General features: G+C 72.3%; 103 protein-coding genes and 1 pseudogene (1 of these 104 running past the window's edge). 36 read left to right on the forward strand and 68 right to left on the reverse strand.

Going from position 1 to position 114,141, the window contains the following annotated elements; all coding sequences use genetic code 11:
* Positions 1–55: 55 nt before the first annotated feature.
* The 4 genes from IE274_RS05605 to IE274_RS05620 all read right to left on the reverse strand — a co-directional run bounded on the left by IE274_RS05605 (position 56) and on the right by IE274_RS05620 (position 3,419).
* The gene (locus IE274_RS05605; RefSeq protein WP_190114440.1) at positions 56–1,150 is read right to left on the reverse strand and encodes a YlbL family protein; all 1,095 of its coding nucleotides are present in this window, start codon (positions 1,148–1,150) and stop codon (positions 56–58) included.
* Positions 1,151–1,255: 105 nt separating this feature from the next.
* Positions 1,256–1,438: a hypothetical protein gene (locus tag IE274_RS05610; protein ID WP_190114441.1), complete on the reverse strand. Its 183-nt coding sequence runs from the start codon at positions 1,436–1,438 to the stop codon at positions 1,256–1,258.
* A gap of 200 nt (positions 1,439–1,638) precedes the next feature.
* Positions 1,639–2,100, reverse strand: a complete 462-nt coding sequence (locus IE274_RS05615; protein ID WP_190114442.1) for a molybdenum cofactor biosynthesis protein MoaE — start codon at positions 2,098–2,100, stop codon at positions 1,639–1,641.
* A 116-nt stretch (positions 2,101–2,216) separates the two neighbouring features.
* Positions 2,217–3,419 (reverse strand): SDR family oxidoreductase, encoded by a 1,203-nt coding sequence (locus IE274_RS05620; RefSeq protein WP_372447268.1) that lies wholly within the window; start codon positions 3,417–3,419, stop codon positions 2,217–2,219.
* Positions 3,420–3,612: 193 nt separating this feature from the next.
* Between IE274_RS05620 and IE274_RS05625 the strand changes: the two genes are divergently transcribed.
* Both IE274_RS05625 and IE274_RS05630 read left to right on the forward strand, forming a co-directional pair.
* Positions 3,613–5,064, forward strand: a complete 1,452-nt coding sequence (locus IE274_RS05625; protein ID WP_190114444.1) for a zinc-dependent metalloprotease — start codon at positions 3,613–3,615, stop codon at positions 5,062–5,064.
* A complete protein-coding gene (locus IE274_RS05630) occupies positions 5,061–5,606 on the forward strand; it encodes an NUDIX hydrolase (RefSeq protein ID WP_190114445.1) in 546 nt (181 codons plus the stop codon). The genes IE274_RS05625 and IE274_RS05630 overlap by 4 nt, the downstream gene beginning before the upstream one ends.
* 75 nt (positions 5,607–5,681) lie before the next feature.
* Here the strand turns inward: IE274_RS05630 and IE274_RS05635 are convergent, their stop codons facing one another.
* The 4 genes from IE274_RS05635 to IE274_RS05650 all read right to left on the reverse strand — a co-directional run bounded on the left by IE274_RS05635 (position 5,682) and on the right by IE274_RS05650 (position 9,617).
* A complete protein-coding gene (locus IE274_RS05635) occupies positions 5,682–6,437 on the reverse strand; it encodes an AIM24 family protein (protein WP_190114446.1) in 756 nt (251 codons plus the stop codon).
* A 16-nt stretch (positions 6,438–6,453) separates the two neighbouring features.
* Positions 6,454–7,134: an AIM24 family protein gene (locus IE274_RS05640; RefSeq protein ID WP_030359826.1), complete on the reverse strand. Its 681-nt coding sequence runs from the start codon at positions 7,132–7,134 to the stop codon at positions 6,454–6,456.
* 11 nt (positions 7,135–7,145) lie between these two features.
* On the reverse strand, positions 7,146–8,909 hold the full coding sequence (locus IE274_RS05645; RefSeq protein WP_190114447.1) for a TerD family protein: 1,764 nt from the start codon (positions 8,907–8,909) through the stop codon (positions 7,146–7,148).
* Positions 8,910–9,023: 114 nt separating this feature from the next.
* Positions 9,024–9,617, reverse strand: a complete 594-nt coding sequence (locus IE274_RS05650) for a M48 metallopeptidase family protein (RefSeq protein ID WP_190114448.1) — start codon at positions 9,615–9,617, stop codon at positions 9,024–9,026.
* 208 nt (positions 9,618–9,825) lie between these two features.
* Between IE274_RS05650 and IE274_RS05655 the strand changes: the two genes are divergently transcribed.
* The 3 genes from IE274_RS05655 to IE274_RS05665 are packed head-to-tail and all read left to right on the forward strand — an operon-like array spanning position 9,826 to position 12,907.
* A complete protein-coding gene (locus IE274_RS05655; protein WP_190114449.1) occupies positions 9,826–10,962 on the forward strand; it encodes a TOMM precursor leader peptide-binding protein in 1,137 nt (378 codons plus the stop codon).
* Positions 10,963–11,003: 41 nt separating this feature from the next.
* Positions 11,004–12,401, forward strand: a complete 1,398-nt coding sequence (locus IE274_RS05660) for an ABC1 kinase family protein (protein ID WP_190114450.1) — start codon at positions 11,004–11,006, stop codon at positions 12,399–12,401.
* A gap of 2 nt (positions 12,402–12,403) precedes the next feature.
* Positions 12,404–12,907: an NUDIX hydrolase gene (locus IE274_RS05665; protein WP_229909248.1), complete on the forward strand. Its 504-nt coding sequence runs from the start codon at positions 12,404–12,406 to the stop codon at positions 12,905–12,907.
* A gap of 22 nt (positions 12,908–12,929) precedes the next feature.
* On the opposite strand, the gene IE274_RS05670 is transcribed toward IE274_RS05665, so the two are convergent.
* From IE274_RS05670 to IE274_RS05690, 5 genes are all read right to left on the reverse strand, one after another.
* Entirely contained in the window at positions 12,930–13,145 is a 216-nt protein-coding gene (locus IE274_RS05670; protein ID WP_190114780.1) for a hypothetical protein, read from the reverse strand.
* 137 nt (positions 13,146–13,282) lie between these two features.
* Positions 13,283–13,606 (reverse strand): putative WhiB-interacting protein, encoded by a 324-nt coding sequence (locus tag IE274_RS05675; protein WP_190114452.1) that lies wholly within the window; start codon positions 13,604–13,606, stop codon positions 13,283–13,285.
* Entirely contained in the window at positions 13,603–13,971 is a 369-nt protein-coding gene (locus IE274_RS05680; RefSeq protein ID WP_190114453.1) for a WhiB family transcriptional regulator, read from the reverse strand. Before IE274_RS05680 ends, IE274_RS05675 begins: the two co-directional genes overlap by 4 nt.
* A gap of 166 nt (positions 13,972–14,137) precedes the next feature.
* Positions 14,138–14,494, reverse strand: coding sequence for a hypothetical protein (locus IE274_RS05685; protein ID WP_190114454.1), 357 nt, complete (start codon positions 14,492–14,494; stop codon positions 14,138–14,140).
* 162 nt (positions 14,495–14,656) lie between these two features.
* Positions 14,657–16,873, reverse strand: a complete 2,217-nt coding sequence (locus IE274_RS05690) for an ATP-dependent DNA helicase UvrD2 (protein WP_190114455.1) — start codon at positions 16,871–16,873, stop codon at positions 14,657–14,659.
* A 168-nt stretch (positions 16,874–17,041) separates the two neighbouring features.
* Here IE274_RS05690 and IE274_RS05695 point away from each other — a divergent pair, with 168 nt between their 5' ends.
* Complete coding sequence (locus IE274_RS05695; protein WP_190114456.1) at positions 17,042–17,284, forward strand: mycoredoxin; 243 nt, start codon at positions 17,042–17,044, stop codon at positions 17,282–17,284.
* A 26-nt stretch (positions 17,285–17,310) separates the two neighbouring features.
* Here IE274_RS05695 and nudC read toward each other — a convergent pair whose 3' ends face one another.
* From nudC to IE274_RS05725, 6 genes are all read right to left on the reverse strand, one after another.
* Positions 17,311–18,258: an NAD(+) diphosphatase gene (gene nudC, locus IE274_RS05700; protein WP_190114457.1), complete on the reverse strand. Its 948-nt coding sequence runs from the start codon at positions 18,256–18,258 to the stop codon at positions 17,311–17,313.
* A gap of 88 nt (positions 18,259–18,346) precedes the next feature.
* The gene (locus IE274_RS05705; protein ID WP_190114458.1) at positions 18,347–19,768 is read right to left on the reverse strand and encodes a dipeptidase; all 1,422 of its coding nucleotides are present in this window, start codon (positions 19,766–19,768) and stop codon (positions 18,347–18,349) included.
* Between the two features lie 10 nt (positions 19,769–19,778).
* The gene (locus IE274_RS05710) at positions 19,779–23,468 is read right to left on the reverse strand and encodes an ATP-dependent DNA helicase (RefSeq protein WP_190114459.1); all 3,690 of its coding nucleotides are present in this window, start codon (positions 23,466–23,468) and stop codon (positions 19,779–19,781) included.
* Between the two features lie 95 nt (positions 23,469–23,563).
* A complete protein-coding gene (locus tag IE274_RS05715) occupies positions 23,564–24,262 on the reverse strand; it encodes a hypothetical protein (protein ID WP_190114460.1) in 699 nt (232 codons plus the stop codon).
* Positions 24,263–25,147: 885 nt separating this feature from the next.
* Positions 25,148–28,582 carry an ATP-dependent helicase gene (locus IE274_RS05720; RefSeq protein ID WP_372447269.1) on the reverse strand — a complete coding sequence of 1,145 codons (3,435 nt, stop codon included), beginning with the start codon at positions 28,580–28,582 and terminating at the stop codon, positions 25,148–25,150.
* A 251-nt stretch (positions 28,583–28,833) separates the two neighbouring features.
* Positions 28,834–29,235 (reverse strand): MGMT family protein, encoded by a 402-nt coding sequence (locus IE274_RS05725; RefSeq protein WP_307822195.1) that lies wholly within the window; start codon positions 29,233–29,235, stop codon positions 28,834–28,836.
* A 173-nt stretch (positions 29,236–29,408) separates the two neighbouring features.
* On the opposite strand from IE274_RS05725, the gene IE274_RS05730 reads away from it, so the two are divergent.
* The 3 genes from IE274_RS05730 to IE274_RS05740 all read left to right on the forward strand — a co-directional run bounded on the left by IE274_RS05730 (position 29,409) and on the right by IE274_RS05740 (position 35,849).
* Positions 29,409–32,393: a lysylphosphatidylglycerol synthase transmembrane domain-containing protein gene (locus IE274_RS05730; protein ID WP_190114463.1), complete on the forward strand. Its 2,985-nt coding sequence runs from the start codon at positions 29,409–29,411 to the stop codon at positions 32,391–32,393.
* 163 nt (positions 32,394–32,556) lie between these two features.
* Positions 32,557–34,107, forward strand: a complete 1,551-nt coding sequence (locus IE274_RS05735) for an alpha/beta hydrolase (RefSeq protein ID WP_190114464.1) — start codon at positions 32,557–32,559, stop codon at positions 34,105–34,107.
* 173 nt (positions 34,108–34,280) lie between these two features.
* Positions 34,281–35,849, forward strand: coding sequence for an alpha/beta hydrolase (locus IE274_RS05740; RefSeq protein WP_190114465.1), 1,569 nt, complete (start codon positions 34,281–34,283; stop codon positions 35,847–35,849).
* A 130-nt stretch (positions 35,850–35,979) separates the two neighbouring features.
* On the opposite strand, the gene moeZ is transcribed toward IE274_RS05740, so the two are convergent.
* The 12 genes from moeZ to IE274_RS05795 all read right to left on the reverse strand — a co-directional run bounded on the left by moeZ (position 35,980) and on the right by IE274_RS05795 (position 51,647).
* The gene (gene moeZ, locus IE274_RS05745; RefSeq protein ID WP_190114466.1) at positions 35,980–37,158 is read right to left on the reverse strand and encodes an adenylyltransferase/sulfurtransferase MoeZ; all 1,179 of its coding nucleotides are present in this window, start codon (positions 37,156–37,158) and stop codon (positions 35,980–35,982) included.
* Positions 37,159–37,257: 99 nt separating this feature from the next.
* Positions 37,258–38,019 carry a spherulation-specific family 4 protein gene (locus tag IE274_RS05750; RefSeq protein WP_190114467.1) on the reverse strand — a complete coding sequence of 254 codons (762 nt, stop codon included), beginning with the start codon at positions 38,017–38,019 and terminating at the stop codon, positions 37,258–37,260.
* Entirely contained in the window at positions 38,007–38,960 is a 954-nt protein-coding gene (locus tag IE274_RS05755; RefSeq protein WP_190114468.1) for an NAD-dependent epimerase/dehydratase family protein, read from the reverse strand. Before IE274_RS05755 ends, IE274_RS05750 begins: the two co-directional genes overlap by 13 nt.
* Positions 38,961–39,332: 372 nt before the next feature.
* Positions 39,333–40,397 (reverse strand): hypothetical protein, encoded by a 1,065-nt coding sequence (locus IE274_RS05760; RefSeq protein WP_229909303.1) that lies wholly within the window; start codon positions 40,395–40,397, stop codon positions 39,333–39,335.
* 368 nt (positions 40,398–40,765) lie between these two features.
* On the reverse strand, positions 40,766–42,787 hold the full coding sequence (locus tag IE274_RS05765; RefSeq protein ID WP_190114470.1) for a glycosyltransferase: 2,022 nt from the start codon (positions 42,785–42,787) through the stop codon (positions 40,766–40,768).
* A 245-nt stretch (positions 42,788–43,032) separates the two neighbouring features.
* Positions 43,033–44,754, reverse strand: coding sequence for a dipeptide ABC transporter ATP-binding protein (locus tag IE274_RS05770; RefSeq protein ID WP_190114471.1), 1,722 nt, complete (start codon positions 44,752–44,754; stop codon positions 43,033–43,035).
* Positions 44,751–45,824, reverse strand: a complete 1,074-nt coding sequence (locus tag IE274_RS05775) for an ABC transporter permease (RefSeq protein WP_268255555.1) — start codon at positions 45,822–45,824, stop codon at positions 44,751–44,753. Before IE274_RS05775 ends, IE274_RS05770 begins: the two co-directional genes overlap by 4 nt.
* Positions 45,821–46,819: an ABC transporter permease gene (locus IE274_RS05780; protein ID WP_190114472.1), complete on the reverse strand. Its 999-nt coding sequence runs from the start codon at positions 46,817–46,819 to the stop codon at positions 45,821–45,823. The genes IE274_RS05775 and IE274_RS05780 overlap by 4 nt, the downstream gene beginning before the upstream one ends.
* 30 nt (positions 46,820–46,849) lie before the next feature.
* The gene (locus IE274_RS05785) at positions 46,850–48,577 is read right to left on the reverse strand and encodes an ABC transporter substrate-binding protein (protein WP_190114473.1); all 1,728 of its coding nucleotides are present in this window, start codon (positions 48,575–48,577) and stop codon (positions 46,850–46,852) included.
* Between the two features lie 201 nt (positions 48,578–48,778).
* Positions 48,779–48,871: an Ms4533A family Cys-rich leader peptide gene (locus tag IE274_RS40315; protein ID WP_372447270.1), complete on the reverse strand. Its 93-nt coding sequence runs from the start codon at positions 48,869–48,871 to the stop codon at positions 48,779–48,781.
* A 68-nt stretch (positions 48,872–48,939) separates the two neighbouring features.
* A complete protein-coding gene (locus IE274_RS05790; protein ID WP_190114474.1) occupies positions 48,940–50,598 on the reverse strand; it encodes a DUF3152 domain-containing protein in 1,659 nt (552 codons plus the stop codon).
* A gap of 8 nt (positions 50,599–50,606) precedes the next feature.
* Positions 50,607–51,647, reverse strand: a complete 1,041-nt coding sequence (locus IE274_RS05795; RefSeq protein WP_190114475.1) for an alpha/beta fold hydrolase — start codon at positions 51,645–51,647, stop codon at positions 50,607–50,609.
* A gap of 126 nt (positions 51,648–51,773) precedes the next feature.
* Between IE274_RS05795 and IE274_RS05800 the strand changes: the two genes are divergently transcribed.
* The 4 genes from IE274_RS05800 (at position 51,774) to IE274_RS05815 (ending at position 53,786) form a co-directional block, all read left to right on the forward strand.
* Positions 51,774–51,995 carry an Rv3202a family protein gene (locus tag IE274_RS05800; protein ID WP_190114476.1) on the forward strand — a complete coding sequence of 74 codons (222 nt, stop codon included), beginning with the start codon at positions 51,774–51,776 and terminating at the stop codon, positions 51,993–51,995.
* A gap of 180 nt (positions 51,996–52,175) precedes the next feature.
* Positions 52,176–52,817, forward strand: a complete 642-nt coding sequence (locus tag IE274_RS05805) for a TetR/AcrR family transcriptional regulator (protein WP_190114477.1) — start codon at positions 52,176–52,178, stop codon at positions 52,815–52,817.
* Positions 52,818–52,963: 146 nt separating this feature from the next.
* Positions 52,964–53,191 carry a DUF3107 domain-containing protein gene (locus IE274_RS05810; protein WP_190114478.1) on the forward strand — a complete coding sequence of 76 codons (228 nt, stop codon included), beginning with the start codon at positions 52,964–52,966 and terminating at the stop codon, positions 53,189–53,191.
* 325 nt (positions 53,192–53,516) lie between these two features.
* On the forward strand, positions 53,517–53,786 hold the full coding sequence (locus tag IE274_RS05815; protein ID WP_190114479.1) for a hypothetical protein: 270 nt from the start codon (positions 53,517–53,519) through the stop codon (positions 53,784–53,786).
* Positions 53,787–53,855: 69 nt separating this feature from the next.
* On the opposite strand, the gene IE274_RS05820 is transcribed toward IE274_RS05815, so the two are convergent.
* A complete protein-coding gene (locus tag IE274_RS05820; protein ID WP_372447100.1) occupies positions 53,856–54,620 on the reverse strand; it encodes a ferritin-like fold-containing protein in 765 nt (254 codons plus the stop codon).
* Between the two features lie 468 nt (positions 54,621–55,088).
* On the opposite strand from IE274_RS05820, the gene IE274_RS05825 reads away from it, so the two are divergent.
* Both IE274_RS05825 and IE274_RS05830 read left to right on the forward strand, forming a co-directional pair.
* Positions 55,089–56,687 carry a DEAD/DEAH box helicase gene (locus tag IE274_RS05825; RefSeq protein ID WP_190114481.1) on the forward strand — a complete coding sequence of 533 codons (1,599 nt, stop codon included), beginning with the start codon at positions 55,089–55,091 and terminating at the stop codon, positions 56,685–56,687.
* A 373-nt stretch (positions 56,688–57,060) separates the two neighbouring features.
* Entirely contained in the window at positions 57,061–57,957 is an 897-nt protein-coding gene (locus tag IE274_RS05830) for an alpha/beta fold hydrolase (RefSeq protein ID WP_190114482.1), read from the forward strand.
* A gap of 19 nt (positions 57,958–57,976) precedes the next feature.
* Here IE274_RS05830 and IE274_RS05835 read toward each other — a convergent pair whose 3' ends face one another.
* A complete protein-coding gene (locus tag IE274_RS05835) occupies positions 57,977–58,948 on the reverse strand; it encodes an NYN domain-containing protein (protein ID WP_372447099.1) in 972 nt (323 codons plus the stop codon).
* A 215-nt stretch (positions 58,949–59,163) separates the two neighbouring features.
* Here IE274_RS05835 and IE274_RS05840 point away from each other — a divergent pair, with 215 nt between their 5' ends.
* Positions 59,164–59,316 (forward strand): DUF8834 family protein, encoded by a 153-nt coding sequence (locus tag IE274_RS05840; protein ID WP_190114483.1) that lies wholly within the window; start codon positions 59,164–59,166, stop codon positions 59,314–59,316.
* 102 nt (positions 59,317–59,418) lie between these two features.
* Here IE274_RS05840 and IE274_RS05845 read toward each other — a convergent pair whose 3' ends face one another.
* The 3 genes from IE274_RS05845 to IE274_RS05855 all read right to left on the reverse strand — a co-directional run bounded on the left by IE274_RS05845 (position 59,419) and on the right by IE274_RS05855 (position 61,981).
* Positions 59,419–60,021 (reverse strand): MarC family protein, encoded by a 603-nt coding sequence (locus IE274_RS05845; protein WP_190114484.1) that lies wholly within the window; start codon positions 60,019–60,021, stop codon positions 59,419–59,421.
* A 143-nt stretch (positions 60,022–60,164) separates the two neighbouring features.
* Entirely contained in the window at positions 60,165–61,040 is an 876-nt protein-coding gene (locus IE274_RS05850) for a PHP domain-containing protein (RefSeq protein ID WP_190114485.1), read from the reverse strand.
* A 299-nt stretch (positions 61,041–61,339) separates the two neighbouring features.
* Entirely contained in the window at positions 61,340–61,981 is a 642-nt protein-coding gene (locus IE274_RS05855; protein ID WP_190114486.1) for a DUF6758 family protein, read from the reverse strand.
* Positions 61,982–62,127: 146 nt separating this feature from the next.
* Between IE274_RS05855 and IE274_RS05860 the strand changes: the two genes are divergently transcribed.
* Complete coding sequence (locus IE274_RS05860; protein ID WP_190114487.1) at positions 62,128–63,435, forward strand: MFS transporter; 1,308 nt, start codon at positions 62,128–62,130, stop codon at positions 63,433–63,435.
* Positions 63,436–63,448: 13 nt separating this feature from the next.
* Here the strand turns inward: IE274_RS05860 and IE274_RS05865 are convergent, their stop codons facing one another.
* Positions 63,449–64,063 (reverse strand): suppressor of fused domain protein, encoded by a 615-nt coding sequence (locus IE274_RS05865; protein WP_190114488.1) that lies wholly within the window; start codon positions 64,061–64,063, stop codon positions 63,449–63,451.
* 481 nt (positions 64,064–64,544) lie between these two features.
* Here IE274_RS05865 and IE274_RS05870 point away from each other — a divergent pair, with 481 nt between their 5' ends.
* Positions 64,545–65,660 (forward strand): magnesium and cobalt transport protein CorA, encoded by a 1,116-nt coding sequence (locus IE274_RS05870; protein ID WP_190114489.1) that lies wholly within the window; start codon positions 64,545–64,547, stop codon positions 65,658–65,660.
* Between the two features lie 31 nt (positions 65,661–65,691).
* Positions 65,692–66,219, forward strand: a complete 528-nt coding sequence (locus IE274_RS05875) for a hypothetical protein (protein WP_190114490.1) — start codon at positions 65,692–65,694, stop codon at positions 66,217–66,219.
* A 51-nt stretch (positions 66,220–66,270) separates the two neighbouring features.
* Here the strand turns inward: IE274_RS05875 and IE274_RS05880 are convergent, their stop codons facing one another.
* Complete coding sequence (locus IE274_RS05880) at positions 66,271–67,041, reverse strand: hypothetical protein (RefSeq protein WP_190114745.1); 771 nt, start codon at positions 67,039–67,041, stop codon at positions 66,271–66,273.
* Positions 67,042–67,295: 254 nt separating this feature from the next.
* On the opposite strand from IE274_RS05880, the gene IE274_RS05885 reads away from it, so the two are divergent.
* Genes IE274_RS05885 through IE274_RS05895 form a run of 3 tightly spaced genes read left to right on the forward strand, consistent with a single transcriptional unit; the run spans position 67,296 to position 70,346 of the window.
* Complete coding sequence (locus IE274_RS05885; RefSeq protein ID WP_190114491.1) at positions 67,296–68,573, forward strand: magnesium transporter MgtE N-terminal domain-containing protein; 1,278 nt, start codon at positions 67,296–67,298, stop codon at positions 68,571–68,573.
* The gene (locus IE274_RS05890) at positions 68,560–69,168 is read left to right on the forward strand and encodes a DUF1003 domain-containing protein (protein WP_190114492.1); all 609 of its coding nucleotides are present in this window, start codon (positions 68,560–68,562) and stop codon (positions 69,166–69,168) included. Before IE274_RS05885 ends, IE274_RS05890 begins: the two co-directional genes overlap by 14 nt.
* Before the next feature lie 44 nt (positions 69,169–69,212).
* Entirely contained in the window at positions 69,213–70,346 is a 1,134-nt protein-coding gene (locus IE274_RS05895; protein WP_190114493.1) for an Mrp/NBP35 family ATP-binding protein, read from the forward strand.
* A gap of 141 nt (positions 70,347–70,487) precedes the next feature.
* On the opposite strand, the gene IE274_RS05900 is transcribed toward IE274_RS05895, so the two are convergent.
* The 5 genes from IE274_RS05900 to sigE all read right to left on the reverse strand — a co-directional run bounded on the left by IE274_RS05900 (position 70,488) and on the right by sigE (position 76,962).
* On the reverse strand, positions 70,488–71,159 hold the full coding sequence (locus IE274_RS05900; protein ID WP_190114494.1) for a hypothetical protein: 672 nt from the start codon (positions 71,157–71,159) through the stop codon (positions 70,488–70,490).
* Positions 71,160–71,447: 288 nt separating this feature from the next.
* Positions 71,448–71,936, reverse strand: coding sequence for a sec-independent translocase (locus tag IE274_RS05905; protein WP_190114495.1), 489 nt, complete (start codon positions 71,934–71,936; stop codon positions 71,448–71,450).
* 196 nt (positions 71,937–72,132) lie between these two features.
* Positions 72,133–73,818, reverse strand: coding sequence for a S1C family serine protease (locus tag IE274_RS39280; protein ID WP_443732141.1), 1,686 nt, complete (start codon positions 73,816–73,818; stop codon positions 72,133–72,135).
* 1,429 nt (positions 73,819–75,247) lie between these two features.
* Positions 75,248–76,192, reverse strand: a complete 945-nt coding sequence (locus IE274_RS05920) for an anti-sigma factor family protein (protein ID WP_190114496.1) — start codon at positions 76,190–76,192, stop codon at positions 75,248–75,250.
* On the reverse strand, positions 76,189–76,962 hold the full coding sequence (gene sigE, locus IE274_RS05925; RefSeq protein ID WP_190114497.1) for an RNA polymerase sigma factor SigE: 774 nt from the start codon (positions 76,960–76,962) through the stop codon (positions 76,189–76,191). The genes IE274_RS05920 and sigE overlap by 4 nt, the downstream gene beginning before the upstream one ends.
* A 172-nt stretch (positions 76,963–77,134) precedes the next feature.
* Here sigE and IE274_RS05930 point away from each other — a divergent pair, with 172 nt between their 5' ends.
* Positions 77,135–77,833 (forward strand): O-methyltransferase, encoded by a 699-nt coding sequence (locus IE274_RS05930; protein WP_190114747.1) that lies wholly within the window; start codon positions 77,135–77,137, stop codon positions 77,831–77,833.
* A 222-nt stretch (positions 77,834–78,055) separates the two neighbouring features.
* On the opposite strand, the gene IE274_RS05935 is transcribed toward IE274_RS05930, so the two are convergent.
* On the reverse strand, positions 78,056–78,223 hold the full coding sequence (locus IE274_RS05935; protein WP_003966491.1) for a DUF3117 domain-containing protein: 168 nt from the start codon (positions 78,221–78,223) through the stop codon (positions 78,056–78,058).
* A 325-nt stretch (positions 78,224–78,548) separates the two neighbouring features.
* Here IE274_RS05935 and chcB point away from each other — a divergent pair, with 325 nt between their 5' ends.
* Positions 78,549–79,349, forward strand: a complete 801-nt coding sequence (chcB, locus tag IE274_RS05940) for a 2-cyclohexenylcarbonyl CoA isomerase (protein WP_190114498.1) — start codon at positions 78,549–78,551, stop codon at positions 79,347–79,349.
* A gap of 165 nt (positions 79,350–79,514) precedes the next feature.
* Here the strand turns inward: chcB and IE274_RS05945 are convergent, their stop codons facing one another.
* Positions 79,515–80,150, reverse strand: a complete 636-nt coding sequence (locus IE274_RS05945; protein ID WP_190114499.1) for a DNA-3-methyladenine glycosylase I — start codon at positions 80,148–80,150, stop codon at positions 79,515–79,517.
* The gene (locus IE274_RS05950) at positions 80,147–80,560 is read right to left on the reverse strand and encodes a DivIVA domain-containing protein (RefSeq protein ID WP_190114748.1); all 414 of its coding nucleotides are present in this window, start codon (positions 80,558–80,560) and stop codon (positions 80,147–80,149) included. Before IE274_RS05950 ends, IE274_RS05945 begins: the two co-directional genes overlap by 4 nt.
* Before the next feature lie 151 nt (positions 80,561–80,711).
* On the opposite strand from IE274_RS05950, the gene folP reads away from it, so the two are divergent.
* Positions 80,712–81,572 carry a dihydropteroate synthase gene (gene folP / locus IE274_RS05955; protein WP_190114500.1) on the forward strand — a complete coding sequence of 287 codons (861 nt, stop codon included), beginning with the start codon at positions 80,712–80,714 and terminating at the stop codon, positions 81,570–81,572.
* 163 nt (positions 81,573–81,735) lie between these two features.
* Here folP and IE274_RS05960 read toward each other — a convergent pair whose 3' ends face one another.
* Positions 81,736–82,485 (reverse strand): LOG family protein, encoded by a 750-nt coding sequence (locus tag IE274_RS05960; RefSeq protein ID WP_190114501.1) that lies wholly within the window; start codon positions 82,483–82,485, stop codon positions 81,736–81,738.
* Positions 82,486–82,669: 184 nt separating this feature from the next.
* Positions 82,670–83,791, reverse strand: coding sequence for a succinyl-diaminopimelate desuccinylase (gene dapE, locus IE274_RS05965; RefSeq protein WP_190114502.1), 1,122 nt, complete (start codon positions 83,789–83,791; stop codon positions 82,670–82,672).
* Between the two features lie 184 nt (positions 83,792–83,975).
* On the opposite strand from dapE, the pseudogene IE274_RS05970 reads away from it, so the two are divergent.
* Both IE274_RS05970 and IE274_RS05975 read left to right on the forward strand, forming a co-directional pair.
* A pseudogene (locus IE274_RS05970) lies at positions 83,976–84,923 on the forward strand (heavy metal transporter); the annotation flags it as partial.
* Positions 84,924–85,479: 556 nt separating this feature from the next.
* Positions 85,480–85,914 carry an ATP-binding protein gene (locus IE274_RS05975; protein WP_190114503.1) on the forward strand — a complete coding sequence of 145 codons (435 nt, stop codon included), beginning with the start codon at positions 85,480–85,482 and terminating at the stop codon, positions 85,912–85,914.
* A 159-nt stretch (positions 85,915–86,073) separates the two neighbouring features.
* On the opposite strand, the gene IE274_RS05980 is transcribed toward IE274_RS05975, so the two are convergent.
* Both IE274_RS05980 and fdxA read right to left on the reverse strand, forming a co-directional pair.
* Positions 86,074–87,222 carry a bifunctional succinyldiaminopimelate transaminase/glutamate-prephenate aminotransferase gene (locus IE274_RS05980; RefSeq protein ID WP_190114504.1) on the reverse strand — a complete coding sequence of 383 codons (1,149 nt, stop codon included), beginning with the start codon at positions 87,220–87,222 and terminating at the stop codon, positions 86,074–86,076.
* A gap of 97 nt (positions 87,223–87,319) precedes the next feature.
* Positions 87,320–87,640: a ferredoxin gene (gene fdxA / locus IE274_RS05985; protein ID WP_030359762.1), complete on the reverse strand. Its 321-nt coding sequence runs from the start codon at positions 87,638–87,640 to the stop codon at positions 87,320–87,322.
* Between the two features lie 143 nt (positions 87,641–87,783).
* Here fdxA and IE274_RS05990 point away from each other — a divergent pair, with 143 nt between their 5' ends.
* From IE274_RS05990 to IE274_RS06000, 3 genes are all read left to right on the forward strand, one after another.
* Positions 87,784–88,812, forward strand: a complete 1,029-nt coding sequence (locus IE274_RS05990) for a GNAT family N-acetyltransferase (protein ID WP_190114505.1) — start codon at positions 87,784–87,786, stop codon at positions 88,810–88,812.
* Between the two features lie 379 nt (positions 88,813–89,191).
* Positions 89,192–90,046: a transglutaminase-like domain-containing protein gene (locus tag IE274_RS05995; protein WP_190114506.1), complete on the forward strand. Its 855-nt coding sequence runs from the start codon at positions 89,192–89,194 to the stop codon at positions 90,044–90,046.
* A 137-nt stretch (positions 90,047–90,183) separates the two neighbouring features.
* The gene (locus IE274_RS06000; RefSeq protein ID WP_190114507.1) at positions 90,184–91,032 is read left to right on the forward strand and encodes a transglutaminase family protein; all 849 of its coding nucleotides are present in this window, start codon (positions 90,184–90,186) and stop codon (positions 91,030–91,032) included.
* 40 nt (positions 91,033–91,072) lie between these two features.
* Here the strand turns inward: IE274_RS06000 and IE274_RS06005 are convergent, their stop codons facing one another.
* The 8 genes from IE274_RS06005 to IE274_RS06040 all read right to left on the reverse strand — a co-directional run bounded on the left by IE274_RS06005 (position 91,073) and on the right by IE274_RS06040 (position 99,554).
* A complete protein-coding gene (locus IE274_RS06005; RefSeq protein WP_268255558.1) occupies positions 91,073–91,675 on the reverse strand; it encodes a response regulator transcription factor in 603 nt (200 codons plus the stop codon).
* Between the two features lie 164 nt (positions 91,676–91,839).
* Positions 91,840–93,114 (reverse strand): sensor histidine kinase, encoded by a 1,275-nt coding sequence (locus IE274_RS06010; RefSeq protein ID WP_190114751.1) that lies wholly within the window; start codon positions 93,112–93,114, stop codon positions 91,840–91,842.
* A gap of 29 nt (positions 93,115–93,143) precedes the next feature.
* Positions 93,144–93,938 carry an ABC transporter permease gene (locus tag IE274_RS06015; RefSeq protein WP_190114750.1) on the reverse strand — a complete coding sequence of 265 codons (795 nt, stop codon included), beginning with the start codon at positions 93,936–93,938 and terminating at the stop codon, positions 93,144–93,146.
* Between the two features lie 62 nt (positions 93,939–94,000).
* The gene (locus IE274_RS06020; protein ID WP_190114508.1) at positions 94,001–94,972 is read right to left on the reverse strand and encodes an ABC transporter ATP-binding protein; all 972 of its coding nucleotides are present in this window, start codon (positions 94,970–94,972) and stop codon (positions 94,001–94,003) included.
* Positions 94,973–95,211: 239 nt separating this feature from the next.
* Entirely contained in the window at positions 95,212–97,458 is a 2,247-nt protein-coding gene (locus tag IE274_RS06025) for a hypothetical protein (RefSeq protein ID WP_190114509.1), read from the reverse strand.
* Positions 97,459–97,598: 140 nt separating this feature from the next.
* A complete protein-coding gene (locus IE274_RS06030) occupies positions 97,599–97,967 on the reverse strand; it encodes a DUF6113 family protein (protein WP_190114510.1) in 369 nt (122 codons plus the stop codon).
* A gap of 281 nt (positions 97,968–98,248) precedes the next feature.
* The gene (gene mshB / locus IE274_RS06035) at positions 98,249–99,160 is read right to left on the reverse strand and encodes an N-acetyl-1-D-myo-inositol-2-amino-2-deoxy-alpha-D-glucopyranoside deacetylase (protein WP_190114511.1); all 912 of its coding nucleotides are present in this window, start codon (positions 99,158–99,160) and stop codon (positions 98,249–98,251) included.
* Positions 99,161–99,359: 199 nt separating this feature from the next.
* Positions 99,360–99,554: a hypothetical protein gene (locus tag IE274_RS06040; protein WP_030359751.1), complete on the reverse strand. Its 195-nt coding sequence runs from the start codon at positions 99,552–99,554 to the stop codon at positions 99,360–99,362.
* 222 nt (positions 99,555–99,776) lie between these two features.
* Here IE274_RS06040 and IE274_RS06045 point away from each other — a divergent pair, with 222 nt between their 5' ends.
* Complete coding sequence (locus IE274_RS06045) at positions 99,777–101,951, forward strand: prolyl oligopeptidase family serine peptidase (RefSeq protein WP_190114512.1); 2,175 nt, start codon at positions 99,777–99,779, stop codon at positions 101,949–101,951.
* Positions 101,952–102,361: 410 nt separating this feature from the next.
* Here IE274_RS06045 and IE274_RS06050 read toward each other — a convergent pair whose 3' ends face one another.
* The 5 genes from IE274_RS06050 to IE274_RS06070 form a co-directional block, all read right to left on the reverse strand.
* Positions 102,362–103,384 carry an ABC transporter ATP-binding protein gene (locus tag IE274_RS06050; RefSeq protein WP_190114513.1) on the reverse strand — a complete coding sequence of 341 codons (1,023 nt, stop codon included), beginning with the start codon at positions 103,382–103,384 and terminating at the stop codon, positions 102,362–102,364.
* The gene (locus IE274_RS06055) at positions 103,377–104,384 is read right to left on the reverse strand and encodes an ABC transporter ATP-binding protein (RefSeq protein ID WP_190114514.1); all 1,008 of its coding nucleotides are present in this window, start codon (positions 104,382–104,384) and stop codon (positions 103,377–103,379) included. The genes IE274_RS06050 and IE274_RS06055 overlap by 8 nt, the downstream gene beginning before the upstream one ends.
* Positions 104,385–104,390: 6 nt before the next feature.
* The gene (locus tag IE274_RS06060) at positions 104,391–105,377 is read right to left on the reverse strand and encodes an ABC transporter permease (RefSeq protein ID WP_190114515.1); all 987 of its coding nucleotides are present in this window, start codon (positions 105,375–105,377) and stop codon (positions 104,391–104,393) included.
* Positions 105,370–106,293 carry an ABC transporter permease gene (locus tag IE274_RS06065; protein ID WP_190114516.1) on the reverse strand — a complete coding sequence of 308 codons (924 nt, stop codon included), beginning with the start codon at positions 106,291–106,293 and terminating at the stop codon, positions 105,370–105,372. The genes IE274_RS06060 and IE274_RS06065 overlap by 8 nt, the downstream gene beginning before the upstream one ends.
* Before the next feature lie 106 nt (positions 106,294–106,399).
* On the reverse strand, positions 106,400–108,028 hold the full coding sequence (locus tag IE274_RS06070; protein ID WP_190114517.1) for a peptide ABC transporter substrate-binding protein: 1,629 nt from the start codon (positions 108,026–108,028) through the stop codon (positions 106,400–106,402).
* Between the two features lie 156 nt (positions 108,029–108,184).
* Between IE274_RS06070 and IE274_RS06075 the strand changes: the two genes are divergently transcribed.
* Positions 108,185–108,769: a Uma2 family endonuclease gene (locus IE274_RS06075; protein WP_190114518.1), complete on the forward strand. Its 585-nt coding sequence runs from the start codon at positions 108,185–108,187 to the stop codon at positions 108,767–108,769.
* A 1-nt stretch (position 108,770) separates the two neighbouring features.
* Here the strand turns inward: IE274_RS06075 and IE274_RS06080 are convergent, their stop codons facing one another.
* Both IE274_RS06080 and IE274_RS06085 read right to left on the reverse strand, forming a co-directional pair.
* Positions 108,771–108,965, reverse strand: coding sequence for a DUF397 domain-containing protein (locus IE274_RS06080; RefSeq protein WP_190114519.1), 195 nt, complete (start codon positions 108,963–108,965; stop codon positions 108,771–108,773).
* Between the two features lie 13 nt (positions 108,966–108,978).
* Positions 108,979–109,860 (reverse strand): DUF5753 domain-containing protein, encoded by an 882-nt coding sequence (locus IE274_RS06085; protein WP_190114520.1) that lies wholly within the window; start codon positions 109,858–109,860, stop codon positions 108,979–108,981.
* Positions 109,861–110,091: 231 nt separating this feature from the next.
* Between IE274_RS06085 and IE274_RS06090 the strand changes: the two genes are divergently transcribed.
* From IE274_RS06090 to IE274_RS06105, 4 genes are all read left to right on the forward strand, one after another.
* Entirely contained in the window at positions 110,092–110,514 is a 423-nt protein-coding gene (locus IE274_RS06090) for an ATP-binding protein (protein WP_190114521.1), read from the forward strand.
* Positions 110,515–110,606: 92 nt separating this feature from the next.
* Positions 110,607–110,987 (forward strand): DUF6247 family protein, encoded by a 381-nt coding sequence (locus IE274_RS06095; RefSeq protein ID WP_190114522.1) that lies wholly within the window; start codon positions 110,607–110,609, stop codon positions 110,985–110,987.
* On the forward strand, positions 110,980–111,270 hold the full coding sequence (locus IE274_RS06100; RefSeq protein ID WP_229909253.1) for a hypothetical protein: 291 nt from the start codon (positions 110,980–110,982) through the stop codon (positions 111,268–111,270). The genes IE274_RS06095 and IE274_RS06100 overlap by 8 nt, the downstream gene beginning before the upstream one ends.
* A 47-nt stretch (positions 111,271–111,317) precedes the next feature.
* Entirely contained in the window at positions 111,318–111,770 is a 453-nt protein-coding gene (locus IE274_RS06105; protein WP_190114524.1) for a hypothetical protein, read from the forward strand.
* Positions 111,771–111,848: 78 nt separating this feature from the next.
* On the opposite strand, the gene IE274_RS06110 is transcribed toward IE274_RS06105, so the two are convergent.
* The 3 genes in view from IE274_RS06110 to IE274_RS06120 are tightly spaced (at most 11 nt apart) and all read right to left on the reverse strand, a layout consistent with a single transcriptional unit that may run on beyond the window.
* Positions 111,849–113,012, reverse strand: a complete 1,164-nt coding sequence (locus IE274_RS06110) for an ABC transporter ATP-binding protein (protein ID WP_190114525.1) — start codon at positions 113,010–113,012, stop codon at positions 111,849–111,851.
* Entirely contained in the window at positions 113,005–114,063 is a 1,059-nt protein-coding gene (locus tag IE274_RS06115) for an ABC transporter ATP-binding protein (RefSeq protein ID WP_190114526.1), read from the reverse strand. Before IE274_RS06115 ends, IE274_RS06110 begins: the two co-directional genes overlap by 8 nt.
* A gap of 11 nt (positions 114,064–114,074) precedes the next feature.
* Positions 114,075–114,141, reverse strand: partial view of an ABC transporter permease gene (locus tag IE274_RS06120; protein ID WP_190114527.1) — the end only. It continues 887 nt past the right edge of the window; the window shows 67 of its 954 coding nt (coding positions 888–954); its start codon lies beyond the right edge, outside the window — the gene reads right to left on this strand; the stop codon is at positions 114,075–114,077.

Below are 114,141 nucleotides of genomic sequence, written 5' to 3' on the forward strand. Positions count from 1 at the left end.
TTCACGCGCTACGTGGCCGGGGCCGGCGTCGGCCGCCCCGGCCACTGCCGTCGTGTCAGCTCTTGGTGGTGCACTTCGGCAGGTCAGCGGTGTCGCCCTTGCTGATGGCCTTGAGCGACTTCACGGCGTCCTTGATGGTGTCCACCTTGACCAGCGTGAGCCCGTCGGGGACGTCGCTCGCGGCGGACGCGCAGTTGTCCTTCGGCGTCAGGAAGTACTCGGCGCCCTTGTCGCGCGCGCCGACGGTCTTCATCTCGATGCCGCCGATCGGGCCGACCTTGCCGTTGTCCTCGATGGTGCCGGTACCGGCGACGAACTTGCCGCCGGTGAGGTCGCCGGGCGTGAGCTTGTCCACGATGCCGAGGGCGAACATCAGCCCGGCGCTGGGCCCGCCCACGTCGGCGAGCTTGATGTCGATGGTGAACGGGTACGTGTGGTCGGTCCCGGCCTTGATGCCGACCATCGCACGCTTGGCGTCGTCCTCGGCCTTCGTCGTGGTGATCTTCACTTCCTCGGTCGCCGCCGGGCGCTTGCCCGCCTTCTCCGCGGCCGCCGCCTCCTTGACGGGGACGATGCCGAACACGACCTGCTCGCCCGGCTTGTGCTTCCTGACGAGCTCGGCGACGTCCGTGAACTCCTTCACGGGCTTGCCGTCGACGCTCCTGATGACGTCACCGGCGTGCAGCCTGCCCTCGGCCGGGCTGTCCTTGTAGACGGTGGCGACGACCACCTGCGACTTCACGGGGATCTTCAGTTCCTTCAGGGCCGCGACCTTCGCGCTCTCCTGGGACTGGCTGAACTCCTCCGCGTTCTCCTGCGTCGACTGCTGCTCGGTCTTGCCGTTCGGGTACAGCGTGTCGTGCGGTACGACGATGTTGTCGTGCGCCAGCCAGCCGTACACGGCCTCCGGGAGGTTCATCTTGTAGTCGGCGCTGGTCACCCGGACCGTCGTCATGTTCAGGTGGCCGCTCGTCGGGTACGTCTTGCGGCCCGAGATCTGCAGCACCGGCTCGCCGTCGTGGTCCCCCAGGGTGTTCACCGTCGGCCCCGGCGACATCTCCGAGTACGGCACCTTGATGAGCACTCCGGCACAGAGCAGCGCGATCAGCATCAGGGTGGAGGCGAGCATCGTCGCAGTGCGGCGTGGCATGGAACGACAGTACGGGACGGTCCTGTGGGTGCATCCCTGGGGCGTCCGTACGGGATCAGGCGGGGCCCGGCCGAGGGGATCAGGCAGGCCGATCAGACAGGCGGATCAGGCAGGGGTGTCGGAGCGCGAGTGGGACTTCTCCATCGCCTCGCGGAACGCGGCATAGCCGTGCAGCTCGGTGTTGTCACCGGTCCTGCCGCTCTTGCGGTTCCGGTTGGCCCAACCGGCCCACAGACCGGCACCGACCGCCGCCAGCAGCGGAATCAGCAACCAGGCAAGCGACGCCATGTCGACCTCCCGACCCCATGAGCGACAAAAAACTGACTGATCAGCAGATTAACCATCCGCTCCGTCAACGCTCACGGCAGGGGTCGGGTTACGCAACCGGAGCCCCCTGGCCTATGCCCCGCCCTGCCCTCCCGTCGCCCGACAGCGCTACGCGCCAACCCACCCTCCCGTCGCCCGACCACCACCCCTCAACGACAGCGCTACGCCCCGACCCATTCTTCTTGGCCATCGGAGAACCGCTGATGCTTCCAGATGGGCACCTCGTGCTTGAGGTCGTCGATCAGCTTGCGGCAGGCGGCGAAGGCCTCGGCCCGGTGCGGGCAGGACACCGCGACCACGACCGCGAGGTCCCCCACGGCGAGGTCACCGACCCGGTGCACGGCGGCCAGGGCGCGCACGGGGAAGTCGGCGACGACCTTCTCGGCCACCCGGCGCAGCTCGGCCTCGGCGCTGGGGTGGCTGGAGTACCCCAGCTCGTCGACGTCCGCGCCCCCGTCGTGATCGCGCACCGTCCCGACGAACAGCGCCGTGCCCCCCGCGGAGTCGTCCCCGACGGCACGGAAGACCTCGTCGAGCGAGAGCGGGGTGTCCCGGATCGCCAACAGCCGAATCGGCTCCTCGGCAGCCCGCTCACCGGGATGGTCCATCGTTTCAAGCGCCATGAACCCATCGTGCCCCACACGACTGACATCCCGGAATAGCCGTTTCCCCCGGCACCGGCACACGCCCCTTGGACGTCCCTACAGCCCCACGCCGCGCTACGGGGCCACCAGCACCCTTACAGCCGCCGCCGAGCCTTCCGAGCCCGCCGCACCAGGGCAGCCGTACCCAGCAGAGCCACCGTGGCCCCCGCCGCCCCCGCAGCCGTGGCGTCCTTGCGCCCGAGCCGCCGCCCAGCCACAGTCCGCCGCCCGGCAACCTCCTCGAGCAACTCCGCGAGCACCTCTTCATTGGTCCACTGCGGCCGCCAGCCCGCATCGTGCAGCCGACTGACACTCACGACCCACGGATACATCGTGTAGGCCAGATCCCCCGCAGGGGACGGAGTGAGCCCGATCCGATGCAGCCGAGCAGCCGCACCGAGCGCGACGGCGGACGGCAGCTCCATGCGCCGGATCCCGCTCAGTTCCTCGACCTCCTCCTGCTCAAGCCACCCGTCGCACCCCACGGCCAGATCCCCGTCGACCTTCTCCACGACGGCGTACTCCAGCGCACTGCACAGATCGTCGACGTGGCAGAACTGCCAAGCGGGCCGCGACCCGGCCACGACAAGGAGCCGAGGCGACTCGAAGTACCTGGTCAGCGCGGTGTCGGTGCCGCCGACGAGGATGGCGGGGCGCACCACGGTGACGTTGAGACCGGGATGCGCGCGCGGCGCGCGACGGGCGAGCCGCTCGATCTCCAGGAGGTCGCCGACACCGGTCGCCTCCGCGGTGGCCTTCAATTCGGCGTCTTCGGAGAGGGGCAGTTCGTTGTCGGCGAGTGCTCCGTAGACCATCGCCGAGGTGCACAGGACGACCCGGTGCACGCCCGCGGCGGCGGCCGCGGTGAGGACGGTCTGGGTGCCCCGCACGTTGTACGCGGTGCGGGCCGCGGCGTCGGTCTCCAGGTCGAGGTCGAGCGCCAGGTGCACCACGACGTCGACGCCGCGCAGCTTCTCGGCGATCGCCGGGTCCCGGACGTCCAGGATGTGCCACTGCGCCTGCGCGCACTCACCGCGGCGCTCGTCGATGGCCACGACCTGCTTGATCTCGTCGGACGCGGCCAGGCGCTCGGTGAGCTGCGCGCCCACGCCCGTGGCCGCGCCGGTGACGGCGACGACGGGGCCGCGCGGGGCTGCGGACGAGGAGCTGTCACGCAGCGGCACCACCGAGGGTGGCGTCTCCTCCGCCGGCGTGGTGTCCGGCCCGCCGCCGGCTTCGGGCGGCGTCGGGTCTTCGGGGTTTCGCGCTGCGCGAACCTGTGGATCTGGGGAACTCACCGGGCGTCTCCAGCGGTTGTCTTCAGTACAGACGCAAACTGACGCGTACGTACCAGGTGGCACCATCCTGCCGCAGCCCCCGGGGCGGCGGAGCACCGAGGCCCGAACCCGCCACGGTGTCTACGCTGGGTGGTGTTGTCGGGCAGCCGCCGCCGGACCCAAGATCCGGTGGCCTTACGAGCCGAGGAACCCCGTGAGTGACACCCCATTCGGATTCGGCCTTCCGCCGGAGGAGCCGGAGAACGGCGACGAGGGCAAGAAGAAGGACACCCCCGGAGGGGGACAGGGTTCCGGTGGCCCTGCCAACCCGTTCGGCTTCGGGCCGCTGGGCCCGGGCGGCGCGGGGGGTGACAACCCCTTCGCCGCGATGTTCGGATCGATGAATCCGAACGACCTGGGCGCGGCGTTCCAGCAGCTCGGCCAGATGCTGTCGTACGAGGGCGGTCCCGTGAACTGGGACATGGCCAAGGACATCGCCCGCCAGACCGTCGCGCAAGGCACCGCGGACGGCACCAAGGACGCGAGCGTCGGCCCGGCCGAGCGCTCCGCGGTCGAGGAGGCCGTGCGCCTGGCGGACCTGTGGCTGGACGACGCGACGTCCCTGCCGTCCGGCGCGGGCAGCGCCGTGGCCTGGAGCCGCGCCGAGTGGGTCGAGGCGACGCTCCCGGCCTGGAAGGAGCTCGTCGACCCGGTCGCCGAGCGCGTCGGCCTCGCCATGGGCGACGTCCTGCCGGACGAGATGCAGGCCATGGCGGGCCCGCTGATCGGCATGATGCGCTCCATGGGCGGCGCCATGTTCGGCCAGCAGATCGGCCAGGCCGTCGGCGTCCTCGCGGGCGAGGTCGTCGGCTCCACGGACATCGGCCTGCCGCTCGGCCCGGCGGGCAAGGCCGCGCTGCTGCCGGTGAACGTGGAGGCGTTCGGCAAGGACCTGGGTGTGCCGATGGATGAGGTGCGCCTGTATCTGGCCCTGCGCGAGGCCGCCCACCAGCGGCTCTTCGCACACGTGCCGTGGCTGCGCTCGCATCTGTTCGGCGCCGTCGAGGGGTACGCGCGCGGGATCAAGGTCGACACCTCCAAGCTGGAGGACGTCGTCGGCCAGTTCGACCCGCAGAACCCGGAGCAGCTGCAGGAGGCGCTCCAGCAGGGCATGTTCCAGCCGGAGGACACCGCCGAGCAGAAGGCGGCCCTCGCCCGCCTGGAGACCGCTCTGGCGCTCGTCGAGGGCTGGGTGGACGCGGTCGTGCACGCGGCGGCCAAGCCCCGTCTGACGTCCGCGGACGCGCTGCGCGAGACGCTGCGCAGGCGCCGTGCCACCGGCGGCCCCGCCGAGCAGACCTTCGCCACCCTGATCGGCCTCGAACTGCGCCCCCGCCGCCTGCGGGACGCCTCGCGCCTGTGGGCCTCGCTCACGGACGCGCGTGGCGTGGACGGCCGCGACGGCCTGTGGGCCCACCCGGACATGCTCCCGACGGCGTCGGACCTGGACGACCCGGACGGCTTCGTGCACCGCGAACAGCTGGACTTCTCCGAGCTGGACAAGATGCTCGGCGAGGCGGCGGACGGCCGGGCGGCGGACAAGCCGGACCTGTCCAAGGGCGACGATGACGGCAGCACCGACAGCAAGGACGACGACGGCAAGTGAGCCTGCACGACGACGCGGTTCTCGTACTGAAGGCATACGACGACCGGGACGACCAGGACGCGACCCAGGAAGAGCTGCGCCAGTACTACCTGGACCACCTGGCCGCGCACCCCGACGACGGCCTGTGGAAGGCCTGCACGGACGGTCATGTGACGGCCAGCGCCCTGGTGATCGACCCGTCGCGCGGGCGCGTGCTGCTCACGCTGCACAAGAAGCTGCGGATGTGGCTCCAGATGGGCGGCCACTGCGAGCCGGGCGACGCCTCCCTGGCCGCCGCCGCGCTGCGCGAGGCCACCGAGGAGTCGGGCGTCCCGGGCCTGTCGCTGCTGCCCGGCGGCCCGGTCCGCCTGGACCGGCACCCGATCCCCGGGCCGTGCACCCAGCACCTGGACGTGCAGTACGCCGCTCTTGCCCCGGCGGACGCGATCGAGGCGATCAGCGACGAATCGTTGGACCTGCGGTGGTTCGCCTACGACGAGGTGGCGGACGTGGCGGACGAGTCCGTCGTACGCCTGGTGCGAGCCACTCGCGCGCGGCTGTGACGCGCCACTGAGACGTGGACATGGGTAAGGGGCGGTCGCCACGGCGACCGCCCCTTACCCATGTCTCCTGGGGAATCAGGTCCAGACGTTGCCCTGGTTCTGCCCCCGGGCGCCCTGCTGTCCCATGCCGAACTGGGCCCGCGCGCCCTGGCCGATGTTGGCGTGCTGCGGCGGCAGCATCTCGCTGGGCTGGACGAGGGCGTAACCCTGCCCCATAAAGCTGAGCTCCCAGCCCTCGCCGGTGTTGCCGCGCCGCCGCCACACGCCCGAGGAGTGCGTCTGGGCCTGCATCTGCACCCGCAGGCCGTTGGACCAGGCGACGATCGCGTCGGCGTCGGCGTTGACGTACCGGTCCGGGGTGACCTGGAGCATCAGCGGCTGGCCCGACGTCATCAGGGCGACCTTGCCGCGCCCGGTGATGTTGAGCTGGTACTTCCCGGAGCCGGAGATGCCGTACTGGCTGTCCACGGCGATGACCTGGTGGGTGAGGGACGAGTCCATGGCGAGGACATAGGCGCTGTCCACCGTCAGGCCGTCCTGGTCCACGTCCACCAGGTGGATGTACTGAGCGAGGTTCGCGAGGTAGACGGTGCCCTGCCCGTGGCAGCGCATCAGGTCCAGGCCCTCGCCGGTGTGCGCGCGGGCACGCTGCTGGCCCCGGCTCTGGAACTCGGCGTCGAACTCGATGAGCCCCTGGTAGGCGACCATCGAGCCCTTGCGGGCGAGCACGTCGTCGTGGCCTTCGAGGGCGACCCGCAGGAGCTGCGGGTTCTGGACGGAGTAGCGCTCCTGAGTCTGTTGCTCAGCGTGCGCGAAAAGCGAGCTCTGCATGGTGTGTTGCTCCCCCTCAGCTCCGGATCCGGAGGCGGTCGGTGCTGTCCTCACTGGGCTGTACGACGACGATGCCCTCGCCGGAGAAGCCCATCTGGTAGGCCTCGCCGCTGCCGCGCCCGATCAGGGAGCCGGCCCTGAAGCTGCGCTTGCCCTTCACCTTCAGGTTCGGCGACCAGGCGATCAGCGCGTCCGGGTCCACGTACGTCTCGTCCTCGCCGCGGCCGCAGTCGACGACGATCGGCGTGCCGCGGGAGGTCAGCGCCACCCAGCCCTGACCGGAGACCTTGATGTTCCACAGGCCCTGCCCGGCGAACTTCGCCAGGCCCTTGACCCGCTCGACACCCCACTGGAGGCTCGCGTCGAAGGCGAGCAGGTTGGTGCCGTTCACGGAGAGCGAGTCGCCCGCCAGGTTGATGATGACGACATCGGCTCCGTAGTCGGCGAGGTACAGCAGGCCGTCTCCGGAGCACTTCATCAGGGGGGCGCCCTCGCCGGTGATCCAGTCGCGCGCGATCTGGCGGACGGCGGGCGGGTTCGGCTCGTACTGCACGAAGCCTTCGTAGGCGACCATCGACCCCACGCGCGCGAGGAGGTCGTTCCCGGTCTGCATGGCGACCTTGACCATGTGGTGGCCGTGGTTCTCCATGCGGGCGGCGACGGGTGCCGGGGCAAAGCCCGCAAGTTGCTGGTTCATGACGGGCTCCCTCAGACCTCGAACGGCTGGACGACGATGAAATTGCCGGGCGCGCCACGGAACTGGAGGTTCACGCTCTCCCCCGTGGAGCCCGCGGAGGCGTTGCCGCGCAGCCTGACCTGGCTGGAGACGATCGCCTGCGCGGCGGCCGACCAGGCGACGACGGCGTGGCAGTCGGCGAACGTCGTCGGCGTGACCGGCAGCACCACGGGCATGCCGTGCGTCTTCACGACGACCGTGCCGGTCCCCTGGAACTGCATGACGAACAGCGCGCCACCGGGAATCCCGTGGCCCTCGATGCGTCGCACCTCGTGCTGCAGCGTCTCGTCGAAGGCGAGGACGTTCTCCGCGGAGACGCAGATCGCGTCGCCCTGGAGCTCGACGGGGTGCAGGTGAGTGCCTTCCTCCGCGAGGAAGACCTGGCCGCGCCCGGAGCAGCGCATGAGCTGCATCTCCTGGCCGGTCGCGTTGCCGACGATGCGGCCCTGGAAGCCCGCGCCCTTGTAGCCGAACTCGACCTTGCCCTGGTACAGGACCATGCTGCCCTGGCGGGCGAGCACCGGCTGGCCGCCGACGCCGAGGTCGACGCGGATCAGCTTCTCGTTCTGCTGCGTCCAGCGCTGTCCCGTGCCCGCCTCGCGGTACTTCTGGAGGGCCGCGGCCACACCGGCGGTCTGCGGGGCGCCCTGCGGGGCTCCGCCGGGGGCGGCCTGGCCGAACGGGGCGGGCGCCTGGCCGGGGATCTGGCCGGGCATCGGGACCTGCGGCGGCTGACCGTAGCCGGGCGGCGCGGGCGCGGCGGCCTGCTGGCCGTACCCGGGCGGCAGGGGTGCCGCGGGCTGCTGCTGGTCGTAGCCGGGCGGGGGCGGTGCCGACGGCTGGCCGTAGCCGGGCGGCAGCGGTGCGGACGGCTGCTGGCCGTAGCCCGGCGGCGGGGGCGGTGTCTGGCCGGGCTGGCCGTAGGGCTGGCCCTGGGGCTGCGCGCCCGGCTGGTTGAGCGGCGCGACGATGGTCTGCGCGGCATGCACCGAGGGGTCGGGGGCCGGGGCGGGCGGCGGCGTGGCGGCCGGGGGCGCGAACTGCTGGGCGGGTGTGGGGGCGGGGGCCGGAACCGGAGCCGGGGGCGGCGTGGCGGGACCGGCGGGCGCGCCGAACACGGGGGGTGCCGCGGCCGCGGGAGGCGCCGCCGCACCGGCGGGCGGCGCGAAGCCGGGGGCCGCCTGCGGCTCGGGCGCCACGGGCTCCTCCTCGGCGACCTCGCCGCCGAAGTTCCTGATCAGCGCGTCCAGGCCGCCGTCGAAGCCCTGCCCGATCGCGGCGAAGCGCCACACGTCCTTCAGATAGAAGTCGCCGAGCATCAGGGCGCGCTCGGTGGAGAACTCCGAGCCGTTGAACGCGTACCGGGCCACTTCCTCGCCGCCGGCCACGATCCGGATGTACCCGGAGGCGAGCTGCGACATCTGCCCGGCGCCGTCGATCGCCGCGGTGAACGACAGCTTCTGGATCTGCGGCGGGATCCGGTCCAGCGTGATGCGGAAGGACTCGTCGTCACCGGCCTGGGCGCCCAGGAGCTGAAGCGACTCCTCCGGAGACTTCGGCTGGTTGAAGAAGATGAAGAAACGGTCGTCCGACAGCCGCTCACTCGCGTCGAGGCCGAAGCAGCTGATGTCGAAGGTCACCCCGGGGGCAGCGATGTGCACGCCTACGTACAGATCGGTCCCCGCAGTGAGGTCACTGATCTTGGCCTTGTGGCCGCGTTGGAATTCCCTGGCCATACGTAACGACCGTCCCCCATCCCGAGTGGTTGCGTCGCGCCAGGCTAACCGCTCCGTCCGACAGTGGACGACGTCGGTACAGACCCGGTACACAACCGGCGCACCAGGCGCCCCTCACTCCTCCCGGGCGGCCGGAAGATGCGGCAGCCGGTCCGCCGCGACCACCCCTTCGAGGTAGCCCCGGGCCCGCTCGGTACGCGGATACGCGTCGAGGAGGCGCCAGAACCGGGGCCCGTGCCCCGGCACGAGGAGGTGCGCCAGCTCATGGAGCAGTACGTAGTCCACCACGTACTCGGGCATGCCCTGCAGCCGGTGGGAGAGCCGGATGCTGCCCTCCGACGGGGTGCACGAGCCCCACCGGGTGTTCTGATTCGTCACCCAGCGCACGGACGAAGGCCGGGCCCGGCCTTCGAAGAACTGCTCGGACAGCCGCTGGGCCCGCTCGGACAGCTCGCTGTCGCCCAGCACCCGCTTGCTCTCCTGCGCCGCCAGCTTGTCCAGCATGACGCCCACCCAGCGCTGCTCCTCCGCCTCGGACATCCGGGCGGGGATGAGGACGACGGTCCGGTCGCCCTCCCGGTACGCCGAGACCGTTCTGCGGCGGCGGGCGCTCCTTCGCACCTCGACCGCGCTCGCCGCCGAGCCGGATGACGGCGGGCTGGTCGCGCTGCGCTGTGGGCTTCCGCGGTGCAGTGGGTCGGCGGGCACGCCACGACGTTACCCGCTTGGCGTGGGGGAAGTCCCGCCTCCGGGACGGTTCGGTCCCGATCCACTCCCCATGCGCTGCATTAGTACGACAAGTACTCACCGCCTGTGGACAACCGAGCGCACGCCCGGGTCCGGCCGGGCATTCTGGCATTCGAGCGGCAGGACGGCGGCGAGCACGGCGTCCGGCCGGACCGACGGGGGGCCGACCATGCATCCGATCCTGAAGCCGAGCCTGCGCCGAGGCTGGCGCGATCTGAATACCGTCCAGTTCGGGGCGACACGGGCCCACGCCCGGGTCCTCGGCCCCGTCGACACGGCGACGGGAAGTTTCCTCACCCTCCTCGACGGCACCCGCGGGCTGCCTCTGCTGCGCGAGGAGGCACAGAAGATAGGGCTGCCGGACGGCCATGTGGACCGGCTCCTGCAGCGGCTGGCCCGGGCCGGACTGCTCGACGACGCGACGGGCGGGGGCCCGGCGGCCGACGCCCTGCGTGCCCGCACGGATGTCATGGACCGGCTGCGCCCCGACCTCGCCGCGCTGTCGGCCGTCACCCCGGAGCCGAACCAGGGCATCCGCACGATGGCCGCGCGCCGGGCCACCCGCGTGCGCGTCAAGGGCGGCGGCCGGGTGGGCGCGGTCATCGCCTCGGTCCTGTCCGGGGCCGGGGTCGGCGAGGTCGACGTGATGGACGGCGGCTGCGTCGAGCCGTGGGACGTCGCCCCCGGCGGGCTGCCACCGGACTCCGTGGGACAGCGCAGGGACGCCGCCGCGAGAACGGCCGCCCGGCGCGCGGCTCCCGGCCGCCCGCCCCGCCATCCCGAGGACCGGGGTGACGGTGAGCGCGCCTGGTCCCTGGTCGTCCTCGCCCCGCGCGACGGCCTGGACGCCTTCGCCCCCGACCCGGCCGCCGCCGAGCCCCTGATCGCCGCGGGGACCCCGCATCTGTACGCCGGAGTGATCGAGGGCACCGGCGTGGTCGGCCCTCTGGTCCTGCCCGGCACGACCGCCTGCGCGGGCTGCCTCGCCCTGGACCGCGCCGACGCGGACGCGGCCTGGCCGCGGATGCTGGCCCAGTGGCGCTCGGGCCGTCGCCGTCAGATCCCGGCCTGCGACCTGGCCCTCGCGGCGGCGGTCTCCGGACTCGCCGCCGCGCACGCCCTGGCCTTTCTGGACGGGGCCGAGCCGGCGCTCGCGGGGCTGCGCTGGGAGGCGTCGACGCCCGGCTTCGACTGGCGCAGGCACCGCGTGCGGGCCCATGGTTCCTGCCCTTGTGGGGCGAGTGAGCAAGTAAAGGGGGAGCACACCTCCGTGGATCGGGAGCCGCACGAGACAATGGCCGAGTAACCGCCTGAAAGGGCGCGGCTGTCTGGGATTTGGAGGGGCGCATGTCTGATCTTCCCCGGAAGGCGGTCACCCGTACCGCCAAGCTGGCCGCGCTGCCGCTCGGCTTCGCCGGGCGGGCGACCTGGGGGCTCGGCAAACGCATCGGCGGCAAGTCGGCGGAGATCGTCGGCCGTGAGCTGCAACAGCGCACGGCGGAGCAACTGTTCAAGGTCCTCGGCGAGCTGAAGGGCGGCGCCATGAAGTTCGGGCAGGCGCTGTCCGTCTTCGAGTCGGCGCTCCCGGAAGAGGTGGCGGGGCCCTATCGGGCGGCGCTGACGAAGCTTCAGGAAGCGGCACCGCCGATGCCGACGCGCACCGTGCACGCGGTCCTCGCGGAGCGGCTCGGCCCGGACTGGCGCGAGCGCTTCCAGGAGTTCGAGGACAAGCCCGCGGCGGCGGCCTCGATCGGCCAGGTGCACCGGGCGGTGTGGGAGGACGGGCGTGACGTCGCGGTGAAGGTGCAGTATCCGGGCGCGGGCGAGGCGCTGCTCTCGGACCTGAACCAACTGAGCCGCTTCGCCCGGGTCCTGGGCCCGCTGATCCCGGGCATGGACATCAAGCCGCTCATCGCCGAGCTGCGCGACCGTGTCTCCGAGGAGTTGGACTACGGCCTGGAGGCACAGGCCCAGCGGGCCCACGCCGAGGAGTTCGCGGACGACCCGGATGTCGTGGTGCCGGACGTGGTGCACCAGAGCGAGCAGGTCCTGGTGACGGAGTGGATGGACGGGGTGCCGCTGTCGGAGGTGATCGCGGAGGGGACGCAGCAGCAGAAGAACCGCGCGGGCCAGCTCCTGACGCGCTTCCTCTTCTCCGGCCCGGCCCGCACGGGCCTGCTGCACGCCGACCCGCACCCGGGCAACTTCCGTCTGCTGCCCGGCGAGAAGGGCGAATGGCGGCTCGGGGTCCTGGACTTCGGCACGGTGGACCGGCTGCCCGGCGGGCTTCCCCCGACGATCGGCGACTCGCTGCGGATGACCGTCGAGGGCGAGGCGGACGCGGTCTACGAAATGCTGTGCGAGGAGAACTTCGTCAAGGAGACCGTCGACCTGGAGCCGGAGGCCGTCCTCGACTATCTGCTGCCGATCATCGAGCCCGCGGTGGCGGAGGAGTTCACCTTCACCCGCGGCTGGATGCGCAGCCAGGCGGCCCGAGTGGCCGACCCCCGCTCCCCCGCCCACCAGTTGGGCAAGCGGCTGAACCTCCCCCCGTCGTACCTCCTGATCCACCGCGTGACGCTCAGCACCATCGGCGTCCTGTGTCAGCTCGGCGCGACGGTGCGGATGCGGGAGGAACTGGAGGAGTGGCTGCCGGGGTTCGTCGTGCGGGAGGGCGAGGAGAAGGCCGACTCGACGGAGGGCCTGGAGGACGACGGCTTGGCGGAAGCGGCGGCGGAGGCGTGACCGTGCGGAGAACACCCCGGCGCGCGGCCCGGGTTGCGGTGATCGCCCCGGACGACGCGGTCTTCCTCTTCGGGTACGACAACGAGGAAGTGGGCGTCCACTGGGCCATGCCCGGCGGCGGCCTGGGTCCGGACGAGGCGCCGCGGGCGGGGGTGCTGCGCGAACTGCGCGAGGAGACCGGCTGGACGGACGTGCGGCCGGGAGCCCTGCTGTGCACGTGGGAACACGACTTCACCCGTGCGGGGGTGCCGGTGCGTCAGCACGAGCACATCTATCTGGCCCGCGGACCACGACGCGCACCCACGAGTGAGGCCGCGGCAGCACACGCCGAGGACGGCATCCTGCGCTGGCGCTGGTGGACGCCGCAGGAGCTGGCCGACGCCGCCGAGCCGATGTGGCCGCCGCAGCTCCCGGAGCTGCTGGGCGCGGTGCGCGCCGCGGGCGGTGCGGTCCCGGCGGCCGTCGACCTCGGGTACATGCCCAACACGGCGGCCTGCCAGGGGTGACATCGGGCAGGCCGGGGACGGCTCACCACCAGGCGGAGTCGAGGCGACCCTCGATCGCACGGATGTTGTCCCGGGAGCAGGCGTCGCAGAAGTAGCGCCGGGCGCCGTTCTCCACGGAGCAGATCCAGGTGGGGGGCCGGCCGTCGGCGACCGTGCCGCAGCGGGAGCACACGACGTTCTCGGTGTCGCTCTTGACGTCGTACTGGGCATCCGCAGGTTCAGGAGGCTGCTGGTCCACGCGGTGAGCCTATCGCCGCCGCCGGAGGATCGGTGGGCACAACGCACCGCGGGGGCCGGTCCGTTCGGACCGGCCCCCGCGGGGTTACTTCCGTGAAGCTCACCGGGAGCTTCGGCTGTGCCTGTGGGCTCGTGGAACTACTGCATGACCGCGATGGCGAGGGCACGCCTGGCGCGCAGGGACGCGCGCTCGGCGCGGCGCTGCATGCGGCGGGCCGCGATCAGGCGGGCGGCCGGGCGGTGCTGCTCGGCCTCACGCAGGCGTTCGTGCATATGCGCACGGGCCAGGGCTTCTGGGATGAGTTGCATTTCGCGGGTCCTGTTCTGGCGCGAGCCGGTCGCGCCGGTGGTGGAGAAGTCTGAGATGGCGGAGCCACTGGGCTCGCTGGTGGGTGCCTTCATCGGGGCCTGCTTCTTGGGGTCGTGCGTCACGGGGCGATCGATGGTTCCGGCGGTACTCATGCCACGACCGGGTTCTTCCGCGGACGGCCACGCGGCCGCTTGCGGGCCACGACCACACCCTGGACGAACAGCTCGCCGCCCCAGACGCCCCACGGCTCACGCCGCTCCTTGGCGCCGGCCAGGCAGGCCTCCATCAGCGGGCAGGTACGGCAGAGGGACTTGGCGTACTCGACGTCGGCCGGAGACTCGGCGAAGAAGACCTCCGGGTCATAGGCACGGCAGGGGACGGGTACGCCGAGGTTCTCGATGGCGTCGTCGAGCGCGGTGAGCGCGGTGAGGGGAGTCAAGGTCGTGTCCTCCGTGGGAACGGGCGGGGGGATCGTGTCTGAAGGCGGTACGGACGGGGCGTGCGCTTCGAGTTGCACGGTGGTGTTTTCCTCGTCTGGTCGTGCCGGCCTGGGTCGGCCGGTTGGCGGCTGGTACCGGGTCTTGCTCAGCCCCTTCGCTCCGTCTCCCTGTTTTGGGGAAAACAGAAGGGCCGCGGATCCCGGGTGGGGTTCCGCGGCCCTGAAGGCGCCGGTCTGATCGAGATCAGACTGGATCACTCCAGGGTTCGAGCCCACGGAAGGCCCACATCGTGTGGTGCTGCTGCTGCGTCGTCTTGTTCCGGAATCCGGCACCGGCTGCCGCGAAGACATAGGCGTCTGCCTGTGCCGTCACTACCGCTTCCGGTGCCTTGGTCGGTCGCTCATTGCCCTCACGGATCTCGAGACCCGACAGAGGCAGGGCGGGGGCCGCCGGACGCACGGCGGCGGTGCCGAGAGACAGAGCGGCATTGCCGACGGACAGACCGGTGCCCTGGTTCGAGAAGCCGAGCAGGCAGGAAGCGACGACCGAGCGATCGGTCATTTTGACGGTGCTGATGAAGCTCTCGTTGTTGCTGATCACTGGAATCGCCTCCTCTCGGCGTCTAGGGGAGCGGCCAAAACCGTTCCTCGGACTGACAAGTACAGCACGGGACCAGGGCTTCGGAGAAGCCGCCGTTCCCGTGCTTAAGAACCTATGGGTCTTCCTTGCGCATGCGCAAACTATTTTTTCGACGAATTTGAATCAGCTCGCCTCGTCGTCGTCCGCAAGCTCCTGACCTGCACAGATAGCAAGGACGTCGGCACCGAAGTGACGCAGCTTGCGCACGACGACGCCCGGGATGCGGGCCAGCTCGCCCTCGTCCTCCGGCACGGCCTCCGCGATGGCGATCAAAGTCTTGTCCGTGAAGACGCAGAACGGAGGCTGGCCCAGGCGCCGCGCCTGGCCCGATCTCCACTCCAGGAGTCGCTCGTAGAGCCCTTCGTCCATGTCCGACGGGCAGTCCTCACAGCGCATGAGCTTCATCTCGCCGGCGTCGGTGAGGGTGCGGCCGCAGACGCGGCAGCGGGCCGGGCTGCGGCTGCCCCGGCGGCGCTCCCGAGGCGCCCCGGCGGCGCCGGGCTCGCCACCGCGGCCGGTGCCGCGCTCGATGCCGCCGGGCCCGCCCGCCGCGCGCGCCCCGGCGGCCGTGCCCGAGCCGGGGCGCAGGCCGTCCAGGAAGCGGCTGGGCCGCCGGTTGGGCCGACCGCCCGGGGACCGGGAGAGGGCCCAGGACAAGGACAGGTGGACGCGGGCGCGGGTCACGCCCACGTACAGGAGCCTGCGCTCCTCCTCGACCTGCTCGTCGGTCTTGGCGTACGTGATCGGCATCATGCCCTCGGCCAGGCCGACCAGGAACACGGCGTCCCACTCCAGGCCCTTCGCCGCGTGCAGGGACGCCAGGGTGACGCCCTCGACGGTGGGGGCGTGCTGGGCGGCGGCGCGCTCGTCCAGCTCGGCCACGAGGTCGGCCAGGGTGGCGTCGGGCCGGGCGGCTGCGAAGTCCTCCGCGAGGCGCACCAGGGCGGCCAGGGACTCCCAGCGGTCGCGGACCGCGCCGGAGCCCGCGGGCGGCTGGGGCGTCCAGCCCTTGGTGGACAGGACGGCCCGCACCTGCGAGGGCAGGTCGACCATGTCGTCCAGCAGGGTGTCGTTGCCGCCGAAGCGGGCGGCGCCGCGCAGGGCCGCCCCGGCCTCGCGGACCTCGGTGCGCTCGAAGAAGCGCTCGGCCCCGCGCAGCAGGTAGGGGATGCCTAGGTCGGCCAGAGCCTGTTCGTAGATCTCCGACTGGGAGTTCGTACGGAACAGGATCGCGATGTCGCCCGCGGGGACGCCGTCGGCGATCAGGGCGCGGATGCGGCGGGCGGCGCCCTCGGCCTCGGCGGGCTCGTCCGCGTACTCCACGTAGACGGGGTCGGTGCCGCGCTCGCGCTGCGAGATCAGTTCCAGGCGGTGGTCGGCGGCGCGGCCGACGGCCTGGGCGAGCAGGCCGTTGGCGAGGTGGACGACCTGGGGGGTGGAGCGGTAGTCCCGGACGAGCTTGACGACGGTGGCGCCTGGGTGGCGGGTGCGGAAGTTCAGCAGGTGGTCGGGGGTCGCGCCGGTGAAGGAGTAGATCGTCTGGCTGGCGTCGCCGACGACGCAGAGGTTGTCGCGCTCGCCGAGCCACAGCTCCAGGAGGCGCTGCTGGAGGGGGCTCACGTCCTGGTACTCGTCGACCACGAAGTGCTGGTACTGGGAGCGGACCTGTTCGGCGATGTCGTGGCGGTCCTGGAGGATGCCGACGGCCAGGAGCAGGACGTCCTCGAAGTCGATGACCGCGCGGTCGCGCTTGAGGTCCTCGTACGCCGCGTAGAGCTGGGAGACCTCGGCGGGGTCGCGGGGGGTGTCGCGGCCGGACTTGGCCGCGACGGCCGCGTAGTCCGCGGGGACGGTCTGGGTGACCTTGGACCACTCGATCTCGCCGGTCACGTCGCGCAGCTCGTTGCGGTCGAGGCGGACGCGGCAGGCCGCCGCGGCCTCGGCGACGAGCTGGACCTTGCGCTCGACGAGGCGGGGCAGCGAGCCGCCGACCGCCTTCGGCCAGAAGTACTGGAGCTGGCGCAGGGCGGCGGAGTGGAACGTGCGCGCCTGGACGCCGGTGGCGCCGAGCTGGCGCAGGCGGCCGCGCATCTCCCCGGCCGCGCGGTTGGTGAACGTGACGGCGAGCACGCTGGTGGGCTGGAGGATCCCGGCCCGCACTCCGTAGGCGATGCGGTGCGTGATGGCACGGGTCTTGCCCGTGCCGGCGCCCGCGAGCACGCACACCGGCCCGTGCAGGGCGGTGGCGACCTCGCGCTGCTCCGGGTCGAGCCCGTCCAGCACGGCGTCGGCGGTGTCCGGGACCCGTGGGAAGAGGGTGGAGTGCGTTGCTGCTGTCACCCCGCCATGCTGCCAGGTCCCACGGGGGTCGAGAGCCGGTTGTCCACAGGGGGGCGCCCGCGGTCGTACTAATGCGGGAATGGTGACCGGGTCGCGTACGTTCGAGTCAGTGCGGCGACGCACACGACGTGCGGTGACGCACCCCGAGCCTTAAGGAGCGCGAGAGACATGCCGGGCACTGTGACGATGTACAGCACCACGTGGTGCGGCTACTGCCGCCGGCTGAAGAGCCAGATGGACCGCGAGGGCATCACGTACGAAGAGGTCAACATCGAGCACGACCCGGACTCCGCGGCCTTCGTAGAGAAGGCGAACGGCGGCAACCAGACGGTTCCCACCGTTCTCTTCCCGGACGGCTCGACGCTGACCAACCCCTCGCTGGCCCAGGTGAAGCAGAAGCTCACCGCCTGATCCGCGGGCCGGACGGCGCGCGCGGCTCAGCCGAGCGTGCCGGGCCGCGGCAGGGGCTTGCCGTACCAGAGCTCGATCAAGCGGGCCGCAATCGAGATGCCGTAGGGAGGCAGCACCTCCCCGGACTCGAAGGCGGCCCGCAGGTCGTCGCGGGAGAACCAGCGCGCCTCGTGGATCTCCTCGCCGTCGACGTCGATCTCCGAAGACGTGGCGCTCGCCATGAAGCCCAGCATCAGGCTGGAGGGGAACGGCCAGGGCTGGCTCGCGACGTACTCGACGTCGCCGACCGTGACGCCCGCCTCCTCGAAGACCTCGCGGCGCACGGACTGCTCGATCGACTCGCCCGGCTCCACGAAGCCCGCGAGCGTCGAGAAACGGCCCTCGGGCCAGTGCACCTGGCGGCCGAGGAGCGCGCGGTCCTGGTCGTCAGTGACCAGCATGATCACGGCCGGGTCGGTGCGCGGGTAGTGCTCGGCGCCGCAGGCCTGGCAGCGGCGGATGTGACCGGCCGCCGCGATGACGGTGCGCTCGCCGCAGCGCGAGCAGAAGCGGTGCATGCGCTGCCAGTTCTCCAGGGCCACGGCGTGCACCATCAGGCCCGCGTCGCGCGGCGAAAGCAGCAGGCCCGCCTCGCGCAGTCCGGCCGCGCGCGCGGACGCGTCCATGCGCCCGGGCAGCGTGTCCTTCTGGAGGGCGAAGTAGCTCACGCCGTCGTCGTCGGTCCCCAGGAAGTACCGGTGCGCTTCGGTGAGGGGCGCCTCGAACGACGGGGTCATCACGAGTTCCGTGCGGCCGTCGGAGGTCTCGTCGATGAGCACCTGGCCGCCGGACACCACGAAGACCCGGGTCGACGGGTGGCTCCACGCGGCGGCGAGCCAGGCCTCGTCGAGTCGGTGATGGGCCGCGCGGTCGATGCCGCTCGGCGCGGTGAGCGAGACGGGACGGTCAGCTGCGCGGTCGGTCCAGGTGGTCACTGGTGCTTCCAACTCCCCCGATGGAATGGGTGGTTCAGCGAGCGGGTCTCTTCAGTGTGCATCGCGGTGCGCGACACGTTTCGCCGGTTCAGTGGGCGCCGCGCCAGTGCTCCGCGAGGTCGCCCCACAGGTAGGCGCTTGTCTCCGCGCCCTTGAGGAGCAGGTCGAGCTCGACCTTCTCGTTGGGCGCGTGCCAGCCGTCCGAGGGAATGGAGATGCCCAGGAACAGCACGGGCGCCCCGAGGACGTCCTGGAGGTCGGCCGCAGGTCCCGAACCGCCCTCCCGGGTGAAACGGATGTCCTGCTCGAAGGCGCGGCCCATGGCGCGCACCACGGACTGCAGGGCCGGGTGGTCCAGCGGCGTCAGACAGGGGCGCGTGGCGCCGCTGAAGGTGATGGTGTGCCCGATGCCCGCGGGCAGCTGGGCGGCCACCCACGCGCTCACGGCCTTCTCCACGCGGGCCGGGTCCTGGCCCGCGACCAGCCGGAACGACAGTTTCAGGAAGGCGCTCGACGGGATGATCGTCTTGCCGCCGGGGCCCTGGTAGCCGCCGCCGATGCCGTTGACCTCTGCCGTCGGACGGGCCCAGATGCGCTCCAGGGTGGTGTGTCCGGCCTCTCCGTAGGGAGCGTGCGACTTGGCCGTACGCAGCCACTCGGCCTCGTCGAAGGGCAGCTCGGCGAAGAGCTCCCGCTCGCGGTCGGTCAGCTCGACGATGCCTTCGTAGAAGCCCGGTACCGCCACGCGCGCGTGCTCGTCGTGCAGCGCGGCCACCAGGCGGGCGGCAGCGGTCGCCGGGTTGGGCACGGCGCCGCCGAAGGAGCCGGAGTGGATGTCCTGGTCGGGTCCTGACAGCTCGATCTCGCACTCGGCGAGGCCGCGCATGCCCGTGCACACCGTGGGGGTGTCCTTGGACCACATGCCGGTGTCGGAGACGATCACCGCGTCGGCGGCGAGGCGCTCGGCGCGCTCCTCGACCAGGGCGCGGAAGTTCGGGGAGCCGGACTCCTCCTCGCCCTCGACGAGCAGCTTCAGGTTCACCGCGGGCGCGCTGCGGCCGGTGGCGGCGAGGTGGGCGCGGACGCCGAGGGTGTGGAAGAACACCTGGCCCTTGTCGTCGGCGGCCCCGCGCGCGTAGAGCCGGTTGTCGCGGACGACCGGCTCGAAGGGGTCGCTGTCCCAGCCGTCCTCGACGGCGGCGGGCTGCACGTCGTGGTGGCCGTAGACGAGGACAGTGGGAGCGTCCGGGTCTCCGGAGGGCCACTCGGCGAAGACGGCGGGGGCGCCGGCGGTCTCCCACACCTCGACCGTCGGGAAGCCGGTGGCGGTGAGCCGCCCGGCGAGCCAGTCGGCGCTGCGGCGCACGTCGGCCGCATGGTCGGGCTGCGCCGACACGGACGGGACGCGCAGCCACTCGGCGAGGTCGTCGAGGAAGGCGGCACGGTGGTCGTCCAGGTACGCGCGCACAGTGCTGACGACGCTGACGACGCTGTCAACGGGATTGCTCATGGTCACGAGCCTATCGGCCCATGGGAGTGGTCCGGTCGGGTGGCCGCTCCCCCCGCTGTCCGTCGGCCTCGGCGGCCTCTCCGAGCAGCATCCGCTCCAGCTCGGCCCGGCCCGGCAGGTTCGCGGGGCGGACGGTCTCGCCGCTGCGTACGTAGAGGAAGGCGGCCCCTACGGAGTCGGGCGGTACGCCGTGCTGCTCGGCCCAGGCCAGGCGGTAGACGGCGAGCTGGAGGGGGTCGGCGTCCTGGGTGTGGCCGGTCTTCCAGTCGAGGATCTCGTACGTGGTGTCGTCGCCGTCGCCGGTCTTGTAGACGGCGTCCATGCGGCCGCGGATGACACGGCCCGCGAGGGCGAGCTGGAAGGGGTACTCCACGCGGTGCGGGGTGCGGCGGGCGTACTCGGTGCGCTCGAAGGCCGCCTTGAGCGCTTCCAGGTCGCGCTCGTCCGCGATCTCCGCCTCGCCGGGGCCGCCGCCCGGCAGCTCCTCCGGGCCGAGCATGGGAAGGCGCAGCTCTTCGAAGCGGGCCTCCACCCAGGCGTGGAAGCGGGTGCCGCGGCGGGCCGCGGGCTGCGGCGGCCGGGGCATGGGCCGCGCGAGCTCCTGCGCGAGGGCGTCCGGGTCACCGGCCAGGCGCAGCAGCTGGGAGGCGGTGAGGGTGGTCGGCAGGAGGACGTCGCGGACGCTCTCGCGGGCGCGCAGCAGCTCGCCGGTGAGGGCGTCCAGGTCGCGGTCCCAGGAGGCGAGGGTGCGGGTCTCCTCCGGGGTGAGGTGGGGGGTCGTGCGGTGCACGCGGGCGTGGGGGATGGCGTCCCTGGCGAGCGGCTCCTCCTCGGACGCGGTGGGCGCCGTGTGGGTCGGGTGTGCCGTGGGCGTCGGGTGGGGCAGCGTCGGGCGCTCCGTGGACCAGGAGTCCCACTCCAAGGGGTTCTCGCCGCTGGTCTCGTGGGCGGGTTCGCTGCCGGTGGCTTCGTAGCGCGCGCCTTCGTGGTCGATGCCTACGAAATCGACGTCCGCGCGGCCGATGTCCGCGCTGTCGATGTCTGCGCTGTCGACGGCTTCGTAGGCAGCGATCTCCTCGTCGTCCGGCGGTGGCGGCCAATCCGGGTCCGCCGCGTACTCCGGAGGCTCGGCCAAGGCCGACGGAGGGGTGTGGTCGGCGGCGGGGTGGGGCTCCTCGTGGGAGCGGGCGTCGTCGGCCGCGAGGCGGTCCAGGTGGGCGAGGACGGTGTCCGCGGCGGCGCGGCGGCGGGCCAGGGAGTCGGCGTCGAGCGGCAGCGGCCAGGCGTGGTCGGCAGCCTTCTCGGACAGCGCCGGGTTCTCCTCGTCCTCGCCCGGCTCGTCCGCCCAGGCCTCGATCTCGCCGTGGCCCGCCGCGCAGTGGTCGTGCAGGGCGTTGAGGAAGTCGGACGGGCCGCGGGGTTTCTTCTGGGTGGGGCCCCACCAGTGGCCCGAGCCGAGCAGGAGGCTGCGGGGGCGGGTGAACGTGACGTACCCGAGGCGCAGTTCCTCGGTGTGCTGGTGGTCCTTCATGTCGGCGTGGAAGGCCTTCATCCCCTTGGCGTCCCACGCGTCGATGTCGGGGAGCGTGTCGGAGTCTCCGCGCAGGGCGTGCGGGACGACCTTGGCCTGGGCCGTCCACTTCTCGCGGCCCTGCGTGCTCGGGAAGGTGCCGGTGACCAGGCCGGGGACGGCGACGACGTCCCACTCCAGGCCCTTGGACTTGTGGGCGGTGAGGACCTTGACGGTGTTCTCGCCGCCGGGCAGGGCGTTGTCGAGGCCCTTCTCGTACTGGGCGGCGGTGCGCAGGAAGCCGAGGAAGGCGAGCAGGGAGGCCGAGGGGTCGTTGGCGGCGAAGGACGCGGCGATGTCCAGGAAGTTCGACAGGGTCTCGCGGCGGCGCGCGGCCAGGGCGTGCGGGGACGCGGAGAGCTCGACCTCGAGGCCGGTGACGGCGAGCACGCGGTGCAGGACGTCCATCAGCGGGTCGGCCAGGGAGCGGCGCAGCTCGCGCAGTTCGGTGGCGAGGCGCGCGAACCGCACGCGTGCCTCGGCGGAGAACGGCAGCCGGTCGTCCCCGGAGCCGTCGCCGGGGGCCTCCAGGAACGTGTCGAGGGCGTCCGCGAGCGATATCACCTCGGACGGGTCGACGCCCTCGACGGCCTCGGCGAGCCGCCGGTCGGCGTCCTCGGGGCCGTCGGGCGCGCTGTGCCGCACCAGGAGGCGGGCACGGCGGCCCAGGAGGGCGAGGTCGCGCGGGCCGATGCGCCAGCGGGGGCCGGTCAGGAGGCGCACCAGGGAGGCGTTGGCGCCCGGGTCCTGGAGGACTTCGCAGACGGCGACGAGGTCGGCGACCTCGGGCAGGTGCAGCAGTCCGGACAGGCCGACGACCTCTACGGGGATGTCGCGGGCGACGAGGGCGGCCTGGATCTCGGCGAAGTCGCCTGCCGTGCGGCACAGGACGGCGATCTCGCCGGGCGCCTTGCCGGTGGCCACGAGGTGGGCGAGGGAGTCGGCGATCCAGTCGATCTCCTCGCTGTGGGTGCGCAGCAGGGCGCAGCGCACGCTGCCGTCGCGCTCGGCGCCCGGGGCGGGCCGCAGGGCCTCCACGCCCGCGTGCAGGGCGCGCAGCGGCGCGGCCAGACCGTTGGCGAGGGCGAGGAGGCGGCCGCCGCTGCGGCGGTTCTCGCTGAGGGCGTGGCGCGCGGCGGGGCGGCCGTCGGCGTGCGCGAAGTGGTCGGGGAAGTCGTCGAGGTTGGCCACGGAGGCGCCGCGCCAGCCGTAGATCGCCTGGCAGGGGTCGCCGACCGCCGTCACGGGGTGGCCGGTGCCGCCGCCGAACAGGCCCGCCAGGAGGACGCGTTGGGCCACCGACGTGTCCTGGTACTCGTCGAGGAGGACGACGCGGAACTCCTCGCGCAGGATCTCGCCGACCTCCGGGCGGGTGCGGGCGAGGGTCGCGGAATGCGCGATCTGGTCGCCGAAGTCAAGGAGGTCGCGGGCGCGCTTGGCCGTGCGGTACCGGTCGACGAGTTCGGCGAGCTGGAGGCGGGCGGTGGCCGTATCGGGGACCTTGCGCAGGTCGGCGTTGGTGAGCTTGGCGCCCGCCAGGCTGCGAAGGAGGTCGATGTCGTGCGCCCGGAGGCGGTCGGGGGCCACCAGGTGCTCGGCCAGTTCGCCGTCGAGGGTCAGGAGGTCGCTGACGAGGTCGGGGAAGGAGCGGGTCAGCGCGGGATACGGGCCGGGGGCCTCGCGCAGGACGCGGGCGGCGAGCTGGAAGCGGGTGGCGTCGGCGAGGAGGCGGGCGGTGGGCTCCAGGCCGATGCGCAGGCCGTGGTCAGTGAGGAGGCGGCCCGCGAACGCGTGGTACGTGGAGATGACCGGCTCGCCCGGAGGGTTGTCCGGGTCGGCGGCTTCGGGGTCGGTGACGCCCGCCTTGATCAGGGCCTTGCGCACCCGCTCGGCCAGCTCGCCCGCCGCCTTGTTCGTGAACGTCAGGCCGAGAACCTGCTCCGGGGCGACCTGGCCGGTGCCGACCAGCCACACCACGCGCGCGGCCATCACCGTGGTCTTCCCCGACCCCGCTCCGGCCACGATCACCTGCGGGGCGGGCGGCGCGGTGATGCAGGCCGTCTGCTCCGGGGTGAACGGGATACCGAGGAGCTCTTTGAGCTGCTCGGGGTCGGTGAGGCGAGGAGACACGTCAGAGAGGCTAGCGGCGGCCACTGACATCAGGGGCGGGACAGGTTCGTCCGTCGCCGCGCGCGTCCGTGGCCGCCGTCACACGGCCCGTCGGGTCAGGAACCCATCAGGTCCTTCTGCTCGACGACCTGGCCGGCCGGCGGGGCCTTGACCGCGACGGGGGACCCGTAGTCGCTGAAGGTCATCTTGGCCGGGCCGTCGCTGTCCTTCTTGTCGATACGCAGGAAGTACGGCTTGCCGTCCATGGCGACGTAGTACGTGACGACCTTCCCGTTCTTGGCCCGGGAGAGGACGGCCACCTTCTCACCGTCGACCTCGGTGTCCTTCTCCCGCTTGAGGCCCTTGAGCTTCGTGGACTCGAACATCACGTCCTTGTCGCACGTCCGGTTCTCCTGGCCCTCAGGCAGCTTCATCCAGCGGCCCTTGACCTTGTCGCCCATGGAGGAGCCGCGCGTGGCGTTCTCCCAGAACTTGTCATCGCCCTTGATGTACGAGGTGCCGCCGGACACGATGATCTCGCCGGTGCCCCCCGTCGCGGAGCGCGTCTTGCCCTGGCAGTCCTCGGACTTGGCGACCGCGAAGTCGACCTTGACCGCCTTGCCGTTCTCGTTGCCCGTTCCGGACACCTTGAAGGAGCCCGCGCCCTTCGAGGCGGTGATGGCCTTCTGCGCGATCTTGTCTGCACTCATCCCCTTGAAGGGGTCCTTGTCGCCGTCGTCGTTGCAGCCCGTGATGCCGACGACCGCGACGGCACAGGCGGCTGCCGCTGCCAGAAGGTTCCGCTTGGCTGCCATTTGCGTATCTCCTAAGAAAGGTGTCTCGGGCACAAAGCCATTCAGCTCGCACAAAGCCATTCAGTTCGACGGCGACTCTAGATGGCTTGTGCGGCTGCTATGAGCACGGACCATGAGACGTGAAGTTGGCCACTCGCGCCCGCAACGCAGCCATCGTCCACGACATGGCGGGCCTCCGCGCGGGCGCGGTTCGAGGCGCGGAAGGTGAGTGCTGGCCGGTCGCAGGCGCGAAGCGCGTCGAGGCCCTTACGGCTGCCGGACAGCACTGCGGCTGGGCCGCCGAAGGCCAACGACTCCCGCGCCCAAGCGGGCAACCACCGAAGCCGACGACCGAGACTCCTTGCCGCCAGCCTCCTGACAGGCGCCGAAGCCAAGAGCTGCCACGTGACGACACGAGCCGGGGGGAGGCTGGCTCCATCATGCGCTGTTTGGAACCCCCGCCACACTCACAGGCAAGATCCACTCACATCCTGTCAAAACAGGCAGTATCACCAGCAGTTGGCAGAATAGACATCGACGGGAGTCGCATGAAGCCACTGAGCATGAAGCGGGTTTTGGTGGCGACCAGCATGGTTGCGGGCGCCGCAATTGCGCCGATCGCGACGGCAGCTCCAGTGTCAGCCACACCTTGGAGCTGCGAGCGATACCTCAAGGATTTCAAGTACATAGTCGGCCCGAAGGCGAAGAAGGCGTGCACAAAGGGGCATAAAAAGGATTCGGTGGCAGGCTGGCCGATCTATCGGGCACAGTGCGAGACAGAGCTAGTCGCCTTGAGGGTCAAGGGGGCTCTCATGCCAACTACGCATGCAGGCTGGCGTTCAACTTGAAGTAATGCAGCCCGCCTCAACTACCTTGCAGGCTGAACTTGTTGAAGATAGTTGGGGATCACTCCACGATCTGCCTGCCCTCCGGGCGGGCGCTGCACGAGGCGCGGAAGGCGCAGTGCGTGCAGTGCTGGCCGGTGACGGGCGTGAAGCGTTCGTCGAGGACCTTGCCCGCCGCCGTGGCGAGCAGGTCGCCGACCCAGTCGCCGGACAGCGGCTCCTGGGCCTGGACCTTGGGCAGCGCGTCGCCGCCGTCCTTCTTGGCGGCGCCCTGGCGGAGCTGGACCAGTTCCGCGCCGCCCACGTCGGGGCGTACGCCTTCGAAGACGTCGTCGGCGGCGCCCTCGCGCACGGCGAGCTGATAGACGGCCAATTGCGGATGGCGGTCGACGTCGGCGGCGCTGGGGGCCTGCTTGCCGGTCTTGAAGTCCACTACGTAGGCACGGCCTTCGCCGTCGCGCTCGACTCGGTCCATGGAGCCGCGTACGCGCACTTCGTAGGGGCCCGCTTCGAGCGTCACGTCGAAGTCGTGCTCACTGGCGACCGGGGTGCGGCCCGAACCGACGTGCCACTGGAGGAAGCGTTCGAGCGCCACGCGCGCGTGCTCCTTCTCCTGGTCCGACTTCCAGGGGGCGTCGAAGACGAGGGCGTCCCAGACGGAGTCGAGGCGTGCCATGAGGACGTCGAGGTCGGCGGGCGTGCGCCCGGAGGCGACCTCGTCGGCAAGGACGTGCACGACGTTGCCGAAGCCCTGGGCGGCGGTCGCGGGGGCGTCGGCCTTCACCTCGCGGCCCAGGAACCACTGCAGGGCGCAGGTGTTGGCGAGCTGGTCGAGCGCGCTCCCGGAGAGGGCGACCGGCTGGTCGCGGTCCCGCAGGGGCACCGCGCTCGCCGTCGGCTCGAACATGCCCCACCAGCGGTGCGGGTGCGCGGACGGCACGAGGGGGCGCTCGTCGGCGTCGCTGAGCGCGGCGAGTCGGGCCAGGCGCTGGGCGGCGGCCTCGCGCAGGGCGTCCGACGCGTGCGGGTCGACGGTGGTGGCGCGCAGCTCCGCGACGAGCGCTGAGACGGACAGCGGGCGGCGCGGGCGGCCGGTCACGTCCTTCGGTTCGACGCCGAGTTCGGTGAGGAAGCGGGAGGGCTGGTCACCGTCGTCGGCGGGCGCCTTGACGGCGGTGACGACGAGTCGTTCCCGCGCGCGCGTGGCGGCCACGTAGAACAACCGGCGCTCTTCGGAGAGGAGTGCTCCCGGGGTCAGCGGCTCGGCGATGCCGTCGCGTCCGATGCGGTCGGCCTCCAGGAGGGAGCCGCGGCGGCGCAGGTCGGGCCAGAGGCCTTCCTGGACGCCCGCGACCACCACGAGCCGCCACTCCAGGCCCTTGGAGCGGTGTGCCGTCATCAGGCGTACGGCGTCGGGGCGCGCCGCGCGGCGCGTGAGCGTGTCCGCGGCGATGTCCTGCGCCTCGATCTCGTCGAGGAAGTTCAGGGCGCCGCGCCCGCCGCTGCGCTCCTCCGCGCGGGCCGCGGTCGCGAACAGGGCGCACACCGCGTCCAGGTCGCGGTCGGCGTTGCGGCCGGCCGCGCCGCCGCGCCGCGCGGTGCGCTCCAGGCGCCTCGGCCAGGGCGTGCCGGACCACAGGTCCCACAGGGCCTGCTCGGCGGTGCCGCCGTCCGCGAGGCGCTTCCTGGCCCGGCTCAGGAGCTCGCCGAGGCGCTGGGCTCCCTTCGCGTACGAGGGGTCGTGCGCTATCAGCCGCTCCGGCTCGGCGAGGGCGCGGGCGAGGAGTTCGTCGGAGGGGGGCGGGACGTGGTTGCCCGCGGCCCGCTCCTCCTCGCGCAGGGCCCGGCCGAGCCGCCGCAGATCGGCGGCATCCATGGCTGCGAGGGGAGAGGTGAGCAGGGTGATGGCGGTCTCGGTGTCGAGCCAGGCGGGGGTGGTGGGGGCGGGCGTGGGCGTCGTGGGGGCGGGCTCGTGGCCGTCGGCGGTGGGCTCCGGGGCGGATTCCTCTGCTCCTTCGCCGTCCTCCGCCGGGGTGGGTTCGTGGCCGTCGGGGGCGGACTCGGGGGCAGACTCGGGGGCAGACTCGGGGTCGGACTCCCCCGCTCCCTCCCCCGCCGGGGCGGGTTCGTGCCCCTCGGCGGTGAGCTCCGGGTCAGGCTCCCCCACGCCCTCCCCCGACTCCGCCCGGGCCACCGCCCGCAGCGCCGTCAGCAGGGCGGTCACCGCGGGCTCGTGGCGCAGGGCGATGTCGTCGCCGTCTATGTCGAGGGGGACGCCCGCCGCGGTGAGGCCGCGGCGGAGGGACGGGATGCTGCGGGCGCCCGCGCGGACGAGGACGGCCATCTCGCTCCAGGGGATGCCGTCCTCCAGGTGCGCGCGGCGCAGGATGTCGGCGATGTTGTCCAGTTCCGTGCCCGCCGTGGGGTACGTACGGACGTCGACGCGGCCGCCGTCCCTGACGGCCGTCAGCTCCCGGTGGGCGCGCACCTTCGCCGCGGGCAGGCGGGTGAGCGGCATGCGGGCGGTGATGAGGCGGGTGGCCGCGAGGAGTCGCGCCCCGGAACGGCGGGACGACGTGAGGACCTCGACCGGCGCCTCGGTGCCGTCCGCGCGCGGGAAGTCCGTCGGGAACCGGAGGATGCCGTTCACGTCGGCGCCCCGGAAGGTGTAGATCGACTGATCGGGGTCTCCGAAGGCGACGAGATCGCGCCCGCCGCCCGCGAGGGCGTGCAGCAGCCGCACCTGCGAGGGATCGGTGTCCTGGTACTCGTCCACGAAGACCGCGTCGTACTGGGCGGCGAGCGCCCGGGCGACCTCGGGGCGGCGGGCGAGCAGCACCGCGCGGTGCACGAGCTCGGCGTAGTCGAGGACCCCTTGGAGGTCGAGCACGTCCAGGTACTCGGCGAGGAACGCCGCCGCCGCGCGCCAGTCCGGCCGGCCGCCGCGCCGGGCGAAGGCGTCCAGGGCGGCCGGACCGAGGCCCAGTTCGCGGCTGCGCGCGAGCACCGCGCGGACCTCGTCGGCGAAGCCGCGCGTGGTCAGGCAGGCGCGCAGCTCGTCCGGCCAGCGCACCCGCGCCAGGCCGTCGCGCGCCAGTTCGGTCTGGCCCGCGAGGAGTTCGCGTACGGCCACGTCCTGCTCGGGTCCGGAGAGCAGCCGCAGGGGTTCCACGAAGAGGTCGGCGTCCTGGTGGGCGCGGACGAGGGCGTAGCAGAACGAGTGGAACGTGGTGGCCTGCGGGGCGTCGGCGGCGCCGATGCGGTGCGCCATGCGGTCGCGCAGCTCGACGGCGGCGCGGCGGCTGAACGTGAGCACCAGGACGCGCTCGGGATCGGTCCCCTTGGCCACCCGCGCGGCCACCGCCTCCACCAGGGTGGTGGTCTTGCCGGTGCCCGGACCTGCGAGAACGAGCAGCGGACCGCCCGTGTGGTCAACCACCGAGCGCTGCCGTGCGTCCAGCTGAGGGGGATCCGTGAGGACCGGCGGGGTACGCACCAGCCGATAGGCACCCGGAGTCCCCTGTCGTACCCGAGGGTGCGACGGGTGCCGGGCGTGCCGGGCGGATGAAAGGGAGCTCACGTGTTCGCCGGTCCTGGTGGGTGTACGGGTCGAGGTGCGGCTGCGTGCCAGCTGCGGGGTGAGTGTGAATGCGTGCTGTCGACGCTACGCCAGCGGATGAGCGAGGCGCGTGGCTTCCCCCGTACGGGCCACCGGGCCGCCGCCCGGGCGGCGCGTGCCGGAAGCTGTCAGGTGTGAGCCTCCGGAGCCACGTCCGCCGCGCCGCCGTCCCAGCGCGCCCTGCGCATGTCCAGGCGCGGCAGGCTCCGCTCGGACGCGCGGCCCGCCTCCCGCAGCGGTGTGCCCTCCGCGCGGTAGGCCTCCAGGGCCCGCAGTTCGTGGCCCGGCAGCAGCACGCCGTCCGAGCGCACCACGCGCCACCACGGCACCGCGCCGCCGTAGAGCGCCATCACCCGGCCGACCTGGCGCGGGCCGCCCTCCTCCAGCCACTCGGCGACGTCTCCGTAGGTCATCACCCGGCCCGGGGGGATGCGCTCCGCGGCATCCAGGACCCGCTCCGCGTACTCGGGGTACTGGGGCACGTCGGAGTGGTCCAGCAGCTCCGGTTCCGGTCGGCTCTCCTCGCTCATCCGGCCCATCCTGCCGCATGGCACCGACACCGTGACGGCCGCGCGACAGAGGGTGCGGTAGGGCGTGCGACGAGGGACGAAGTGGCAAATCGTGACCGTTTCGCGCCCCCGGATTGCCCCCTGATGACCCCCGTTGTCAGCGCGGCATGCCACCATCGTGCGGGCGGTGACTGGTGATACGAGATCAAGAAGAGGCGACGGAGCAGCAGGGCGTGCATTCCGACAAGACGGCTGGCACCTCTGCGGACACGGCGCGCCCGGACACCGATGAGCGGGTCCTGGAGTCGCACGGCACGCCCACCGACAAGTCCCACGGCACGCCCGTCGACAAGCCGCACAGCACGTCAGAGGACAAGCCGCACGGCACGTCCGCCGACAAGCCCGGCACCTCCCACGACGAGCAGTCGCCACCCCCGGACACGGCCGGGGACCCGCCCGCCGAGCCCGGCGCCGAAGACCCCGCCGCCCACGACTGCGCCGAAGTCGACGAGGGCCTGCCCACCGAACGCGTGGAGGGCGACGAACCCCTCCTCCCCGCGCGCGTGCACCGCCCCTCCGACCTCATGCGGCTGCTCGTCGGCATCCTGGCGATCGCCGCGCTGCTCCTGATCTCCGCGTTCGCGCACGGCACGACGTCGGGCCTGGAGCAGGACATCAACGCGGGCACGGGCGAACCCCCGGACCTGCTGATGAAGCTGGCGGGGCTCACCGCGAGCATCGGCGTGCTGCTCGTCCCGGTGGCGTTCGCGATCGAGCGCCTGATCAAACGGGACGGGCTGCGCATCGCGGACGGGGTCCTCGCGGCCGTGCTCGCGCACGGCGTGACGCTGGCCACCGACCTGTGGGTGGCCAAGGCCGCCCCGGAGTCCATCCAGGACGCCCTCACCCAGCCCTCGCCGGGTGACATCCACTCGCTCACGGACCCGGTGCACGGCTACCTCGCGCCGGTCATCGCGTACATGACGGCCGTGGGCATGTCCCGCAGGCCGCGCTGGCGCGTGGTCCTGCTCGTGGTGCTGCTGCTCGAAGCGTTCACCATGCTGGTGTCGGGCAACACGACACCGTTCTCGATCATCCTGACGGTGCTCATCGGCTGGACCGTCGCCTACGGCACGCTGTACGCCGTCGGCTCGCCGAACGTGCAGCCCACCGGGCAGACGCTGCTCGCGGGCCTCAGGCACGTGGGCTTCCGGCCGGTGAGCGCGGCCCGTGAGGAGTCCGGCGACGCCTCCGACCAGGACAACCGCGGCAGACGCTACTTCGTGACGCTGGAGGACGGCCCGCCCCTGGACGTCACGGTCATCGACCGCGAGCAACAGGCGCAGGGCTTCTTCTACCGGGTGTGGCGCAGGCTGACGCTGCGCGGCATCACTCAGCGCCGCAGCCTCCAGTCGCTGCGCCAGGCCCTGGAGCAGGAGGCCCTGCTCGCGTACGCGGCGATCGCGGCCGGTGCGAACGCGCCCAAGCTGATCGCCACCTCCGAGCTCGGCCCGGACGCCGTGATCCTCGTGTACGAGCACACGGGCGGCCGCTCGCTGGACTCGCTGCCGGACTCGGCCCTCACCGACGACCTCCTTCGCGGCACCTGGCGGCAGGTCAAGGCACTCCAGTCGCGGCGCATCGCGCACCGCAGGCTCACGGGTGACGCGATCCTGGTGGATCGTTCCGGCACGGTGATCCTGACGGATCTGCGGGGCGGCGAGATCGCGGCCGGTGACCTGGTGCTGCGCATGGACATCGCCCAGCTCCTGACGGCGTTCGGCCTGCGGGTCGGCGCGGAGCGCGCGGTCGCCACGGCCGTCGAGGTCCTCGGCCCGGACGCCGTGGCGGACTGCCTGCCGCTGCTCCAGCCGATCGCGCTGACCCGCTCCACGCGCGGGACGCTGCGCAAGCGGGCCCGCGAACGCGCCCAGCGGGAGCGGGACGCCGTCCTGGAGGCCTCGCGCAAGGCGAAGGCCGCCCGCCTGGAGGCCGAGGCCGCGGAGGCCGGCACCGAGGCCGTCGCGACCGCAGAACCCGCCACCGCCCACACCGACGACCCCGCCACCGCCCGCAAGACCGAGACCATCGCCGCCCGCAAGTCCCTGCGCGCGGAGAAGCAGGCCGAGAAACAGGCCGTGGACGAGGGCCTGGAACAGGCCCGCGAGGAGGACCTGCTCACGCAGATCCGCCACCAGGTGCTGCTGATCCGGCCGACGGCCCCCGTGGAGCCGGCACAGCTCGAACGCATCAGGCCGCGGACGCTGATCAGCTTCATCGCCGGTGCCTTCGGCGCGTACTTCCTGCTGTCCCAGCTCACGCACATCGACTTCGGCACCATCGTCGGCGAAGCCGAGTGGGGCTGGGTGGCCGCCGCGGTGGCGTTCTCGGCGCTCAGCTACTTCGCCGCGGCGATGAGCCTGCTGGGCTTCGTACCGGAGCGGGTGCCGTTCCTGCGGGCCGTGTCCGCGCAGGTCGCCGGGTCGTTCGTGAAGATCGTGGCGCCCGCGGCGGTCGGCGGTGTGGCGCTCAACACCCGCTTCCTCCAGCGCTCGGGGGTGCGCTCGGGGCTCGCGGTGGCGAGCGTCGGCGCCTCGCAGCTCTTCGGCCTCGGCTCGCACATCCTGCTGCTGCTGATCTTCGGTTACGTCACCGGCACGCAGAAGACGCCGACGCTGACACCGTCCCGTACGGTCATCGCGGGCCTGCTGACGGTCGCGGTGCTCGTCCTGGTGGTGACCGCCATCCCGTTCCTGCGGAAGTTCGTCGTCACGCGCGTGCGATCGCTGTTCGCGGGTGTCGTGCCGCGCATGCTGGACGTCCTGCAGCGGCCGCAGAAGCTGCTCACCGGCATCGGCGGGATGCTGCTCCTGACGTTCCTCTTCGTGCTCTGTCTGGACGCCTCGGTGCGGGCCTTCGCCAGCGAGGAGATGGGCACCCTGAGCCTGGCCAGCGTCGCGGTGGTCTTCCTCGCGGGCAACGCGCTCGGCTCGGCGGCACCCACCCCGGGCGGCGTCGGCGCGGTCGAGGCGACCCTGACGGTCGGTCTGATCGCGGTGGGCGTGCCGAAGGACGTGGCGGCGCCCGCGGTGCTCCTGTACCGACTGCTCACCCTGTGGCTGCCGGTGCTCCCCGGGTGGCTGTTCTTCAACCACCTCACCCGTAAGGGCCTGTTGTAGGCACGGTCTACGTAGAGGGCTGTTTGGGGGCGGGGACCTACGGAGACCGTGGCCCCGCCCGGACCAACGGACCCGGCGGACCGGCGGCCCCGCGCGGACCGGCAGGTCACCCGCACGGCCCGTGTCCCGAGCGCCCCGCCCGCCGCCCCCGCAGGATGGAGCCATGCCCAAGCTCCCGCCGCGTGCCAAGGCCATGGCCGCCACCGCCGTCCTGCTGACCGCCGCGCTCGCGGCGTGCGGCGACTCGGACTCCGACTCCTCGGACGAGGCCCTGCCGGACCAGAAGCTCAGCTGGAAGGACTGCCCGGCCCCGTCCGCCGCGGAGGGCGGCGGTGAGGCGCCCTCGCCGCTGCCCGGCGGCGCGGAGTGGCAGTGTGCCACCATGAAGGCGCCGCTCGACTGGGACGAGCCCAAGGGCGACACCATCGACATCGCGCTGATCCGCGCGAAGACGAGCGGCGACCAGGACAAGCGCATCGGCTCGCTGATCTTCAACTTCGGCGGCCCCGGCGGCTCGGGCATCACCACGCTGCCCGCGTTCGGCTCGGACTACAAGAAGCTGCGCACCCGCTACGACCTGGTGAGCTTCGACCCGCGCGGGGTCGGCCGCAGCGCGGGCGTGAAGTGCGAGGACGACGAGCAGCTCGACGCGTACTTCCAGCAGGACTCGACGCCCGACGACGCGGCGGAACGCAAGCAGCTCATGGACGGCGTCACGAAGTTCAACGGGACGTGCGAGAAAAACTCCAAGAAGGTGCTCCCCCATGTGCGCACCACCGACGCGGCACGCGACATGGATCTGATGCGCCAGGTGCTCGGCGACGACAAGCTGTCCTACTTCGGCATCTCGTACGGCACCGAACTCGGCGGCGTGTACGCCCACTTGTTCCCCAAGAAGGTCGGCCGCGCGGTGTTCGACGCGGTCGTCGACCCCACGGAGACGGCGGAACAGGGTTCGCTCGGGCAGGCCAAGGGGTTCCAGCTCGCGCTCGACAACTTCGCGAAGGACTGCACGTCGCAGGTCGAGGACTGCCCCGTCGGCGACGACGAGCAGGACGTCAAGGACCGCATCGCGGGGCTGCTGAAGGACCTCGACAGCAAGCCGCTGCCCGCGATGCCGCCGCGCGAGCTGACGCAGACGGCGGCGACGAACGGCATCGCGCAGGCCCTGTACTCCAAGGACTACTGGCCCTACCTCGCTCAGGGCCTCGAAGCGGCCTACGACGGCGACGGCAAGATGCTGATGTTCCTGTCCGACTCGATGAACGGGCGCAGCGAGAACGGCGAGTACAGCAACATCCAGGCCGCGAACGTCGCCATCAACTGCGCCGACGACAAGCCGCGCTACACCCCCGCGGACGTCGAGGCGAAGCTGCCCGAGTTCCGGAAGGCCTCGCCGCTGTTCGGCGACTACCTGGCGTGGGGCATGGTCAACTGCGCCGACTGGGCGGTCGACGGCCAGGCCGACCACCCGGACGTGAGCGCGTCGGGCGCGGCGCCCGTCCTCGTCATCGGCAACACCGGCGACCCGGCCACACCGTACGAGGGCGCGCGCAAGATGGTGGACGCCCTCGGCAAGGGCGTCGGCGTCGAGCTGACGTACAAGGGCCAGGGCCACGGGGCGTACGACAGCAAGAACAAGTGCGTGCGGGGCGCCGTGGACGGCTATCTGCTGGACGGCACGGTGCCGAAGGCGGGCACGGTGTGCTCCTGACCGACGGTGGCTCCCGACCAGCGGCAGCTCCCGACCGGCCACGGCCTCTGACCGGCCGCGGGCCCTCACAAGGCCTCCGCCCCACCTGCACAAGGGCTCCGGACCGCCCGCCCGGGCCCTTGTCAGTGGCCGTGCCTACTATGGCCTGACTGCCTTCCGAGGGGGGAAGCGTCATGCCGCGTTTCGTACGGTCAGCAGCTCTGGCCGCCGCAGGGATTCTGGTGGCCGGGCTCGCCGTGGGATGCGGTGGTTCCGACGACGACCAGGACAGCGCCGACGGGAAGCGTCCCGCGCCCACCGGGGCCGACCCGGCGCCGCGGCCCGACCCCTCGTCCACGCTGCCCGCCGCCGTCACGACCCAGAAGCTCGACTGGGGCGGCTGCAAGGCCGCGGGCAGCGATCCGGCGCCGGGCGACGAGTGGCAGTGCGCGACCCTCAAGGTCCCGCTGGACTACGAGAAGCCGGACGGCGAGACCATGGGCGTCGCGCTGATCCGCGCCAAGTCCACCGGCAAGGGCGACCGCATCGGCTCGCTCCTGTTCAACTTCGGCGGCCCGGGCGGCTCCGGCGTCTCCATGCTGCCGTCCTTCGCCGACTCGTACGGCAAGCTGCGCGAGCGGTACGACCTGGTGAGCTTCGACCCGCGCGGGGTGGGCGCCAGCGCGGGCGTGCGCTGTCGCAGCGACCAGGAGACCCAGGCCGCGGAGAAGACCGACCTCACCCCGGACACCCCGGCCGAGGAGAAGGCGTACTTCAAGGACGCCGCGGCCTTCGGAGCGGGCTGCGCGCGGTCCGCGAAGAAGCTGCTGCCGCACGTCTCCACGGCCGAGGCCGCCCGCGACATGGACGTGCTGCGCCAGGTCCTCGGCGACGAGAAGCTGCACTACTTCGGCATCTCGTACGGCACCGAACTCGGCGGTACGTACGCCCACTTGTTCCCCAAGAAGGTCGGCCGCCTCACGCTCGACGCGGTGGTGGACCCGACGGCGGGCTCGGTGGGCCACGCCGAGAACCAGGCGCGCGGCTTCCAGCGCGCCCTCGACAACTACCTGAAGGCCAACGGCCAGGACCCGAAGGCGGGCACGAAGAAGATCGTCGACCTGCTGCGCCGCATCGACACCAAGCCGCTGCCCACGGGCACCGACCGCAGGCTGAACGAGTCCCTGGCGACGACCGGCATCACGGTCACGCTGTACAGCAAGCAGACCTGGCCCGCCCTGACCAACGCCCTGGAGGAGGCGGAGAAGGGCAACGGCGCGGCCCTGCTGCAGCTCGCCGACGCGTACAACGAGCGGGACGCGTCCGGGCGTTACAGCACCCAGAGCCACTCGCAGCGCGCGATCTCCTGCCGGGACGGCAAGGAGCGGCCGACGCCGGAGCAGGCCAAGGCGCGGCTCGACCGGTTCCGCGAGATATCCCCGCTGTTCGGCACGTTCATGGGCTGGGACACGGCGGGCTGGTGCCACGAGTGGCCGGTGGCCGGGCTGCACGACAGCCCGGAGGTGAGCGCCCCCGGCGCCGACCCCGTCCTCGTCGTCGGCAACACCGGCGACCCGGCGACGCCGTACGAGGGCGCGCGGAAGATGGCGGACGAGCTGGGCAAGGGCGTCGGCGTCCACCTGACGTGGAAGGGCGAGGGCCACGGGGCGTACGGCAACGGCAGCGACTGCGTGGACGGCACCATCAACGACTACCTGCTCGACGGCAAGGTCCCGGACGACAACAAGGTGTGCGAGTCCTGACGTCCCCGGCCCGGACCCCGGCCCCCACCCGCGCCCCGGCCCCGGCCCGGACCCCGGCCAAGTCCCGGGCAGCCGAAAGCCCCGCCCACCGGAGAAGGTGAGCGGGGCCCGGACAGCGCGAACGACAGACTCAGTAGACCGGCTTCTCGGGCTCGATCTGGTGAACCCACCCGATCACGCCGCCGCCGACGTGCACCGCGTCCGCGAAGCCCGCGGACTTGAGCACGGCGAGGACTTCCGCACTGCGGACACCCGTCTTGCAGTGCAGGACGATCTTCTTGTCCTGCGGGAGCGTCTCCAGGGCGGTGCCCATGAGGAACTCGTTCTTCGGGATCAGCTTGGCGCCCGGGATGGAGACGATCTCGTACTCGTTCGGCTCCCGGACGTCGATGATCTCGATCTTCTCGTCGGCGTCGATCCACTCCTTGAGCTGCTTGGGAGTGATCGTCGAACCGGCCGCCGCCTCCTGGGCCTCCTCGGAGACGACGCCGCAGAAGGCCTCGTAGTCGATGAGCTCGGTGACGGTGGGGTTCTCGCCGCAGACCGCGCAGTTCGGGTCCTTGCGGACCTTGACCTGGCGGTACTGCATCTCCAGGGCGTCGTAGATCATCAGGCGGCCGACCAGCGGCTCGCCGATGCCCGCGAGGAGCTTGATGGCCTCGTTGACCTGGATGGAGCCGATGGAGGCGCAGAGCACGCCGAGCACGCCGCCCTCGGCGCAGGACGGGACCATGCCGGGGGGCGGGGGCTCCGGGTACAGGCAGCGGTAGCAGGGGCCGTGCTCGGACCAGAAGACCGAGGCCTGGCCGTCGAAGCGGTAGATCGAGCCCCACACGTAGGGCTTGTTCAGGAGCACGCACGCGTCGTTGACCAGGTAGCGCGTGGCGAAGTTGTCCGTGCCGTCGACGATCAGGTCGTACTGGCTGAAGATGTCCATCACGTTCTCGGCCTCGAGCCGCTCTTCGTGCAGGACCACGTTCACGTACGGGTTGATGCCGAGGACGGAGTCCTTCGCGGACTCGGCCTTGGAGCGGCCGATGTCGGCCTGGCTGTGGATGATCTGGCGCTGCAGGTTCGACTCGTCGACCTCGTCGAACTCCACGATGCCGAGGGTGCCGACGCCCGCCGCCGCGAGGTACATCAGCGCCGGTGACCCGAGGCCGCCGGCGCCCACACAGAGCACCTTGGCGTTCTTCAGCCGCTTCTGCCCGTCCATCCCGACGTCGGGGATGATCAGGTGGCGGGAGTACCTGCGGACCTCGTCGACGGTGAGCTCAGATGCTGGCTCGACCAGGGGTGGCAGCGACACGGGGACTCCGTTGGTCGGAAGTGCGATCGGGGTCCCCCGACCCCGCCGCGGCCGGGCTGGGGGACATCAGTTCTCCTGGTAACACTGCCATGGCCATCTTCATTCCGAGACACCTGGTCCGACCCGCGAGACGATCTCGTCCCAGTAACCGGGCAGCGACTCCCAGGGGTCGCCGACCGGGCCGGTGTCGGTGCGGTCGGTGAAGTAGATCGTCGAGGCTCCTTGCCAGCGGGCGACGCGCAGGGCCTCGTCGAGGTGGCCGAGCGGCATGCCGTGGACGAGGTGGCAGAAGCGTTCGGGCGGGTGGTCGGCGGTCCACTCGGCGACCTGGGACCAGCGGTAGTCGCTCCAGGGTCCGGCGAACGTCACCAACTGGTCGGCGGTGTCGGCGTATCCGGGGTGCGGGTGGGTGCCGTGCCCGAGCACGATGTGGCCGTCGTCGGGCCCGTCCCGCAGGAGGGCGCGCAGGGTGGTGACCGTGCGCGCGACCTCCGGCAGGGCGGTGCGTTCGGTGGGGCAGCGGCCGAGGAAGAAGCCGTCGACGAGGTACCAGTCGAGGTAGCGGTGGGCGTCGGAGATCAGCTCGCCGAAGCCGCGTGCGCCGTAGGTCACATCGAGCTGGCCGAGGACGCGGACCCCGGCGTTCCGCAGCCGTCCCGCCGCTTCCAGGCAGCGCGGGTCGGGCCGGTCACCCGGACCATTGTCGACATTCAGGACAACCCAGTGCAAAGGGGTGCCGGGGCGGGTGAGTTCGGCCCATTCGGTGGGCGCGAGCAGGGGGTGGGCGAAGCCGGGGACGCCGAATCCGACGCGTACGTCGGTCTGGGCGACGCCGGTGGCCGTGCTGCTCAGATGCGGCATGCCGCCTCCATCCAGATGTCGGCCAGGGACTCTTCGAGGTTGATGCGGGGCCGCCAGCCCAGCCGGTCGCGCGCGGTGCGCACGTCGGCCTGCTGCCAGCTGCCGCAGCCGTCGGGGTAGGGGTACGCGGTCGGGCCCGCGTGGTCGGGATCGGCGCGGGGGTGGCCGATGACGGGCCGGACGGAGGGCTGGTCGAGTTCGTGCAGCGCGCCGCCGTAGCCCGCGACGCGCGCGAGGACGGCCGCCGCGTCCCGCAGCCGCACGGCACGCCCGGAGCCGATGTTGACGACGCCCTGGGCGGCGGAGAGGGAGGCGGCGTGCACGGCGCGGGCGATGTCGCGTACGTCGATGAAGTCCCGCTGGACGCCGAGTCCGCCGAGTTTGAGCTCGCCGTCGCCGGACTGCATGGCGCGCCGCATGGCCTCGGCGAGGCGGCCGAGCGGTGAGCCCGCCGGGGTGCCCGGCCCGGTGGGCGAGAACACCCGCAGGACGACGGCGTCGAGGCCGGAGCCGAGGACGAGTTCGGTGGCGGCGAGCTTGCTGACGCCGTAGGGGCCGCCGGGCCGGGGCACGGCGTCCTCGGCGGTCGAGGAGCCGGGCTGGCTCGGGCCGTACTCGGCGCCGCAGCCGAGCTGCACCAGGCGGGCCCCGCAGCCGCTGCGGCGCAGGGCCTCGCAGACGGTGGCGACGGCGACGGTGTTGTGCCGGGTGAGTTCGCGGGCGCCGCCGCGGGTGGCGCCGGCGCAGTTGATGACTACGCCCGGGTGCACGGCGTCCAGGAAGCGGGTGAGCGCGCCGGGGCTGCCGTTGGCGAGGTCGAACCGTACGTCGGAGTCGTCGCCCCGGCCGAGCGCGGTGAGCTGCACCGCCGGGTCGGCGAGCAGCCGGTCGGCGACGAAGCGGCCGAGATAGCCGTTGGCTCCGATCAGCAGCACCCTCATCGGACGGCTCCCGGGACGGACGCTCGGAAGGTGGGGGTGGTCATCTGGGCTTCTCCTTCTGGGTGTTGCGAAGTGCGTGGAAGTTCGCGGGCTTTCGCGGTTCTTCGCGGGTTTCGCGGGCTGAGGTCTGGAGGGGCTGGACGGCTAGGGGGGGCGGGGGTTCGGGGGCCGCCGCTGGGGGTGCGGGGGTGCGGGTGCCTGTGGGGGTACGCGCAGGGGTGCGGGTGCCCGTGGAGGTACGTGCAGGGGTGCAGGTGTCTGCGGAGGTACGCGCGCGAGTGCGGGTGCCTGCGGACGTACGCGCGAGGGTGCGCGCGCCCGTTGGGGTGCGGGTGCCGGCTCTGTCGGCCGCGTCGGCCGGGGCTGTGGCGCTCATCGGGTCCCCTCCGCCGCGGCGTGGGCGGAGGCCCGCCCGAGGACCCGGACCGCGCGCGCAAGGAGCACCGCCGCGCCCGTGGCGCACGTGAGGGCAGCGAGCGCTCCTGTCCCCACCTCTTCGACCAGTCCCTCCACCGGCGCGGCCAGGAACCCGCAGCCCGGCAGGCGGCCCGCGAACAGCAGGGCCAGCGCCGCGGCCTGCGCCGCGCCTACCGTGGCGTACACGAGGGTGGGCGCACGACGCGAGCCGTGGGCGCGCAGCATCCGGCCGAGCCACAGGAGCGCGGCCAGCGCACCGGCCCCGGCGGCCGAGAGTGCCGCGCCCGGGCCCGGCACGGGCAGCGCGCCGACGCCGGTGACCAGGGCGCCGACCGCGCACAGGAACAGCGTGAACACGACGATCAGCAACGGCCGTACGGAGGCGGCGAATTCGGCGAGGCCCCGGCTGGCGCCGAGCCTGCCGCCCGCCCGTACCGCGAAGAGCCGCGCGCACCAGGTCCCGGGGGCGACGGCGCCCGCGAGGACGAGAGCGACGGCGGCGGACGGCGGCCAGGGTCCGTCGGGTCCGCCGTCCGTCGCCGTCGCCCGCAGCAGTCCGTCACCGAGCAGGGCGTAGGCGAGGAGCCAGCACACCCAGGTGTGCGTGGCGCGGGTGGCGGGCAGGGCGGCGCGCAGCGGGCCGTACCGCAGGGCGATCCCCGCGGCCGCCGCCACGGCGAGGGCGCCGCCGAGGACCACCGCGAGGCGCGGGCGCCCGTCGACCAGGCCGAGCCCCGCGACAGCGAGCGCGCAGGCCACTCCGGGGAGCAGCGCGAACACGGCCCACCCGGGCGGGACGTGGGCCGCCGTGTCACCGCGTACCGCACGGGTGTCGTCGGCGAGGGCGTCCCATTCCGCGCTGTCCTGCGGCACGCGCGCGTACATCTCCTCCGCGAGCGCGAACACGTCGCGGTGCCGGAACCGCGCGGCCGTCCGGTCGGTGACGCCGTGCGCCTCCAGACCCGCCGCGATCTCCAGCGGGTCCACGGCCCGCTCGCACAGCTCGCGGTGACGGTGCATGAGCGCCTTCACCGGGTCGGCGGGGCCTCGGCGGGGGCCGGGGGCGGGGGCCGGTGCGGGGGCTTGCGCCCGGTCGTGTCCGGGGGTCGGCACCGGACGTGGTGCGGGGGTCGGCACCGGACTCCGTACGGGGGTCGGCGCCGGATCTTGTACGGGGAGGTGCACCGGGCCTTGTACGGGGGCTGGCGGGCCGCCGGGAGCCGCCTCGCCGGGAACAGCCGCGCGCAGCACCGCATCGCCCGGAACAGCCGCGCCCGGCGCCGCCCCGTCCGGCACCGCCGCACCCGCCAGCTCCTCCGACCGCGCGTCCCAGCCCCCCGCGCCACCCGGCGCCCGAGGCACGTCCACTGACCGTTCCGACCGCCCCGTCATGACAGCGCCTCCCTGAAGCCGAGTCCCAACCCGGGCCGCCCGCCGCCCTGTTGGCGTGCCGCGACCCAGCTCGGCGCGGACGCGGACGCGCCGGGAGCACCGACCGGCCAGGGCGCCCCGGACTCACCGGCCGCCCCGGCCCTCGCGTCCGGCGCCCCGTCCGCCCCCGCGGGCACCGCACCGCCGACCGCCCACCGGCCCGGCACCGACGCCTCCGCGGGATGCGCGAACGGCACGGGCTCGCCCGCCTCGTTCAGGGCCTCGCGGCGGACCGGGCAGTGCGAGACGATCTCCAGGTAAATGCCGTTAAATGCTGCGAGGTTCTGCTCGACGGTGAAGAGTTCGAGGGCCCGTGCCCGCGCCGCCGCCCCCAGGCGCGCACGGCGCTCGGGGTCGCGAAGGAGCGCCACGCACGCCTGCGCGAGCGCCCGCGGATTGCGCGGCGGCACCACGAGTCCCGTACCGCCGATGACCTCCACCACCGCGCCGACGTCCGTGGAGACGGTCGCGCGGCCGCAGAGCATCGCCTCGATGAGGCTGATCGGGAAGCCCTCGACGACGCTGGACAGGACGACCACACCGCCCGCCGCGTACGCGTCCGGGAGGTCGGGCAGCTCCGGGCCGCCGATCTCCTCGAAGGACACGGGGTTGTCGCCGACCGCGTGCGCGCCGTCCGCCTCGTCGGGGAACAGCTGGGCGGCGAGGGCCCGGCAGTGCGCGAGGTACGCGGCCGCCTCGGGCCCGTCCGCGAGGGCGCCGACTATGCGCAGGCGCGCCTTGGGCTCCTCCTTGCGGACCTCGGCGAAGGCGTGCAGCAGCGAGATCAGGTCCTTGGACGGCTCGACCCGGCCGACCCAGAGCAGGGTCTCGGGTTCGCCCGGGTCCTCGCGCTCGCCGACCTCGCCGAAGCGGCCCGCGGGCAGCCCCGGGTAGACCGTGCGCAGCTTGGACCGGTCCGCGCCGCACCGTTCCTGCCAGCGGCGGGCGTGCGCGTTGCCGGGGGTGATGAGGGCGGCCTGGCGGTACACCTCGGCGGCCAGGCGGCCATGGAAGGAGGCGAGCAGGGCCCGCGCGGGCGCGGCGAGCCCCGCGTCCCCGCCCGCGTCACCACCGGCACCCGCGCCAGCCCCAGCCCCGACCGCGCCACCGGCGCCAACTCCGGCCCCGGAGCCCGCACCCGCACCCGCACCCGCACCCGCACCCGCACCCGCACCCGCCAGATAGTGCGCCCGCAACTGCACCCCGTACTCGGTGACCAGCAGCGGCACCCCCGCGAAGTGCTTCGCAAGGAGCCCCGGCAGCGCGGCACCGCCGCCCGCCGTGGCGTGGCAGACGTCGACCGCGCCCAGTTCGTCGTCGCCGTACCAGTCGAGGGACAGCGGGCGCAGCACGCGCTCCAGGCGGTCCGCGACGGCGAGCAGGTCGGGTACGCGGGCGGCGCGCGCGGCACGCAACGTGCCCGGCGCGCGGCAGGCGCTCTCCAGGGCGCGCACGGCGGCCTCGGAGCGCAGGGCACCGCTCAAGCCTCCTGACGTACGGGCGAGGTCGGCGAGCCCGTACAACGCACTGCCGAAACGGTCCGCCAACTGACCGGAACTGTCCCGCTCCCCCGCACACACCGCCCGCGCCAGCTCACCGAACCCCTCGGCGAACCGCCGCCGCGCCCGCCACCCGAAACCGAGCCCGGAACCGGAGCCGAACCCGGAACCACCGCCGGAACCGAAACCACCGCCCGAGCCGACCCGGGCCCCGGAGCCACCGCCGGACCCCGACCCGGCACCGGCCTCACCCGCACTCCCGGCCGCGGCACCCCCCGCTCCCCACAGCGCGGCGCTCCGCACCCGCCGCACCTGCGGCGGCAGCGCCACCCACCCCCGCGCCTCCTGTCGCTCGCTGCGGCTCAGCGCGTACACGTCGAATTCGTGCTGCCCGAGCCCGCGCACGAGCCGGTCGCACCAGAGCCTGGCCTCACCGTCCACATACGGATAACCACCCTCCGTAAGCAGTCCTATGCGCACGCGTGCACCCCCGATCTCCCATATGGGGAGCCGCCGTTGGACCGGCGGCTCGCAGCGGGACGAACGTATGCGGACATGACGGTGGCGCGACGGACGGTTGTCCATCGCGCCACCAAAAGGGGTGAAGAGCCGTAACTTTCCTGCGCCGGTAGCGTTCCGTCGCGCTATAGCGGACGTACGACAGGCTTACAGCGCAGCAAAAGCCGCAAGAACAAAGAATGCACCCCACGCGTCCTCACGGAGTGTCACGCTGCGGCCAGTTCCTTCCCGGTGCCGCCGCCGTCGCCACCCTCAGCACTCCCTGTGCCCCCTGCGCTGGCTGAGCCATCCGTGTCCGCCGCGCGCGCCGCCCGTGCGTCGGCTGCCGCGCGCCGACGCGCCGCCCGCCGCTCCTGTGCCGCCGCCGGGTCGAGCGCGGGCACGGCGGCGAGCAGCTGCCGGGTGTACGGGTCCTGCGGCGAGCCGTACACCTCGTCCACGGTCCCGTACTCGACGATCCGGCCGCGCCGCATCACCGCGACCCGGTCGCTGACCTGACGTACCACCGCAAGGTCGTGCGCGACGAAGACGAGGGCCAGCCCCAACTCCCGCTGCAGTTCGGCGAGCAGCGCCGTGACCTGCGCCTGCGTGGTGACGTCGAGCGCGGAGACCGGCTCGTCGCAGACGATGAGGCGGGGCTCGGCGGCGAGCGCCCTGGCGATGCCCACGCGCTGCCGCTGGCCGCCGCTGAACTCGTGCGGGTAGCGGCCGTAGTGCGCGGGGTCGAGGCCGACCCGCGTCATCAGGTCGCGGACGCGGGTGCGGATCGCGTCCTCGTCGCGGTCGCCGCGCGCCCGCAGCGGATCGGCGATGGACTCCCCGACCGAGCGGCGCGGGTTGAGCGAGGAGACGGGGTCCTGGAACACCATCTGCACGCCCGGCACGACGCCCTTGCCCTGCTTCTCCGCACCCCCGTAGCGGAGTTGCCCGGCGGTGGGGTCGAGGAGGCCGACGAGCATCCGGCCGAGGGTGGTCTTGCCGCTGCCGCTCTCGCCGACGACGCCGAGCGTCTCGCCGCGCCGCACGCTGAGCGAGACCCCGTCGACGGCCGCGAAGGCCCGCTTGCCGCGGCCGAACTCCCGCCGCAGCCCGTCGGCCTCGACGACCACGTCGCCCAGGTCGCCGGTGCGCTCCTCGCGGACGGCGTCCACCCGGGGCACGGCGCCGAGGAGCTGTCGGGTGTACGCCTCCCGCGGCGCCGACAGGACATCGGCGACACCCCCGCTCTCGACGACCCGCCCGTGCCGCATGACGAGCACGTCGTCGATGCTCTCCGCCGCGACCCCCACGTCGTGCGTGACCAGGAGCAGACCCATGCCGGTCTCCTCGCGAAGGCCGTGCAGCAGGTCGAGGATCTGCGCCTGCACGGTCACGTCCAGGGCGGTCGTCGGCTCGTCGGCGATGAGCAGCTCCGGCTCGCAGGCGAGCGCCATGGCGATCAGGGCGCGCTGCCGCATGCCGCCGCTGAACTCGTGCGGCCGGGACCGGGCGCGGCGCGGCGCGTCGGGGATCCCGACGCGGTCGAGCACCTCGACGGACCGGGCCCGGGCGGCGCGCCGGGAGACCTTGGAGTGCGTCCGGTACACCTCGGCGATCTGGTCGCCCACCGCGTAGTACGGATCCAGTGAGGACAGCGGGTCCTGGAAGACCATCGCGGCGACCGGGCCACGCAGCCTGCGCAGTTCGGCGTCCGTGGCCGCGCCGATGTCGGTGCCGCCGACGCGTACGGAGCCCGTCACGCGGGCGCCCGTGCCCCGGTGGAGCCCGAGCAGCGCGGACGCGACGGTGGACTTGCCGGATCCCGACTCGCCGACGAGGCCGAGGGCCCCGCCGCGCGCCAGCGTGAAGGAGACCGCGTCCACGGCGCGCACGTCGCCGAACTCGACGGTCAGCCCGTCCACGTGGACGAGGCTCTGGTCGGGGTTCATGACAGCACCACCCGTCGGTCGGCCACCGCGTACAGCACATCCGCGACGGCGTTGGCGAGGACCACGAAGAAGCCGGTGACCATGACCATGCCGACGACCACCGGCAGGTCGACGACCCGGACCGCGTGCACGAGTTCGCGCCCGAGCCCGGGCAGGCCGAACAGCGTCTCGGTGAGCAGCGCGCCGCCGAACATCGACCCGAAGTCGTTGGCGGTGAGCGCGATGACGGGGGCGAGCGCGCCGCGCAGGGCGTGCCGCCCGACGATGGACCGCTCCTTGACGCCGTACGCGCGGAAGGTCCGCACATGGTCCTCGGCGAGCGTCTCCAGCATCGAGGCGCGCGTCAGCCGGGCGTACTTGGCGGCTTCGATGAGCGCGAGCGACACCCAGGGCAGGAGCAGGTTCCACGCCCACTGCTGCGGGTCGTCCGTGAACGGCACGTACTGCGGGAACGGCAGCCACTGCAGCTGGCCGCAGACCAGGATCATCAGGATCAGGCCGATCACGAACACGGGCGTGGCCGTGCCCGCGAGGGTGACGGCGGTCAGGATCCGCTCGGTGGGACGGCCGCGCCGCCAGGCGGACAGGACGCCGGTGCCGACGCCGAGGATCAGCCACAGCACCATCGCGCCGAGGGCGAGCGAGCCGGTGACGGGCACCTTGTTCAGGATCAGCTCGGTGACCTGCTGGTCGGTCTGGTACGACAGGCCGAGGCAGGGCGCGTCGCAGTGCAGCACGCCGGTGCCGGTGGAGTAGTCGTGGCCTACGAAGATGCCGCGCAGGAAGTCCACGTACCGCGTGTACAGCGGGTCGTCGAGCCGGAGCTGGTCCGAGACCTGCTGCACCTGGGCGGGCGAGCAGCGCGGGCCGCAGGTGATCTGGGCGACGTCGCCGGGCGCTACGTAGAAGACGGCGTAGAGGAGAGCCGACAGCACGAAGAGCGTGACGACGACGCCGAGGACCCGGCGTACGACGAAGCCGGTGAAGCCGCCGCCGAGGAGACCGAGGAGGCCGCCGAACCCGCCGGTGGGCCCGAGGGACTTGGCGGGGGCGGGGGCGGTCGCGGTCACGAGCCGTCCTCCCGCTTCCGGCCGGTGCCGATCCGCAGCCGGGACGCCGCCCGCGGGTCGAGCGCCGTGCGCACCCCGTCGCCGAGGACGGTCAGCGCGAGCACGGTCACGAACAGCGCGGCGGCGGGCAGCAGCAGGTACTGCGGGGCCGCCTGGTACCAGACGTCGGCCGAGGTGAGCATCTGTCCCCAGGACGCGGTGGGCGGCTTCACGCCGACGCCGAGGAAGGACAGGGCCGCCTCGACGGTGATGTTCGTGGGGGCGAGCAGCGCGGCGTACGTGATGACGGGTGCGGCGAGCGCGGGCAGCAGCTCACGGCGAGCGATCCGCACCCCGCCCCAGCCGCTGAGCCGGGCCGCCGCCACGTGGTCGAGCGACTTCAGCGACATGGTCTTGGCGCGCACGACCTTCGCGATCCCGCCCCAGCCGACGAACCCGATGACCAGCGCGACGAGCACCGGACGCGGGAAGCCGCTCGGCACCACGGCGAGCAGCGCGAGCGCGAGGACCATCAGGGGCAGCGCCACCATGACGTCGGTGGCGCGGCTGAGGGCCTGGTCGAGCCAGCGCCCGCCGAGCCCGCTGGCGAGCCCGACGGCGACACCGAGGGCGACCTGCAGCACGGTGGCGACGACGGCGACGCCGAGGGACACCCGGGCGCCGTACACGAGCCGGGCGAACAGGTCGCGGCCGGTCTGCGGTTCGACGCCGAGCCAGTGGTCGCCGTCGATCCCGCCGAACGAGCCGACGGGCACGCCGCCACGGGCGGAGTCGACGAGGTCGGGGTGGTACGTGGTGGGGTCCTGGCCCGCCAGGGCGGTGAGCAGGGGCGCGGCGAGCGCCACCAGGACGAGCAGGGCGACGACGGCCGCCGCGACGAGGGCGGCGCGCTGCGTGCGCAGCCGCCGCCAGAACTGACGGGCTCCGGAGGCGGGGGCGGACGCCGCGCTGACGTCCGCCCCCGAGGTCTCCGGGGCCAGGAGGGTCTCACTCATGGAACGACCTGAATCCGTGCTGGGTTCCGGCTACTTGACCGCTGCCTGGGAGATGTCGAGGACACCCGTCCAGTCGCTGATCACGACGTTCTTGACGTCCTTGCCGTACAGCCGCTTGTAGACCGGGTGGAACAGCGGCACGTTCAGGGCCTTGGCGCCGATCTTCTTGTCGAGGGCGCCCCAGCGCTTCGCGGCGGCGGCGTGGTCGGTCAGCTTGTTGATCTCGTCGATCTCCTGGTTGACCGACTTGTCGTTCAGGAAGCTGGAGTTGAAGTTGTAGCCGTCCTCGACGATCTGGCGGCCGTCGAAGATCGGGGCGAGGAAGGGGCCGCCGGAGGGCCAGTCGGCACCCCAGTGGGCCAGGAACAGGCCGGGCTCGTCCTTGGCGTCGTGGACCTTGTCCTCGTAGTCGTTGTCCTCAAGGCCCTGGAGCTTGACGGTGATCCCGGCCTTCTTCAGGGCGTCCTGGAGGGCGGTGGCGATCTCCGGGCTGGTCTCGAAGTTCTTGTCGTTGGAGTGCGTGAGCGTGATGGTCAGGCCGTCCTTGTGACCGGCCTCCTTCAGAAGCTCCTTGGCCTTCTTCGCGTTGCCGGAGGCGCCCGCCGGGAAGTGGTCGAACTTCGTGTATCCGAAGGATTCCTGGTTCGGCAGGAACGTGGTGGCGGGCTCGGCGAGCGAGGAGCCGCCGGCCGCGTTGATGACCGAGGTGCGGTCGACGGCGTAGGCGATGGCCTGGCGGACCTTCGGGTCGTCGAACGGCTTCACCTTCGGGTTGAAGGCGAGGTAGTTGGTGTAGCCGAAGTGGCCGGTGCCGACCTGCGCGGCGAGCTTCTTGTCGCCGCTGACCTTGGCGAGTTCGGCGGGCCCGAGGTTGGTGTCGGTGGTGATCGCGGCGGCGTCGTCGCCCTGGCCCGCGGAGAGCCGCTGGTTGATGACGGACGAGTTGAGACCGGAGCGTACGTCGATCTTGTCGGGGTAGGCCTTGCGCTCGGCGTCGGTCTTCGCGGACCAGTGCGGGTTGCGCTCCAGCTGCAGCCGCTCGCCGTCGCCGCTGTTCTTGACGACCTTGTACGGGCCGGTCGAGTACGGGTGCTCCTCGTACTTGGTGCCCTTGTCCTTGGCCTTCGGGACGGGCGCGAACGAGGTCTGCGTGGCCACGTAGTCGAAGTCGCCGACGGGCTTGTTCAGCCGGAAGACGATGGTGTGGTCGTCCGGCGTCTCGACGGAGTCCAGGCCCTTCTTGTCCTTGTAGGGGCCCTGGTACTTGTCGCCGCCGATGAGCCAGTCCCGCAGGAAGGGCGCGCCGCCGGACAGTTCGGCGGCGAAGGAACGCTCGATGCCGTACTTGATGTCCTTGGTCGTGACCGGCGAGCCGTCCTCGAACTTCAGACCCTTCTTGATCTTGTACGTCCACACCGTGGCGTTCTTGCTCGGCTTGCCGAGGCTCTCGGCGAGGTCCGGGACAACCTTGGTGCCCTCGGCGCCGTCCTCGCGGTTGCGCGTGGTCAGGGTGCGGAAGACGAGACTCGGTACGTTGCCGCCGCCGGAGGTGTAGAGGCGCGCCGGGTCGAAGTCGTTCTGCGGGCTGCTGTTGAGGACGGTGAGCGTGCCGCCCTGCCGGGGCTTGCCGCCGCCGCCCGCCTCGTTCTTGCCGTCCGGGCCCGCGCAGGCGGCGGCGCCGACGGCCAGGACGACCAGGCTGGCGGATGCCGTTGCCGCGCGGCGGGATATGACGGACTTCTGACGACGCAGACGCATCGGAGTGCCTCTCGGAAAGCGAAGAGTAAAGAGTCAGGAATTCGCGAGAGCCCACCCGGGGCGAGGCACGGGGAATGCGACTGCGGGCCTGCCGGACCCGGCCGCGCGCACCGCACGGAGGCGGTTCAGGCGCAGGGCAGGGGGAAATTCGGCGGAGCCGAGAAAACGAAGCAAACGCGACGCACTCGCCGGGGGCGGGCGTCAGCGACAGTGAATGTCGGCCACGCAGAGCGCGGTCACGCCGAAGAGCGCCAGCTCAAGGGCGGCGCTCGCGGCGGCGTGACGGTTCGACATGCGGAGAAATATGGACGATGCCGAGCGGAATGTCAACGCGATGCCCGGTTCGCCCCCGTCCGTGTGACTCAACTCTCCGGGTACACCCAGGGGTTGGCCTTGCAGCGGATTCCGTCGTGGTCGAGGAACTTGGTCTGCTGCTGCATGACCGGCGCCAGCTCGCCGTCGCGGCGGCAGTCGACGTGGCCGTAGCCGAGCCGGTGGCCGACCTCGTGATTGATCAGCATCTGCCGGTACGGGTGGATGCGGTCGCCGTAGGTCTTGGCGCCCTGGGCCCACCGATAGGCGTTGATCATGACGCGCTCGGTGGACGCGGAATCGCAGGACACATTCTGCTGCAGCGTGTCGAGCCCGGATTTCGCGCACCATTTCGCGGTGGTCACCGGGCTCGCCAGCGTGATGACGAAGTCGGGCTGGCCGGAGGAGATCCGCTCGAAGGTGCGGCCGCCGCCGTGCGCCCAACTCCGCTTGTCGTTCAGGGTCTTCTGCACGGCCTGCGCGAACAGACCGCCGTCCAGACCCATGCCCTTTTCGATGTCGACGCGGTAGCGGAATTTCCGGCCCTTGCCGGGCGCCTTGTCGAATCCGCGGACGGCGTCGAAATCCCCGGACGCGGCGAGTTTCGCGTCCAGCGGATACTTCTTGCCCATTTTCTCCGTGTACGTCAGCGGGCGGGCCGGCGCGGACTTGCTCGGCGTGGGCCGGTCGTCCGAGCGGGACGCGGAGTCGCGGCCGTCGCGGCTGTCGCCGCCCTTGTCGGCGGCCCGGGCGGGCGGGCCGTCGTCGCTGCCGCCGTCGGCGACCTGACCGGCCACGATGACGGCGAGCACGGTGGTGACGGCCGCGGCGGCGATGCCGGTGACGGTACGGGCCCGGTTCTTCTCCCGGCCCGTGGCGGCGTCGGGGCGCCCGTCGTCGTCGCCGTACGGGTCGGCGTCATCGTCGCCCCCGCCGTCACCGCCGTCGAAGCCGTCGGACTCCCAGGCCGTCACGGACTCGTACGGGTCGCGGGGCGGGGTGCGCCGCGGGGGCACCGCGCGTCCGGCGAAGGGGTCGGCCTCGTCGAGGTCGTCGGGAGCACCGGGTGCGCCGCCGCCGAAGGCGTCGACGTAGTCGGCCCGGGGCCCGGGCACACCCGGCCCGCGCGCCCCCGGCGGCACGACGCCGTACCCGGCCCCCATCCGGGGCCCGGCCGCCGCGCCTGCGACCTCGCCCCAGCCGCCCCCGGCCTCCCGCTGCTCGGGGTGCCCGCCGCGGACGTGCGGGGTGCCGCCGGGCGGGGTCTGGCGGGGGACGCCGTGGGAGGGGGTGTGCGCGGGGTCGCCGTAGGGCGGGGTGGGTTGGGGCTGGCCGTGCGGCGGGGTGTGCTGGGGGCCGCCGTGGGCCGGAGTGTGCGGTGGCACGCCGTGCGGCGGGGTCTGCTGCGGCACGCCGTGCGGGGGCGTGTGCTGCGGGAACCCGTGGGCCGGGGTGTGCGCCGGGTCGCCGTACGGCGGGGCCTGTCGGGGCGCGCCGCCGGTCGGCGGCAGCTGCGGGATGCCGTGCGCGGGGGTGCCGTCGCCGCCCGGACCGCGTCTGCGACGGCCGGAACCGCCGCCCTGCGCGGGGGCCGGGGGGGCTGCCGGGGTCGGCTGGACCGGCGGGGTCTTGGGGGTGGCGCCCTTTATGCCAGAGGGGCCTGTGGTGTCCGAGGAGGCGGCCGGACCGCGGCGGCTATGACGTCCCACGCGGCGCCTCAGCTCCTCGAACCCGAATCGCGATGGTCACTCACACGGCCACCATCGCGCACACCACGGGTCTCACTCAACTCGTCCGGACCGGCCAACTCCCCTGTATCGGCCAGAAGTTCACGAACCGCGGTGGCGGTCGTCTCCGGATACTCCATCATCGCCACGTGCCCCGCGTCGGGCAGCGTGAGCAGCGTCGAGGAGCGGAACGCGGCCGCCGCCTTGCGCGCCACGCGGTACGACACGAGCTGGTCGCGGCCGCCGTACACGAGCAGGGTCGGTGCGAGCACCCGCTCGGCCTGCCGCCACAGTCCGTGCTGCCCGCCGAGGGTGTAGGCGTTCACGATGCCGCGGGCCGACCGCGCCATCGCGTCCCAGAAGTACGGCAGCGCAAGCCGCCGCTCCATCTCGCGCACGGCGGCCCGGAAGCCCTCGGGCGTGACCCGCCCCGGATCGCCGTAACAGAGCCCGAGCACGCCGCGCACCCGCTGCTCGGCCGTCCACTCCTTGGTGAGCCGCGTGAACAGGCCCGCGACGCCGGGCACGGCGAGCAGCCCCGTGGGCATCGCCGTGCGCTGCACCCGCAGCTCGGGCAGCGCGGGCGAGATCAGCGTGAGCGTGCGCACCAGGTCCGGCCGCACGGCGGCGACCCGCGTCGACACGGCGCCGCCCATCGAGTTGGCCACCAGGTGCACGGGGCCGCGCCCGCTGGCGTCGAGATAGCGGATGACCGCGCGCGCGTGCCCGGTGACCGAGTAGTCGCCGTCGTCCGGCGGCGGCGAGTCGCCGAAGCCCGGCAGGTCGAGCGCCGCGCAGTCCACGACGTCCTCCAGCAGCGGCATCAGGGCCGACCAGTTCAGCGAGGACCCGCCGAGCCCGTGCACGTACAGCGCGGGCGGCAGGCCTGAGCGCACCGACGGGCGCGAGCGCACGTTCAGGGTGAGTCCGGGCAGCGCGACCGAGTCGAGCCGCTCCCCCTCCGCCACGCCGACGGCGCCCGGCTTGGGGGCGACGGCGGCCAGCATGTGCGGCAACTCGGTCGAAGACATGCGGGCAATGTTACGAGACGATCACGCGTGGGATCGCGTGTTCGGCATCACATGTCCCGTACAGATCGCGTAGCGGCTCCCGCACGTCTTCCCTAGGCTCGTAGACAAGCGAGCCTAGGAGTCCACATGACCGTCGACCCCACCGACCCGGACACCTTCGAGGACACAGAGGCGACCGGGGCCGAGTACGACGCGGAGGCCCCCGAGGCCGACGCCGCCGAGCAGCACGCCGACCTCATCCCGCAGCGGGACGACTCCCTCCAGGACGCCGACCCGGACACCGCCAGCGAGGGCGACCTGGCCGAACAGGCGCGTGTGGTGTCCCTCGACGAGGACGACTACCGCTGATCCGGACGGCCGACAAGAACACAGCTGCCCGTGTTTGCCCTGCTACGCGCGGTCGCGCAGACCTGTTGAGGCCATCCAGTCCGTGAAATTCTGCGCTCGTACCGCGCACATCACAGTTACCGAAAAGTACGATGGCGTCGCGGCGCACACCGCAGCACAAGGACGACTTTGGGAGGCGGCGTGACAGCCATCGAGCAGACAGAGGCGGCGCGCCCGCGAGGCACACGCCTGCCGCGCCGTGCCCGACGCAATCAGCTTCTGGGCGCGGCCCAGGAGGTCTTCGTCGCCCAGGGGTACCACGCGGCGGCCATGGACGACATCGCCGAGCGGGCCGGCGTCAGCAAGCCGGTCCTGTACCAGCACTTCCCCGGCAAGCTCGACCTCTATCTGGCCCTGCTGGACCAGCACTGCGAGAACCTGCTGCAGGCGGTCCGCGCGGCGCTCGCGTCGACGACGGACAACAAGCTGCGCGTCGGCGCGACGATGGACGCCTACTTCGGGTACGTCGAGGACGACGGCGGCGCGTTCCGCCTGGTCTTCGAGTCGGACCTGACGAACGAGCCCGCGGTCCGCGAGCGCGTGGACAAGGTGACCCTGGAGTGCGCGGAGGCGATCTGCGAGGTCATCGCGGAGGACACCGGGCTCTCCAAGTCCGAGTCGATGCTCCTGGCCTCCGGCCTCGGCGGCCTCTCCCAGGTCGTCGCGCGCTACTGGCTGCACAGCGACGGCGGCGTGCCGCGCGAGAAGGCGGTGCAGCTGCTCACCTCGCTGGCCTGGCGCGGCATCGCGGGCTTCCCGCTGCACGGCGCCGAAGGTCACTGACCGCGCGTTTGTTCCCGTCCCCCGCGGCCGCCGTGTTCGCTCCTGGCGTGCACGGCCGGAACCGATCCTGTCCCCTCACCGGGCTAATCTGTGCTGGGTACGGCGCGGGTGACCGCGCACATCACTGACCGTCGGAGGGACAAAGCGTGGAGGTCAAGATCGGCGTGCAGCACGCGCCTCGCGAGATCGTTCTGGAGAGCGGTCAGAGCGTCGAGGAGGTCGAGAGCGCGGTGGCCGACGCCCTGTCGGGCAAGGCCCAGCTGCTGACTCTGGCGGACGACAAGGGTCGCAAGATCCTGGTGCCGGCCGACCGCCTCGCGTACGTGGAGATCGGCGAGCCGGCCGTCCGCAAGGTGGGCTTCGGCACCCTGTAGGGCCGCGCGGGAGACGACGGAAGGGCCCGGAGGCATCGCCTCCGGGCCCTTCCGTCGTCTCCGTAGCCGTGCGCGCCCATCTCCGTAGCCGTGCGCGCCTGTCCCCGTAGCCGTGCGCGCCGACTCTGCGGCGGGTGTGCGTCGTCCCCGTAGCCGTGCGCGCGTGGGCTCCGCGGCGGCTGTCCGTCGACTCCGTGGCGGATGCGCCGAGTTCGCCGCCGTCCGCGCTCCGGTGCGCGGCGGGTATGGAGGGTTGCGTTCCGGCAGCCGGGGGTAAGACCGGCTACGACCGTTTTGCACCTGGCCACGAGGGAGGGAACACACCGTGATCCTCGAAGCACTCGGCTCCGCACTGATCGGCCTGGCCCTCGCCTGGGCGACGGCCCGCCGCCTGCCGCACCGGCTGCCCGCGCGGACGCTGGTGCTCGCGACCGGCGTCGGCGGAGCACTGATCGGAGCGTTCATCACGCACATGGCACTGGGCCCCGGAAGTTCTCCCGCGACCCTGGTCGGAGCCCTGGCCGTGTCGGCCGCGCTGCTTTCCCTGCTGCTCCGCCCCACCCGCCGTCTGCACCGCCGCCAGGCTCCTGCCTGACGGCGGAGCGCCCGGCCGGGGCACCGGGTCCGCCGGACGGGCGGACCGGTCCCGCGCCGGAGCCTGGACCTACGCGGCCAGCCCCAGCGCCGCCATCCGCTTCGTGTGCGCCTCGGTGATCCGCGAGAACATCCGGCCGACCTCCGCCAGGTCGAACCCGTCCGCGACACCGCCGACGAGCATGGTCGACAGGGCGTCCCGGTCGGCGACGACCCGCTGCGACTGCGACAGGGCCTCGCCCATCAGCCGTCGCGCCCACAGTGCGAGCCGCCCGCCGACGCGTGGGTCGGCGTCGATCGCGGCGCGCACCTTCTCCACGGCGAAGCTGGCGTGGCCCGTGTCGTCGAGGACGCCGAGCACCAGGCTGCGGGTGTCGCCGTCGAGGCGAGCCGCGACCTCGCGGTAGAAGTCACTCGCGATCGAGTCGCCGACGTACGCCTTGACCAGGCCTTCGAGCCAGTCCGACGGCGCCGTCTGCCGGTGGAAGCCGTCCAGCGCCTCGACGAACGGCTCCATCGCCGCGGTCGGCTCCTCGCCGACGGCCGCGAGCCGGTCCCGCAGGCGCTCGAAGTGGTGGAACTCGGCCGACGCCATCTTCGCCAGCTCCGCCTTGTCGCCGAGGGTCGGCGCCAGCTTCGCGTCCTCCGCGAGCCGCTCGAACGCCGCGAGCTCGCCGTAGGCCAGCGCGCCGAGGAGATCCACGACGGCGGCGCGGTACTGCGGGTCGGCGGACGCTGTCTTCCAGTCCTGGGCGGCGACCCCGGTGGGGGCGGCGGAGTCGGCGTTGTCTTCGGGGGGCTGCGCGGCGGTGTCAGGCGTCTCCATGAAGCGCACAATAGCCCGCCCACCGGATGGCGTAAGGGCCTGGTCAACCACTGTGACGACAGCAACGTGAGGAATTCGCCGGACACGCATGCGAGATTCCGGGGTACAGTGGTAATGCGCCCGCCGAATATTCGACGGGCCGCATGAATGAGGATGCCCGGTCGGTGGCCCGATCGGCTCCGACCAGACAGCCCTCCAGGGCATGCGCACCGTGCGTACGCCACAGCGGAGGGACCCCCTCAGCGGTGTGAGCGCTCGAGCGTCGGCAGTGGTCCCGTACCACCCGGCTCGCCCGGCTCGTTCCAGCAGGCGGCCGGCAGTCCCCGGCACGGTCACGACCCCCAGCGTTCGCCTCGCGCCGCGTCTCACAGAAGAGGCATTGCCCTGACTACGACTTTCCGAGAGCTCGGGATTCTTCCCGAGACAGCCGAGGCCCTTGAGGCCGTCGGCATCGTCAACCCCTTCCCCATCCAAGAGATGACGCTCCCCGTTGCCCTTTCCGGCACCGACGTCATCGGCCAGGCCAAGACCGGCACCGGCAAGACGCTGGGCTTCGGCCTGCCGCTCCTCGAGCGCGTGATCGTCCCCGCCGACGTCGAGGCGGGCCGCGCCGAGCCCGAGCAGCTCACCGAGGCGCCCCAGGCCCTCATCGTCGTCCCCACCCGCGAGCTGTGCCAGCAGGTCACCAACGACCTGCTGACCGCCGGCAAGGCGCGCAACGTCCGCGTCCTCGCCATATACGGCGGCCGTGCCTACGAACCGCAGGTCGAGGCCCTCAAGAAGGGCATCGACGTCGTCGTCGGCACGCCGGGACGACTGCTCGACCTGGCCGGCCAGCGCAAGCTGAACCTGAAGCACGTCAAGTGCCTCGTCCTCGACGAGGCCGACGAGATGCTCGACCTGGGCTTCCTGCCCGACGTCGAGAAGATCATCAACATGCTGCCGCCGAAGCGCCAGACGATGCTCTTCTCCGCGACGATGCCCGGCGCCGTCATCGGGCTCGCCCGGCGGTACATGTCGCAGCCCACGCACATCCGCGCCACCGCGCCGGACGACGAGGGCCAGACCGTGGCGAACACCGCGCAGTTCGTGTACCGCGCGCACTCCATGGACAAGCCGGAGATGGTCTCCCGCATCCTGCAGGCCGACGGCCGCGGGCTCGCGATGATCTTCTGCCGCACGAAGCGGACCGCCGCGGACATCGCCGAGCAGTTGGAGCGCCGCGGCTTCGCCTCGGGCGCCGTCCACGGCGACCTCGGCCAGGGCGCCCGCGAGCAGGCCCTCCGGGCCTTCCGCAACGGCAAGGTCGATGTGCTCGTGTGCACCGACGTCGCCGCTCGCGGCATCGACGTCGAGGGCGTCACGCACGTCATCAACTACCAGTCGCCCGAGGACGAGAAGACCTACCTCCACCGCATCGGCCGCACCGGCCGCGCGGGCGCCAAGGGCATCGCGATCACGCTCGTCGACTGGGACGACATCCCGCGCTGGCAGCTCATCAACAAGGCGCTCGACCTGGGCTTCAACGACCCGGTCGAGACGTACTCCAGCTCCCCGCACCTGTTCGAGGAGCTGAGCATCCCCGCCGGTACGAAGGGTGTCCTGCCGCGCGCCGAGCGCACCCGGGCCGGGCTCGACGCCGAGGAGGTCGAGGACCTGGGCGAGACCGGCGGTCGCGGCGGCTCGCGCGGCTCCCGCGGTCCGCGGCGCGGTGAGCGCGCCGCCGCCCGGCCGCAGGCCGAGGAGGCCGAGCGTCCGGCCCGCACGCCGCGACGCCGCCGCCGCACCCGCGCCGGCGCCCCGCTGGAGGGCGAGGCGGCCGCGACGACGGCGACTGCCCCGGCCGAGGCCGCGGCTGCCGCTGTGGCCGCGCCCGCCGTGCCGGAGGAGGCCGCACCGCGTACGCCGCGTCGCCGCCGCCGGACGCGCTCGGGAGCGGACTCCGCGACGGAGGCACAGTCGACGGCGCCCGCCGCACCAGCCGCGTCGGCCCCGGCCGCCCCGGCAGCGGAGGAAGCCCCGGCGAAGCCGCGCCGCCGCCGCACCCGCAAGCCCGCGGACTCGGCAGACGGCTAGGTCCTGCCCGGACACCCGTAACCCGCGCCCGGGGGCCACTGGCCCCCGGGCGCGGGCCTTTTCCCACCCCTGCTCCGGGGGCGGGCACTGCGGCCAGTGGGCAGCGGCAGCGGCAGCAACCACGTACGGGCCGGACGGTGCCCGGCGGGAGGGTGGGCACAGCCCGGTCCCACGGTCACTGTGATGTCCTGTGATGTGAAGTCTCACGGTCACTGTGATGCGAAGCCCCACGGTCACTGTGATGTGAAGGGAGGGGCACGGCCCCAGGCCCACGGCGCCCGTGATGTCCAGGGGAAGGGCGCCCCCGCGGCCACCGTGACGTCGGCGCAAGGGGTGCCGTTGCCCAAGGCCCAGGGGCCAGTAGCCTCGGGGCATGAGCAGGCCCCCCACTTTCACCCCGCCCGAGGGCACCCTCGCGTACCCCCTCCGTACGGAGCGCGGCGACTTCGCCGTGCTCGACACCCGCCCGACCGGCCAGGTCAAGGGCACCGTCCTGCTCCTGCCGGGGTTCACGGGGAGCAAGGAGGACTTCATCGCCCTGCTCCGGCCCCTCGCCGAGGCCGGCTACCGCACCGTCTCCGTGGACGGCCGAGGCCAGTACGAGTCCCCGGGCCCGGACGACGAATCGGCTTACGCCCAGGCCGAGTTGGCGCACGACGTGCTGGCCCAGGCGGGGGCCGCCCGCACCGCGGACGAGGGCCCGCCCCACCTCCTGGGCCACTCCCTCGGCGGCCTGGTGGCCCGCGCGGCCGTCCTCCTCGCCCCCCGGGACACCTTCGCCTCGCTCACCCTCGTCTCGTCGGGGCCGGCCCGCGTCTCGCCGTCGCAGCGCACCCGCGCCACCCTCCTCACGGACGCCCTCACGGCCCACCCGATGGACGTCGTGTGGGACGCGATGCAGGCCCTGGACCCGGTGGAGGACGCGAAGGCCGGTGCGGACGGCGGCGGCGCCGACGAGGCCGCGCTCCGCGCCCGCTGGCTGCGCAACAACCCGGCCCAGCTCATCGCCACCGGCAAGCAACTCTGCGCCGAACCCGACCGCGTCGACGACCTCGCCGCCGTACCCCTGCCCAAGCACGTCGTGTCCGGCGAGAGCGACGACACCTGGCCCGTACCGCTGCTCGACGAGATGGCGCGCCGCCTGCACGCCCACCGCACCGTGGTCACCGGCGCGAACCACTCCCCCAACACCGACCGCCCGGAGGCGACGGCCACCGCCCTGGCCGCCTTCTGGGACCGGTCCGCCAACGGCGACACGGACACGCGCTAGCTCAGGAGCACTTCTGTCATCAGTAGCACTTCTGCAAGTGGTCCCAGAAGCCGTCCCGCAGCACCCGCCGCAGGTCGGACTGGCCCCGCAGCGAGTAGTCGAGGAGCCGCTCCGCCTCGACCAGGAGCTCCTGGTCGACCGACCCGGGCAGGTAGGGGTGGCCGGGCAGCAGGCCGACCAGCGCCTCGCGGCCGCGCGCGGAGAGCCACTTCGCGGAGATCTGGGCGCCGACGAAGCGCACGTCGTCCCGTGAGGGCCGGGGCGCGGACTGCGTGCCCTCGTACGGCACGGCGGGCCGCCGCGTGACAAACGGCTTGAAGAAGTCCGCTTCGAAGGTGCGCTGGCTGTCGACCTCCCACAGCAGCGGCTCGGCCTGATTGCGGCCGTCGGGCGCGTCGATGCCCCAGAGGTGGACGCGGGCGCCGTACCCCTGTGCCGCCTCGACCGCCGAGACGAGGTCCTCGTCGCCGCCGATGAGCGCCGCGTCGCTGATCGCGCGGTGCCGCGCGAGGGACTCCAGGTCGCTGCGGATCAGCGAGTCGACGCCCTTCTGCTGGTTGTTGGCGTTGAGGTTGCCCAGGCGCACCTTGACGTCGGGAAGCTCGGCGATCGACTGCTGTTCGGAGGTGTGGATGCGGCGTCTCGCGCCGTCGTACCAGTACACGCGCAGCAGCCTGCTGTCCGCGAAGATGGTGCGCGCCTTGTCGATCAGCGCGTCGATCAGCGCCTCGGAGTCGAGGCCGAAGGCGCGCCGGTCCTCGGTGCCCGCGGCGAGCCGCCCGGCGGCGGCGTACAGATAACCGGCGTCGACGAAGATCGCGTGCGTGGACGGGGTCTTCGCCACCTCGGCGAGCATGCGCTCCAAGAGGCCGTTGGTGCGCTCGAGCCGGACCGCGATGTCACCGAACCCGCGGGCCGTGATCTCACCGATCCCACCGAACTCGCGGGCCGTGGCCTCGCCGAACTCGTCAATCGTCTCGTCCATGTCCATACGAAACGCATTGTTCCGTCCGTCACTCGGCAGGCACAACCGGTGGCTGTTACTCAGCGAACACAACCAGCCGCGATACAGTCACGAAACAAGCCGTTCATTAGACTCGCGAAAATTTTCTTTAGCGTAGGGAATGTTTGAGGGAGTCAAGCCGTTGCACCCTACGTAGCCAGCAGTTCTCCTTCAGGAGGATCACCAGACGAAGGGAGAAGCCCATGCGCTTCGAAATCATGCGACTCGACGACGTCGACGGCACCGCCGTGCACACGACCGTCGTGGACGCCGCCTCCGTCAACCGGATCGTGCAGCAAGCCGCCGCCATCGGGCAGCGCCTCTACATCCGTCCGGCCGACGCCTCGGCCTCATAACAGCGCCGAACGGCCTCATCACACACTTCAGAGCCCTGTACGGCACCGGCGCGACCGGTGCCGTACAGGGCTCTGTGCGTGTCGGGCGATCACCCGCACGGCTCAGCCGCCGCGGATCACCTGCGTGACTCCGTTGATGATCTGCTGCACGGCGATCGCCGACAGCATCATCCCCGCGAGTCGCGTCACAAGGACCACACCGCCGTCCTTGATCACGCGGATGATCAGCAGCGAGAAGCGCATCGCCACGAACAGCACCACGTGGATGGCCAGAATCGCCGCCCACACGGAGGCCTGCTCCATGCCGTCGGCGTGCTGCACGGCCAGGATCACCTGCACGATCGCGCCGGGCCCGGCGAGCAGCGGCATGCCGAGCGGCACCAGGGCGACGTTGACGTCCTTGGTCTGCTGCGGCTCGTCGGTCTTGCCGGTGAGCAGGTCGAGCGCGACCAGGAGCAGCAGCAGCCCGCCCGCGATCATCAGCGCCTGGGTGGAGACGTGCAGATAGTCGAGGATCTGCTGGCCGACGATGCCGAAGACGGCGATGACCCCGAAGGCCACGCACACCGCCTGGAAGGCCATTTTCTTCTGCACCTTGGCGGGGCGGCCCGCGGTCAGCGCGAGGAAGATCGGCGTGACCCCAGGGGGGTCCATGATGACAAAAAGGGTGAGAAAGAGGGATCCGAAGACGGCGACGTCGAACACAGTGATGGCCTTGCAGGAGTGGGTCGTACAGAACAGCGGGCGGTGGCCCGGGGCGCGTGACGCGGGCTACGGGGGCGGCGCGTGACGGGACGTGGTGGTGCGGTTCGCGGACGGCGGTCGCGCGGTACGCGGACGGGGTGGCGTTACGCCGAGAGGGCTCCGCCCGCGCCGGGCACCGGGAACGCTCCCGTCGCCCGGCGCGTGATCTCGCCGTAGATCTCGGGGTCGGTGGTGTACTCCCCGAGCACGCACGTCTTGCGGGTGCCGTGGTAGTCGCTCGACCCGGTGACGAGCAGGCCCAGGTCGGCGGCGAGGCCGCGCAGGCGGGGGCCGGACTCGGGCGCGTACGCCAGTTGTTCCGGGTGGTCGACCTCGATGCCGTCGAGGCCCGCCGCGGCCAGCTCGGCGATCGCCGACTCGGGCACCACCTTGCCGCGCTGGGCGGCGGCGGGGTGCGCGAAGACGGTGACGCCGCCCGCGGCCTTGACCAGGCGTATCGCGTCGAAGGGGTCCAGCTCGTGCTTGTCGGCGTAGGCGCGGCCGCCGTCGGCGAGCCAGTCGGGCGTGAACGCGTCCGAGACGGTCGGTACGACGCCCAGCTCGACCAGGGCCTCCGCGACGTGCGGGCGGCCGACGGAGCCGTCACCCGCGATGCGCGCGACCTGCTCCCAGGTGACGTCGACGCCCAGCTCCTGGAGCTTGCGCACCATCGTCTTGGCGCGCGGCACGCGGTCGTCGCGGACGAGTTCGCGCTCTCGGACCAGGTCCGGCTCTTCGGGGTCGAAGAGGTACGCCAGCATGTGCAGGCCCACGCCGTTCAGGCGGCACGACAGCTCCGCGCCGGTGACCAGGGTGAGGCCGGGCGGCAGCGCGGCGATCGCCTCCGCGTGGCCGCGGGTGGAGTCGTGGTCCGTCAACGCGATGACGTCCAGGCCCGCTGCGGCGGCGTTGCGCACCAGCTCGGCGGGGGTGTCCGTGCCGTCGGAGGCGGTGGAGTGGCTGTGCAGATCGATGCGCACGCGAGGCTCCACTGCGGTTCGGGCCGGACGGGGGGACTCCTGAGTCTAACGTTCCGCGCCCCTCGGCCCGCCCCGCGGCGCCTCTCGTCCCGCCCGGGGAGGTTTCAGCCCGTCCGGCGTTTGCGGACGAGGCCGCAGGCCGACCGGCGGCGCCCCGTCCGACCCGCACGGGATGTGCGCGCGGCGCCCCGTCCGACCCGCACGGGATGTGCGCGACGGGCTGGGGTCCAGGGGGGCGCGGCGCCCCGGTTCCGGGAAGGGGCGGGACCGGGGCGCCCCGCGAAGGACACCGCCCCGCCCTACGGCATCAGCAACCGCGGCGACAGCGCCCCGCACGGCACCAGATCCACCTCGGCCCCCGCGTCCCGCAGATCCGTGAGGACGATCTCGTCGTACATGAGGAGCCCGGACTGCTCGGGCCAGGCGATGGCCCAGAGCCACAGCCCCCGAGCCTCCCCGGCGAACACGGCCCGGTCATCGGGCGCACCGGGCACATGCCACATGGCAGTGGGCCGCCCAGCGGCAAGCACCTTGGCCTGGGCGGCCTTCCCGGCGCTCATGGAGGGCCCGGGATCGGGCCCGTCGATACCGGCGTACCGCGCACCGAGCCCCACGCCCAACTCCTCGGCGACGAGGACGAGTTCACCGACGCCACCGAGCGGCGCGGGCCCGGAGCACGCCACGGCGGTGGCACGCCCGCCACTCCGGTCGTCCCCGGCGCAGGCCACCCCGGTGAAGAGCCACCCGACGGGCAACGGCCACGGCATCCACACCGGCACCTGCGCACGCCGCACGACGACCTGGAGGGCCTCGACGCTGGGCGGGATCACGGGTTGCAGCGGGTGCACCGTGCCGTGCACATCGCACTGCCAGGAGTCGGCAAAGAGGCCGGGAGCCCTGACCCGGCCACCACACTTCGGGCAACTGGGTTCGCCCCTCATAGCGACCAACGGTCCTCCCCCCTCGCCGCCCCGTCAAGGACGATCACCCGTCCGGAGGCCGCCTCCTCACCGCACCCCTCCGGCCCGTCACCTCGGAAAACTAGATGTAGCTTGCATTAGTTAGATCACCTAACTACCCTGTGGGCATGGCAACGACCACGCAAGAAGAACCGGCGGACCCCGCCGAAGACGACGGCCCACCAGCCCCCGACCCCGCCTCCACCACCGGGGGCGACCCCTTCGACACCGGAGCGGGCGGCCTCCTCCGCCAGCCCAAGGCCGTATGGGCCACCGCGGGCGCCTCCGTCGTGGCGTTCATGGGCATCGGCCTCGTCGACCCGATCCTGCCGTCCATCGCCCAGGGCCTGGCCGCCACACCGAGCCAGGTCTCGCTCCTGTTCACCTCGTACTTCCTGATCACCGCCGTCGCGATGCTGGTGACCGGCTTCGTCTCCAGCCGCATCGGCGGCAAGAAGACCCTGCTCGCCGGGCTCGCCCTGGTAATCGTCTTCGCCGGGCTCGCCGGTACGTCGGGGTCGGTCGGCGCACTCGTCGGGTTCCGCGCGGGCTGGGGCCTCGGCAACGCGCTGTTCGTGTCGACCGCGCTCGCGGTCATCGTCGGCGCGGCGGCCGGGGGCAGCGCGGCGGCGATCCTGCTGTACGAGTCCGCGCTCGGCCTCGGCATGGCGTGCGGGCCGCTCCTCGGCGCCCTGCTCGGCGACGCGAGCTGGCGCTACCCGTTCTTCGGCACCGCGGCCCTGATGGCCGTCGGCTTCCTGTGCGTCACGGTGTTCCTGAAGGAGCAGCCGAAGCCCGCGCGCAAGACCTCGCTGCTCGACCCGCTCAAGGCGCTCGGCCACGGCGGTCTCGCCTCGGCGGCCGCGTCGGCGTTCTTCTACAACTACACGTTCTTCACGGTCCTGGCCTTCACCCCGTTCGTCCTGAACATGACCCCGTACAAGTCGGGCGCGGTGTTCTTCGCCTGGGGCGTGCTGCTCGCGGTCTTCTCGGTGCTCGTCGCACCCCGGCTGCAGGAGCGGTTCGGGTCCCTGAAGGTGCTCGGCGGTTCGCTGGTGCTGCTCGCGGCGGACGTGCTCGTCCTCGGGTACGGCAGCCACACCGCCGCCGTCGTCTGCACCGTCCTGTCCGGCGCCTTCATCGGCGTGAACAACACCGTCTACACGGAGCTGGCGCTCGGCGTCTCGGACGCCCCGCGGCCCGTGGCGAGCGCGGGCTACAACTTCGTACGGTGGTTCGCCGCCGCCGCGGCCCCCTACTTCGCGCCGAAGATCGAGGAGTGGAGCGACATCCACATCCCGTTCGTGGTCGCCGCCGTCACGGCGGCGCTCGGCGCGGTGGTGGTGTGGGTCCGCCGGAGCGCGCTCACGCACGACGCCGAGGAACTGGAGCCCCGGCACGCGACGGAGGACGGCGTCAGCGTCTTCGCCAACTGACCGGCAGCGGCCGTCAGTCGAGCGCCACGGACGTGCGCAGCGGATCGCGCAGGTCCGTGCCGCTGCCCAGCCAGCGCTCCTGCAGCGCCCCCGCGCCGTGCACCCGCTTCCACGCGGCCTCGTTGGGCGTCATGGGGAGGAGAGGCAGGAAACGCACGGGGTCCATCGGCTCGTCCAGGTCCAGGTCCTCGACCAGGCCGCCCGGCTCGGCGACCAGGACCGAGGTGAACGGCGCGCCCGGCCACAGCGGTTCGCCCACGTCGAGCGAGGCGCCCGGCGCCACGACCAACCCCTCCACCTGCGGCGAGGCGGCGAGCACGGCCAGCGGGCGCAGCACCTTGTCGGTGTCGACGAGCCCGGCCCGTACGGACAGGACGAGTTCGGCACGCGGGCCCTTCACCGGATCGGCGAGGACGGCGGTGGGGTCGGCCATCGGCTGGGCGGACATGCCGAGCGTCGCGTACCGCACGACGGGCCCGCTCCGCTCCCCCAGCTCCCCGGCCGCGCGGCCTGTGAAGCGCAGCACCTCGATGCGGTCCGTGCCCAGGAACGTCACCGCCGCGCGTGCGTCCGGTTCCCCCAGGCCACTACGGAGGCGGGCCTCGACCAGCGCAAGAACATCAGCCATGACGCGAGCATAGAACTCGTCAGTGATGGGTAAAGGTGGGGGTTCGGCGCACCAGTCGGCTGATACTGTTGGCCGCTGGCCCGGGCAGCACGCAGAAGCGTCGCCTTCAAGCCCGGACGCAGGAGACGGCGCCTAGTCGCGCCTGGGACCTCCCCTACGGGGGACCGGCCGGAGGAGGTGGGGCTGCAGTGGATCGAAGTCGACCGTGCAGTACCACTCGCTCTTCCGCCCGCTGAGCATTCCGCAGCAGCGTAGCTGCGGCCCTTCGTACGGCACCCGGGAACGGCACGTTCGCACCCGGCACCTGCCGTGCGAGACGGAAGAGCACCGCGTTTCACCTGATCTGCATCAGTAGCGTTGCTGCCAACGCGACGGTGCGGTGCTCCCCGCTTTGTGGACGTGCCAGAACCCGCAGCAGGACGTCCCCATTCCGGGCAGTTCCACCCGCCGCAGGCGGCCCTTTCGTCGAAGGAGCCTGCCCATGTCGATGATCCGTGACCTGCGTGACGCCGTGCGCCCGTCCCAGCGCAAGGACAGCACCTCCTACAGCTCGTACGACACCACCCGCGACCCCAGCGCCGTCTCCGCCGTCGTGGACTGCGCCGTCTACCGCGACGGCCGCCGCGCCACGTGCGACGAGACCCTGACGCCGCACGAGGCGATGCTCCAGGTGCGCCGCGACGGCGGCTTCGCCTGGATCGGCCTGCACGAGCCGACGGAGGCCGAGTTCGCCGGGATCGCCGCCGAGTTCGGGCTGCACCCGCTGGCCGTGGAGGACGCCGTCCACGCCCACCAGCGGCCCAAGCTGGAGCGCTACGACGACACGCTGTTCACGGTCTTCAAGACCATCCACTACGTCGAGCACGCCGAACTCACCGCCACCAGCGAGGTCGTGGAGACCGGCGAGGTCATGTGCTTCACCGGCCGGGACTTCTTCATCACCGTCCGGCACGGCGGCCACGGCTCGCTGCGCGCGCTGCGCCGCCGCCTCCAGGACGAGCCGGAGCTGCTCGCCAAGGGCCCCTCGTCGGTCCTGCACACCATCGCCGACCACGTCGTCGACGGCTACCTCGCCGTCGCCGACGCCATGCAGGTCGACATCGACGACGTCGAGAACGAGGTGTTCGCGGCCACCGGCAAGGGCGTCTCGCGCGGTGTCGACGCCGGGCGGATCTACCAGCTCAAGCGCGAGGTCCTGGAGTTCAAGCGCGCCGTGTCGCCGCTGCTCCGCCCCATGCAGCTGCTCAGCGAGCGGCCCATGCGGCTCGTCGACCCCGACATCCAGAAGTACTTCCGCGACGTCGCCGACCACCTCGCGCGCGTCCAGGAGCAGGTCCTCGGCTTCGACGAACTCCTCAACTCGATCCTGCAGGCCAACCTCGCGCAGGCCGCCGTCGCGCAGAACGAGGACATGCGCAAGATCACGTCCTGGGCGGCCATCATCGCCGTACCGACGGCCGTGTGCGGTGTCTACGGCATGAACTTCGACCACATGCCGGAACTGCACTGGCGGTTCGGCTACCCGATGGTGCTCGGCCTCATCGGCACGGTCTGCTACGCGATCCACCGCACCCTGAAGCGAAACGGCTGGCTCTGAGCCCGGCCGGGGGTCTCGCTAAGCTTCCCGCATGACTGCTGACGCGCTGTTCGGCCGCGCCCTCGTCGAGGAGGCCACGAAGAAGTCGGGGCTGATCTGGGTGCGCGGCGCCGCGCCCGACGGCCCCGTCCGGGCCCTGTGGCACGTCTGGGTCGACGGCGCGGCCCACCTCGTCGGGGACGGCCCCGGCGAGCAGCCGCTGCCGGACCTCGTCGACGGGGCCGGCGCCGAGGTCACCGTGCGCAGCAAGGACAAGGGCGGCCGGGTGATCGCGTGGACCGCCGCGGTGACCGAGCTGGCGCCGCGCTCCGAGGCCTGGGAGGCGGCCGTCGCCGAACTCAAGGGCAAGCGCCTGAACGCCCCCGACGGCGAGCGGATGGTGGAGCGCTGGGCCGCCGAGTGCCGCGTCCTGCGGCTGACGCCGGTCGGGTCGAGCACGGACCTGCCGGACGGCTCCCTCGCGGCGGCCCCGCTGCCGACGGACGCGACGACCCGCAAGCCCGTACCGGCGGCGCTGCCGCGGCTGCTCCTGGGCCGCAAGAAGAAGCAGAAGCGTTAGGACCTGTCCGGCGCGACGCCGCGCCGATCCGTCGGACAGGCCCCGGGCCCGTCACTGCGTGGGCAGTTGCTTGCCGTAGTCCACCGTCTCGTCCTTGCCCGGCTCCTCCAGGACGAACTCCTTGCCCCACTCGCTGAGCCGCAGCGTGCCCGCGCCGCCCGCGCGCTGGAGCCGCACCGGATAGGGCTTGCCCTCCAGGGACACGTCCAGCGTGCCGCCCGCGCCCTCGTCCCCCGCGATCTTGATGACGTGCTGGGTGCCCGACTCGGACCGCTCGCCCTTCGACAGCTTCCCGTGCAGCGCGAGCGTCCCGTCGAGCATCAGGTCCTTGTCCGTGAAGCCGCTGAGCTGCTGGTACGAGGGGTCGCCCGCGGGCACCTTCACGAACTTGCCGTTGAGCTTGGCCGCGGCGGACCGGTCGCCCGCCGCGCCGCCCGCCTTGCCCTCGGTCTTGTCCTCGTGCGCCCAGAACCCCGAGTCGGCCTTCAGGTACAGGTGCTCGCCGACGCGCAGGAGCTGAAACGTCCCGCCCTTGGAGGTCACCGAGCCCTCGCCGCCCGAGCCCTTGAGGCGCATGTCGAGCTTGTACGTCTGGCCCTTGCTGACGACGGTGCCGGACAGACGTACCGCGGCGGCGCCCTTGGCGGCCTGCCGCGTCTTGATCTGGATCTTCGCGGCCGACAGCTTGCCCACGCCGTTGGTGCCCGCGTCCGGGTCCTCGCCGCCGCCACCGCATCCCGTGAGGCCCGCGCCGCCCATCAGGACCCCCGCGCACACCGTGCTCACCAGCGCCGACCTTCGGGTACGGCGGGCCTGTCGCATCGCAGTCACAGGTGGCGCTGCCTCTCGTGCGGACGTCCTCTACGGCGGCGGCCGTAGCGCGGCTACGGCCTGGCGTACCGCAGCGTACCGGTGCCGGAGACCTGCCTCGGAACCAGTCCGTACGGACGTCTCACCAGGGCGGATGCGTCCGGCAGGGGCTAGCCTGGGGCGCGTACGAAAGATCGTATAAATGCGCCCGAAAGCGACATGGAGCAGTACGACCAGCGGTAGTGAACAGCAGGGAGGCGCCGCGCATGGCGGCAAGCGCGCCCCGGATCTTCGTCTCGCACCTGGCCGGCACCGCCGTCTTCGACCCGAACGGCGACGAGGTCGGCCGGGTGCGCGACCTCGTCGTCATGCTCCGGGTGGGCCGCAGGCCGCCGCGGCTGCTCGGCCTGGTCGTGGAACTCGCCACCCGCCGCCACATCTTCCTGCCCATCACCCGCGTGACCGGCATCGAGTCGGGCCAGGTCATCACCACCGGCGTGCTGAACGTACGGCGCTTCGAGCAGCGTCCGACCGAGCGCCTGATCCTCGGCGAGATGCTGGACCGCCGGGTGCGCCTGGTGGACGGCGGCGAGGAGGTGACGGTCCTCGACGTGTCCGTGCAGCGGCTTCCGGCCCGCCGGGACTGGGAGGCGGACCGGGTCTTCGTACGGAAGGGGAAGGGCGGCGCCTTCCGGCGCAAGGGCGAGACGCTGACCGTCGACTGGTCGGCCGTGGACGGGTTCTCGCTGGAGGAGCACGGGCAGGGCGCGGAGAGCCTGCTCGCCACGTTCGAGCAGCTGCGCCCGGCCGACCTCGCCAACGTGCTGCACCACCTGTCGCCGAAGCGCCGCGCCGAGGTCGCCGCCGCGCTCGCCGACGACCGGCTCGCGGACGTCCTGGAGGAGCTGCCGGAGGACGACCAGATCGAGATCCTCGGCGCCCTCAAGGAGGAGCGCGCCGCCGACGTCCTGGAGGCGATGGACCCGGACGACGCCGCCGACCTCCTCGCCGAGCTGCCGGAGGACGACAAGGAGCGCCTGCTCACCCTGATGCAGCCCGACGACGCGGCCGACGTGCGCCGCCTGATGGCGTACGAGGAGCGCACCGCGGGCGGTCTGATGACGACCGAACCGATCGTGCTGCGGCCGGACGCGACCGTCGCGGACGCCCTCGCGCGGGTGCGCCAGGAGGACCTCTCCCCCGCGCTCGCCGCGCAGGTGTACGTGTGCCGCCCGCCGGACGAGACCCCGACCGGCAAGTACCTGGGCGCCGTGCACTTCCAGCGGCTGCTGCGGGACCCGCCGTACACGCTCGTCGGCTCGATCCTCGACGACGACCTGCGGCCGCTGCGCCCGGAGGCCGAGCTGCCGGTCGTGGCGGGCTTCTTCGCCGCGTACGACATGGTGTCGGCGCCGGTCGTCGACGAGAGCGGCTCGCTGCTCGGCGCGGTCACCGTCGACGACGTGCTCGACCACATGCTGCCCGAGGACTGGCGGGAGTCGGAGTACCACCTCCAGGAGGGGGCCGGTCATGGCGGCGGCTGAGCGGGACCGGGACCGGGACAACAAGGAGCGCGACCGGGAGGCGCGGGGCAAGGAGCGGGACGGCCGGGCGCGGGAGGGCCGGGGGCGGTTCCGGCTCGACCAGCCGCGGGCGCCGCGCCGCAAGCTGCTTCCCGACTACGACCCGGAGGCCTTCGGGCGGCTCTCGGAGCGGATCGCGCGGTTCCTCGGGACGGGCCGGTTCATCGTCTGGATGACGGTCGCCATCGTCCTGTGGGTCGTCTGGAACGTGTCCGCGCCCGAGCACCTGCGCTTCGACAGCTACCCGTTCATCTTCCTGACCCTGATGCTCTCCCTGCAGGCGTCGTACGCCGCCCCGCTGATCCTGCTCGCGCAGAACCGTCAGGACGACCGCGACCGCGTCACGCACGAGCAGGACCGCAAGAGCAACGAGCGGTCCATCGCCGACACCGAGTACCTCACCCGTGAGATCGCGTCCCTGCGCCTGGGCCTCGGCGAGGTCGCCACCCGCGACTGGATCCGCTCCGAACTCCAGGACCTGGTCAAGGAGCTGGAGGAGCAGCGCACGGTATTCCCGTCCGAGTCGACCGGTGCACGTGATGTAGGCGACCGCTGACGGCCCTTTCCGGCCCCCCGCTACTGGGCCGTACCATCGGGGGCATGGCTACGGAAGACGCGGTGCGCGAAGCACTGGCGACGGTGAACGACCCCGAGATCCAGCGACCCATCACCGAGCTCGGGATGGTCAAATCGGTGGAGATCGGCGCCGATGGCGCGGTCGCCGTCACCGTGTACCTGACGGTCTCCGGCTGCCCCATGCGCGAGACGATCACGAAGAACGTGACGGACGCGGTCGCCGCCGTCGAGGGCGTCACGCGTGTCGACGTCACCCTGGACGTGATGAGCGACGAGCAGCGCAAGGAACTCGCCACGGCGCTGCGCGGCGGCACCGCCGAGCGCGAGGTGCCGTTCGCCAAGCCGGGCTCGCTGACCAGGGTGTACGCGGTCGCCTCCGGCAAGGGCGGCGTCGGCAAGTCGTCGGTGACGGTGAACCTGGCGGCGGCGATGGCCGCCGACGGCCTGAAGGTCGGCGTCGTGGACGCCGACATCTACGGCCACAGCGTGCCGCGCATGCTGGGCGCCGAGGGCCGCCCCACCCAGGTCGAGAACATGATCATGCCGCCGTCCGCGAACGGCGTGAAGGTCATCTCCATCGGCATGTTCACCCCCGGCAACGCGCCGGTGGTGTGGCGCGGCCCGATGCTGCACCGCGCGCTCCAGCAGTTCCTCGCGGACGTCTTCTGGGGCGACCTGGACGTGCTGCTCCTGGACCTGCCGCCGGGCACCGGTGACATCGCGATCTCCGTGGCACAGCTGGTCCCGAACGCCGAGATCCTGGTCGTCACGACGCCCCAGCAGGCCGCCGCCGAGGTCGCCGAGCGCGCGGGCTCCATCGCCGTGCAGACCCACCAGAAGATCGTCGGCGTCGTCGAGAACATGTCCGGGCTGCCCTGCCCGCACTGCGGCGAGATGGTCGACGTGTTCGGCACCGGCGGCGGCCAGCGGGTCGCGGAGGGCCTGACGAAGACCACCGGCGCGACCGTGCCGGTCCTCGGCTCCATCCCCATCGACGTGCGCCTGCGCGAGGGCGGCGACGAGGGCAAACCGGTCGTCCTCACCGACCCGGAGTCACCCGCGGGCAGCGCGCTGCGCACCATCGCGGGCAAACTGGGCGGCCGCCAGCGGGGCCTCTCGGGCCTGTCGCTGGGGATCACGCCCAGGAACAAGTTCTGACGGCTGTGGGAAAGCCGGACGGAGGCATGAACAGCCTGTCCGGCGCTTGAGGACGAGGCGCGCAGCGCCGATCGGCGTCCACGCACGTGTGGGGCACCGTCAAGACGAACGGCGCCCCACACCCCTTACCGGTCCGGTGGACTACCCCGCGTACTCGGCGATGTCCTTGATCACCGAGAAGCCGAGGCCGTACGCGCTCATGCCGCGCCCGTACGCCCCCAGATGCACCCCTCCCTCGGTGGACCCGGCGAGCACCCAGCCGTACTCCGACTCCCGGTAGTGGAACGAGGTCGGGACCCCGTCCACGGGCAGCGACAGCGTCGACCAGTCGGACCCGCGCAGGTCGTCCGCGAGCACCCAGGCGGTCTCCGTCTGCTGGTCCAGCCAGTCGTCGCGCAGGCTGTGGTCCATCTGGCCGGGCCAGGTGAAGGCCAGCAGCCCCACACCGGCGAGCCAGGCCGCGGAGGACACCGAGGTGGCCTCCAGGACGCCCGTGCCGTCGGCGCTGCGCCGCACCGGATTGGCGGCGATGGTCACCACGACGGCGAACCGCTCCTTGTCGCCGTTCCCGTAGGAACCCTCCGCCCTGACCGACGGCTCGTCACCGTGACCGATGGAGCCGTGCTCGACGGCCCCGTCCGCGGCGGTGCCGACCTGCATCAGCCAGCGCGGTCCCGTGAAGGCCTCGTCCAGGCCGTACCAGGGGAAGGGCGCCAGCAGGTAGCCGTCGACCGTGCGCCGGGCGGAGGGCACCGCTTGCGCGGCACCATCCGCGGCTGGCGCCTGCGCGCCCACCCGACTTGTCGTCTCCATGTACCCGGCCGCCTCCTCGCTCTCGTCGGTCCGGAGCGGCCCGCCCCCCTCGGGCGTCCTCACGCCGGACAACAAGGCAGGATAGCCACACCGGTTCCGGATGCCGGTGAACCGGTCGGCGGAATGGGTGTTCGCCAGGGCGCCGACCAGGGCATGTCGGGCACCGGGCGGCGCATCTCGGACATGTGCCGGCGCACGCGGGCGCCGGGGGCGGCGCGGGGTTCTCGCGGGACCGCCGTGCGGTGTTGCCGGACTCCGCCGGGTGTCGCCGGACGGTGGCGGGTCGCGTCAGGTGGCGTCCGCGTCGAACGGCGGCGGGTCGCCTGCCGCCGGTTTTCCGGGCTCGGGCCGCTTCTCCATGTCGATGCGGCCGCCGCCGGAGCCGTTGGCCGACGTGGTCGACGACCCCCCGGAACCCGTGCCGCGGCTGCCCGAGTCCTCCGCGGAATCACTCTCACGCCCGTGCACGGCGTCCGCGACTTCGGCCATTTCCTTCTTCAGATCGAAGCCGTTGCGGATTTCCTTCAGACCGAGATCATCGTTCTCCATCTGCTTCCGGATGAACTTCTTCGGGTTCAGGTCTTCGAACTCGAAGTCCTTGAATTCCGGACCCAGTTCATTCCGTATGTCCTGCTTCGCGCTGTCGGAGAATTGGCGGATCTTGCGAATGGTCCGCGTGACGTCCTGAATGAGCTTCGGCAGCTTGTCCGGCCCGAAGATGAGCACGGCGAGGATGACCAGCGTCACTATCTCGAGTGCGCCAATGTCGTTGAACACCTTGAAAGCTCCTTGCCGTCCGGACCGGCTCTACGGTACCCGCCGGGGCTGTCCGTCCGGTAGCCGCACGGCGACAACGGGGCCAATGCCGGGGCTATGGGACGAGGCCAGGGAGGTGGGCGCCACCGGGGCCGGGGCGCGCCACCCGGGCCCGGACCCGGCTGCCGTACTCCCTGCCATTCCCCGCCACTCCCCGCTACTCCCCGCTCGCCGTACCGAGGACCAACGTCACCTTTCGCTCGTCCCCGCCGCGCTCGACGGTCAGCTCCAGGCGGTCCTTGGGGCGATGGGCGCGGATCTTGACGATGAGTTCGTCGCCGGAGTGCACGCGCTGGCCGTCCACGGCGGTGATCACGTCGCCGGGCCGCAGACCGGCCTTGTCGCCGGGGCCGCCGCGGTTGACGGCGGGGCCGCCGTCCCGGCTCTTGCGCGCGATGCGGGCGCCGTCGCCGGTGAACTGCTTGTCGATGGTGACGCCGATGACCGGGTGGGTGGCCTTGCCGGTGTTGATGAGCTCTTCGGCGACGCGTTTGCCCTGGTTGATGGGTATGGCGAAGCCGAGGCCGATGGAACCGGACTGGCCGCCGTCGGGGCCGGAGTCGTTGCCCGCGGAGCGGATGGCGCTGTTGATGCCGATGACGCGGGCCCGGGAGTCCACGAGGGGCCCGCCGGAGTTGCCCGGGTTTATGGGCGCGTCGGTCTGCAGGGCGTTGACGTACGAGATGTCGCTGCCGTCGCCCTTCTCGCCACCCGCGGTGATGGGCCGCTCCTTGGCGCTGATGATGCCGGAGGTGACGGTGTTGGCGAGGTCGAAGGGCGCGCCGATGGCCACGACGGGGTCGCCGACCTGCACGTTCTCGGAGTTGCCGAGGGGCAGGGGCTTGAGTCCGCGGACGCCGGAGACCTTGACGACGGCGAGGTCGTAGCCCGCGTCGCGGCCGACGACCTTGGCGCTCGCGGTCTCGCCGCCGCTGAAGGTGACCGATATGTCGCCGCCGGAACCGCCGGGCTCGACCACATGGTTGTTGGTGAGGATGTGCCCCTTGCCGTCGAGGACGAAGCCGGTACCGGTACCCGCACCGTCATCCCCACGGACGTGCAACGTCACGACACCCGGCAGCGCGCTCGCCGCGATCCCGGCGACGCTGTCCTTGGACCGCTTCTGGGACCCCGAGTCGGCCTGCGGCAACTCCACCTCGGTCCCGAACCCGCCCTCCCGCTCCAGGTAAGCCCCGACAACCCCACCGATCCCACCCGCGCCCAACGCGATAACGGCAGCCCCGACGACCAACACCCGCCGCCCCCGCCGACGCCGCTCAGCCTCGGTCTTCACGGCGGCACCGGTCTGCTGCAGCGGGGCCGTCCAGGGGTCGTAGCGCCCCCAGGGGGCTGCGGGCGCGGCGGCCGGCTGAGCACCGACCGCAGGGGCGCCGTGGGGCTGGGAGGTGTGTTCGTGAGGTGCTCCGTGCGGCGGGGCCGCCGGGTTAGCTCCGTGCGGGGGCGTGCCGGGGGCCGGGGCGCCGGGTGGGGGCGTGCCGGGGCCGGAGGAGGTGTGCGGGGGCACGCCGGGGGCCGGGGCACCGTGCGACTGGACGGCTTGGGCCGGGGTGGCCGGGCCGGGGGTGCCGGGGGCGGGCATGGCTTGGGTCTGGGTCGCGTGGGGCGCGTGGCCCTGCGCGGCGGGGGGCTGGGGCGTGCTGGGGGCCGGGGCGCCGGGTGTGGGCATGGCCTGGGGCGGGGTCCCATGGGCCTGGGGCGCGTGGCCCTGCGCGGCGGGCGGCTGAGGTTTGCCGAGGGCTGGGGTGCCCGGTGCGGGCATGGCCTGAGTCTGGGTCCCATGGGCCTGGGGCTGCTGCCCCTGCGCGACGGGGGGCTGCGGCATGCCGGGGGCCGGGGCGCCGGGGGCGGGCACGCCCTGGTGCAGGGGGCTGGGCGCCGGGGTGCCGTGCGGGGGGACCTCGTGGCTGGGGGTGCCGTGGGCCGGGGTGCCGTGGGCGGGGGTGCCGTGGGCGGGGGTGCCGTGGGCGGGGGTGCCGGGAGCCTGCGGGCCATGTCCCGGAGCGCCGAGGTACGGGGCTCCGGGCGGGGGGACCTCATGAGCGGGCGTGCCCTGGGCCGGGGTGCCGGGAGCCTGCGGGCCGGGTGCCGGAGCGCCGGGGTACGGGGCTCCGGGCGGGGGGACCTCATGAGCGGGCGTGCCCTGGGCCGGGGTGCCGGGAGCCTGCGGGCCGGGTCCCGGAGCGCCGGGGTACGGGGCTCCAGGCGGGGGCGCGCCATGTGTGGGGGCACCGGGGGCCGGGGCGCCGGGTATGGGAGCGCCGTGCCCCCGGGTCCCGTAGACGGGGGTGCCTTGGGCCGGGGTCGCCACGGGGTGCTGCACGGGCGGGGCGAGGGCCCAGGGACCGGGCTCACCGTAGGGCGGCGTGCCGTACGGGTCGGGGTCGTGCAGGGGGCGGGGGCGGTCGGCGGGAGGGTGGGCGGGGGTGTCGGCCGGGGGTGCGTCGGCGGTCGGGCCGGGCACCTGGTCGGCGGGCTGGGGTACGTCGGCTGTGGTCGGGGGCACGTCAGCTCCGGGACGAGGCAGGTCCGTTGCGGCCGAGGGCACATCCGCGCCAGCCGGGGGTACATCCGCTACCGCCGACGGCACATCGCCAGCGGGCCGAGCAGTGTCCACGGCGTCCGGAGGCACGTCGGCCACCGGCCGAGAAGCCCCGGCCGCACCGGCGCCACCGCCACCGGCGGGTTCGCGGGCGCCGACAGCGCCACCACCCACACGAACCGTCGGCCCACTGTCGAGGTCCCCAGAATCCGCACCCTGCGGCATCGCACCGCGGGGCTCCGCACCCTGCGGCACCGCCGCATGCGGCACGGCGCCGTGAGACACCGCGCCGTGCGCAGCCGCAGCACCCGGCACCACGCCCTGGGGCACCACGCCGCCGGGCGCCACGTCCTGGGGCACCGCACCGCGAGGCTCCCCTCCCAGGGGCACCCCGTCCCGAGGCTCCCCGCCAGGGGCACCCGCGTCCTGAAGCCCCCCGCCAGGGGCACCCTGCGCCCCACCAGACGCAACTCCCCCGGCCAGGGGCACGACCTCACCGGACGCCCCGGCCCCGGGGCGTCCGCCCTCAGGCCCAGTGCCAACGTTCGGCTTCGCGTCGTCCATGTTCTCCCCACAACTGGCCCGCGGCGGACGCCGGTTACGTGCTGTTCGCCGGGTCCGCCGGGTCCCCGGCGGGCACGGCCCACCGAGGATTCAACCAGGTCTGCTGCGCCGACGTGCAGCACGCGTCGGCGAGGGGGGTGGTGGGGCGTCAGTGGAACTGGTTGCCGTACAGCGGGTCGGGCCTGGGGGTGGCCTTGGGGGTGGCGTCCGCGGTGGCGTTCAGGGTCATGCCCTGGGGTGCGCCGCCCCGGGGCTCGTCGGCGACGGCCCGGACCAGTGGGGACATGACGCCCGCCCCGGCCAGGAGCGGGGCCGTGACCTGCGGCCCGGGTCGCAGGCGGGCGCCGGCGAGCAGGGGCGCGAGGGCCTGGGGCCGGGGCCCTTGCACGGAGAGCGGATTGCTGCCGCGCCGCCGCACCGAGTCGGGCACGGCGGTGTTGACCGTGCTCGGGGAACGCAGTGGCGACGCGTTGCTGTTGGCCGCGCCGACGCCGCCGGCGCGCTGCTCGCCCGCGGTGAGGGGCGTGCCCATGGTGACCCCGCCGAGTGCTATCGCGGCCAGCGACACCGCCCCGGCCGCGGCGAACGCGAAGCGCCGCCCCAGCCAGACGGACCGCTCGGCCTCGGGCCGGCCGACGTCATGGATGCGGAAGCCGCGCTGCTCACTGGGCAGCACCGCGGCGTGGGCGCCCGACGGCACGTACCCGGCGAAGGGCTCGGGTCTTCCGCGGATGCTGAAGACACCACCCTGGGGCAGGCCGGTGGACTCCGACGAGCCGGTGGCGAAGCCGTCGTCGACGGGCGTCCGGGGGCCCCCGGACCGGCCGATGTCGTCGAGGTCGGCGGCGGGCAGGCTCTGTAGGCGGGCGAGGAAGCTCTCGCTGGGGGGCGGCGCCGCGGTCTGCGCGAAGACGTTCTTGAGGCGGCGCTGCGCGTCGGCCTCGGTCTTGCACTTCGGACAGGTCGCGATGTGCGCGAGCACTCGCTCGCGTGCGTCATGACCGAGCTCACCGTCGACCAGCGCGGCGAGCCGGTCCCCCAGGTGCTGCTCGGCGAGATGCCGCTCGGCAGGATTGGACCGTGATCCACTCACGCGGTCGCGCCCCCTCCTCCCAGCGCCACGGCTCCGCTCACGGCCAGCGAGCGGCGCTCGGCGCGGGCCTCGGGCGAACGGTGCTGGAGGGCCTTGCGGAGCTGGGAGCGACCGCGGTGGATACGGCTGCGGACCGTACCGAGCTTGACGCCCAGGGTGGCGGCGATCTCCTCGTACGAAAGGCCTTCGATGTCGCACAGGACGACGGCGGCACGGAACTCGGGCGCGAGGGTGTCGAGCGCCTGCTGGACGTCCGCGTCGAAGTGGGTGTCGTTGAACACCTGCTGGGGCGAGGGCTCGCGGCTGGGCAGTCGCTCCGCGGCGTCGTCCCCGAGGGCGTCGAAGCGGATGCGCTGCTTGCGCCGGACCATGTCCAGGAAGAGGTTCGTGGTGATGCGGTGCAGCCAGCCCTCGAAGGTGCCGGGCGTGTACGTCGACAGCGAGCGGAAGACGCGGACGAAGACTTCCTGCGTGAGGTCCTCGGCGTCGTGCTGGTTGCCCGTCAGGCGGTAGGCGAGGCGGTAGACGCGGCCGCTGTGCGTGCTGACGATCTCTTCCCAGGTGGGAGGAGTCCACGCCTGCGATTCCGCGTCAGCGGCAAAGGTCGCGGTCTGAGCGGAGTCGGTGGCGCGGGAACGGTCAGCGGTGTCGGTCACGGATTTCGGCTTACCCGCCCATCCCAGAAAGCGCCTGCGCGCTCCTCTGCGATCTGCGGATGCAGCCGCACCTCCCCTGTCGGCTCTGGTGGTGTCCAGTGGAGCCCCTACCATAACCACCTCGCCCGTTAGCTCCGGATAAGCGTTTTTACGTGAATTTGGTACTTGGCTCTTGCCGTACCCAGCCCGTCGGGTCTGCTTCACGCAAACTCCGCGGGCCGACTTGAGTTCCAGATCCATGTCTATGCCCCCGCTGTCCTCACACCCCTTCTAAACGCACGGTCCCATCTGCGGGTTCCCGGCCCCAACGGATACAGTCACGGCCAGGCAACCACGGGGACAGGAGAGGGCCATTACCGGCAACCGGCAGACGAACTGGGCGTTCGCCGACGCCTTTGTCGCCGAGGACGAGGCGCTGCGCTGGGCCCGGGACCGGGCGCGGGAGGCCGGGCTGCGCTCGGTGTCCCCCGGCACCGGCGCCGCGCTGGGCATGCTGGCCGCCACCGTGGACGCCAAGGCGGTCGCCGAGATCGGTACGGGCACGGGAGTGTCGGGCATCCACCTGCTGCACGGAATGCGCTCCGACGGCGTCCTGACCACGGTCGATCCGGAGCCGGAGCGTCAGCAGTTCGCCCGTACGGCCTTCCGCGCCGCCGGTTTCGCGGGCAACCGCGCCCGTTTCATCCCCGGCCGCGCCCTCGACGTCCTGCCCCGGCTCGCGGACGGCGGGTACGACCTGGTCTTCTGCGACGGCGACCGGACGGAAGTCCTCGACTACCTCGCTGAATCGTTGCGCCTGCTCCGTCCGGGCGGGCTCGTCTGCTTCGAGGGCGTCTTCGCGGACGGCCGCACGGTGGACTCGGGGCCGCAGCCCGCGGAGGTGCTGCGGCTGCGTGAGCTGTTGCGGGCCATCCGCGAGAGCCAGGACCTGGTGCCGTCGCTGCTCCCGGTCGGCGACGGCCTCCTCTGCGCCGTCAAGCGCTAGCCACCCCGGTTCCCCGCCCCGCCCCCGGCCGCGCCCCGACCCAGTGATTCCGGCCGTTCACCCCGGCGGAATCCGGACGTATCCGCAGGCCGAGGGGCCCGCCGGAGCCCCTCCCCCGGGGAGCTCACGGATGCCCTCGGCCCCCGTACACAGCGCTGCCCCGGCTCGTCGTACGATGCCGGGGCAGTGCAAAAAACGGTGAACAGTGTGGGCGCTATCGCGTCAGCCGACAACCTTCTTCAGGGCATCGCCGAGGGCGTCAGCCTCGTCGGGGGTCAGTTCGACGACAAGTCGACCGCCACCTTCGAGCGGAACGCGCATGACGATGCCCCGCCCCTCCTTGGTCACCTCGAGCGGGCCGTCGCCCGTCCGCGGCTTCATGGCCGCCATGCTCGTTCCCCTTCCTGAAACCAGCTTGTCGCAGCCGACAACCCAGGTGTCAGCGGCATCGAACACATTGCTTCCAGGTCATTATCCCGCATCGCGGGACCCGATGACCAACATCAGTCGGCATCGCTTGCGCAACGCGCGTCCGCAAAACCACTCAATTCGGCGATGTGACTGCAATACTTCGCCGCCCCACACGCTTCTTCCGCCCCGCGCACTTTGACGCAGGTCACATCGGCGGCGGCGTACCGAGGGCCGATGATCTAGGTCATGCTGGGCCCCGAAGCCACCGGACAGCGGACCACAGGACCAGCGGAGGGGACCCATCATGGCCGACACCGTGCTCTACGAGGTGAGCGACGGACTCGCGACGATCACGTTGAACCGCCCCGACGCGATGAACGCGATGAACGTCGAGGCCAAGGTCGCCCTCAGGGAGGCGGCGCAGGCGGCCGCGGCGGACCCCGCCGTGCGCGCGGTACTGCTCACCGCCACCGGGCGCGCCTTCTGCGTGGGCCAGGACCTCAAGGAGCACGTGGGCCTGCTGCAGGCGGACCGTGAGTCCGGCTCGGGGCAGACCATGAGCACGGTGCGGGAGCACTACAACCCGATCGTGCGGGCCCTGACCGGCATGCAGAAGCCGGTCGTGGCGGGCGTCAACGGCGTGGCGGCCGGTGCGGGCTTCGGCTTCGCGCTCGCCGCGGACTACCGGATCGTCGCGGACACGGCGTCGTTCAACACGTCGTTCGCGGGCGTCGCGCTGACCGCCGACTCCGGGGTCTCCTGGACCCTCTCGCGCCTCATCGGCCCGGGCCGCGCCGCCGACCTGCTGCTCTTCCCGCGCGGCATCAAGGCGCAGGAGGCGTACGACCTGGGGATCGCCCAGCAGGTCGTGCCCGCGGCCGAGCTGGCGGAGACGGCCCTGAAGACGGCCCGCACGCTGGCCGACGGCCCGACCCTCGCCTACGCGGCGATCAAGGAGTCGCTCGCCTTCGCCGCAGGTCACAGCCTGGACGAGGCCCTGGACAAGGAGGACGAGCTGCAGACCCGGGCGGGTGCGTCCGAGGACCACACGATCGCGGTGCAGGCCTTCCTCGACAAGGCCAAGCCGAAGTACCTCGGCCGCTAGGCCTCAAGGCGGCGGGCCCTCGGACGACGGGCCCCAGGACGACGGGCCCCGGGACGGCTGCGGCCACCCGGGGCCCGGACTGCGGCCGCCCGCCGTCTCAGACACCACCCGCACGGGGCGTCAGACACCACCCGCACGGGGCGTCAGGCACCGCCCACACGAGCCTCAGGAACCGCCCACGCGGGGCCCCGGGCCCCGTCCGCCCACGGCCTGGGCCCCGCCCGCCTCGCGGGCCACACAGTCCACGAGGTGGTCGTTCACCAGGCCGCAGGCCTGCATCAGGGCATAGGCCGTGGTGGGCCCGACGAAGCGGAGGCCGCGCTTCTTCAGGGCCTTGGACAGGGCCGTCGACTCGTCCGTGACCGCGGGCACGTCCGCGAGGGACCGCGGCGCCGGGCGCCCGGCCGGGTCCGGGGCGAACGACCAGATCAGCTCGTCCAGTTCGCCGGCGGACCAGTCCGCGAGCACGCGCGCGTTGGCCATCGTCGCGTCGACCTTCGCGCGGTTGCGGATGATGCCCGCGTCGGCGAGCAGCCGCTCCCGGTCCGCGTCCCCGAACTCCGCGACCGCGGCGATCTTGAAGCCGGAGAACGCCGCGCGGAAGCCCTCACGGCGCCGCAGGATCGTGATCCAGGACAGGCCCGACTGGAAGGCCTCCAGGGACACCCGCTCGAACAGCGCGTCGTCGCCGTGGACCGGACGGCCCCACTCCTGATCGTGGTACGCCACGTAGTCCTCGGTGGACAGGCCCCACGGGCAGCGCAGGCCACCGTCCGGGCCCGGAATCGCCCCGCTGCTCATCTGCCGTCCTCCGGTCGCTCGTCCGTCGGCGCCGGGGCGCCGTGCTGTCCGTGCCCGCGCTCCGCGGCGTCGTACTTCTCGAACAGCCCGGGCCCGCCGACCGCCGTCGCCTGGGCGCCCGCGAGGGCCGTCTCCAGCTCGGCGATGCGGGCGTCCCGCTCCGCCAGCTCGGCGCCGATGCGGTCCAGGGCCTCGTCCACGTCCACCATGCGATAGCCGCGCACCGTCATCGGGAAGCGCACCGCCTCCACGTCGGCGCGGCGCAGCGGGCGGTCCGGCGGCAGCGGGTCCGTGAACCGCTCCGGCGCCGCCTCGGGCAGCGCGGCGCTCTCCCCGCCGCCGAGGACCGCCATGGTCACCGCGCCCACCACGACGACGAGGGCGATGACCAGGAACAGGAACATGACCATCTCTGCGGTCCCCACGCTCGGATGCCGGACCGCGCTGCGGCCGACACGGAAACTGTCTGGCTCCGATCGTGCCATGCGGCTCTGACAGTTAAGGTCGCAGGCGGCCGGTCCGCGAGGCCGGACAGAAGAACGACAAGGAGGCTCACAGGGGATGCTCAGGCTGGGCAGGCGCGAGTTCGACGCGCACGAGCCGGTGATCATGGCGATCGTGAACCGGACCCCGGACTCCTTCTACGACCAGGGGGCCACGTTCCGCGACGAACCCGCCCTCGCGCGCGTGGAGCAGGCCATCGCCGAAGGTGCCGCCATCATCGACATCGGCGGGGTGAAGGCCGGGCCCGGCGAGGAGGTCACCGCCGAGGAGGAGGCGCGGCGGACCGTCGGCTTCGTCGCTGAGGTGCGGCGGCGCTTCCCCGACGTCGTCATCAGCGTGGACACCTGGCGGCACGAGGTCGGCGAGGCCGTCTGCGACGTCGGGGCCGACGTCCTCAACGACGCCTGGGGCGGCGTCGACCCCAAGCTCGCCGAGGTCGCCGCGCGGTACGGGGTCGGGCTCGTGTGCACCCACGCGGGTGGCGCCGAGCCGCGTACGCGGCCCCATCGCGTCGAGTACGACGACGTCGTCGCCGACATCCTCCGCGTCACCGTCGGGCTCGCCGAGCGGGCCGTCGAGCTCGGTGTGCCCCGGGAGTCCGTCCTCATCGACCCCGGGCACGACTTCGGCAAGAACACCCGGCACTCGCTCGAGGCGACGCGGCGGCTCGGGGAGCTCGTCGACACGGGGTGGCCCGTGCTCGTCTCCCTCTCCAACAAGGACTTCGTCGGGGAGACGCTGGACACGCCGCTCAAGGAGCGGGTGGTGGGGACGTTGGCCACGACCGCTGTGTCCGCGTGGCTGGGGGCGCAGGTGTATCGCGTCCACGAGGTCGCGGAGACCCGTCAGGTCGTCGACATGGTCGCCACCATCGCCGGCCATCGGCCTCCGGCGGTGGCCCGGCGGGGGCTGGCGTAGGGCCCTGCGGGGCTTTCCCCAGTCCCGCCCCTTCCCGAAACCGGGGGCTGCGCCCCCGGACCCCAGCTCCTCAAACGCCGGACGGGCTGTAGACAGCCCGTCCGGCGTTTGAGGACGAGGCGCGGAGCGCCGATCACGCCCGCCAAAGGCCCAGGGGCCAGACTCAACGGCCCACTTCCTTCGTCACCAACGCCACCGCCTCCTCCACCTCGTCCGTGACGTGGAAGAGGAGGAGGTCCTTTTCGGAGGCCTTGCCCTGGGCGACGACGGTGTCACGGAGCCAGTCGACGAGGCCGCCCCAGTACGCGGTGCCGAAGAGGACGATGGGGAAGCGGGTGACCTTGCGGGTCTGCACGAGGGTGAGGGCCTCGAAGAGCTCGTCGAGGGTGCCGAGGCCGCCGGGCAGGACGACGAACCCCTGGGCGTACTTCACGAACATGGTCTTGCGCACGAAGAAGTAGCGGAAGTTGACGCCGATGTCGACGTGCGGGTTGAGCCCCTGCTCGAAGGGCAGCTCGATGCCGAGCCCGACGGAGATGCCGTCGGCCTCGCGGGCCCCCTTGTTGGCGGCCTCCATGGCGCCGGGCCCGCCGCCGGTGATCACGGCGAAGCCGGCGTCGACGAGGGCCTTGCCGATGCGCACGCCGGCCTCGTACTCGGGGGTGCCGGGCTTGGTCCGGGCGGAGCCGAAGACGCTGATGGCGCTGGGGAGTTCGGCGAGCGCGCCGAAGCCCTCGACGAACTCGGACTGGATGCGCATGACCCGCCAGGGGTCGGTGTGCACCCACTCGGTGTCGCCCTCGGTGTCGAGGAGCCGCTGGTCGGTGGTGCCGGGCGTGATCTGATCGCGCCGCCGCACCACCGGCCCCAGGTGCTGCTCCTCCGGCGGACTCTGCGCTTCCGGATTGCCCATGAACATCCCCTTCCACTGCCGGTCGACCCCGGCCCATCAGCGCGGCCGCGCTCAACTCACTCGTTGTGCCACTTCAGCGTAGGTCTACGGGCGTTACGCGGGGCGTAACTCCAGAAGTCGGGAGACCGCGTCCGGTCGGAAGGCCGCGTCCGGCGGTCGATCAGGCGGTCAGGAAGTCAGGCGGTCACGCGGTCAGCCACGCGCGCAGCCGGGCCTCCGCCTCCGGGATCAGGGACGCCTCGACCCGCTCGTCGACCTTGTGGGCGAGGATCGGGTTGCCGGGGCTGTAGTTGACCGCGGGCACGCCGAGCGCGCTGAAGCGGGAGACGTCCGTCCAGCCGTACTTGGGCCGGGCCTCGCCGCCGACGGACTCCATGAAGGCGGCCGCGACGGGGTGCGTGAGGCCGGGGCGGGCGCCCGGGGAGTGGTCGTCGACGATGAACTCGTCGATCCCGCAGTCGGCGAAGTACGCGCGCACGAAGGCCTCGGCCTCCTCGGCCGTACGGTCCGGCGCGTAGCGGAAGTTGACGACGACGGTGCACTCGTCGGGGATGACGTTGGTGGCGACGCCGCCTTCGATGCGGACGGCGTTGAGGCCCTCGTGGTACTGCAGGCCGTCGACGACCGGCTTGCGCGGTTCGTACGCGGCCAGCTTCCGCAGGATCGGCGTGGCGGCGTGGATCGCGTTGGAGCCCATCCACGCGCGCGCTGAGTGCGCCCGCTCGCCCTTCGTCTTCAGGAAGACGCGCAGGGTGCCCTGGCAGCCGCCCTCGACCTGCCCGTCGGTGGGTTCGAGCAGGACCGCGAAGTCGCCCGCCAGCCAGTCGGGGTGGGCGTCGGCGACCTTCCCCAGGCCGTTGAGGTGCGCGGCGACCTCTTCGTTGTCGTAGAAGACGAAGGTGAGGTCGCGGTTCGGCTCGGTGACGGTCTGCGCGATGCGGAGCTGCACCGCGACGCCGGACTTCATGTCGCAGGTGCCGCAGCCCCACAGGACGCCGTCCTCGTCCAGGCGCGAGGGGACGTTGTCCGCGATCGGCACGGTGTCGATGTGGCCCGCGAGGATCACGCGCTCGGCGCGGCCCAGATGCGTGCGGGCCACCACGTTGTTGCCGTGCCGGTCGACCGTCAGGTGCGGCAGGGCGCGCAGGGCGGTCTCGATGGCGTCCGCGAGCGCCTTCTCCTCGCCGCTCGGCGACGGGAAGTCGACGAGCGCGGCGGTCAGCGCGGCGGCGTCGAGGGTGAGGTCGAGCGGGGCCGCGCCTGCCGGAGCGGGCTGAGCGGCGGTGTGAGCTGGCGTCCGGTCCATGGCTCCGACCCTAACTCGCCGCGCGGAACCCCCTTGTCCGAGTCCGTTCACCCCCCACCGTTCCGGCCCCGCCCATCCGTTCCGGCGCCGCTCGCCCGTTCCGGCCCCGCGCGCCGCCGTCCGCCCCTCCTGGCCCCCTGCGGCCCCGCCCGTCACCCCGGCGCTGTCAGTGCGCTCCAGTACCTTGGTGCGCGTGTCCGGTACGTCCGCTCCCGTACGACGTGGCCGCCTCCCGCACATCGGGGTGGCCGTGGCCGTACTGCTCGCGGTCGCGGGCTATGCGGTGCTGCAGTACGTGTCCGGGGAGCCGGGGCCCCGGTGCGTTGTGGTGTCGGGCGACGGCGACGGAGCCGCGTACGAACTGAGCGCGGAGCAGGCTGCGAACGCCTCGACGATCGCGGCCGTGGGCACCAGACGCGGGATGCCGGAGCGCGCCGTGACGATCGCCCTGGCGACCGCGCTGCAGGAGTCCGGGCTGCACAACATCCACCACGGCGACCGCGATTCGCTGGGCCTCTTCCAGCAGCGGCCCTCACAGGGCTGGGGCACGCGGGGGCAGATCATGGACCCGGTGTACGCGGCCGGGCGGTTCTACGCCCGCCTCGGCCAGGTCCCGGGCTATTCGCGGCTGCCCCTGACCGTGGCCGCGCAGCGCGTCCAGCGCAGCGGCTTCCCGCAGGCGTACGCCAAGCACGAGCCGGACGCCGTCCTGCTCGCCGCCGCCCTCACCGGCCGCGCCCCCGCGACCCTCACCTGCGAGGGGCGGCCCGGCATGAACCCCGGCGGCCCGGACCGGGTACGCCGGGCGCTGGTGCGGGACTTCGGGCCGGACGTCCTGCCGAAGGGCGGCGGCGTGGGCGGCGACGTGGTCCGCGTACCGGTGCCGGGTACGGCCGCGCGGCCGTACCCGAACGGCGCCGCCACACCGGACGGCGACGTTCCGCGACGCGGCTGGGAGCTGGCCCACTGGGCCGTGGCACACGCCTCCGCGCTGCACATCGCGCGCGTGTCGTACGCGGGCCGCGAGTGGCGGGCCGGGGACGCCGGTTACGGCACGTACGCGGCGAACACCGGGGATTCTGCGGATTCCGCTTCGGATTCCGGGAATGCCGAGGGTTCCGGGGATTCTGTGGATTCTGTGGATGAATGGCGAAAGACGGAGGCCGGTCCGCAGAAGTCCGAAGTGAGCGAAAATACCGGGTCCGGTGGTGCCGGGAATGGCTCCGCCGATGATTCCGGCAGTGCCTCCGGCGGCGTCGGCGCGGATTCCGGAATTAAGGATTCCGGGGTCGCGAGCGGGCGGGACGAGGGCGCGGCGGGCCGCTCCGAGCCGTCCGGCGCGGGCTCCGAGCCCGTCGGCGAGGTCCGAATCGTCACTGGGCAGTAGTGCGGCCGATCACCCGAAGGGGGCACGGCGAACGCAGCGGGGTGACGCCTGCGGCGGCTGTTCGCGGGCCCCTTCGCCGCTACCGCAAAGCCCTTGGGGGCAAAGGGCTTTACGGGGGTGGACCCCCTGTACGCGAATGCTGTTTGCCCGATTTTATCCGTAGCTGATTATGCGACGCATTGCCAACTCTTTACGTTGGCGCACCGCAACCTTCGGGACCTTCGAGCGGTAGTCACTGCGTCCGAACGCCGAAGTCCACTCGGCCGGACAACTCAACGTTCTCTCCGTCTGAAGGAGCATCATGTCCCTCCCCCTGACCCGTCGGATCGCCCGTGCCGCACTGCTCGTCGCGGCGGGAGCGGCACCCGTGGTCGGTGCGGCCGGCTCCGCCAGCGCCGCCGAGCTCCCGGCCGCCCCCGCAGTCAGCGGGATCACCACCCTGGACGGCGCGAACCTGGGTGACGCCGCCGACGACGCGGCGCAGAACATCACCGAGCTCGCGGGCCACACCGGCAGCAAGGCCGTGCAGAAGGGTGCTCCGGCCGTGGGGCAGGCCCTGGGCAAGAGCGTGCAGACCACGGCGCCCGCCGCCCAGCAGACCGGCGGTGACCTCGCCGGAGCCGCCGGTGACGTCGTCGGCGACACCGCGGACACGGCCACCAAGAGCGGCCTGCCGACCGACGCGCTCGGCAAGGGCGCGCCCACCGCCGGGCTCCCGCAGCTGCCCCTCGGCTGATCCGCCCGCGTACGCGCTGATCCCCCCCAGCGCGTACGCCGAAGGGGTGCGGGAAGCTCACAGCTTCCCGCACCCCTTCTTCACGTTCCCGGGCCCCGCACGCTGCCGGAGCCACACCTCCGGGGGCACAACGCCGGAGGCACACCACAGGAGGCGGCCTCAGCGCAGCCGCGCCACCGCCGCCGCCACCCGCTCGTCCGTCGCCGTCATGGCGACCCGGACGAAGTCGCGCCCCGCCTCGCCGTAGAAGTCGCCGGGGGCCACCAGGATGCCGAGGGCGGCGAGGTGGGCGACCGTGTCCCAGCAGGACTCGTCGCGGGTGGCCCACAGGTACAGGCTGGCCTCGCTGTGCTCGATGCGGAAGCCGTGGCCCAGGAGGGCGTCGCGCAGGGCCGTGCGGCGGGCGGCGTACCGCTCGCGCTGCTCCTGGACGTGCGCGTCGTCGCCGAGGGCGGCCACCGCCGCCGCCTGCGTCGGGGCGGACGTCATCATGCCGCCGTGCTTGCGGATCTGCAGGAGGTCGCCGAGCACGTCGGCGTCCCCGGCCAGGAACGCCGCCCGGTACCCGGCGAGGTTCGAGCGCTTGGACAGGGAGTGCACCGCGATCAGGCCCTCGTAGGAGCCGCCGCACACGTCCGGGTGCAGGACCGACGTCGGCTCCGCCTCCCAGCCCAGTTCCAGGTAGCACTCGTCGCTCGCCACCAGCACGCCGTGGCTGCGCGCCCAGGCCACGACGCGCGTCAGTTCGTCCTTTGACAGGACACGGCCGGTCGGGTTCGAGGGCGAGTTGAGCCAGAGCAGCTTCAGGCCCGTCGGGTCCAGCTCCATGGGGTCGTCGTACGTGACGTACTCCGCGCCGGCCAGGCGGGCGCCCACCTCGTACGTGGGGTAGGCGAGGCGCGGGTAGGCGACCACGCTTCTGGATGTGGCGGTAGCGGGGCCGAGGCCGAGCTGGGTCGGGAGCCAGGCCACCAGCTCCTTGGAGCCGACGATCGGCAGCACGTTCCGGTGCGTGATGCCGCGCGCGCCGAGGCGGCGGGCGCACCAGCCGGTGATGGCGTCGCGCAGCTCCGGGGTGCCCCACACCGTGGGGTAGCCCGGCGAGTCGGCGGCGTCGACGAGCGCCTTCTGGATCAGCTCGGGCACGGGGTCGACCGGGGTGCCCACGGACAGGTCGACGATGCCGTCGGGGTGGGCGGCCGCCGTCGCCTTGTAGGGCTCCAGCTTGTCCCAGGGGAAGTCGGGGAGGCGGTCGCGCGGCGACGCTCCTCGGGGGGTGCCGGACGGGCGGTCGGGGGCTCCAGACACGGACGGGCTCCAGGGGTGTGTAGGTCCTGACAAACGCCTCGGTCCCGTACGGCGTGAAGAGCCGTACGGGACCGGGGCGGCGCTCGGGCGACCGCTGCTACTGGTTCTGCGGCGGCAGCGCGGCGATGAAGGCGTGGTCGCGCTCGATCAGGCCGAGCTTGCTGGCACCACCGGGCGAGCCGAGGTCGTCGAAGAACTCGACGTTCGCCTTGTAGTAGTCCTGCCACTCTTCAGGAGTGTCGTCTTCGTAGAAGATCGCCTCGACCGGGCAGACCGGTTCGCAGGCACCACAGTCGACGCATTCGTCCGGGTGGATGTACAAGGACCGCTTGCCCTCGTAAATGCAGTCGACCGGGCACTCCTCGATGCACGCCTTGTCCTTGACGTCGACACAAGGCTGCGCGATGACGTAGGTCACGCTGTCGTTCCTCCTCGATACGGGCGTTGGCGGGCCGTCCTCAGGCTCCGCTCGCCTGGCGCGCGGGAGCGCGGCGTCGTCGATGCCCGCACCTAGTATCTCCGTTCCCGGGCATGATCCGAACAGGAGGGGCGTACAGAGCTGTGGAATTCACCGTCAGCGGACGACTCGAGGTCCGAATTACCCCTTCTGACGTGGGCAAACGTGTCTCTGTCCGACGACTGGTCGAAGGTGGGGCGCAGCGACAGGAGTTCACCGACACGGTGGGTGTTCTCACATCGTGGAATGACGATGTGCTGGTGATCACACGCCGGGACGGGCAAATTGTCCGGATCGCGCAGCGAACGCTGGTCGCCGGCAAGGTCGTGCCGACCGCGCCCGCCCGTCGGCGCGGCCCCGCGGCGACGTACCCGGAGCTGGCGCGGGTCGCGGCGCGGGCCTGGCAGCCGGTGGTGAGCGAGCGGCTCGGCGACTGGGAACTGCGGGCCGCGTCCGGGTTCACGCGGCGCGCCAACTCGGTGCTGCCGCTGGGGGATCCGGGGCGGCCGCTCGACGAGGCGCTGGCGTTCGTGCGGCGCTGGTACGCCGACCGGGGGCTGCCCGCGTACGTGCAGACCGCGACCGGGGGCGAGGGCACGCAGGAGCAGTTGTGCGCCTGGCTCGTGGACCGGGGCTGGGAGCGGGAGGTGAGCGCCGAGCTGCGGGTGGGCGCGCTCGCACCGGTCGGGGACCTCGACGTGGACACCGAACGGGTGACGCTGTCACGGTCCGTCGACGCGGACTGGCTCGGCCGCTACCAGCGGTCCGGGGAGGTCGGCCCCGATGTGCTGCGGGTGCTCGGCAGCGGCCCGTCGGTGTGGTTCGCGACCGTGCCCGGCGGCGAGGGGGCGCCCGCGGCCATCGGACGGTGCGTGGTCGACGGGCGGTGGGCCGGGTTCATGGCGGTCGAGGTGGATCCGGCGCGGCGGCGTGCGGGGCTCGCGACGGCCGTGATGGCGGCGCTGGCGCGGCGGGCCCTGGACGAGGGCGCGTCGGCCGCGTGGCTCCAGGTGGAGGAGGACAACGGCGGCGCGCGGGCCCTGTACGACGGGATGGGCTTCGCGACGCATCACAGCTATCACCACTACCGGGCACCGGAGGGGGACGGTCCGGGCGATGTCGTACGAGAGTGAACCCTCGGGGTGACCCGCGAGGGTGCCCCCGGGGTGAACTGCCCGTGCCGTGACGGGCGGTGCGCGGACGAGCTGTCCTGAGTGACGGAAACGACCAAGACGCGGTCGATCCGGGCGACGGAGAGTGCGGACTGTGGTCGCGGGCATGAGCGGTGCGATATGGCCAGTCACCGGTGGTGCCGACGCTTACCGCTAAGGTCCCCCGGGAATTTGCCTCTCCGGCAACACGACGGGGGACCACCGCACGACCGCTCCACCACCCGCCCCAGGGGCGCCGCCCGACCTCGGCGCCCCGGGGGCCGCACCACCGGCAACCGCACCACGGAGAACCCCCACCGGAGAATTCCACCGGTGCCTGACAGAAACGACAGAGGCACGGATGCGCGCACAGCCCGCGAAGTCCAGTGAATGGCGGCGCAGGTTCGCCGACGAGGCCAGGTCCGAGCGACCCGACCTGTCCCTGTTGTGCCTGCTGCTGAGCGGGGAGGCGGACCCGGCGCTGGACGAGGCGGGCATCGACGCGGCGCAGATCGAGCTGGACAAGCTCGCCGGACAGCTTCCCTTTCGGCCCGGCGGGCCCCGCGAGTGGGCGGCGGCGGTCGCCGAAGTCCTCGGCGGGCAGCACGGGTTCCACGGCACCCCGCCGGATTACCAGCGTTTGGACTCGTCCCTGCTCCACCAGGTGCTCCGGCGCAGGCGGGGCCTGCCGATCCTGCTCTCCGTCGTCTGGATCGAGGTCGCCCGCCGCGCCGGGGCACCGGTGTACGGGGTGGCCCTGCCCGGCCACTTCGTCGTCGGCTTCGGCTCCCCCGACGCGTACGGCAAGCCGGAACAGGTGCTCGCCGACCCGTTCAACGGCGGTCGGCTGCTGTCCACCGAGGACGCCGAGCAGTTGGTGTCCCAGGCGTCGGGCGGCAGGCTCAACCCCTCGCTGCTCGCGGCGGCCGACCCCCTGAACATCATGCTGCGCATCCTCAACAACATCCGCGCCTGGGCGGCAGCCCGCTCCGAGCGCTCCCACGTGGCGCTGTGGGCCCTGGAACTGTCCCTCCTGCTGCCCGCGCACCCGGCGCGCCTGCGCTACGAACGCGCCCATCTGCTGGTCGAGCGCGGCGACTTCCTCGCGGGCGCGCGGGGCCTGGACGAGTACGCCGACGTGGTGGCGTCGATCGAGCCGACGACGGCGGAGCGGGTACGCCTGGAGGCGCGGGCGGCGCGGGCGAAGCTGAACTGAGGGGCAGGAAGGGCGTGCCCGCGGGGCCGGGCGGGTCCCCGCGGGATCCGGACGGCATGGCGCACACCACCCACAGGCGATGTGCTTGGCCCGCGCACCGACCGGTAGCGATCGGTCCGGACGGGCACCACGGACATATGCACCCCCGACCCGCCCGGACCACACCGTGGCGCCGGGCCTTCGCAGCCGAGGCCAGGGCCGAGCGGCCCGACCTGTCCCTGTTGTGCCTGCTGATCGGCACGGAGGCGGACCCCGCGCTCGACGACCCGGGCATGGCGGCGGCACGGCGGCGCCTGGACCGCCTCGCGGCCCTCCTGCCCGCCGGGCCCGGCTGCCCGCGCGCGTGGGCGGCCGCCGTCGCCGAACTGCTCGGCGTGCGCTGCGGGTTCAGAGGCCACCCCGGCGACTACCAGCGCCTGGAGTCGTCGCTCCTCCACCAGGTCCTGCGGCGCGGGCGCGGCCTGCCGATCCTGCTCTCCGTCGTCTGGATCGAGGTCGCCCGCCGCGCCGGGGCACCGGTGTACGGGGTGGCCCTGCCCGGCCACTTCGTCGTCGGCTTCGGCCCCCATGACGCGTACGAGCGATGCGTACTGGCCAATCCCTTCGACGGCGGCCGGGTCCTGAGCGCCCTGGACGCGCAGCTGATGGTCGCCGGGGCCACCGGGGCGCCGCTGGACCCCGCGATGCTGCGTCCCGCCGGTGTCCTGGACATCGTGCGGCGCGTCCTGAACAACATCCGCGCCTGGGCCGCCGCCCGCCCCGAGCACGCCGACGTCGCCCTGTGGGCCGTCGAACTCGCCCTGCTCCTGCCCGCGCACGAGGACCGCCTGCACTACGACCGGGCCCAGCTCCTGGTCCGGCTCGGCGACTTCCGCACGGGGGCCGCCGAACTCGACACGTACGCCGAGGCGCTGGCCGTCCACGACGAGGAGGCGGCGGACCGGGTGCGGGGTCAGGCGCGGGCGGCGCGGGCGCGGCTCAACTGACCGCTCGGATGACCGCTCGGATGACCGCTCGGATGACCGCTCAGAGCCAGCCCTTCTCACGCGCGATGCCGACCGCCTCCGCGCGGTTGCGGGCCGCCAGCTTCTGGATGGCCGTCGACAGGTAGTTGCGGACCGTGCCCTGGGAGAGGTGCAGGGTGGCGGCCAGCTCGGCGTTGGTGGCGCCGTCGGCCGCGGCGCGCAGGATCTCGCGCTCGCGGTCCGTCAGCGGGTTGGCGCCCTCGGCCAGGGCGGCGGCGGCCAGCGTGGGGTCGATGACGCGCTCCCCCGCGAGGACCCGGCGTACCGCGTCGGCGAGTTGGGCGGCGGGCGCGTCCTTGACCAGGAAGGCGACGGCCCCGGCCTCCATGGCGCTGCGCAGATAGCCGGGCCGCCCGAAGGTGGTGAGCACGACGACCTTCAGGTCGGGCAGCGCCGTCCGCAGCTCGGCCGCCGCCTCGATGCCGGTGCGGCCCGGCATCTCGATGTCCAGGAGCGCCACGTCCACGGCCTGGGCCCGGGCGGCGGCGAGCACCTCGTCGCCCCGGGCGGCCTGCGCGACGACCTCGATGTCCGGCTCCAGGCCGAGCAGCGCGGCGAGGGCCTCGCGGACCATCGACTGGTCCTCGGCGAGGAGCACGCGGATGGGGCGGTCGCCGGAGGCGCTGTCGGAAGCGCTGTCGGAGGCGGTCGTGCCGTCGGGCCCGGAGCCCCCGCCCGGCCCAGTACCCCCGCCCGGCCCCGTGCCGCCGCCCGCCCCGGTGGTCCTGCCCGCTGCCCCGCTGGCCCCAACCGGCCCGTGCGTACCGCTCATGCCGACGATCCTAGGACGGTCGGCGCCGCCCCCTCCGCCCGGCCCGGTACCAGCGGCACCCGCGCCGCGAGCCGGAACCCCGGCCGGTCCCCGCCCTGCCGCCGACGGCCGCCGAGCGCCGGACCCGCCCCGGCAGCAGCCCCAGCCACCGCCCCGGCCGCCGCCCCTGACGACACGTCAAGGACCCCGCCGACCGCCTCCAGGCGCTCCGAGAGCCCCGTCAGACCGTTGCCGTGATCGCCCTGCCCGCCGCCGGACGCGAGCCCCACGCCGTCGTCCTCGACCGCGAGTTCCAGCACGGGCCCCGCCAGGGTCTGGCGGCGGGTCAGCGTGACCGTGCAGCGCCGGGCACCGCTGTGGCGTACGACGTTGGTGACCGCCTCGCGCAGCGCCCAGGCGAGGGCGGCCTCCCGTTCCTCGTCCGGCGCGGCGTCGGCGCCGGGGGCCTCCAGGGGCACGTCGGCGTCGATGCCCGCGGCGGTGAGGGCCGTGCGGGCCCCGGCGAGCTGTCCGGCGAGGGTGAGCCGCCGGTAGCCGGTGACGGCCTCGCGGACGTCCACCAGGGCCTGGCGGCTGACCTGTTCGATGTCGGCGACCTGCTGGGCGGCCTTGTCGGGGTGGTCGGGGAGCATCCGCCCGGCCAGCTCGCTCTTGAGGGTGATCAGGGACAGGGAGTGGCCGAGCAGGTCGTGCAGGTCCCGGGAGAGCCGCAGCCGCTCCTCGTTGGCGGCCAGTTGGGCGACCGTGGCACGCGCCTGCCGCAGCTCCATCGTGGTGCGGATCAGCTGGCGCACGCCCGTCATGGCGAAGCCGACGAGGAGCGTGGTCACGCCGAGGCCGGGGAACAGGTCCGCCGCGTCGGTGTCCCGCATCCCGATCCCCAGCATCAGGAGCGTGACCGCCGGGATGGCCCACACGGCGAGCCGCATCGGCAGGACCGCGCCCGCCGCCACCGCCGCGTACACGAACAGGCCGAGCCAGGCCGTTCCCATGCCGAGGGCGAGGACCGCCGCGAGGGCGGTGAGGGCCGCGAGCGTCACGTACACGACGGGCCAGTCGCGGATCCTGGTCGTGTACCGGAAGACCAGCGTGAGGTAGCAGCCGACGAACGCCGTCAGGCCCAGCGAGCCGAGCGCGGTGGCGGCGACGCCGTGGCCGCCGTCGACCAGGTCCTTCACGGGCGCGGCCAGGAACACCAGCCAGATGCCGATCCAGGCCAGCTTCACGCGGGCCTGGCGGCGGTCGAGGACCGGCTGCCCGAAGGAGTGCATGGGGTGGCGGTCGTGGTCGAGTGGTTCGTTCACGCCTTCAGTGTGTCCTTCCGGTACAGCCAGGCCGCGCCGCCCGCGAACACCAGGAAGTACGCGAGGAGCAGCACCACGTCCCGGGCGTGGGGCGCGCCGCCCAGCTCGATGGCCCGGCCGAGCGCCGCGTACGCGTGCGTGGGCGTCCAGTCCGCGAGCGTCTGGAGCCAGTGCGGGAACGTGGTGGTCGGCATCCACAGGCCGCCGAGCAGGGACAGGGCGAAGTACAGGATCATCGTGACGGGCCGCACCGCGTCGCCCGTGGCGCTGTAGCCGACGGCCACGCCGAGCGCGGCGAAGCACAGGCTGCCCGCCCAGATCGCGCCGGTCAGGGCCAGCCACTGCCAGGCGTCCAGGCGTACGTCCTTGACCGCGGCGGCGGTCACGAACACCACGACGATCGACGGCAGGCTGACCACGGCCGCGCTGGCCGTCTTGGCCAGGACGTAGCCGCGCCCCGGCAGGCTGGTCAGCCTGAGCTGGCGCACCCAGCCGCTCTGCCGCTCCTTGGCGATGCGCTCGCTGTTGCCCATCAGGACGGCCGTGAGCGCGCCGAAGGACGCCATCGACACCATCATGAACGCGGGCAGGGCGAGGCCCGTCCCGTCGACCTCGGTGGTGCTGTCGGCGCCGCCCGCGATGATCACGAAGAGCAGCGCCGGGTAGATCACGGAGAAGAAGAGGAACTTCTTGTTCCGCAGGGCGCGCCGGACCTCGAGGGTGACCAGGGCGCCGGAGGTGAAGCGCGGGCCGCCCGAGGTACGGGCGTGCGGTGTGGCGTGCGTGGTCATGTGGCTCTCCTTCTCCGGGCCGCGGGTGCGGGCCGCCTCGTCGATCGCGCTGTCCGCCCCGCTCATGCCGACCTCGCCTCCTCCGCCGCCGTGATCGCGACGAAGGCCTGCTCCAGGCCGAGGCCCGCGACCTCCAGGTTGCGGGGGTGGACGCCGAGGCCGTACAGCGCGTACACGGTGGCGTCGGCGTCGGTCGACTGGAGCCGGACCGTGTGGCCCGAGATGTCGAGCGTCGACAGGAACGGCAGCCCCCGCAGCCGCTGTTCGAGGGCCGCGCCGTTCTCGCGCAGCTCGTCCAGGTCGAAGCTGACCTTGCGGGCGCCCGCCCTGGCCTTGATCTCGGCGGCGGTGCCGTCGGCGAGGAGCCGGCCGCGGTGCAGGACGAGGACGCGGTCCGCGATCGCGTCGGCCTCTTCCAGGTAGTGCGTGGCGAAGAGGACCGCGCGGCCCCGGTCGGCCTGCTCGCGCATGGTCGCCCAGAAGGCCTGGCGCGCGGTGACGTCCATGCCGGTGGTGGGCTCGTCGAGGACGATCAGGTCGTTGGCCCCGGCGGTGGCGAGGGCGAAGCGGACGCGCTGCTCCTGGCCGCCGGAGAGCTTGTTGACCCGGCGGTCGGCGATCTGGTCGATCCCGGCGGCGGCGAGGACGTCCTGCACGCGGTAGGGCCGCGGGTGCAGGTCGCAGGCGAGTCGCACCAGCTCGCCGACGGTGACCTCGTCCATGAGGCCGCCGCTCTGCAGCATCGCGCCGACCCGTCCCGCGGTGATCGCCTCGCGCGGGCCGGTGCCGAACACCCTCACCGTGCCGCTGTCCGGGCGCCGCAGGCCGAGCAGCAGGTCGAGCGTGGACGACTTGCCCGCGCCGTTCGGCCCGAGCAGCGCCACGGTCTCGCCCGGGTACAGGTCCAGGCTGAGCCCGTCCACCGCCACCACGTCGCCGTACTTCTTGGTCACCCGGTCGAAGCTCACGGCGCTCACGGCCGCTCCCGCAGCCGTGTCCCGGGCCCCGCCCGCCGTTGTCCCTGTCGTCGTCATGTCCCCATCTTTGCTGGTCAGAGGGGTGCGGCAGCAGTGTCTTGTGTGAGCGGACGGGGATGACAGTTGTCATGCGGTACGGGTGACGGGGCGAGATGACGGCCACGCGGCGGGTGCGCCGGGCAGGGGCAGGCGAACGGGCGGGGCGCCTTTCGGCACCCCGCCCGTTTCAGAACCGCCCGTCTCAGAACCGCCCGGCCCCGGACCGTCCGGTGCGGAGCCTCCCGGCCCCGCCTCGGCTAGCTCGGATTCGTCTCGATCACGCCTTCCCGCTCGGCGGGCGTCTTGCCTCGGAGGGCCTTGCCCATGGCCACGGCGACGTCCGTCGGCTGGACCGGCGTCTTCTTGCCGTTGCCGCGCTGGATGAGGATGCCGTCGAAGGTGTTGCCGTAGAGCTGCTTGAGCACCTTCAGGTCGTACGTCTCCGTCAGCCTGCCGCTGCTGGCGGGCTTGGCGCCGAGGATCTGCGGCAGCGACTTGGCGGGGCCGAGCGGGATCGACGCGCTGGTCCCCTTCACGCTGATGGTGACGTTGGCCGACATGGCGGGCTTCGCGAACCGCTGCATGAACGCGTCGACCTCGGCGTTCGAGACCGTCGGCTTGCGGTTGGTGACCGGCACGGTGACGGTGCCCGCGCTGCCCGTCTCGACCTGCTTCTTGTACGCCTCGGCGACGGCCGCGGACGCCTTGTCGGCGTCGATGCCCTTGCCCGCCTTGCCGTACACGGCGACGGCCTTGCCGGGCACGAACTTGACCGTGCCCTCCTTGGCCGATCCCGAGCCGCCCGCGGAGCGCTCCAGGGCGGCCGCCAGCTTCTCCTCGTCGACGGGCATCTCGGGCTCGACGACGCGCTCGCCGCCGAAGAGGCCGCCGATGACCGACACCGGGTTGTAGTCGCTGCCCGCGGCGGCGCGGACGGTGGCCTGGCTGTCGAGAGTGAGGCCCGCCTGGTCCGGCTTGAGGGTGACGGTGTCGCCGCCCACCGTCAGCTTCAGGGGCTTGTTGACGCGCTCGCCGAGCGCCGCGTCGAGCTTCTTCACGGCCTCGTCGCGGGTGCCGCCGCCGACGTCGACGCCGAGGACGGTGGTGCCCTTCGGCACGTCGGCGTGGTTCATCAACAGGCCCGCGCCGTACGCCCCGCAGCCGAGGACGACGACCACGCCGCCGAGCAGGACCAGCTTGCTGCGGCCCTTTTTCTTCTTCTTGGGCGCGGCCGCCGCGGGCACGTTCGGCTGCACCGGCTCGGGCAGCTTCGGCGGCGTGTGCGGCACCGGCTCGTCGAGGTGCGCGCCGGGCGCGAACGGCGAGTTCTGCGCGGGCGGGACGACGGGGATGCCGCTGTTCAGCGTGTCGCCGGAGACGTTGCCGCCGGGGCCGCCGGGTACGCCCGCACCGGGGACGGGCGGACGCGGGCCGCCGGGGGCGGGGTTCTGCGGGGTGAGGATGGCGGTGTCGTCGCTCATGCGGGCGGGGGCACCGGGGATGTTGGGGGTGTTGGGGCCACCGGGACCACCCTGGCCGCCGGGACCACCCGGTCCGCCCGGACCACCCTGACCGCCGGGACCACCCGCACCACCGCGACCGCCCGAGCCGTCGCCCAGGGGCCCGCCGTTGGGGAACGCGTCCGACCCGGAGCCGTACCCCGCGCTGCCGTACAGGTCGGTACCGCCGGGATAGCCCGGCTCGGCCCCCGGACCGCCGGGCGGCAGCATCGGGCCGTCGCCGGTCACCGGTCCCCCGGTCGGCCCGACCGGACCGCCGGCTCCGTACTCGCCCTCGCCGCCGGAGAAGTACGGCAGGTCCCCGCGCTGCGGCTCGCCACCGTGCGGCCCGCCCGACCCCAGCGGCCCGGCCGCGACGGCGCCGGACACGTCGTACGCACCGCTGCCGGAGCCGTCGGACCCGCCGGAAGAGCCCGTCGCGGGCGTGCCGGAGGACGCCGCCGGATCCGGGCCGCCCTTGCCGCCCGCGGCCTTGCGCGGCGCGAACCAGTCGCTGGCCTTCTCGTCGCCGTCCTCGGCGCCCGCGGCTCCCTGCGGCGACGCCGCGTCCCCGGGGGGCGGGGCGGTGGCCGGGGAGGCGGCGGAAGCGGAAGATGCCCCCGCGCCGGAGGGGCCGGTGAGACCCGAGGGACCCGTCGTGCCCGCGCCACTGCGGGCGCCCGTGCCCGACCCCGCGCCCCCGGCGCCGCCCGGGCGCCGGTCGTCCGCGCCTCTGTCGCCGTCGGCGTCGCCGACGGGCGTACGCATGACGACCGGCGGGATCGGCCGCGAACCGGGGATGTTGATCCGGATGCGGGTGGTCAGCGTGGTCTCGGTCTTGGGTTCGTCGTTCCGCTCGTCGCCGGCCCCCTGGCCGACGCCGTCCGGACCGCCCTCGGGCGCGGCGCCCTGTGCGGGCGAGCCGTACGGCGGCGTACCCGACGGGTACGCGGCCCCCGTGCGCCCCTGGGGACCGGAGGACGAACTGTCAGTTTCACGACTCAAGGCAGGTTCTCCTGGTTGGCTCCACCGCCCGTCTCGACCACTCGGGCGGCTCGGCGGCGCGCACCACCATACTGGCCGCCGCCCACGGTCATCCCGTGACCGGCGTCAAACCCGTGCGGGACACGGGCTCAAGTGGTACGTCACTTGCCAAGTCGGGCGTCGGACGCGCCCGGTTGCGGTGACTGCCCGAGGGTGGCACACATCACAGCCACCCCCATACCGCCCAGCAGGAAGACATACGACCCCAGACCGGCGCCGAAGACGAAGTCGCCTTCCGGTCGCGTCGCGGTGAGCAGCATGACGGCGACGAGCCAACCCGCGGCGGGCGCGATGGCCCCGGCGCGGGTGCCGGTGGCGCGCGAGCCGCCGTAGAAGGCACCGGCGCTGCCGAGGAGCGCGAGCAGCAATCCGCCCGGGAACCAGCCCTGTTGGGCGAGCGCGCCCGCCACCCCGACGACGGCTCCGAGCAGGAAGAGCCCGGCGTACGCCACCAGGCGCACGGCGTTCAACGGCTGCGCGAGGAAGCTCCCGGGCGCCGCGGCGGCCCCTGCGCCGGAGGTTTTGGCCGGGGCGGCCTGAGCGGCCGCCCGGCCCGCCGGAGCCTTGGCCGACTTGGCCGACTTCGCTCCCGCGACCTTGGCCGAACCGGATGCCTTGGCCGCCTTGCCCGCCCGCGCTCCCGCCGCCTCGGCCCCCTTGGCCGACGCCGAAGACGAAGAAGACGAAGAAGCCGAGGAGGACGAAGAGGATGGGGAGGACGAAGAGGATGAAGAAGCCCTCGACCGCGCGCTCACTTCTCTCCCCCCGCCGGGCCGAGCCCCGCGAACAGATCCGTCTCGCGTCCGCCGTCCGGCATCACGCCCGCCTCGCCTCTCGCCAGTTCGTAGTACTCCACGTCGAAGATCGGCTGCGCCAGGCCGTTGGACAGGGCGAACAGCGGCGCGTGGACCTCGATCTGGGTCGCGTGGGCGCGCATCGCCGCCGCCTTCGCGGCCCCGAAGGCCCGCCCGTCGATCTCCGTCGTGATGCGGGCGTCGTCGGTCACTCCGGGCACGTCGGCCACGGTGGCGACGGCGGTGAACGGCGAGGCGGGCAGCTCGTCCGGGAGCCGCAGGAAGCGCTCCTCGACGGTCGAGCGGGGGGCGCGGTTCCAGTAGACCTTGGCGACGGTGTGCGCCTCGCCGAGGTCGGCGCGGTAGGCGGGCTCGGCCGCGAGGTCCACGGCGCGCATGGCGACGCGGTGGGCCTGGATGTGGTCGGGGTGGCCGTAGCCGCCGTCCGGGTCGTAGGTGACGAGCACCTGCGGGCGCAGTTCGCGGATCACCTCGACGAGCGGGGCCGCCGCCTCGTCGACGTCGGCGGCCCAGAAGGCGCCGGGGCGGTGGTTCTGCTCGGTGCCCATCATCCCGGAGTCGCGGTAGCGGCCGGTGCCGCCGAGGAAGCGGTGGTCGGCGACGCCGACCTCCTTCATCGCGGCGGCGACCTCACCGATGCGGTGCGCGCCGAGGGCGTCCTCGCGGTCGGCGGCCAGATGGGCGAGGGCGGGCGGGATGACCTCGCCCTCCTCGCCGAGCGTGCACGTCACCACCGTGACTCGGGCGCCCTCGGCCGCGTACTTGGCCATGGTCGCGCCATTGTTGATCGACTCGTCGTCGGGGTGCGCGTGCACGAGCAGCAGGCGCCGGGCGGGCTGTTCCGTCATGGGAACAGCCTACGAGCCCGGAGCACCCCCGCCACGGGGCCGCGAGCCCCCCGCGCCCCCTCGTCTCCCCCTCCCGCTGCCCTCGGGCCCGCCCGACCCGATTCGCCCCCTTCCGCCCCGTTCGCCCCCGTTGCCCCTGATATCCCCTTCGCCCCCGCCAGGCCGAGGCCGGCCGCGGCGGCGCGTACCGCGGGTGCCGTCAGAACTTGATGTCCTCGATGACCCCCGCGAGGTTCGTCGACAGCTCATCGATGGTCGGCGCGAGCGACGAACTGGCGAGATAGAAACCGAGCAGCGCGCAGACGATCGCGTGGATCGTCTTGAGCCCCTGTTTCCGCACCAGCATGACCACGATGATCGCCAGCAGCAGCACCACCGATACCGAGAGTGCCACGGCGGTTCACCTCCCATTCCCATCACGCGACAACGTTCCGACCAACTGTCCCGAGCTGCCCCCGGGCTCCCCCGGGGGCGCCCCCTGCGTCCGGCCGACAGGACCCAACTCGCCGTGCCAGCAAGGTCATACCCACCAAGCGCTACGGATCATAACTATGTGTCGAGCCACATGAGTCGGAGCACCGCAGCACAAGGGGCGCATGAGCCATAGGCTCGGGGAATGACCATCGAGACCCCGGAAACCGACGGGCCCCAGGACGGTGCCGCGCAGCGGCTTTCCTTCCCGCGCCAGCACGCCCGCACGCAGCGCTTCTCCCTGGGCGCGCCGCGCGCCTTCACCGCGGCTCCCGACGGGTCCCGCGTCGTCTTCGTCCGCTCCGCGTCCGGCACCGACCGCACGGGCATGCTCTGGGTCCTCGACCTCGCCGACGGCGGCGGCACCGAGCGGGTCGCCGCCGATCCGCGGGCGCTGCTCGACGGCTCGGCGGAGCAGCTCTCCGCGGCGGAGCGGGCGCGGCGCGAGCGCAGCCGCGAGGGCGGCGCCGGCATCGTCGGGTACGCCACCGACGCGGCCGTGGAACTCGCCGCCTTCGCCCTGTCGGGCCGCCTCTTCGTCGCGGAGCTGCGCGCGGGCACGGCACGCGAACTGCCCGCCCCCGCCCCGGTGATCGACCCGCGGCCCGCGCCCGACGGCCGGCACATCGCGTACGTGTCCGGGGGCGCCCTGCGCGTCACGGGTGCCGACGGCGAGGGCGACCGGGCGCTCGCGGCGCCGGACGCGGTGGAGGCCGCCACGGTGACGTACGGGCTCGCGGAGTTCATCGCGGCCGAGGAGATGGACCGCTTCCGCGGCTTCTGGTGGTCGCCGGAGTCCGACCGGCTGCTCGTCGCGCGGGTCGACGAGGCGCCCGTACAGCGCTGGTGGATCGCCGATCCCGCGCATCCGGACCGGGAGCCGACCTCGGTCGCCTATCCGGCGGCGGGCACCGACAACGCGGACGTACGGCTGTTCGTGGTCGGTCTGGACGGGGTGCGCACGGAGGTCTCGTGGGACCGGGCCCGCTATCCGTACCTGGCGCGGGTGCACTGGTCGGCGGACGGGGCGCCGCTGCTCCTGGTGCAGGCCCGGGACCAGCGCAGCGCGCTGTACCTCGCCGTCGACCCCGACAACGGCTCGACGCGGATGGTGCACGCCGACGAGGACGCCGACTGGCTTGAACTCTTCCCCGGTTCGCCCTGCTGGTCGCCCAGCGGGCGGCTCGTGCGCATCGTGGACGAGGGCGGCGCCCGGGTACTCGCCTGGGGCGAACGGCCGCTGACGGGTCCTCAGCTCCATGTCCGCGCCGTGCTCGACGTGACCGAGGACTCCGCGCTGATCTCGGCCTCCGCGGGCGAGGGCGCCGCCGATCCGGAGATCGGCGAGGTGCATGTCTACCGCGTCAACGAACTCGGCGTGGAGCGGGTCTCGCAGGAGCCCGGGGTGCACTCCGCGGTGCGCGCGGGCGATGTCACCGTGCTGGTTTCGGCCACTCTCGACCGTCCCGGCTCACGGGTGTCCGTGCTGCGCGACGGCAAGCAGGTCGCGACCGTCGCCTCGCACGCCCAGCACCCGGGGCTCACCCCGCGCGTGACGCTCGCCGAAGGGGGCGCGCGGCGGATTCCGTGCGCCGTGTTGCTCCCCACCGGGTACGACCCGGCGGACGGGCCGCTTCCCGTACTCATGGATCCGTACGGCGGTCCGCACGGGCAGCGCGTCATGAAGGCCCACAACGTCTACCTGACCTCGCAGTGGTTCGCCGACCAGGGGTTCGCCGTCATCGTCGCCGACGGGCGCGGTACGCCGGGGCGGTCGCCCGCCTGGGAGAAGTCCGTCAAGGGGGATCTCACCCGCACCCTGGAGGACCAGGTCGAGGCGCTGCACGCGCTCGCCGAGCGGTTCCCGCTCGACCTCGGCCGCGTCGCCATGCGCGGCTGGTCCTTCGGCGGGTACCTCTCCGCCATGGCCGTCCTGCGGCGGCCCGACGTCTTCCACGCGGCCGTCGTGGGGGCGCCCGTCACCGATCTCCGCCTGTACGACACCCACTACCAGGAGCGGTACCTCGACGATCCCCGGACCTCCCCCGAGGCCTACCGCAACAGCTCCCTCGTCTCGGACGACGGGCTCGTCGACCCCGGCCAGCCGCACCGTCCGATGCAGATCATCCACGGCCTCGCCGACGACAACGTGGTCGTGGCCCACGCCCTGCGCCTGTCCTCGGCCCTCCTCGCCGCCGGCCGCCCGCACGAGGTCCTCCCCCTCTCGGGAGTCACGCACATGACCCCGCAGGAGCAGGTGGCCGAGAACCTCCTCCTGCTCCAGGTCGACTTCCTCCGCCGTTCCCTGAACCTCGCCTGACCCCGCCCCGAAAAGCAGCGACCGGTCGGGGCGACATGGCGCACCCCGACCGGTCCAACGGCACCCGCACGGCCGTACGTCCCACACCCTGCCGGACACGTGTCTCCCCGACGGGTCCACGGCGTTGCCCGAATGTTTCCTCTCCCCGCCCCCGCCCCTTCCCGAAACCGGGAGGCTCCACCCCCGGACCCCCGTATCGGCCTGAACGGCCTCGTCCTCAAACGCCGGACGGGCTGGGTATGTGCTGGTGGGCTGGATCTTTCAGTCCGTCCGGCGTTTGACGACGAGGCGCGGAGCGCCGATTCGGCGGAAGCTGTCCCGCCCGAAGGGGGCGTCGGCAGGGGGCTGGGATCCAGGGGCGCAGCGCCCCGGTTTCGGCGAAGGGGTGGGACCGGGGCGCCCCGCGAGGGCTACGGCACCACGTGCTTCTCCTCCGCGAAGTGGCACGCGGAATCATGTGCCGCAGGCCCCTCCACCCCCCGGAACTCCGCCGGAACGGCGAGTTCCGGTACCTCCAGGGCGCACCGCTCCTGCGCCTTCCAGCACCGCGTGCGAAACCGGCAGCCGGACGGCGGATTGGCGGGCGACGGCACGTCCCCGCTGAGGATGATGCGTTCGCGATGCTCGCGCGCGGTCGGATCGGGCACCGGCACGGCGGAGAGCAACGCCTGCGTGTAGGGATGCGTCGGATGCTCGTAGATCTCGGCGTCGGTGCCGGTCTCGACGATCCGCCCGAGGTACATGACCCCGACCCGGTCGGAGATGTGCCGCACGATGGACAGGTCGTGGGCGATGAAGACGTACGACAGCTCGAATTCGCTCTGGAGCTTGTCCAGCAGGTTGACGACCTGCGCCTGCACCGACACGTCGAGCGCCGACACCGGCTCGTCGGCGACGATGATCTCGGGCCGCAGCGCGAGCCCGCGCGCGATGCCGATGCGCTGCCGCTGACCGCCCGAGAACTGGTGCGGGTAGCGGTTGATGTACTCGGGGTTCAGGCCGACGACGTCCAGGAGGTCCTGGACCTTGCGGCGGCGGTCGCCTTTCGGCGCCACCTCCGGGTGGATCTCGTACGGCTCGCCGATGATGTCGCCGACTGTCATCCGGGGGTTCAAGGACGTGTAGGGGTCCTGGAACACCATCTGGATGTTGCGGCGCACAGCCTTCAGCGCACGCCCCGAAAGCCGGGTGATGTCCTCGCCCTTGTAGCGGATCACCCCGGCGGTCGGCCGCTCCAGGTTGACGAGCATCTTCGCGACGGTGGACTTCCCGCACCCGGATTCTCCGACGATGCCGAGCGTCTCCCCGGTGCCGAGGTCGAAGTCCACACCGTCGACGGCCTTCACCGCGCCGATCTGGCGCTTGATCAGAATCCCCTGCGTGAGCGGATAGTGCTTCACGAGCCCCCGCACCTCCAGGATGGGCTCAGCCACGGAGGGTCTCCTTCCAGAAGTGGCAGGCGCTGCGGCGCTCCGCCGTCAGCCCCTCGTACGTGACCGTGGCCAGCGGCGGGACGTCGGTGCGGCACACGTCCTGGGCCATGGGGCAGCGCGGGTTGAAGGCGCAGCCGGGCGGGATGTTCATGAGGTTGGGCGGCAGGCCCTTGATGGCGAAGAGGTCCTGGCCCTTCTGGTCCAGGCGCGGGATGGATTCGAGCAGGCCCTTGGTGTACGGGTGCGCGGGGGCCTTGTAGATCTCGTGGACGGGGGCCTTCTCGACGATGCGGCCCGCGTACATGACGGCGATGGTGTCGGCGACGTCGGCGACCACGCCGAGGTCGTGGGTGATCAGGATGAGGCCCATGTTCAGCTCGCGCTGGAGCTCGGCGAGCAGGTCCATGACCTGGGCCTGGACGGTGACGTCGAGGGCGGTGGTGGGCTCGTCGGCGATGATGAGGGAGGGTTCGAGCGCCATCGCCATGGCGATCATGATGCGCTGGCGCATGCCGCCGCTGAACTGGTGCGGGTACTGGGTGACGCGTTCCTTGGCGGCGGGGATGCGGACCCGGTCCATCAGCTCGACGGACTTGGCGCGGGCGTCCTTGCGCGACATCCCGCGGTGGACGACGAACATCTCGCCGAGCTGGTCGCCGACGCTGAGGACGGGGTTCAGGGAGCTGAGGGCGTCCTGGAAGATCATGGCCATGCCCGCGCCACGGATCTTGCGCCGCTCGTCCTCCTTGAGCTTCAGCAGGTCCTGGCCCTGGAAGAGGATCTCGCCGGAGGTGATGCGGCCGGGCGGGATGTCGAGGATGCCCATGATGGCCTGGGCGGTGACGGACTTGCCGGAGCCGGACTCGCCGAGCACGGCGAGGGTCTCGCCGGCGTCCACGCCGTAGTCGACGCCGTTGACGGCCTTGGCGACACCGTCACGCGTCCTGAACTCCACGTGCAGGTCGCGCACTTCGAGCAGTTTGGATGCCGTGTTCGCCATGGGCGGCTACCTCAGCTTCGGGTCGAGGGCGTCGCGCACCGCGTCGCCGAGCATGATGAACGCGAGCACGGTGACCGCGAGGGCGCCCGCGGGCCAGAGCAGCATGTGCGGGGCGTTGCGGATGTACTGGGACGCGGCGGAGATGTCGATGCCCCAGCTCACGGTGGGGGGCTTCAGGCCGACGCCCAGGTACGACAGGGTCGCCTCCAGGGAGATGTACGTGCCGAGGGCGATGGTCGCGACGACGATGACCGGGGCGACGGCGTTGGGCGCGATGTGCCGGAGCAGCATCCGCGAGTTGGAGGCGCCGAGGGCGCGGGCGGCCTGGACGTAGTCGTTCTGTTTGGCGGTGATGACGGAGCCGCGGGCGATGCGGGAGAGCTGCGGCCAGCCGAGCAGGACCATGAAGCCGATGACGGGCCAGACGGTGTTGCTGGTGACGACGGAGAGCAGCACCAGGCCGCCGAGGACGACGGGGATGGCGAAGAAGATGTCGGTGATGCGGGAGAGGATCGCGTCCCACACGCCGCCGAAGAACCCGGCGAGCCCGCCGAGCACGCTGCCGAGGACGGCCACGCCGAGGGTGGCGCACACACCGACGGTCACGGAGGCGCGGGCGCCGTACACGGTCCGCGTGTAGACGTCGCAGCCCTGGCCGTTGAAGCCGAAGGGGTGGCCGGGCGAGGAGCCCTTCTGGGCGTTGGCGAGGTCGCAGTCGAGCGGGTCGCCGGAGGCGATCAGCGAGGGCCACAGGGAGATGACGACCAGGAAGAGGATGATCAGGCCCGAGATGATGAAGATCGGGTTGCGGCGCAGGTCGCGCCAGGCGTCGGACCACAGGCTGCGGGCGGGCGCGGCGGCTCCGGTGCCGCCGGGGCCGCCTTCGGGGCCGCCGGGGGTGAGCGTCGTCGCCTCGCTCGCCGCGAGGTCCATCGCGCCGCCCGCGCCGGTCCCAGCGATGGCGCCCTCGGCGGGCTCATGGGGTTCAGGCATAGCGGATCCTCGGGTCGAGTACGGCGTACAACAGGTCGACGATCAGGTTCGCCAGCAGGAAGACGAGGACGAGCACCGTCACGAAGCCGACGACGGTCTGGGTGCTCTGCCGCAGGATCCCCTGGTAGAGCTGGAAACCGACGCCGTGGATGTTGAAGATCCGCTCGGTGACGATGGCGCCGCCCATGAGCGCGCCGACGTCCGTGCCGATGAAGGTGACCACCGGGATGAGTGAGTTCCGCAGCAGGTGCTTGGTGATGACGCGCCGTCGCGGCAGGCCCTTGGCGACGGCGGTGCGCACGTAGTCGGCGCGGCGGTTCTCGGCGATGGAGGTCCGCGTGAGGCGGGTGACGTACGCCAGCGAGACGGAGGCCAGCACGAGTCCCGGCACGATCAGTTCGTCGACCGTGGCCTCCGACGACACGGACGGTTTGATGACGCCCCACTCGACGCCGAGCAGCAGTTGCAGGAGCAGGCCGGTCACGAACGTGGGGATGGAGATGACCACGAGGGTCAGGAGCAGCACGACCGTGTCGACGGGCTTGCCGCGCCGCAGGCCGGTGAGGACGCCCAGCGAGATGCCGATGACGATCTCGAAGACGATGGCGACGAGGGTGAGCCTGAGGGTCACGGGGAACGCCGACGACATCAGCTCGGTGACCTTCTGGCCGTTGAAGGCGGTACCGAAGTCGCCCGTGAAGACGTTGCCCATGTACGTCGCGTATTGCTGCCACACGGGCTTGTCGAGGCCGAACTCCTTCTTGAGCTGGGCCGCCGTCGCGGGATCGCACTTGCGGTCGCCACAGAGGCCCGCGATGGGGTCGCCCATCACGTTGACCATCAGGAAGATCAGCAGGGTGGCGCCGAAGAAGACCGGGATCATCTGCAGCAGACGCCGGATCACATAACGACCCATGAGGGCTCGCTCCGGAGGTAGCGGGAGGTGGCTGGAGGTGGCGGAGCGGCCGCCCGGCGGGGGCCGGACAGGGGCCGGGCGGGGCCGGACGGCCGCTCCTCCGACGTCAGTTGACCTTGATCTCCTCGTACACCGGCACGCTGAACTGGTTCAGCGCGACGTCCGAGACCTTGTCCGAGTAGCCGGCGCTGCCGTTCTGGTACCAGAGCGGGATGGCGGGCATGTCCTTGGCGAGGATCTTCTCGGCGTCCTGGAACTTGGTGACGGCCTTGGCGGCGTCCGTCTCCGCGTTGGCCTCGTTGATGAGCTTGTCGAAGTCCTTGTTGGAGTACTTGCCGTCGTTGGACGAGGCATCCGTGAAGTAGTTCGGCTCCAGGAAGTTCTGGATCAGCGGGTAGTCCATCTGCCAGCCCGCGCGCCAGGCCCCGTCAAGCTTCTGCTGGGACGCCTGGCTGCGGAAGTCGGCGAAGGTGCCGATGGGGTTGCCCACGCACGCCTTGTCGTTGCCGAGCGCCCGGTTGATGGAGTTGCAGACGGCGTCCACCCACTCCTTGTGCGAGCCGGTGTCCGCGTTGTACGAGATCTTCAGGGTGCCGCCGGGGATGCCGCCGCCCTCCTCGACCAGCTTCTTGGCCTCGGCCGCGTTGTACTCGCAGGCGTCGCCGCAGAGGCTGTCGCTGTAGCCGCCGTCCTCGCCGAGCACGGGCGAGGTCCAGTCCTTGGCGGGGGTGCGGGTCTTCTGGAAGATCGTGTCGGTGATCTGCTTCCGGTTGATGGCCATGGAGAGGCCGCGCCGGACCTTCTCGCTGCCGGCCTTGTCCCACTTGGCGTCGTAGAACGGGAAGGCGAGCGTCTGGATGATCCCGGCAGGCGTGTTGATGTACCGGTCCCCGAGGTCGCTCTTGACGTTCTTGAGCTGCGAGGCGGGCACGTCGTCGACGAGGTCGAGGTTCCCCGCCATCAGGTCCGTGTACGCGGTGTTGTTGTCGGTGTAGACCTTGAGGTCGACTCCCCCGTTCTGCGCCTTGTCGTCCCCCTTGTAGTCGTCCCACTTCCTGAGCTCCATCTTGGAGCCCTTCTGGTACGACTTGATGGAGTACGGGCCGTTGCCGACGGGCTTGGACAGCCAGGCCTCGTGGTCGGTGAAGAACGCCTTGGGCAGCGGCGCGAAGGACGGGTAGCCGAGGGTCTCGGGCCAGGTGGAGAACTTCTGCGTGAGCTTCACGGTGAAGGTCTTCTCGTCGACGACCTTCAGCCCCGACAGGGTCTCGGCGCTCGCGCTCCCCTTCTCCGGGTGGACCTTGGCGTACCCGTCGATGTACCCGAAGAAGTACGCGTTCTTCTGGTTGTTCTTCAGGTGCGCCCCGTAGTTCCAGGCGTCCACGAACGACTTGGCGGTGACCTTCTCGCCGTTGCTGAACTTCCACCCGTCCTTGATCTTGACGGTGAAGTTCTGTGAGTCCTTCGTCTCGATGGACTCGGCGATCATGTCCTTCGCCTCGCCGGTCTTCGGGTCGTACCGCTTCAGCCCCCGGAAGATCATGTCCAGGACCTTGCCCCCCTGGACCTCGTTCGTGTTCGCGGGCTCCAGCGGGTTCTGCGGATCCCCCCAGGACGACCCCACCACCCCGGAGCCGTCGCCACCGCCACCGCTGCTCCCACCCCCACAGGCCGTCGCCGCGAGTGCGACGGCCACCGCACCGGCGGCCCACTTGGCGTGCGTGGCTCCACGCATGGAGTGCCTCCTCGATCGCTCTGCGCGCCGACTGTGCGCGCGTTACCGCAAATATCGCGGCAGAGCGGACGAACCGCACATTTAGCCCGGCCGTATGAGGAGGAGGCCATCCGGATGTACGCATGCGGCCCCGCGGGGCCTCGCTACGCTGCACATATGGACTACGCCAAGATGCGCGCGATCGCCGAGGAGCTCGGGGCCTACGCCGAGCAGCTCGAGGGCTCCTGGAGCGTAGAGATCGGCCCTTCCGGGCCGATACTGGCCATGATGTGCCCGTCCAAGAGGCACGAGGGCACGGTCCGTCGAATCTGCAAACAACTCGACGAGCAGCTTCCAGCTACCCACCCCGGCTACATCTGCGCCAACGGCCCCGAGATCGAGCACCCTTCGATCGGCCGCATGCGCCGACCGGACGCCGTGGTGATCCCGGAGGCGGTGCTCGACGAGGAAGGCCTGGCCGTGGACGCCTCCCAGGTCCTGGCGGTCATCGAGATCGTCTCCCCCTCGAACCCGGAGAACGACTACGTCGGAAAGCTCGCCGACTACCCCGCGATGGGCATCGAGCACTACCTGATCGTCGACCCCAGGAAGGGCACCATCGAGGTGCACACCGAGCCGTGCGGGACGCACTACAGGAAGACGGAGCCCTACATCTTCGGCGACCAGGTCTCCCTGGGCCCCTGGACCATCGACACATCCGCCTTCCGGCGTTACGCGAAGCCGGGGGAAGCCGGGGGCTGAGTCACGCCTGGCCGCGTGCGCTCGCCTTGATGTGGTGGAGGAGCCCGCGCAGGGCGGCCGGGGTGGTCGTGGCCATCTCTGCGGGGCGGTCGCTCTCGCGGAGGTGGATGCGGCCGGTGGGGTCGGTGGCCAACTCGACGCATTCGCCCTCGCCGCCGGTACTGTACGAGGACTTCTGCCACGTGAGCTGGAACATCCGACTCCCCTACCTAGAGCTCGTACATGACGTGCTGGATCAGGCTGAGCGAGTCCCGGCCGTGATGGGACTCCGGCGCGGCCTCGGGGTCGACCGGCGCGAGCGCCAGTTCCGAGAGCCGTTCGAACATCTTGCCGTACCGGTCGTTGGCCTCTCCATCCCCCAGGAAGACGGACTTCAGCGGATGCTCCAGGTAGACACTGTCCAACTCACGCGCGGCCCCCTCGAAGAGGACGAAGGGGCGACTGAACGCGGAGTAGGCGCCACGCTCGAACGGGAAGATCTGGAGCGTCACGTTCGGCAGGCGGGCGATCTCGATCAACCGCAGCAACTGCTTGCGCATGGTCCTGGTACCACCCGTGTGCACGCGCAGCGCCGCCTCGTGGACGATGGCGTGGTACGGCACCGCCTTGGGTGCGTCCAGGATCCGCTGGCGCGCCAGACGGAACTCGACGTAGCGGTCCACCCGCCCCTGATCCTCCTCCGAAACCGTGAGCACCGCGTGTGCGTAGTCGCGGGTCTGCAACATGCCCGGGATGAACAGTGGCTCGTGAATGCGGATGGCTGACGCACGATGTTCAAGCTCCGCCAGATCTCGCGCCCTTGGCCCGATGGCTCCCTGGAACTCGTCCCACCAGCCCTTGCCGCGGTGTTGGGCCATGTCCATCAGCCCGTCGAAGTACGCCCCGTCCGGACAACCGTAGGCACGTAGCAACTTGTACAACCCGTTGCGCGGAACATCGACCCGTCCCGCCTCGATGTGGCTGATCCGAGTCCGCTCAGCGTCCAGCAACGCACCTGCGTCGTCACCCGACAACCGCGCGCGCAGCCTCAGTCTGCGCAGCTCCGCGCCCAGTCGCCGCTGACGCTCACTCGGGCTCGTCCTCGGTGGCATGTATCCCTCCCTATGGCCGTGCGCAGTGTGCCGACCCCGCGCGGCAGCCGTCCACCTCCTTGGGCGGACGTCACCCGTCAGGGGTGCACTTCACGTTCACGGTTGTAACAAGCCTACTAGTGCCCCTACCGTCAAAGTCGACCAGTCCAACCCGCACCGCACGCGGAAGTACCCCCGACCACAACGGAGTTGGCGGACACCGTCATCGCGACGCGCGCCCCAGGAGGCCCCGTGGAGGACCACCCGCACGACGTGTACCTCGTCTTCCCGCCGCACCCCGCATGGGTCCGCACCGCCCGCGAAACGGTGCGCACCCTCCTCGCGACCTCCGGGCACCCCGAACTCACCGACACCGCGGTCCTCCTGACCTCAGAGGCGGTCACGAACGCCGTCAACGCCTGCGCGGCCAAGGACTGCGCCGCGCCGGTGACCCTGTTCGCGGGCTGGGCGGACCCCGCAGGCACCTGCCTGCGGATCCTCGTCCAGGACCAGGCCCCGGGCCTCCCGGCCCGCCAGTCCCCCTCGGACGAGGACGAGACGGGCAGGGGCATACAGCTGATCTCGTACGGAGCGGACGCCTGGGGCGTGTGCACGCACGGCCCCGGCCGGGGCAAGGCGACATGGTTCGAGCTGGGGCCGATGGAGGAAGCATGAGTTGTCCACAGGCTCAGACGGCCCCGCACCCCCACGAGTACGCTGGCGAGCAGTGGGCAGACCGGCGATGTACCACCCCGAGGAGCCAGCACATGAGCACCGCACCGCACTCCGGTTCCGACGACCTCGTCAGCCCGCAACCGGCAAGCACACCGGAGGACCTGCGGGCTGCCCTCGCTCGGCTCGCCCCCGACGCGCTGCCCACGTTCGACGCCGAGCGGGCCGACGCACTGCGCCTCGCCCGCGAGCAGGTCAGCGCGGCGCCGATGAGACGCTTCGTCGGCCAGTGGGCGGTGTATGTGGCGGTGGAGCGTCACCCCGAGCGGGCGGCCCGTCTGCGCGCCTTGGAGGCACGGGCCGCCACCACCGAGAGCGTGGACGAAGCCCGCGCCATCGCGGCCGAGATCGGCTCCATCCTCGATGTCTCGTGCGCCGAGGCGGGAATCGAGCGGAGCGAGGGCCCGGGTGAGTGACGCCGACGAATGGCGCTGGGAGTACGACCCGGACGCCGAACACGTAGTAGCCGGGTTTCCGCAGCACATCATCGACGAGGTCGAGCGCCTCGCAGGTGAGATGGTCGCTCTGGCCGAGGTGGGCGTCGATGTCACGGACATCGGTGAGGGACCGCGACGCGGAGTCCCTGGTGGCGTACGACGCATCCCGCTCCTCACCGATGGGTGGTTCTACGCCCTTCCGGTGCCGCGTCTCCGCCTGGTCGCGATCACACGCGTGATCCCACCCTTCGATTGCCTTTAGACAGATGCCGGGCACGAGTGGTGCACCAGCGGCGTAGCGTCGACAGCATGGACGACTCCACGATCAAGGTGCCCGAGGACCGCGATCACCTCGCCGCCGTCGCCAAGGAACGCGGCACGACGACAGAAGCCTTGGTGGCCGCCCTCGCGGCCGAGCAACTGACCACCGCGCAGTCCCGGGCCCGCGTGGCCGAGGCGCGCAAGGTGCTGCGCGAGCGGATGGGCGTCGCGCTGACCGACGAGGAATTCGACAGGACCCCGCACGCCCTCGACCGCGTCTACGAGGTCGCGGCGCAGAGCGGCTCGACGACTGAGCGGACAGGGACAGGGGCAGGCCCAGATCCCGGCCAACCGTCCTCCGGGTCGGCCACCACCTCCACCACCGAGACCCACTTACCGTTCCGCTCGGCCGTCACGCGCAGGCGTGGGCCGTCGCCGTCGGCGGTGCCCGACCAGTGGGGCGCTGATCGCCCCACGACTACGCCTGCTGACAGCGGTTAGCCGTGCTTGACCCACGCACACATGAGTTCGCCCCGCCGGACAGCAAGTCCTGCGGGGCGAACTCATGGCAACAAGACGCTATGCCGCGTGCACGACGTCCTTCTCCTCCGCGAAGTGGCACGCCGACTCGTGCGCGGCAGGCGTGTCCTGGCCCGCGAAGCGCTCCGGGATCGCGAGCAGCGGGACCTCCTCCGCGCACTTGTCCTGCGCCTTCCAGCAGCGGGTGCGGAAGCGGCAGCCGGACGGCGGGTTCGCCGGGGACGGGACGTCGCCGGTGAGGATGATGCGCTCGCGGCCCTCGCGCGCCTCCGGGTCCGGCACGGGCACCGCGGACAGCAGCGCCTGCGTGTACGGGTGCGTCGGGTGGTCGTAGATCTGCTCGTCGGAGCCGATCTCGGCCATCTTGCCGAGGTACATCACGCCCACGCGGTCCGAGATGTGCCGGACGATCGACAGGTCGTGCGCGATGAAGAGGTAGGACAGGTTGAACTCGTCCTGGAGCTTCTCCATCAGGTTGATGACCTGGGCCTGGACGGACACGTCCAGGGCCGAGACCGGCTCGTCGCAGATGATGATCTCGGGGTTGAGCGCCAGGCCGCGCGCGATGCCGATGCGCTGGCGCTGACCGCCCGAGAACTGGTGCGGGTAGCGGTTGATGTACTCGGGGTTGAGGCCGACGACGTCCAGGAGGTCCTGGACCTTCTGGCGCCGCGAACCCTTCGGGGCCACCTCGGGGTGGATCTCGAAGGGCTCCCCGATGATGTCGCCCACCGTCATACGGGGGTTGAGCGACGTGTACGGGTCCTGGAACACCATCTGGATGTTCCGGCGGACCGCCTTCAGGGCGCGGCCGGACAGCTTGGTGATGTCCTGGCCCTTGTAGAAGACCTCGCCCGCCGTGGCCCGCTCCAGGGTCATCAGGAGCTTGGCGACCGTGGACTTGCCACAGCCGGACTCGCCCACGATGCCCAGTGTCTCGCCCTGGTAGAGGTCGAAGGAGATCCCGTCGACCGCCTTCACCGCACCGATCTGACGCTTGACGATGATGCCCTGCGTCAGCGGGAAGTGCTTGACCAGATTGCGGACCTGGAGGATCGGCTCGCCGCGCTCGGCCGGGGCCTCGATGACCGCCACCGCTTCCTCGGGCGTCGCCACGTCGACCGTCTCGACCTCGGTCACGTTCGGAGTGGCGTCCGTCGGCTCGGCGCCCTCGGGCTCAGCGCCCTTCTTGAGCTCAGCCATGGATCGTCTCCTTCCAGAAGTGGCACGCGCTGCCGCGGCCCACCAGCTCCGCGCCGTCCTGCTCCGTCACCGGAACCAGCGGCGGGACCTCCGTACGGCAGATGTCCGTCGCCTTGGGGCAGCGCGGGTTGAACGCGCAGCCCGACGGGATCTTCAGGAGGTTGGGCGGCAGCCCCTTGATCGCGTAGAGCTCGTGGCCCTTCTGGTCAAGGCGCGGGATCGAGTCGAGCAGGCCGCGCGTGTATGGGTGCGCCGGGCGCTTGTAGAGCTCGTGCACCGGGGCCGTCTCCACGATCCGGCCCGCGTACATGACAGCGATCTTGTCTGCCACGTCCGCGACCACGCCCAGGTCGTGGGTGATGAGGATGAGCCCCATGTTGTACTCGCGCTGGAGCTCCGCGAGCAGGTCCATGACCTGGGCCTGGACCGTCACGTCGAGGGCCGTGGTCGGCTCGTCGGCGATGATCAGGTCCGGCTCCAGGGCGAGCGCCATCGCGATCATGATGCGCTGGCGCATACCGCCGGAGAACTGGTGCGGGTAGTCGTTCACCCGCTCCTTGGCGGCCGGGATCTTCACCCGGTCCATCAGCTCGATGGACTTGGCCTTGGCCTCCTTGCGGGACAGGCCGTCGTGTACCCGGAACATCTCGCCGAGCTGGTAGCCCACGCTCAGCACCGGGTTCAGGGACGACAGCGCGTCCTGGAAGATCATCGCGATCTTGCGGCCGCGGATCTTCCTGCGCTCCTCGTTGGACATCTTCAGCATGTCCTGGCCGCGGAAGAGGATCTCGCCCTGCGGGATCTTCCCGGGCGGCATGTCGAGGATGCCCATGATGGCCTGCGCGGTCACGGACTTGCCGGAGCCGGACTCGCCGAGCACGGCGAGCGTCTCACCCGCGTCCACGCTGTAGTTGACGCCGTTGACGGCCTTGACCACACCGTCGCGGGTGTGGAACTCGACGTGCAGGTCCTTCACGTCGAGCAGCCGGCCGCTCTTTTCCTCGCCCGAGCGGGGAGCGGGGACGTCCGCGGTTTTATCAGTGATCGTCACGTACGCCTCCCTCAGCGCAACTTCGGGTCGAGGGCTTCGCGTACGGCGTCACCCATCATGATGAACGCCAGCACGGTG

Source organism: Streptomyces flavofungini (assembly GCF_014650815.1).
GTDB classification, from domain to species: Bacteria; Actinomycetota; Actinomycetes; order Streptomycetales; family Streptomycetaceae; genus Streptomyces; species Streptomyces flavofungini.

Excerpts from the sequence above, each read along its gene's own strand:
- IE274_RS06060 (WP_190114515.1), bottom strand. The coding sequence starts at position 105,377 with ATGCCTGAACCCCATGAGCCCGCCGAGGGCGCCATCGCTGGGACCGGC.
- IE274_RS06110 (WP_190114525.1), bottom strand. The coding sequence starts at position 113,012 with ATGGCTGAGCTCAAGAAGGGCGCTGAGCCCGAGGGCGCCGAGCCGACG.
- IE274_RS05865 (WP_190114488.1), bottom strand. The coding sequence starts at position 64,063 with ATGGCTGATGTTCTTGCGCTGGTCGAGGCCCGCCTCCGTAGTGGCCTG.
- IE274_RS05890 (WP_190114492.1), top strand. The coding sequence starts at position 68,560 with ATGGCGGCGGCTGAGCGGGACCGGGACCGGGACAACAAGGAGCGCGAC.
- IE274_RS05740 (WP_190114465.1), top strand. The coding sequence starts at position 34,281 with ATGCCGCGTTTCGTACGGTCAGCAGCTCTGGCCGCCGCAGGGATTCTG.
- IE274_RS06000 (WP_190114507.1), top strand. The coding sequence starts at position 90,184 with ATGCACCCCCGACCCGCCCGGACCACACCGTGGCGCCGGGCCTTCGCA.
- IE274_RS06010 (WP_190114751.1), bottom strand. The coding sequence starts at position 93,114 with ATGCACTCCTTCGGGCAGCCGGTCCTCGACCGCCGCCAGGCCCGCGTG.
- IE274_RS06070 (WP_190114517.1), bottom strand. The coding sequence starts at position 108,028 with ATGCGTGGAGCCACGCACGCCAAGTGGGCCGCCGGTGCGGTGGCCGTC.
- IE274_RS05870 (WP_190114489.1), top strand. The coding sequence starts at position 64,545 with ATGTCGATGATCCGTGACCTGCGTGACGCCGTGCGCCCGTCCCAGCGC.
- IE274_RS05610 (WP_190114441.1), bottom strand. The coding sequence starts at position 1,438 with ATGGCGTCGCTTGCCTGGTTGCTGATTCCGCTGCTGGCGGCGGTCGGT.
- IE274_RS06015 (WP_190114750.1), bottom strand. The coding sequence starts at position 93,938 with ATGACCACGCACGCCACACCGCACGCCCGTACCTCGGGCGGCCCGCGC.
- IE274_RS05895 (WP_190114493.1), top strand. The coding sequence starts at position 69,213 with ATGGCTACGGAAGACGCGGTGCGCGAAGCACTGGCGACGGTGAACGAC.
- IE274_RS05880 (WP_190114745.1), bottom strand. The coding sequence starts at position 67,041 with ATGCGACAGGCCCGCCGTACCCGAAGGTCGGCGCTGGTGAGCACGGTG.
- sigE (WP_190114497.1), bottom strand. The coding sequence starts at position 76,962 with ATGGTAGGGGCTCCACTGGACACCACCAGAGCCGACAGGGGAGGTGCG.
- mshB (WP_190114511.1), bottom strand. The coding sequence starts at position 99,160 with ATGACGGAACAGCCCGCCCGGCGCCTGCTGCTCGTGCACGCGCACCCC.
- IE274_RS05640 (WP_030359826.1), bottom strand. The coding sequence starts at position 7,134 with ATGAACCAGCAACTTGCGGGCTTTGCCCCGGCACCCGTCGCCGCCCGC.
- IE274_RS05885 (WP_190114491.1), top strand. The coding sequence starts at position 67,296 with ATGGCGGCAAGCGCGCCCCGGATCTTCGTCTCGCACCTGGCCGGCACC.
- IE274_RS05780 (WP_190114472.1), bottom strand. The coding sequence starts at position 46,819 with ATGAGTGAGACCCTCCTGGCCCCGGAGACCTCGGGGGCGGACGTCAGC.
- IE274_RS05825 (WP_190114481.1), top strand. The coding sequence starts at position 55,089 with ATGACGCTCCCCGTTGCCCTTTCCGGCACCGACGTCATCGGCCAGGCC.
- IE274_RS05995 (WP_190114506.1), top strand. The coding sequence starts at position 89,192 with ATGCGCGCACAGCCCGCGAAGTCCAGTGAATGGCGGCGCAGGTTCGCC.
- IE274_RS05770 (WP_190114471.1), bottom strand. The coding sequence starts at position 44,754 with ATGAACCCCGACCAGAGCCTCGTCCACGTGGACGGGCTGACCGTCGAG.
- IE274_RS05960 (WP_190114501.1), bottom strand. The coding sequence starts at position 82,485 with ATGGGCAATCCGGAAGCGCAGAGTCCGCCGGAGGAGCAGCACCTGGGG.
- IE274_RS05830 (WP_190114482.1), top strand. The coding sequence starts at position 57,061 with ATGAGCAGGCCCCCCACTTTCACCCCGCCCGAGGGCACCCTCGCGTAC.
- IE274_RS05755 (WP_190114468.1), bottom strand. The coding sequence starts at position 38,960 with ATGAGGGTGCTGCTGATCGGAGCCAACGGCTATCTCGGCCGCTTCGTC.
- IE274_RS05945 (WP_190114499.1), bottom strand. The coding sequence starts at position 80,150 with ATGAGCAGCGGGGCGATTCCGGGCCCGGACGGTGGCCTGCGCTGCCCG.
- IE274_RS05655 (WP_190114449.1), top strand. The coding sequence starts at position 9,826 with ATGCATCCGATCCTGAAGCCGAGCCTGCGCCGAGGCTGGCGCGATCTG.
- folP (WP_190114500.1), top strand. The coding sequence starts at position 80,712 with ATGCTCAGGCTGGGCAGGCGCGAGTTCGACGCGCACGAGCCGGTGATC.
- IE274_RS05975 (WP_190114503.1), top strand. The coding sequence starts at position 85,480 with ATGTCCCTCCCCCTGACCCGTCGGATCGCCCGTGCCGCACTGCTCGTC.
- IE274_RS05675 (WP_190114452.1), bottom strand. The coding sequence starts at position 13,606 with ATGAGTACCGCCGGAACCATCGATCGCCCCGTGACGCACGACCCCAAG.
- IE274_RS05860 (WP_190114487.1), top strand. The coding sequence starts at position 62,128 with ATGGCAACGACCACGCAAGAAGAACCGGCGGACCCCGCCGAAGACGAC.
- IE274_RS05935 (WP_003966491.1), bottom strand. The coding sequence starts at position 78,223 with ATGGCGGCCATGAAGCCGCGGACGGGCGACGGCCCGCTCGAGGTGACC.
- IE274_RS05760 (WP_229909303.1), bottom strand. The coding sequence starts at position 40,397 with ATGCACCGTCACCGCGAGCTGTGCGAGCGGGCCGTGGACCCGCTGGAG.
- dapE (WP_190114502.1), bottom strand. The coding sequence starts at position 83,791 with ATGGACCGGACGCCAGCTCACACCGCCGCTCAGCCCGCTCCGGCAGGC.
- IE274_RS06065 (WP_190114516.1), bottom strand. The coding sequence starts at position 106,293 with ATGGGTCGTTATGTGATCCGGCGTCTGCTGCAGATGATCCCGGTCTTC.
- IE274_RS05840 (WP_190114483.1), top strand. The coding sequence starts at position 59,164 with ATGCGCTTCGAAATCATGCGACTCGACGACGTCGACGGCACCGCCGTG.
- IE274_RS05900 (WP_190114494.1), bottom strand. The coding sequence starts at position 71,159 with ATGGAGACGACAAGTCGGGTGGGCGCGCAGGCGCCAGCCGCGGATGGT.
- IE274_RS06055 (WP_190114514.1), bottom strand. The coding sequence starts at position 104,384 with ATGGCGAACACGGCATCCAAACTGCTCGAAGTGCGCGACCTGCACGTG.
- IE274_RS05660 (WP_190114450.1), top strand. The coding sequence starts at position 11,004 with ATGTCTGATCTTCCCCGGAAGGCGGTCACCCGTACCGCCAAGCTGGCC.
- IE274_RS05785 (WP_190114473.1), bottom strand. The coding sequence starts at position 48,577 with ATGCGTCTGCGTCGTCAGAAGTCCGTCATATCCCGCCGCGCGGCAACG.
- IE274_RS05645 (WP_190114447.1), bottom strand. The coding sequence starts at position 8,909 with ATGGCCAGGGAATTCCAACGCGGCCACAAGGCCAAGATCAGTGACCTC.
- IE274_RS05735 (WP_190114464.1), top strand. The coding sequence starts at position 32,557 with ATGCCCAAGCTCCCGCCGCGTGCCAAGGCCATGGCCGCCACCGCCGTC.
- IE274_RS06075 (WP_190114518.1), top strand. The coding sequence starts at position 108,185 with ATGGACTACGCCAAGATGCGCGCGATCGCCGAGGAGCTCGGGGCCTAC.
- chcB (WP_190114498.1), top strand. The coding sequence starts at position 78,549 with ATGGCCGACACCGTGCTCTACGAGGTGAGCGACGGACTCGCGACGATC.
- IE274_RS05750 (WP_190114467.1), bottom strand. The coding sequence starts at position 38,019 with ATGCCGCATCTGAGCAGCACGGCCACCGGCGTCGCCCAGACCGACGTA.
- IE274_RS06095 (WP_190114522.1), top strand. The coding sequence starts at position 110,607 with ATGAGCACCGCACCGCACTCCGGTTCCGACGACCTCGTCAGCCCGCAA.
- IE274_RS05835 (WP_372447099.1), bottom strand. The coding sequence starts at position 58,948 with ATGGACATGGACGAGACGATTGACGAGTTCGGCGAGGCCACGGCCCGC.
- IE274_RS05615 (WP_190114442.1), bottom strand. The coding sequence starts at position 2,100 with ATGGCGCTTGAAACGATGGACCATCCCGGTGAGCGGGCTGCCGAGGAG.
- IE274_RS06105 (WP_190114524.1), top strand. The coding sequence starts at position 111,318 with ATGGACGACTCCACGATCAAGGTGCCCGAGGACCGCGATCACCTCGCC.
- IE274_RS05800 (WP_190114476.1), top strand. The coding sequence starts at position 51,774 with ATGACCGTCGACCCCACCGACCCGGACACCTTCGAGGACACAGAGGCG.
- IE274_RS05605 (WP_190114440.1), bottom strand. The coding sequence starts at position 1,150 with ATGCCACGCCGCACTGCGACGATGCTCGCCTCCACCCTGATGCTGATC.
- IE274_RS06020 (WP_190114508.1), bottom strand. The coding sequence starts at position 94,972 with ATGACGACGACAGGGACAACGGCGGGCGGGGCCCGGGACACGGCTGCG.
- IE274_RS39280 (WP_443732141.1), bottom strand. The coding sequence starts at position 73,818 with ATGCCGCAGCCCCCCGTCGCGCAGGGGCAGCAGCCCCAGGCCCATGGG.
- IE274_RS06085 (WP_190114520.1), bottom strand. The coding sequence starts at position 109,860 with ATGCCACCGAGGACGAGCCCGAGTGAGCGTCAGCGGCGACTGGGCGCG.
- IE274_RS06080 (WP_190114519.1), bottom strand. The coding sequence starts at position 108,965 with ATGTTCCAGCTCACGTGGCAGAAGTCCTCGTACAGTACCGGCGGCGAG.
- IE274_RS05875 (WP_190114490.1), top strand. The coding sequence starts at position 65,692 with ATGACTGCTGACGCGCTGTTCGGCCGCGCCCTCGTCGAGGAGGCCACG.
- IE274_RS05705 (WP_190114458.1), bottom strand. The coding sequence starts at position 19,768 with ATGAGCAATCCCGTTGACAGCGTCGTCAGCGTCGTCAGCACTGTGCGC.
- IE274_RS05635 (WP_190114446.1), bottom strand. The coding sequence starts at position 6,437 with ATGCAGAGCTCGCTTTTCGCGCACGCTGAGCAACAGACTCAGGAGCGC.
- IE274_RS06045 (WP_190114512.1), top strand. The coding sequence starts at position 99,777 with ATGACCATCGAGACCCCGGAAACCGACGGGCCCCAGGACGGTGCCGCG.
- IE274_RS40315 (WP_372447270.1), bottom strand. The coding sequence starts at position 48,871 with ATGTCGAACCGTCACGCCGCCGCGAGCGCCGCCCTTGAGCTGGCGCTC.
- IE274_RS05725 (WP_307822195.1), bottom strand. The coding sequence starts at position 29,235 with ATGAGCGAGGAGAGCCGACCGGAACCGGAGCTGCTGGACCACTCCGAC.
- IE274_RS05695 (WP_190114456.1), top strand. The coding sequence starts at position 17,042 with ATGCCGGGCACTGTGACGATGTACAGCACCACGTGGTGCGGCTACTGC.
- IE274_RS05950 (WP_190114748.1), bottom strand. The coding sequence starts at position 80,560 with ATGGTCATGTTCCTGTTCCTGGTCATCGCCCTCGTCGTCGTGGTGGGC.
- IE274_RS05715 (WP_190114460.1), bottom strand. The coding sequence starts at position 24,262 with ATGGCAGCCAAGCGGAACCTTCTGGCAGCGGCAGCCGCCTGTGCCGTC.
- IE274_RS05855 (WP_190114486.1), bottom strand. The coding sequence starts at position 61,981 with ATGAGGGGCGAACCCAGTTGCCCGAAGTGTGGTGGCCGGGTCAGGGCT.
- IE274_RS05795 (WP_190114475.1), bottom strand. The coding sequence starts at position 51,647 with ATGTCTTCGACCGAGTTGCCGCACATGCTGGCCGCCGTCGCCCCCAAG.